A 114,147-nucleotide genomic window follows, 5' to 3' on the forward strand; every position below is an offset into this window, starting at 1 on the left:
CATCATGGAACGGGACGATCCACGCGATGCTTTTGTTTCCAATACGTATCCCAATCTTGCGGCTTTACCTGCCGGTGCCATCGTAGGCACCTCCAGCTTGCGCCGCGAGTCCCAGATTCGTGAGCGTTATCCACATCTGGACATTCGCCCCTTGCGTGGCAATGTTCAGACACGTTTGTCCAAGCTGGATCGGGGCGATTACGACGCCATCATTCTGGCGTCTGCCGGTTTGCGCCGTCTGGAACTGGCCGAGCGTATCCGCGATTACATTTCCATTGAAGACAGCCTGCCGGCCGCTGGGCAGGGCGCCCTGGGTATCGAGATTCTGAAAACTCGCAGCGATGTGGCCCAATGGCTGGCGCCCTTGGCGCATTCCACCAGCCATGTGTGCGCGCTGGCTGAACGTGCTGTATCCCGCGCTTTGGGTGGTTCCTGTCAGGTTCCTTTGGCTGCGTATGCCACGCTGGATGGCGACGAACTGACTCTGAGTGGCCTGGTGGCCGAGCCGGATGGTTCCACGGTTTACCGCGCGCAGATTCATGGTCCAGCTAACAATGCGGAAGAACTGGGACTGTCGCTGGCCGAGGATCTGAAACGACAAGGTGCTCAAGCCATTCTGGATCGCTTGCTGACGGAGCAGCCTGCAGAGGGCGAGTAAAGCGGCATGAACCTGCCCTGCGCATTATTGACCCGACCCGCGGGACGGAACGAAACCCTGTCAGCCGCCCTGGCCGCGCAGGGTTTTTCTTCTTTGGTTTTGCCCGCCTTGAACCTGGAGCCGCAAGACCTCTCCGAAACGCAATGGCAAGACCCCAAGGATTTTGACCTGATGCTTTTTGTAAGCAGCAGTGCGGTCAAGTTCTACTTTGCCGCCTTGCAGGCGCGCGGTCAAAACTGGCCTGACAAGGTCTTGCTGGCTGCCGTTGGTTTTGCTACTGCTGCCTGTCTGCGTGCCCAGCCCGGCGTGTCCCCGGAAGCCGTGCTTCACCCTGAAGGCGTTGATTCCTTGCAGGATTCAGAGGCCTTGTGGGCGGTTCTGGAGCCCCGACTCGCACAACTCGAGCGGGTTCTGATTGTGCGTGGCCATAGCGGTCGTGAATGGTTGGGGCAGCAGTTGGAGAACCACGGTATTCAGGTTCAGCGGCTGGCCATTTACCAGCGTAGCCCTGCCAAGTGGAGCGTGCAGCAGGGCCGTCAAATTCGTGACAGCTTGCAGGTAGGCCGCCTGGCTGTTTTGCTCAGCAGTTCCCAAAGTGCCGACGCCGTATTTGCCAACGTGCAAAGCCTGGGCTTGACGGATGTGTGGTCGCAATGTGCTTACGTGGTCATTCATCCGCGTATTGAAGAACATTTACAGTCCTTATTGCTGCAGGCTGGAATCACAGCGCCACCAATGGTAAAAAGGTGTACGCCAGACGATGATGACATTGTCGCTGCCATGATGGCGGTGCTCTCGCGCGATTAGCCTCACACGGATTACAATCTTGCCATGAACGATAAAACAGAGAACGCATCCGCAAGCGAACCGGGGACTCCCATTTCCAGCCCAGCCAGTACAGCGGCGCCTCGTCCGTATTCTGAACCTCAAGACAGCACGAGGGCACCTGGCAAGCGTAAAAGCGCGGCGGGTCCGGCCTATGCCTTGACAGCTGTTGTTGTGGTGCTGGCCGCTGCCGGTCTTTGGTACCAGAATTCATTGCTGGACAAGCACAAGGCTGAGCTGCAGGCTCAACTGGCGACCAATATCAATTCCACGGAACAAGCGCGTCAGACGGCCCAGCAGGCTCTGGCATTGGCACAGCGGCAGGCTGACAAGCTTGAGCAGCTGGAAAAATCCTTCAAGGATTCCACCGAACAGTTTCATGATCTGAGCCAGGCTTTCCAGACCATGACCGATAGCGGCTCTGAGCTGGTTCTGCTTAACGACATCGATCATCTGGCCACTATTGCCCAGCAGCAACTGATGCTCGGTGGCAATGTGGCCAATGCCATCGTTTCTCTGGAAGCCGCCCAGGCCCAGTTGGCGCGTGCCAATCGGGTGGGTCTGGCTTCTTTGCAGCAAACCCTGAATGGTGATCTGGAGCGCCTGCGTGCGGCAGCGACTGTCGATGTGGCCTCGCTGTCGCGTCAACTCGATACCCTCTCGCGCTACGTGTCGGAAGCTCCCTTGCTGGTACCGGATGATGTGGCGGGGGGAGCTCATACGCAAGCGCTGGACTTGTCCTCTGATGCCGTTGCTCCGGCTCCCGAGTTGCCCGCAGATGCCCCCTGGTGGGAGCGCGGCTGGAACACGGTTGAACAGTGGGGCAGCAGTGCGTGGCGATCGCTCAGCCATGATCTGGGACAATTTGTCTCCATCCGACGCGTGGACGATGCTGCCGCTTTGTTGATGTCACCCGATCAGGCTGCCCGCTTGCGTGAGAACTTGCGTCTACGTGTCATGGCGGCTCAACTGGCCATGATGATGAATCAGTCTGCTGTATGGCAAACAGAGCTCAATGCTGTGGCTACCGCGTTGGAAAAGCGCTTTGACACGCAGTCTGTTCAGGTTCAGCAAGCCTTGCGCCTGACACGGCAGTTGCAAGACACCCGCATTGGGGCGCGCTTGCCGACGGTCAATAATACGCTGGCGGCGATTGAAAGCCTGCGTCAGGCCCAGGCGGGTCGCCTTCAGGACAGTGTGCCCGACTCGGCCACTGAACAGAACGATGCAGATTCCGCTCTGCCTGACCCCTCTCAATCCGCGCAGCCCGACAGCAAGGAGCCCACTGACCCTGTCGCTGAGCCGGTTGAGTCTGGCTCTGCGGCTTCATCCCAGACGGAACCGCCCGTTCAGGCGCAGGGGTAAACTATGCGTACCTGGTTTTGGACACTTATCCTATTTATCGCCGCGGTTGCCCTGGCGCTAGTCTTGCGCGAGCATGCCGGTAATGTCTATCTGGTGACTCCGCATTATCTGGCCCGTGCTTCATTGACCTACGTGGTTCTGTGCATACTGGGCTTGTTCATTGTGCTGTATGTACTGTTGCGTTTGCTGGCCTGGTTTGGTGATGGCCCGGAGCGTTTTCGCTTGTGGCGGGGACGCCGTGCACAGCGACGTGACCAGACCTTGCTGGAAACAGGCTGGATCAGTATTTTGGAAGGTCGTTACGAGCAAGCTGAAAAAGACCTGATGAAGCTGATGAGCAAGACCCGCTCGCAGTCAAGCAAAGTCGTGGCCGGTTTGGCAGCGGCGCGTGCCGCACATTATCAGGGGCAAATTGCTCAGCGTGATCAGGCGCTGGCCGCCGCCCGTGCTGCCGCTGGCAATGATGTGCGTTTGAAAGAAGCCAGTGCCGTAGCCTCGGCTGAACTGTATCTGGATCAGCACCGCACGCAAGAAGCGATCGAGCTGCTTCAGGATTTGCAGGATGCCAGCTCCCGCCATTTGCATGCCACTCGTTTGTTGTTGCGTGCTTATCGGCAAGAAGGCAATGCCGAACGTGTGTATGAGTTGACTCGCTTGCTGATGCGCCGCAGTGGCATTGAACGCCAAGAGGCGCTAGGTCACATTGAATTTGCGGCTGCCGCTCGATTGCGTGCCGGCGGGGCAGAGCAGTTCAAGGCCTTGTGGTCCGATCTGAAGTCTGAAGAGAAAACCTTGCCGGGTGTGGCCCTGGAGGCTGCCTTGATTCAGGAGCGCGACGGTAATTACGAAGAAGCCGGTCGTATCCTGGAGCCAGCAATCGCAGCTAGCTTTGACAGTCGTCTGCTCGAAGCCTATGCCCAATGTCCGCCGGAGTTTGTGGGGCGTCGCTTGGCCAAGGCCGAGGAATGGCTGCGTAGTCAGCCCAATAATCCGGTTCTGTTGTCCACGCTGGGTCATTTGTGCCTGACCAGCCAGTTGTGGGGGCAGGGGGAGCATTACTTGTTGCGCAGTCTGAAAATTCAGGGCGATCTGCGCAATCATGCCTTGTTGGGTAATCTGTACGATAGCCTGGGGCGTCACGACGAGGCTGTTTCGTACTGGCGCAAGGCCGCGTCCATGGCGGGGACCCTACCGGTTCTAGCCGTCAGCACCGCCTTGCCAGCGGCCGATACTCGTCATGACCCCAGCCATACCGATGCTGACAGCCTGCCCTCGCAGGACGAGGGCCTGCCGCATTACACCTACGCAGCCAGCGTCGTGGCCGAGGATTTACCCGATCAGGGTCGGCCTTTGCCGGTGGTTGCAGAGCCTGTTGTGCCTGCTGCAAAACCGGAACAAGACAGCCTGAGCTCTTCCGCTGATTTGGATGATTACTTTGATACGGCTCCCATTCCCGGGGTCGATCTCTCTCAAACTTCGGATCGTCCTCGACGATCCAATGATTAATTTCTTTTATTTTTAAAGGTTTGCACGAATGAGCCTCGCCCACGTACCAGCTGGCAAAAAACTGCCCGACGAGATCAACGTAGTCATCGAAATTCCCATGAACTCGGACCCCGTCAAATACGAAGTTGACGAAAACGGCGTGGTGTTTGTGGATCGCTTCATGCTGACCGCCATGCACTACCCCTGCAATTATGGTTACGTTCCGCAGACCATTTCGGATGATGGCGACCCGGTTGACGTGCTGGTGATTGCTCCTTTCCCCATCCAGATCGGTGCGGTTATTCCATGCCGCCCTATCGGCGTGCTGCACATGGATGATGAAGGCGGTGGTGATGCCAAACTACTGGCTGTGCCAACCGACAAGCTGTACCCCCTGTACCGCAACGTGAAGTCGCCTGAAGATCTGCAGCCTGAAGAGCTGGAGCGCATCAAGCACTTTTTCGAGCACTACAAAGACATCGAAAAAGGCAAATGGGTCAAGGTCAAGGGCTGGGACGGCATCGAAGCTGCCAAGAAAGAACTGGTAGACGGCGCCAAGCGTTTTGCTGACGGCCAGGCAAAATGAGTACCGTCATCCCCACGCCAGCGGTTGCGGCGCTGAACGTACAGGACAGTGAGCAGGTTTTTCCTGTACGCCGCATTTATTGCGTCGGCCGCAATTATGTCGAGCATGCACAGGAAATGGGTTTTACCGGGCGCGAAGATCCTTTCTTCTTCTGCAAACCGGCCGACTCCATCTTGAATGTGCTGCCCGGCCAAGTCTGCGACATGCCTTATCCTTCCCGCACCCAGGATCTGCATCACGAGATCGAGCTCGTCGTGGCTTTGTCCAAGGGCGGGCGTGATCTGACGGTGGAGCAGGCTGCTGAATGTGTGTGGGGATACGCGGTGGGTCTGGACATGACCCGTCGGGATTTGCAGACGCAAGCCAAAAAAGCCGGTCGTCCCTGGGAAGTGGGCAAAGCCTTTGACCACTCCGCACCGACGGGCCCGCTGGTGCCTCGTAGCCGTATTGGCGATCTATCCCAAGGGGCCATTACCTTGGACGTCAACGGTGAGCGACGCCAGACTGGCGATTTGAATCAGCTGATTTGGAATGTCGCTGAGTCCATCGCTTATCTGTCAGGTCTGTTCGAGCTGTTCCCGGGTGATATCATTTTCACGGGAACCCCGGCCGGTGTCGGCTCGGTGGAACGTGGTGATGTGATGCACGGGGTGATCGAGGGTCTGGGCAGCATAGACGTGCGTCTGGTCTGATCTATATGAGTTTGCAGAAAAACCCGCCATCAGGCGGGTTTTTTTATGACTGTCAGCCCTGGGGCCCCTTGTCTTTCCGGTCTGACGAAGAAGCAGCAGACGAGCAGGAGCAAAGGAAACGTGCTGAGTGATCGGATGCTGACACGAATAACGAGGTCTTGCGCGCTGCTGGCGTATAGAGGCTGGCGAGACAAAGCCGTCCCGCTCGGCTTTTCCGAATAGTACGGCCCCCTGACGGCAGGCAGACTGTGAACTGACTTTTGGGAGATTCCAATGAGACAGTTCACCAGACGACAGCGCGGGCAGGGCATGGTCGAGTACCTGATTATTGTGGCTTTGGTTGCCGTGGCAGCCATCGCCGTTTATCAGTCATTTGGTCAGGTCATTCGCAACCAGACCGCAGCCATGGCCAAGGAGCTGGCCGGCGAGGACGGCTCCGAGCAGACACAACAAGCGCAATCTGCTGCATCAGCGGCGGCCGCTCAAGGCGCTGCCAAGAGCCTGAAATCCTTCACAGGCAACGCGCAATGAGACGCCCCATCCATCCGCAACAAGGTGCGGCACTGGCCTGGGGCCTGATCGCGCTGGCGCTCCTTTCTGTTGCATGGGGCGGCTACTTTCATGTGAACCAGATCGCGGAGCAACAAGGACGCTTGTCCCTGGTGCTGGATGCGGCGGCCTATGGGGCGGCAACCGAACAGGCGCGCACCTTGAATCTACTGGCCTATATCAATCGGGCGCAGTTGGGACATCAGCTTGCCCTCGGGCACCTGCTGACGCTGGCAACCTGGGACAGGGCAGCACAAACACAGTCCGGACAGGTGCGTCGGGCCAATCCGCCTGCACACTTGGTCGCGATGATGTTTGGTTCTGCGCATGGCCTGGCGTACACCCGGGCACGTTCGGCCGGAGATAATCAGGACGCTTTGCAGCAGGCTTTTCAAGCACATCAACATGTGATTTATGAGGTGTTGGCGCAAGCTCAGGAACAGTTGGTGCAGGGCTTGCCACAACGACGACAAGCCATTATTCAAGCCACTCTGGACGGCAGCCTGCCAGATTGGCCGGAGCAGGTGATTCGTTGGCACACCGAACAGGACGATTGGCCTCAGTTCCTCCTGCTGCAGTCAGGGCAAGGACAATGGGATAGCGGTCTGAGGCATCTGATCTCCTTGTACGGCTTTCTGGCTCCGCGTGATTACGAGGCCCGCTCCTACCCTGGCGTCGATCGGCGTTGTCCTTTGTGGCAGCATCGATTGCGTCGCGCTGGCCGCACCGCGCTTGATCATCTGGGCCGTTGGCATTCCAACGATACGCAGTCCATGCATATGGTGCGCTCCAATCGTTGGATAGGCTGTTACTTTCGCGAATATGCCATGGCATGGGCCTTACAGACGCCAGCGGGTGCGTCCGGGATTGATGCGCCGCAGGACTTTTCAGGACAAAGTTTTTGGAAGTGGGCGCTGGAGCAGGGTAACAGTTCCTTGTTGTCGGCTAAGAGCAATACCGTGGCGCAGTCCTGGGCGCGGCGCGATGCCCGCCCCTGGAGTCAACGTCCGTGGGTAAAGGGGTATGCGCTGGCTGATTCCAGACGGAATGAGGGGCCAGATCTGGTATTGACCTTGCAGGCTCGTGGTCATCTGGGGCAGACCATTTATACCCGGGCAGCCGCCCAGTCTTTTTTCTCTTTGCCTCCGGGTAGCACAGATGCTGGGGCAGGCCCAAAGCCCAGCCTGTTTATGCCTTTCTGGCAGGCGCGACTAAAGGACGCAGGGAGGCGGCGATCATGAGCGAGCGGCAACAAGGGATGGCGTTACTGGAGGCCTGCTTGCTGGGCATGGTGCTGGCCCTGATGGTGATGGCAGGGCGTTGGCTGATGCAGCAACAGTACCGCTTGCAGCAGATGCAGCAAGCCACGCATCTGAGCCTGTTCCTGCATGACGCCCAAGGAGCGCCGGTTTCTCTGAGCTCTTCTCCGAGTCCCAGCACGGTGACTGCCGGTTTTCTGGAGCTCCCTACATCGCCCGCGCCGTCTTTGCAGCAGGAGCTTTTGAGCCTGTCAGATGGTTTCTGGGCGGTGGAGTCACGATTTTCCCTTCCGTGGCCACAGTGGCTGCGTTCCTTGACCCGCCTAACACAACTCCAACGGCAGTCTCTCTTGTGGGCTGCTGCGGGGCAGGCGGCCTCCACACAAGAAGCGCGACGGCGGCTTGAAAGCAGCAGAACGGCCTGGGCACAGGCGATGGAATCGAGCAGGCGAGCGGCGCAGGACACAATACGGGCCGCGGGTCCCTTGGATGCCGCGTGGGGGCGGGCAGACGTTGACCTGGACTGGTTGGGACCCTGGCAGGATTTTTCACCCGATCACCGAGGCAGGGAGTGAGCATGAGACGGGTATATGCCTTGTTTTTATTACTTTTGTGGACGCTGAGCCCCCTGCCTGTCAAAACACAGACCGTGTCTGGCCCTGTTCCGGATGCAAGGATTCATTGGGATCAAGGGCAGATCACGCAGACCGCACTTGGGCCCATACAGAGCTGGGGACTGACAGCCGATCTGGAGGCACACGTCTTGTCAGACAGTCTTGAGCCGTTCTGCGGTAGCCACTATGGCGCAATCCGCCTGCAAGCGCAGTGGGTCATTCTGCGCGCTCGTGATGGCAGAAACTGTGTGCTGTGGGTGGAGGATATAGCGGCACCCACTCTGTCAGGCTTGTTAAGTGTTTCCGAGCCGGCTCAGACGGTTGTTCCCTCATATATTCAGGCAGTAGCACCCGTAGCTGGCACCGTTTTGTGGCAACACGAACAACCGGGAGAGGCGCAAAGCTGGCTGCTGCTGGCTGAGCCAGGCTGGCAAGCGGAGTTGCGCCGCAACAAGTGGGGTGCGGAAACGGATGGACGTTACTGGCGAAGAGGTCCCGCCGAACTAGATGTAATGGAGCTGGAACACGAGCAGCAAGCCTATTTGCTCGTGATCTGCCGTGCCTGTGAGAAGGAGGCGTCATGATTCGGGCAAAATTTCTTTGGCTATGCCGTCATCCCAGCGTCGGCTTTGGCCTCCTGGCTTTATTGGCTGGCCTGATGGCGGCGGGGGCCAGCAGCCGTTACCTGGAGCGGCAGGAGCAGGCTTTGCGACAGGCTGCGCAGCGTGCCCATCTGGACAGGGTGGTAGCGGCCTCCAGCCTGCCTGCGGGAACGGTGCTGCAAGCGGAGCATCTGGCGGCGCGAGCCTTTCCTGCCGACTTGGTGCCCAGCGATAGCTGGGACGCAGCACAGTTTGAGAACTTGTTGGGACGGGTGCTCAGCCAGCCATTACGGGCAGGTGATCTGATTAGCAATGCGCATGTGCAGGAGGCCAGCGGCCCTTTCTCTCAGCAGCTCTTATCCGGCAGGCGTGCCTTGACGGTGCCGGTCGATGCGATCAGCTCGGTGTCGGGCCTGATCCGGCCAGGAGACTTGATTGATATCTATGTCAGTTTCGAGGACAGACAAAGGCGGGTGACGGCTCCTTTGCTGCAGTCGGTACTGGTTCTGGCGACTGGGCAAAAGTCGGGTGAGGCTTCTGCAACGATGCGCACGGATAAGGATGTCTACAACACCTTGACGCTGGATGTTGGCCCCGACGATGCCTTGAAGTTGCTGGCGGCCAGGCAGCATGGGCGTATCAGTGCTTTGTTGCGTAACCCCGAGGACCACACTCCCCATCAGGCGGCAGTCCGGGGAGAGCTGGCTGATATTTTGGGGCTGGGACAGAGTGTGGTGGCCAGGCCGCCCGTGCAGGTGCTGTATGGCAACAGGCCGGGAGGGCAGCAGGTTCAGGCAGAAGCAGAGCGTCTGGGCTGGCTTGATATGCCTGACAGCTTTTCATTGGGACCGCAGCCATGAGCATGAATCGATCGGGGTCTAGGCGCTTGGTGTTGGGAATGCTTGTTGCCGCCTTGCTGCTCGTCAGCGTGCAAAGTGCAGCTCGGGATCTGGGGCTGCAAGTCGGTGAGCTGATGGTGCTGCCTGATACGCAGGTTGAGCGGGTGGCGGTAGGAGATGGCGATATTGTCCATGCGGTCACGACCGAGTCCGGTGAGCTGATTCTGTTCGCACGCAAGACGGGCAGCACGGTAGTGCAGGTCTGGTCTCTGGCAGGAAAAAGCCAGTCTTATCAGATTGAGGTGCTACCCGAAAATCACAGGCAGACTTTGGCGGAGTTACGAAGTTTGTTGGAGCGTATTCCAGAGCTTCGCATCAGTGAACTAGGCGGCAAGCTGGTGCTGGAAGGAGAGGGACTGAGTGATCAGGACAAGCAGCGTATTCAGGCCTTGAGCCAGGAGCATCCCCAATTATTGGATTTCACGCAGCAAGATGGTTGGGAGCCCATGGTTTTGCTTGATGTGCAGGTGGTCGAGGTGCCGCGCAACAGTTTGCGCGAATTGGGCGTACGCTGGCAGGGGCAGTCCCAAGGGGGCTTGAGCATGGGCGGTGCCTGGGACGCAGCGACGCATCAGTTTTTGGATCGTCCTGGCGAAGCGGTGCTGCCCTTGGCTTTTCCTGCCAGTCAGGGGGCCGCCTTTTTTGGCGTCGGGGCCTTGATGTCCGCACGCGTCCAGGCCATGGCGCAGGAGGGGCACGCGTTGGTGCTGGCCCAACCGCAGCTTTTGGCGCGCAGCGGTTCACAGGCCGAATTTCTGGCAGGGGGCGAGCTGCCTTATACCACCACCGACGACAAAGGAAACAGCAGGACCAGCTTCAAGCCCTACGGCGTATCGCTGCGCATCGTTCCGCGCGTCGAGCGAGGGGGGCTGGTCCGATCACAGATCGAGGTTGAAGTCAGTTCCGTGGATGCCAGTCTGTCCCAGCCTGCCGGGCCATCCTTGAAAACCCGGCGGGCGTCGACCGAGTTCAACGTACGTTCGGGTCAAACACTGGTCTTGGCCGGGTTCATATCGCGGGAAGAGTCTATGCATATGGATCGCTTGCCGGGACTGGCTAGTCTGCCGGTATTGGGAGCCCTGTTTCGTTCTGAACGGTTTGCCCGGCAGGAAACAGAGCTGGCGGTATTTGTGACCCCCACTTTGGTGGCGGCCGAACATCCTGATTTGCTGGCCCGGCAGGCGAATGCCGCTCAGTGGCTGGAGCAGGGCTTCCCTGATGCACCGCGGTTGAATACGCCTGTTCGTGCCCTGTCCGAGGGGAGCCGCCAAGGTCGATGGTCGCAATGGGTAGAGCCACAGAGCGAGGTGTTTCGTGTTGAACCTTGAACTTGAGTCGGAGTTGGGGACAACTCGTTCCTGCACCCTTCGTTTGCCAGCGCTCATAGGCCGCGACCCGGCCTGTGACGTAGTCCTGCCCTCCTGGCGTATCGCGCGTCAGCATGCCAGCCTGCTGAATCGGGCGGGAGCGGTGTATATCCAGGATCATGGCTCCTTGACAGGGGTGCAGCTCAACGGCAAAAGGGTGTACGACGATGGGCCGTTGCGTGTCGGTGACGTGCTCACTGCCGGGGGGTTCAAACTGCGCATTGCTGGCTTGGGGTCGCCACCACGACCTGGCTCTGCGCCCCCCATGACTGAGCCAGAAACGCGGGTGTCGGCGATGGCCGTAGCAACTGCTGCTTCCATACCTGTAGCAGTGTCTGCTCCGTCCAAAGCGGATCAGACATCCGCTAAGGAGCAGATTGAACATGTGCAGGGGCAGGGGGCGCCACTTTTATCAAACAGCGAGCTGTTCAGGCAAGAGCAGCAGCGCTTGCACCAGGCTTTGTTATCGGCCTTGGACCTGGAGCGTCGCGATCTGTCTCGCGTAACGGACAAGCAGCTTGAACAGGAGGCGTTTGATTGTCTGGGCCGTCTGATTCAGACGCAATGTGCGCTACCGCCCCATGAGCAGGCCCGATTGCAGGCCAGTGTATGCGCGGAGGCGGTGGGTCTGGGGCCCTTGGAGCCTTTGCTGGCTGACCCGGCTGTTTCGGAGATTATGGTCAATCGTTATGACCGGGTGTTTGTGGAAAAGGCCGGACGGCTGCAGGCCCATCCCATGGTGTTCAGTAGCGATGCAGCCTTGCGCGCCGTCATCGACCGAATTCTGGCGCCGCTGGGACGACGCCTGGATATCAGTTCTCCGGCCGTGGATGGGCGACTGGCAGATGGGTCCCGTTTCCATGCGGTCCTGTCGCCCATCGCCGTCAAGGGAACCTGCGTGACCATACGCAAATTTCCCAAGCGCCGCCTCGGTCTGGAGGATTTGTTGCAGATGGGTAGTCTGTCTTCAGAGATGGGCGCATTTCTGCGGCAGGCAGTGCAACGGCGTTGCAATATTCTGGTGTCCGGTGGAACAGGGACCGGTAAGACCACACTGCTCAATGTTCTCAGTACCTGTATTGATGAGGGTGAGCGCCTGGTGACGCTGGAGGATGCGGCCGAGCTGCAGCTGCAGCATAGCAATTGGGTTGCGCTGGAAGCCCGCCCCGCCAATGCAGAGGGTCAGGGACAGGTAGATATACGAAGTTTGCTACGCCAGGCCTTGCGGATGAGGCCTGACCGGATCGTGGTGGGGGAGTGCCGTGGAGCGGAGGCCTTCGACATGTTGTCAGCCATGAATACCGGGCATGAAGGCTCAATGGGAACCTTGCACGCGAACACGCCTCGGGATGCCTTGTCGCGTCTGGAAGGCATGGTGTTGATGGCTGGTCTGGACTTGCCCTTGCAGGTGGTGCGTGAACATATCGCCCGGGCCTTGCATATTATCGTGCAACTGAGCCGCTTGCCCGATGGCAGGCGCCTGGTTCATGAAATTGTGGAGCTTACCGGCATCGAGGCGCAGCGTATCCAGTTACAGACCTTGTACTGCTATCGCCCCGAACTGGGCTTTGCAGCCAGTGGCCTCAGGTCCGAACATCTCTTTCAGTCAGGGGAGCAAGCATGAGGCTTTTGAGTATCTTGCTGGCAGTTTGTGGCGCTGGCCTGCTGGCCTATGTGTGCTTGCGTTTGGGGCACCGGCTGCTCATGCATTACAGACAGCAGTTGCTCGGACAGTCTGAACGTAGTTTGCAGTCACATTTTGTTTTTGTGCGCAGTCACTATCTTGGGGGCCTGGCCTGGGGACTCTTGCCCGTGAGCCTATTGCTGGCGTGGTGGCTGATTCAGTCGTTCTGGCTGGCAGTCGCTGTAACAGTGTTTGTTGCGGCGACACCATTGGTGGTGTTGCGTTGGATGGAACGAAGACGGCTGGAGCTGCTTCGACGGCAGTTGCCGGATTTTGTCTTGTCATTGGCCTTGAGCTTGCAGGCAGGACTGGCCTTGCAAGCTGCCATGCAGCAACTGTCGCAGTCTTTGCCGGCCCCGTTGGGGCCAGAGCTACGCTTGCTCTTGCGCCAGCAGCGGGTAGGTTTAAGTCCTCGGGAGTCCTATGGAAATCTCTTGCTGCGCGTCCCGGTGTCCGAGCTCGCGATGGTGACCAGCGCACTGCAAATGGGGCAAAGCACGGGCGCAGGTTTGGGCGAGCGTCTGAAGATACTGGCCCAGACGATTCGGGCACGCGTGAACATCGAGGACAAAATCCTTGCGCTGACTGCCCAGGCGCGCTTGCAAGCGCGAATCATGTTTTGTCTGCCAGCTTTTGTGGCTGGTGCCTTGTACATGTTGGATTCCCATGCATTCAGGCAAGCCTGGTTCAATATCATCGGTCTTTGGGTAAGTGCCATCATCGGCGCCATGTTGCTTGTTGGGCTTTGGTGGATGCATAGGATCTTGCAAGGAGACGGGGAATGACACTTTCCCTGATCTGGCTGTTGTCTGCTGCAAGTGCGGTCCTGTTGGTAATGGGTTGTTTATGGGCCTGGCGCAAGCGCTACCTGTTTTTTCTGCAAGGGGGAAGCAGTTTGGGGCAGGCTGCATGGCAGGCCTGGCAAGCCCCGTTTGCCCAGGGGGTGAGCCTGTGTTTGTCCCTGCCCTTTGTACATGAGTGGTCGGAGCGATCGTGGGGAGCCTATACCCGTCAGATGCAAGCTTACCTGGGTCAGCGAGTGGCCATACTCATTTTGCTGGTGACCGTGATAGGGGCCTGGTACGTGAGTTGGGGTGGCGCCCTGATGGATATTCTGGGAATGGCTGCGGCCGGTTTGCTGCTGAGTGTGCTGCAGGCAGCCTCACGAGGTAGAGCGCTTCAGCGCCGACATCATGTTCGCTGCCGACGGGATCTGCCGTTTTTCCTGGATTTGTTGGTGCTGGCGGTAGAGTCGGGTCTGGGCTTGCAACAAGCCTGGGCACGTGCCTTGGAGGCCACCCCGCAGGGCAGTTTGTCGATCAGTTTGCACAAGGTGCAGGGAGAGCTTCGGGCAGGCAGACGTTTGCCCCAGGCCATGCGCAAGATTGCCTCGACATTCAGAGTGGTGGAGCTGGAGGAGTTGGCCTTGTCTTTGGAACTGGCGCAAGACACAGGCCTGTCTCTGGCCTTGTTGCTGCGATCGCAGGCGGAAAAGCTGCGCGCCCATCTGCAGCTTGAGGCCGAGCAACGAGCGCTCAAGCTACCGGTGTACTTATTGGCCCCTTTAGTGGTGTGCATTTTTCCCTGCACATTTCTGGTGATCGCCATGAGTCTGCTCGGGCCCTGGTTGGCAGGAGGGGCAGGATGACGAGCCTTCCGGGCGCAATGCTGCAGTCTATTTATTTGCTGGAAGCCCGCACTTTTTGGACGCGTTGGCGAGGTTTGAAAGCGCTACCACAGACGAATGGCTGTGTGGCGGCGGTCTGGCTGCGCCCCTGCTTTGCGGTGCATCTATGGGGAATGACCCAGCCCTTGGATATTTGCTTTCTGGACGATCGCGATCAACCCTTAAGATTCTGTCCTTCGGTATCGCCTGGGAGGGTGTGCTGGCTCATGCGGGCCAGATCGGTGTTGGAGGCTCCAGCCGGCTCACTGTCAAGGCCAGAACAATTTGCCCCCTGGGCCGCTGCTATGCAACAGCTGCGGCGGTCAGGGGGCGGGGTATGGATGAATCGACCTTAGATGCGGTGTTGGTCGCGGATTGAGTCACCAAACACGCTGCGGTAAGCCGGGTAAAAGCTGGCGTACAGGATAGCCGCCATTGCCAGATTGATAGGTGTCAGCACCAAAGTGGCTGTGCCCGGGCTTAAACCGGCACCCAGCAGCAGCTCGCCCAGTGTCTGGATGGTGAAGAAGGCGGCAGCCCAGCACAGGCCGTAGAGCAGAAAGGCGGCTTTGTTACGCCAGCAAGCTACCATGGAAAAAAACAGGGCTTGCTTGACCGGGATGGCGTGCCAGCCTACCAGGGCAGGAGCGTGCCAGAACAAGGCCGATAAACCCAGGTACAGGATAAAGAACAGGAAGATAGGTTTGCGAAACGCCGCCATGATGGCTTCAGGGCTGGCCTCGCGGTTATCCATCAACTGCGACAATTCACTGACAAAGGGGAAGGTCGCAATAAAACCCACGGCCAGACAGGCCAACAGGTAAATAAAGCCCAGCTTGATGAGTCGGTTGCGCACGGGCACCGGCTTTAAGGGTTCGGTCCACATGCCCAGACGCATCACTTCCCCGGCATCAATGCGGCGGCAGGCATTCTGGATAATGAAGGTCATGGTGGGGACCAGCACGATCAGCACCATCTGCCCGAAGATGGGAAAGATATTGCTCAGGTTGATCAGGATGGAAGTAATCAAACTCCAGAAAAACAGGGCGGCCGGTTGCAGCTTGAACAAACGCAACCCTTCCTGAATCCAGTACCACCCGTAGAGAAAGGGAAGTTTGGCAGCTTGCATATCAGTATCCGTGTTTATCGAGGAAGCGTCGGCACAGCCTGTTCGCGACGCTGGCGCAGTACGCGCTCAAAGTGCCGTGGATCGTGCGGCTTGAGGGTTTGAGCGGGGCGGGGCAGATAAAAGTCGTACAGGCGCGAGATCCAGAAGCGCAGTGCGGCAGCCTGGATCAGTATAGGCCAGGCGGCATGCTCAGCTTCGGTAAAAGGACGCACCTGCGCGTAGGCCTGCAGCCAGGCCTGGGTCTTTTCCTGATTCAGGGCTCCGCTGAGCCGATCGATACACCAGTCATTGACAGCGACGGCCACATCAAACAACCAGGTATCGCAGCCGGCAAAGTAAAAGTCGATGATGCCACCCATTTGTGGAGCGTCCGATGTACCCGCAAACAATACATTGTCGCGAAACAGATCGCAGTGGGCCGGCCCCTTGGGCAAGGAGCGGTAGGTGTCGCTGTCGGCAAATTCAGCCTGCTCCTGCAGGACGGCCAGGATCAGCTCAGCCTGGCTGTCGTCCAGAAAAGGCAGCACCTGCGGCACGGTGGTTTTCCACCAGCTCAGCCCCCGCAGATTGGGTTGCTCCAGCGGGAAATCCTGAGCCGCCAGGTGGGCCTGGGCCTGGGTGCGGGCGATCTGGCGACAGTGCTCAACGGTGGGCTCGGGCTCGTAGCCTCCCCGCAGGCGCGTGACGATCGAACAGGGCTTGCCGTGCATGACGCAAATGCGTTTGCCGTCGAGGCGGGTCATGGGCTGGGGCACCGGCACACCTTTGGCGGCCAGGTGGTGCATGAGTTCGATGTAAAAAGGCAGTTGTTCCTGGGTCAGAACTTCAAACAAGGTCAGAACATACTCACCCTGGGTGGTGCTCAGAAAGTAATTGGTGTTTTCAATGCCGGCGGTAATGCCGCGTAAGGAAACAAACTCGCCAATTGTGTAGTGTTCCAGCAGTTCGCGGGCGTCAAGTTCGCTGACAGAAGTAAAAACAGCCATGCTTTCAGTGAGGGTCCGGTTGTTGGCGCACTATCGGGCGCGCAAGTATGTCAAACGGCCGATTTTAGACCAGTGCGCCGCCTTTTTGGAGTCTTGCGACAATTTACCGCGCTTTATCTTCATCCTGTGCCGGTCTGAAACCATTAAAATGAACGTTTCTTCTTCGTATCAGGCCTGAAGTCAGGCCATCTGTTCCCTTGCTTATGACTAATTTTGTGATGCCGGACAGCCAGATGTGGCGTTTGAGTGTGGCGCCCATGATTGACGTGACCGATCGCCACAGCCGCTTTTTTCATCGTCTGTTAGCGCCACGCGCTTTGCTGTTTACGGAGATGATCACGACCGGCGCCTTGACTCATGGCGATCAGGTGCGCCATCTGGACTTTGATCAGGCGGAGCATCCAGTTGCCCTGCAATTGGGTGGCAGTGACCGGGACGCCCTGGTCACCAGCGCCCTGGCCGGTGAGAAGTGGGGTTACGACGAAATCAATCTGAATTGTGGCTGTCCGTCGGAGCGAGTCCAGAAAGGGGCTTTTGGTGCCTGTTTGATGAGCGAGCCGCGCCTGGTGGCCGATTGCGTCAAAGCGATGCAAGATGCGGTATCGGTGCCTGTTACCGTTAAGCACCGGCTGGGTCTGGATTACAACGAGTCCTACGATTTTGTACGCGACTTTGTCGGGATTTTGTTTGAAGCCGGCTGCCGTGTCTTTACCGTGCATGCCCGCAATGCGGTATTGAAAGGTCTATCGCCCAAAGATAATCGGGAAATTCCACCGTTGCGCTACGACATGGCGCTGCAATTGAAAAAAGACTTTCCCCTGGCCTTGTTTATCTTGAACGGAGGCATCCAGGAGCCTGATCAGGCGGTGGCCTTGCAAGAGCAGTTCGATGGGGTGATGCTGGGGCGGGCGGCCTGGCATACGCCCGCCGTCTTAAGTGAGATACATCGTCGTTTGTGGCCCGAACATCCCCTGATGGACGAAAACACCGTGGTCGAGCGCATGATTGATTACGCCCGGCATCATGTTCAAGTCGGTGTGCCCTTGCGTATCGTGATCAAAAGCATGCTCGGCTGGCCGCATGGCAAAAAAGGCGCACGTCAGTGGCGCCGTACCTTGTCGGACCACACGTGGCTGTCCAAAAACGATCCAGGCCTGCTTGCGCAGGCCTGGGAGCAATTGCAGAGTCGCCAGTAAAACGGGCCCGGATCGGATGGATCAGGATGCGCTGGCAGCCTCGGAATCGGTCGGCCAGTCGCGGATATACGCCTTGAGCATATTGTTCTCGAACTGCTGAGCGTGAACAATGGCGCGCGCCATGTCAAAGAAGGAAATCACACCCATCAGCACCGGGCCATCCATGACGGGCATGTAGCGTGCGTGGTTGTTCAGCATCAGGCGCTGGACTTCGTCGGCACTGGTATTGGGGGTCACGCTGACGGGGGCGTCATCCATGATGCTGCGTACGGTAAAGCCTGGGGCCTTATTGCCATGGGCGTGCCAGTGGCGAATGATCTCGCGAAAGGTCAACATACCCACCAACTGACCGTGCTCCATGATCACCAGCGAACCAATATCGAGCTCGCTCATGCTCTGCACCGCTTTTTCGACGGTCATTTCGGGGGTGCCTGTATAAAGCGTGTCTCCTTTGACACGCAGGATTTCACTGACTTTTAGCATACTGGGTCTCCTGACCGGGATCGGCGTTTGGTATGGCTGGTTGCTCTGTCAGAATGCCTTGCGGCGACTCGAACAGTGCTTCCAGATTAGAGAGTCGCTGATCGAAAAACTGAGAAAGGTAGTTGAATACATATTCTAGCGGACCCTCGTGTGTATGGGCGCGGTCCAGCAAAAATGCGGTGATAAGTTGATTCAGACTGACCAGCCGCAGATCGCAGCTCAATACCCATTGCTCGTCATTGTTCAGTTGGGTATCGGCAATCAGGCCCATGGACTTGAGCTGGCATAAAACGTTGTAGAGCTCGTCGGGGTCTCGTTCCAGTGTGTGGCTGAGCTCTCTGACGCTTAGGCCTTCCGGGTTCTGGCGGTTCAGCCAGAATTGATGGAGCAGATTGACGGCGTCGGTAAAGGCGATGCCGGGCACATTTGTTTTGACCCAGTTGCGGCCTCGCCAGTCGGGCAAGATGGCGACCATGGAAGCTCCGAGCAGGACGATCAGCCAGGAGATATAGATCCACAGCAAGAAGATCGGCAAGATCGCAAAGGCGCCGTAAATAATCGTATAGGTGGGAAAGCGGGTCAGATAAAAGGCGAAGCCGGCTTTCATCAGCTCCAGCAAGGCCGCTGTCACGACCCCGCCGATCAGCGCATCGCGCCACCATACGCGCCGGTTGGGTACGTACATGAACAGTGCAGTCAGCCCCAGCGCCGTGAACAAAAAGGGCACGTAGGCCAGGGCGAAAGACACAATACCGGACAAGTCCCCGATATACCCCATGGACTCGCGCGCCAGAATGGTGGTTGCCCACAAGCTGGCACCGGTTAGAATCGGGCCTAGGGAAATAATGGCCCAGTACACCAACAGGCGCTGGCCCAGCGGACGTTGAACATGGACCTGAAAAATATTGTTGAACGTCTCATCAATGGTCATGATGAGCATGATGGAGGTGACGATCAAAAACAAGCTGCCTACTGCCGTCAGACCCGAGGCCTTGGCGGCGAACTGGTTCAGATACAGCATGACGTTCTCTGAAACCACCTCGGGCATCAGATTGCGCGTCAGAAACCCTTCGAGGGCATGTTCAAATTCCTGAAACAGGGGGAACGCCGTGAACAGGGCCAGCACCACGGTCAATAAAGGCACAATAGCCAAAATCGTGGTGTAGGTGAGGCTGGAGGCCACCTTCATCAGATCTTTTTCTGCTACCCGCTTGATCGCAAAGCGCAGCACATTCAAAAAGTGGTGTCTGGCAGTGGGTGGCGGGGGCTTCTGCCCGACAGCAGGGTCTGTTGTGTCTGGGTTCAAGTCTGTGGGTTCAGCTTGCTCAGAGGGCATAGGAGGATTCTCGTCGTTTTTCATAGCGGTTTGATGCGGCGGACGCTGCTTTTCGACAGGGTTCAGGTGATAATAACAGCATGCATGAACCTTTAAACCCCATACTTCATCGAGTGGCGGCCCTGGCCTTGGTCGCCTTGATTGTTTTGTGTCTGGCTTGGGAGCTGCATTTTGCGCCCCTGAAACCGGGCGGCTCCTGGCTGGCGCTGAAAGTCATCCCTCTGGTGTTGCCGTTGCGCAGCGTGCTCAAGGGCAATTTATATACGCTGCAATGGACGTCCATGATGATTCTTCTGTATTTCGCAGAAGGGGTCATGCGTGCCTGGTCCGATCCGGTCGCAGAGGTTTTACCCTGGGCGGTGGCAGAAATTGTCTTGTCCCTGATCTATTATTTCTGCGCCATTTTTTATCTCTGGCCTGCCAAAAAAGCGGCCAAGCAGCGCAGCAAAGCCGAAAAAGCCGAGGCTGCCAAAGCCGCCAAATCAGCCTGAGGGGGGCGTATGTCCAGTGCGTTCGATGGTCTGACCATCAGTCATCATTTTGCCGATCTGCCGTCGGCTTTCCATACGGCAGTGCCGCCGCAACCTTTGGCAAATGCCCGTTTGCTCCATGTCAATCAGGCGCTGGCGGCGCAACTGGGTCTGGATGTGTCACGCCTGGGCGAGCCAGAGTTTCTCGATGTCGTCAGTGGCCAGTCTCCCTTGCCCGGGGGGCTGACCGTATCGGCCGTCTATAGCGGGCACCAGTTCGGTGTGTGGGCAGGGCAGCTTGGTGATGGCCGGGCGCATCTGCTGGGACAGATTGATACGCCCGAAGGCCCTCAGGAGCTGCAATTGAAAGGCGCGGGCAAAACGCCATATTCCCGTATGGGTGACGGTCGTGCCGTGCTGCGCTCCAGTGTGCGTGAGTATCTGGCCAGTGAGGCGATGGCGGGTCTGGGCATTGCCACCAGTCGCGCGTTGGCGCTGGTCACTTCCGATACGCCTGTCTATCGTGAAAGCGTGGAAACGGGCGCGATTGTCACCCGCGTCGCCCCGAGTTTTGTGCGGTTTGGCTCATTTGAGCATTGGGCGAACGACGCCGAGCGCTTGCGTGAGCTGCTGGACTATGTGCTGCGCGATTTCTATCCCGAACTGCGCCAGGACGGCGATTCGGAGCAGGAGCGCGTCTGCCGCTTCTTGCAGGAGGTCACGCGCCGCAGTGCCGAGATGGTGGCGGACTGGCAAACCGTCGGCTTTTGCCACGGAGTCATGAATACCGACAATATGTCCATCCTGGGCCTGACCATTGATTACGGCCCGTACGGCTTCATGGACCGATTTCGTGTGAATCACGTCTGCAATCACAGCGACAATCAAGGCCGTTATGCCTGGAATGCGCAGCCTGCGATTGTGCATTGGAACTTGTATCGCCTGGCCAGTGCCTTGATGGTGCTGGGCCTGGATGTGGAAGTGGTGAAAGAGCGTTTACAGACGTTCGAAGCCAGTTTCCTGAATCGCTATCACGCCAACTTGCAGGCCAAGTTCGGCCTGCGTACCTGGCGGGCGGACGATGCCCAACTGGTCGATGACTGGTGGCGTTTGCTGCATAACAGCGGGGCGGATTTCACCTTGTCCTTCCGTGCTCTGGCACAAGCCAGCAAGGCCCCTGAGGCCTTTCTGAGCCTGTTTGATGGCTCAGAAGATCAGGCTCGGGCCTGGTGGCAAGCCTATAGCCAACGTCTGACTCTGGACGGCTCCGTCACGCCTGAGCAGCGCGAGGCCATGAATCGCGTCAATCCCTTGTATGTCTTGCGTAACCACTTGGCCGAGCAGGCCATTCAGGCGGCTGCCAAGGACGATGCCAGCGAAATTGACACCTTGCTGATGTTGCTGCGAGATCCTTACACCGAGCGGGCCGGTTTTGAGGCCTATGCCATGCCGCCGCCTGAAGGCAGTGCGGAACTGGCCGTCAGTTGTTCTTCCTAAAAGACCGGGCGCGGTCCAGGGCATGTCCGGATTCGGGAACAATGCCATAATCGTGCCTGACTTTTAATTTTCCATTTCTTTGCGTTCACTTTCTTTATGTCCGGCAATACTCTAGGTAAAAGCTTCCGCGTCACGAATTACGGCGAATCCCATGGTCCAGCGATTGGCGCAGTGATCGATGGCTGCCCTCCGGGTCTGGAGCTGTCTGAACAGGACATTCAGTTTGAGCTGGATCGCCGTCGTCCAGGCACATCGCGCCATGTAACCCAACGCCGCGAACCTGATCAGGTGGAAATTCTGTCCGGCATTTACGAAGGCCGCACAACCGGCACGCCCATTAGTCTGCTGATTCGCAATTCCGATGCGCGCAGCAAAGATTACGGCAATCTGCTCGATACTTTCCGTCCCGGTCATGCCGATTACACCTACTGGAAAAAGTTCGACAACCGTGACCCGCGTGGAGGGGGGCGTTCTTCGGCTCGCTTGACCGCGCCTACTGTGGCTGCGGGGGCGATTGCCAAGAAATGGCTGGCCGAACACGTCGGCGTCAAGATTCGCGGCTATATGAGCCAACTGGGCCCCATCGCCATTCCGTTCAAAAGCTGGGACATGGTCGAGCAAAATCCCTTCTATGCCCCCGATCTGGATGTGGTGCCGCAGTTGGAAGCTTATATGGACGAGCTGCGCAAAGAAGGTGAGTCCATTGGGGCCCGCATTGAAGTGGTGGCCGAAGGGGTGCCTGCCGGTTGGGGAGAGCCGATTTATGACCGTCTGGACGCTGATATTGCTCACGCCATGATGGGCTTGAATGCGGTTAAAGGTGTCTCCATCGGGGCCGGATTTGATTGCATCACCCAAAAAGGTTCAGAGCATGGTGATGCGCTGTACCCGGATGGATTCAAGACAAATCAGGCCGGGGGCGTGCTGGGTGGTATTTCTTCAGGGCAGGCCATTACCGTCTCGCTGGCGATCAAGCCGACCGCCAGCATTCGTACCCTGCGCCCCTCCATTAATCGGGCCGGAGAAGCGGTCGAGGTTCAAACCCTGGGTCGTCATGATCCCTGCGTGGGTATTCGTGCCACACCGATTGCCGAGGCTTTGCTGGCCATTGTGCTGATGGATCATTGCTTGCGTCACCGCTCGCAATGCGGAGTCTGATGTAAGGGTTTGCGCCGGAGGCCGGCACGTCATTTTCTAGTCAGGTTGGTTTGCAGGAGCTGATCATGAAAGGTATTGTGAACGGAAAACGCGTCTTGGCGGTCGGTTTGATACTGGCTAGCGCGGGTTGTGCGTCGGTCCAGACCACGCAAAGCGGGGCAGTGGGGGTCGAACGCAAACAGTTCATCTCCAATCTGGTCTCTGAGGCCGAGCTGAATCAGGCTGCCGCCCAGAACTATGCGCAGGTCCTGTCGCAAGCACGCCAGCAAAAGGCGCTGGATACGGACGCTGCCCAGACTCAGCGGGTGAAAGCGATCGCTCAACGTTTGATTGGACAGGTTGGCGCGTTCCGTGCCGATGCTCCTGCCTGGAACTGGGAGGTGCATGTCATCAATGCGGACGAGGTCAATGCCTGGTGCATGCCCGGAGGCAAGATTGCGGTCTACAGTGGTTTGCTCAAGCGCATCGCCCCTAGCGACGCTGAATTGGCAGCGGTGATCGGTCATGAAATCGCGCACGCTTTGCGAGAGCACTCACGCGAGCAGGTGTCCCAGAAAATGGCGACTTCCTTGGGGCTGACAGTCTTGTCCGCCCTGACAGGGGTACAAGCGGTCAATGATCTGGGCGGCACGCTGAGTGAAGTGATGTTCGAATTGCCCAATAGTCGCACGCATGAATCCGAGGCAGACTTGATCGGTGTTGAATTGGCAGCTCGTGCAGGGTATGACCCACGGGCTGCCGTGACGCTATGGCAGAAAATGGGGTCTTTGGAGCAGAGCCGAGCCCAGCCCGAGTTCTTGTCGACTCACCCGGCGTCCTCAACTCGCATTGCAGATTTGCAGGCGATCTCGGAGCGGGTCATGCCCTTGTATCAGCAGGCGGCCAAGCCGTGACGGGGTGACCGCGTTCGGACCACAACCCAAACCGGTGCCGGTTTGGGTTTTTTTATGGAACGCGGTTTACTTGCCCATGCTTGGCGTTCGCCACACCCGGGTTGCCCAGCGAGGTGGCATGCATGTCCAGACAGAAAGAGCCGTCCTTGATTGGTGAAGTGTGTCAGTACACCCGCTCGACCAACACTTTGCCCAGGCTGCTTTTGTCCAGCGCCAGTTTGGTCTGAATGAGGCCTAGCGTGACAGCGTTTAGTCGGGGAGGCGAGTGGTGCTTATCACTCTTTAGCCAAGCCCTGGCTGTGAATCACGGGAGTTGACTGCGCGAAGCAGAATATGGCTTGAGTGTCTGCCTTGGATTCGGGGAAAGCGTCCTATCGTGGTAGTTTCAATACTAGGATGGTGATTGGTCTTGTCCCAGTTACTGCGCCTGTCATAATAAGTGCAAATTTTAGTGCGCCCCGTGTGCTGCGGGACGCAATCACAACTGAATCGCGAGAGTGCAATGGCAAAAACCTTATACGATAAGTTGTTCGACGAACACGTCGTACATCAGGACACGGATGGCACCTGTTTGATCTACATTGATCGCCACTTGCTGCATGAAGTGACCAGCCCGCAAGCCTTCGAGGGTCTGACTCTGGCCGGACGCAAGCCTTGGCGCGTCAGTGCCAATCTGGCGGTGGCAGATCATAACGTCCCCACCACCTCGCGTCAGAATGGCATTGAAGATCCCATTTCGCGTTTGCAGGTCGATACCCTGGACGCCAACTGCGAAGAGTTTGGCATTACCGAATTTCGCATGAATGATGTGCGTCAGGGCATTGTGCATATTGTCGGTCCTGAGCAGGGGGCTACCTTGCCCGGCATGACGGTGGTGTGTGGCGACTCTCACACCAGTACGCACGGTGCCGTGGGCGCTCTGGCCTTCGGTATTGGCACCTCTGAAGTTGAGCATACGCTGGCCACCCAGACCTTGCTGATGAAAAAAAGCAAAAGCATGCTGATTCAGGTGGATGGCAAGCTGCCCTTTGGCTGCACGGCCAAAGACCTGATCCTGTATGTCATTGGGCAGATCGGCACTGCCGGGGGAACGGGCTACGCCATTGAGTTCGGTGGCTCGGCCATTCGTGCCCTGTCCATGGAAGGACGCATGACCGTGTGCAATATGGCGATTGAGGCCGGGGCTCGTTCAGGGATGGTTGCCGTCGATGAGCAAACCATTGAGTACCTGCGTGGTCGACCTTATTCGCCCAAAGGCGCGTTGTGGGATCAGGCCGTTGCGTACTGGAAAACCTTGCATACTGACCAAGGGGCGCAGTTTGATCGCGTGGTTCAGATTGATGCCAGTCAGATTACCCCTCAGCTGACCTGGGGAACCTCGCCTGAAATGGTACTGCCCATCGACAGCCGGGTGCCGGACCCCGATAAAGAAAAAGATGAAGTCACCCGTAATGGTATGGAGCGTGCCCTGGAGTACATGGGCCTGACGCCCAATATGCCCCTGACTGATATCCGTATCGATCGCGTGTTTATCGGCTCCTGTACCAACGCCCGCATTGAAGATTTGCGCGCCGCAGCCGCCGTGGCCAAAGGGCGCAAAGTGGCTTCCAATGTGAAGCAGGCCATGATCGTCCCCGGCTCTGGCCTGGTCAAGCGTCAGGCTGAGCAGGAAGGGCTGGACAAGATTTTTCTGAATGCCGGTTTTGAGTGGCGCGAACCAGGCTGCTCCATGTGTTTGGCCATGAACGCCGACCGCCTGGAGCCGGGCGAACGCTGTGCCTCAACCTCCAACCGTAACTTTGAAGGACGTCAGGGGCAGGGTGGACGAACCCATCTGGTCAGCCCGGCCATGGCCGCAGCGGCCGCCATTGCGGGCCATTTTGTCGACGTGCGTTCGTTCAACTGAGGAAATCCACACCATGCAAGCATTTACTACTCATGACGGTCTGGTCGCTCCCTTGGATCGGGAAAACGTGGATACGGACCTGATCATCCCCAAGCAGTTCCTCAAATCCATCAAGCGCACCGGCTTTGGCCCCAATCTGTTTGATGAGCTGCGTTATCTGGACCACGGCGAGCCTGGCATGGACAATTCCCGCCGTCCGCTGAACCCGGATTTTGTGTTGAACCAGGACCGTTACCAGGGCGCCTCCGTGCTGCTGGCCCGCAAGAATTTCGGTTGTGGCTCCAGTCGCGAACATGCCCCCTGGGCCCTGATGCAATATGGCTTTCGCGCCATTATCGCGCCGTCCTTTGCCGATATTTTCTTTAACAACAGCTTCAAGAATGGGCTGTTGCCCATTGTATTGAACGAGCTGGATGTGGCCCGTCTGTTCGATGAGGTCAAAGCCTTTCCTGGCTACAAATTGCGTATTGACCTGGCTGAACAGTGCGTCATTACGCCCGAAGGTCGTGAGCTGCCGTTCACCATTGATGCTTCGCGCAAGCACAGCCTCTTGAATGGACTGGATGAAATCGGCCTGACTTTGCAAAAGGCGGACATGATCCGTCAGTACGAGGCCGAGCGTTTGGCCCGTCATCCCTGGCTGGTGGGCCAGCCAGGGGCCTGATGCCAGGCGCAAGATCGTCCCGCTAGGATTTTGTTGGGATGTTCCGGCGATCGAGCCGGAACCTTTCCCTCCCACTCTCTCATTTTTACGTCCCATTGATCATGACTCATAAAATTGCAGTATTGCCCGGTGACGGCATCGGTCCCGAGATTACCGAACAGGCTCAGCGTGTGCTGGGCGCTCTGGGCCTGGATCTGGAGATGACCGTGGCCCCGGTGGGCGGCGCCGCTTACGATTTGCACGGTCACCCCTTGCCACCCGAAACCTTGAGCCTGGCTCAACGCTCCGACGCCGTGCTGTTCGGTGCCGTGGGTGACTGGAAATATGACTCGCTGGAGCGCCACCTGCGCCCCGAACAGGCCATTTTGGGCCTGCGTCGTGCGATGGGCCTGTTCGCCAATCTGCGTCCCGCCATCCTGTACCCGCAACTGGCCAACGCTTCCACCTTGAAACCAGAAGTCGTGTCGGGTCTGGATATCCTGATCGTGCGTGAACTGACGGGCGATATCTACTTCGGCCAGCCGCGTGGCTTGCGTACCGTGGAAGAGGGTAACTTCGCAGGCGAGCGTCAGGGTTTCGACACCATGCACTACGCCGAAAGCGAAGTGCGCCGTATTGCCCACGTGGGTTTCCAGGCCGCACAAAAACGGCAGAAACGTTTGTGCAGCGTGGACAAGTCCAATGTGCTGGAAACATCCCAGTTCTGGCGCGACATCATGATTGATGTGGCCCGTGAGTATCCGGACGTCGAATTGAGCCACATGTACGTGGACAACGCTGCCATGCAATTGGTGCGTGCGCCAAAAGAATTCGACGTGATTGTCACAGGCAACCTGTTTGGCGATATCCTATCGGATGAAGCCGCCATGCTTACGGGCTCGATCGGTATGTTGCCCTCGGCTTCTCTGAATGCCTCCCAGCAAGGCTTGTACGAACCCAGCCATGGCTCGGCCCCCGATATTGCCGGCCAGAACAAAGCCAATCCCCTGGCCACCATTTTGTCTGCCGCCATGTTGCTGCGCTATTCGCTCAATGCAGAAGATCAGGCCAAACGCATTGAGGCGGCGGTTGCCAGCGTGCTGGAGCAGGGCCTGCGTACCGGCGACATCTACGAAGACGGTTGTCAATTGCTGAGCACCAGCGCGATGGGGGATGCAGTGCTCAAGGCTTTGCGATAGTATCTTTTATCGTTTTATTTTTTTATATATCCAGGTGGTATTACCATGACTCAAGCGGTAGGTTTGGTCGGCTGGCGTGGGATGGTGGGCTCCGTGCTCATGCAGCGCATGCGCGACGAAGGTGATTTTTCCCTTTTTCAGCCGGTGTTTTTCTCGACTAGCAATGCTGGCGGCGCAGCTCCCTCGTGGGCTGATGGCGCTGGCCCATTGCAGGATGCTCACGATATTGACGCTTTGAAAAAGCTGCCCATTATTGTGACCGCCCAAGGTGGAGATTACACAAGCCAGATCTACCCCAAGCTGCGTGCCGCCGGCTGGAACGGTTTGTGGATTGACGCGGCCAGCACGCTGCGCATGGATGAAAACTCCGTGATCGTGCTGGACCCCATCAACCGTCCTGTTATTGACGCGGCGCTGGCCAAAGGTGGCAAGCAGTTTATTGGCGGCAACTGTACGGTCAGCTGCATGTTGATGGGCCTGGGGGGGCTGTTCAACCAGAATCTGGTTGAGTGGATGACCAGCATGACCTACCAGGCTGCCTCGGGCGGTGGCGCTCAGCACATGCGTGAGCTGCTGACACAGTTTGGCCTGATCAACCAGTCCGTTGCCAGCTTGCTGGACGATCCTGCTTCGGCCATTCTGGATATTGATCGCGGTGTCTTGCAGACTCAGCGCGATCCCAATCTGCCTCAGAAAAACTTTGGTGTTCCACTGGGCGGCAGCCTGATTCCCTGGATCGACTCCGACCTGGGCAACGGCATGACGCGCGAAGAGTGGAAGGGCGGCGTGGAAACCAACAAGATCCTGGGCCGCGGTGCACAGGACAAGCACATTCCTATCGACGGCCTGTGTGTACGTATTGGTGCCATGCGCTGTCACAGTCAGGCACTGACCATCAAACTGACCCGTGATGTGCCGCTGGACGAGATCACGGACATCCTGGCGGAGGGCTCCAAGTGGGCCAAGGTCGTGCCCAACGAGCGTCAGGCCACGATAGAAGCGCTGACGCCGGTTGCCGTGACTGGCACGCTGGACATTCCAGTAGGTCGTCTGCGCAAGCTGAACATGGGCCCCGAGTACTTGAGCGCTTTCACGGTGGGCGACCAGTTGCTGTGGGGTGCTGCCGAGCCATTGCGCCGCATGTTGCGTATTGCCCTGGGCGAGCTCTGATCATGGCTGGCCGTCTGCATCCTGTACGTACGCTGGGTTCGGCCCTGCTTGTGGCCGGGATGCTGGCGGCCGCGCCGGTGTGCGCGCTGGAGCTCGGTCATAGTCGTCTGGTGTCCGCGCCCAATCAGCTTTTCACGCTGGATGTGGGTATTCGCCAGATCAGTCCCGAAGAAAGTCTGTCATTGAAAGTGGCGCCCGCACCGTTGTCGGCCTGGCAACAGGCTGGCTTGACACCGCCCGTTGATCTGGAGTCTCTCAGAGCATTCATCGAGCGTGACGAGCAGGGGCAGGTGCGACGTATCCGGCTGTCCTCCGAGCAGATGTTCTCGGGTTCTGTTGCGGATGTGCTGTTGCAGATTCAAAGCGACAGCGGGCAGTTCTTGCATCAGGTCAGTGTTCTGGCTCCCGCCCCACTGACTGTCCGGCCGGTGGCCCAGGATCAGGTGGCTCGTCCGGCCCCTGTGGCGGTGCAGGTTTCAGCTGCGTCGAACTCATCGGATACGAAAGGCGCGAATGCGGTGCGCGTCCGCTCGGGCGATACCTTGCATGCTTTGGCCCGTCGCCACGCCGTGGCCGGTGTCAGCGCTTACCAGTGGATGCGGGCGGTGCAGCAGCACAACCCCGATGCCTTCATCGATCAGAACATGCATCGTCTGAAGGCCGGCAAGACTCTGCAGATTCCGGATGCGGCGGCCATGTTGGCGATAAACGATGCCCAGGCCCGCCGTTTCTACGTGGATCAGGCCCAGGCGTTGCGCTTGGCAGCGCAAGCTGGAGGCGATCAGGGCGATGCGTCCCAAGGTCGGATGCAGACCGAGAGTGGCGAATCCGCTGCAAATGGGGCAGGCCAGGATCGTCTGCTTCTGTCGGCCGGTTCTCAAGCCCGTGATGACAAGCAGCAATTGCAGCACGAATTACGTGAGACCGGGGATCGTGTTTCGCAGTTGGAAGAAAATGTCTCGACGCTGGGCCGTGCCTTGCAGTCCCAAGGCGAGGCGGCCAAAGACTTGATTCTGGACTCTGCTAACGAGCTGGGTCTGGGCCAGTCCGGCAGTGAGACGACCCACCCATCTTCTCAATCTGGCGCTTCTGGCGCCGCTTCTTCTGCCGCGGTGGCAGGAGCGATTTCCGTGCCTCCCGAGCCCGAGCAGGGCAAGATGGCCGGTGCAGTTAACAAGGCAAAAAAGACCGTGTCCTGGATACAAGAACATATGTTGGCCGTCATGGCCGTGGTACTGGCGTTGATCGTGGTCCTGGTGACCTGGGTCTTGCGCCGGGCCAATACCGAAAATCGTCATGGTGATGATTCGCCTGCGCCTGTCAGCGAGGCAATGGTTCGGGAGAAGCTGGAAAAAATCAATCTGGACCTGGATCAGCCGCCTTCGGACGAGCCTCCTGTACGTCAGTAAGGCAATAAACCCACCATGAAACGTATTGCACTGGGTGTCTGCTATGAGGGGACGCCCTGGCTAGGCTGGCAAAGTCAGGCCGGTGGCAACACCGTTCAAGATGTTCTGGAGCAGGCACTGGGCCGTTTTACGGCCCAGCCCGTTTCTACGATCTGCGCCGGGCGCACGGATACGGGCGTTCATGCGCTCAATCAAGTGGTTCATCTGGACACGACAGTCGAGCGTAGTCTGGAGTCCTGGGTGCGCGGGCTTAACGCGTTGTTGCCGGACTCGGTAGCGGTGCAATGGGCGCGCGAAGTGCCGGAAGACTTCCATGCGCGCTTTTCCGCGCAAGGACGTCACTATATCTACCTGCTGCGCCAACACCGGGTACGCTCCCCTTTGTTGCAGGGGCGGGTTGCCTGGGTGTTTCGTCCTTTGGAGCTGTCCCTGATGCAGCAAGCTGCCCAGCACTTGGTGGGTGAGCACGACTTCAGTGCGTTTCGCTCCTCGCAGTGCCAGGCTGCCAGTCCCGTAAGGACCATGACCCAGATTCAGATTCAGCAGCAGGGTGATTTTTTTCTATTTCGCTTTAGCGCCAATGCGTTTTTGCATCACATGATCCGTAATCTGATGGGCATGCTGGTCTATATCGGACAAGGCCGCCAGCCTCCCTCCTGGGTGCTGCATCTCCTGGCCCAGCGTGATCGCCGCTTGTCGGCTCCGACTTTTGAGGCCAGTGGCCTGTATCTGGCCGGGGTGGATTATCCGGCTCACTTTGATCTCCCCACGTCGGACCCCGATGACTTGCTCTATGAATTGAGCGGACTGCGTTTTGCCAAGGCAGCTGAAAATAAATGATGATCTAGCGCATTTCTAAAGGGTTTATCCCCGGTATCCGAATCGGCTTCACCTGTTTCAATCGTATAAAATGTGAAGCCATTTTCTTTCTTACATTCTTATCTGTATAAGGCCGACCACCTTCGGGCATCCGCCACAAGCGAGTCCTGAAGGCGACCATATCCTGAGCAAGGCCATGAAATTCTTTTTACGATTGTCTAGTTTGATCGACCGACTGAACACGGTCGTTGGTAAATCCGTAACCTGGCTGACCCTCATTGTGGTGTTGGTCAGTGCGATCAATGCCGTGGTGCGCAAGGTCTACGGCATTAGCTCCAACCAGTGGCTGGAATTGCAATGGTATTTGTTCGGTGCAATTTTCCTGCTGGCGGCGGGCTATACCTTCTTTGTCAATGAGCATGTACGGGTGGATGCCGTGGCAGAACGCTTCCCACCTCGTGTTCAAGTCTGGATCGACATTTTTGGCGTCATCTTTTTTCTTTTGCCCGCCACGCTGTTGATTTTCTGGCTCTCCATTCCATTTTTTGAGCAGTCTTATGTGTTGAACGAGCAGTCCTCCAATACGGGTGGGCTGGCGCGTTGGCCGGTCAAGCTCTTGATTCCGGTCGGATTCGCCTTGCTGGCACTGGCCGGTATTTCGCATCTGATCAAATGCATCGGCTTTTTGCGGGGTGCTTGTCCCAACCCCTTGCTTAAAAACGGCGGGTTAAGTGCTGAGGAAGAGCTGGCCAAGGAGATCCTGGAGATAGCCCGGGCAAATGACGCAACGATTTCTGTTTCTAAGGGCCAGTAACAATGGAATTTCTGGTTGATAATCTGGCTCCGATCATGTTTTTTAACCTGATCGTGTTTTTGCTGTTGGGTTTCCCCGTGACGTTTACCTTGTCGGCGATCGGGGTGTTGTATGGTCTGGTCGCCATTGAGCTGGACATGATGCAGCCGGCCTTGTTCCAGGCCTTGCCGCAACGGGTATTTGGAATCGTCGAGAACGACACCTTGCTGGCCGTTCCCTTCTTTACCTTGATGGGCCTGATACTGGAACGATCGGGAATGGCGGAAGATCTGCTTGATACCATCGGGCAGTTGTTCGGCCCCTTGCGCGGCGGACTGGCCATTGCGGTGGTACTGGTCGGTGCCATGCTGGCCGCCACCACAGGCGTGGTGTCGGCTTCGGTGATTTCCATGGGCTTGATTTCCTTGCCCATCATGCTGCGCTATGGCTATGACCGCAAACTGGCTACCGGCGTGATCGCTGCTTCGGGCACGCTGTCGCAGATCATTCCTCCCTCAATTGTGTTGATTATTCTGGCTGACCAGCTGGGTCGATCCATAGGCGACATGTATCGCGGTGCGATGCTGCCTGGCTTACTGCTGGTGGTGATTTATATTCTGTACATTGTGGTGATGTCGTACATCAAGCCCAAGTCGGCGCCAGCCCTGCCGCCCGAGGCCCGTGTGTACATGGAGCCTGATGGCAGTCGTGGCCTGACTTCCCTGGTAGTCCTGACGATCGTGGCGTCTGCTGTGGCCTATTTTGGTTCTCAGCACTACTTTGCCACGCATCCCAATATTCCGATGGACGAGCATATTGTTGTGCTGATGCTGCTGTGGGGCATGACGGCCTGGTTGATCGCGCTGGCCAACAAGCTGCTCAAGCTCAAGATGCTCTCCAGGATCGCCGAGCGCGTGGTCTTCGTGATGGTGCCGCCCCTGTTTCTGATCTTTCTGGTGCTGGGCACAATCTTTATTGGCGTGGCGACACCGACCGAGGGCGGGGCAATGGGGGCTGTAGGGGCCATCATCATGGCCGTATCGCGTGGGCGTTTGTCCTGGAAGCTGTTGCGTCAGGCGATGGAGTCCACCACCCGTCTGTCCTGCTTTGTGGTCTTCATTCTGGTGGGCTCTACGGTGTTCAGCCTGAGCTTTCGCGGCATCAATGGCGATTTGTGGGTGGAGCACCTGTTGATCGACATGCCTGGCGGAGAGTGGGGCTTTCTGATCATTGTCAGCATTCTGACCTTTCTGCTGGCCTTCTTTCTGGACTTTTTTGAGCTGGCCTTTATTATTGTGCCGTTGCTCGGGCCGATTGCCGACAAGATGGGGATTGACCTGATCTGGTTCGGTGTCTTGCTGGCGGTCAATATGCAGACTTCCTTCATGCACCCGCCTTTTGGCTTTGCGCTGTTTTTCCTGCGTTCGGTCGCTCCGAAAGAGGATTACACCGACAAGGTAACGGGCGAGCGGGTCAAGCGAGTGGCAACGACCGATATTTACTGGGGATCGGTGCCCTTTATTATCATCCAGTTATTGATGGTCGCCGCTGTGCTGGTCTTTCCCGGGCTGGTCACGCATTACAAAGACGGCGAAGTTCTGTTGGAGGACTCGCAGATCCAGTTTGGTACCGAGTCGACCTACGGCTCTGATAGCTATGGCTTTGGTATGGATGACGCCGCCAGCAGTTTCCAATAAAGTCGTTCCATCTTTCAAACGGGGGCATCGGGCCCCCGTTTTTTATTCGAGGATCAATGATGTACAGCCGTACCCGAGTCAAGATTTGTGGCTTTACCCGAGCGCAGGATGTTGATGCTGCCGTCCAATTGGGCGCGGATGCGGTGGGGTTTGTGTTTTATCCGAAAAGTGCCCGCATGCTCAGCACCCAGCAGGCTGTCGCCTTGCGCGCCCATGTCCCGGCATTCGTGCAGGCGGTAAGTCTGTTTGTGAACGCCCCCGAAGGCTTTGTGCGGGAGATTCTGGAGCAGGTGCAACCGGACCTGCTGCAATTTCATGGGGAAGAAAGTCCGCAAGAATGCCGGCGCTATGCTCATCCGTATATCAAGGCTTTCCGTGTCGGGGCGCCCGGCCTGGACACGGTAGACAGCCTGTTTGAGCAGTGCATGAAGTATCCCGATGCGCGAGCCTGGTTGATGGACGGCTATCACGATGCTTATGGCGGCACGGGTACGGCCTTCGATCCGGCCTTGATCCAGGGCCTGCAACTGCGTCTGCGCTCCCAGGAAGGCCTGCCGCCCCTGGTTCTGGCTGGAGGCATGCGTATCGATAATGTGGCCGATCGAGTCGCATTGCATCGACCTTATGCGATTGATGTGAGCAGCGGTGTTGAGCTGGAGCCCGGCGTCAAATGCCCTGCCAAGATGGGTCAATTCATGCAGATGTTGAGCGAGGCTTCCCTGAACTAGGGAATCTTTACGCGCGATGGCTGTCTGTTCTTGTTGGCCCGACCCGCTTAAGGCGGGTCTGTTTTTATCTGGTCTTGTCAGGATTTATGGTTATGCAAAGCATACAGCTCGGTCCTTTTACCTTTGCCACGTCCTTGTTTGCGTTCTTGGTCGCGGCCTTCTTGGGGCTGTTTTTGGCGGCCTGGCTGGACAGACGCCGACAGACCCGGGCGGAATCAGTCTTATGGCGCGCCGTTCTTCTGGGGGTCTTGGTCGGCCGCCTGGGCTTTCTCATTCAGCAATGGGAGTTCTACCAAAATGACCCCTTGAGCTGGCTGGATGTGCGCGATGGCGGTTTGATGATTCCGGCTGCAGTGACGGCGGGCTGGTTCTACGTGCTGTGGCGTGTGCTGCGTGACAAGGCGGTCTTGCCAGCGGTGGCCGGTGGCCTGGCTATTGGTGTCGCTGCGTTTTCGCTGGTTATGGTCGCAACGGGCCGAGGTGGCCTTGAACCATCCATCCCCTTGCCCGAGATAGACTTGATTCCCCTGCAGGCAGACTTCAGTACGCCGGACAATCTGGATCAGTACAAGGGGAAGGTAACCGTCGTGAATCTCTGGGCCAGCTGGTGCCCGCCGTGCCGTCGCGAGATGCCAGCATTCCAGCAAGTGCAAGCCAGCCGAAGCGATGTGAATATTGTGTTCGCCAACCAGGGCGAGGAGCTGACGGCGATCCAGCACTATCTGAATGAGGAAAACCTGGAATTGGGCAATATGTGGCGCGATCCGCATATGCAGCTGGGGCAGGCCGTGCGCAGTCGGGGTTTGCCAACGACCTTGTTTCTGGATGAGCAGGGTCGTCTGGTGGATGTGCGGGCCGGAGAATTGTCGGCAGCGACCTTGAATGACAAGATCAATACCTTGCAGTGAGCGGGGGGCGCATTGTCCATGGCGTTCTCAATGAGCTACGGCGCGCTAGAGAGCAAGTGAGGGCGGCGACGAACAGCTTTTGGCTGAGAAGACCTGCGGCTGGTTGCGTTTCAGTGCCCTGGCACGCAATGGCCCAGTGTTCCTGAAACTGGGCCATCATCGCTTACGTATCAGGCTTTTTGCAGAGACATCTTTTCTTCTGGTGTTGTCGGGCGCTGTGCGTATCGATTCGCAATGAAGGCGCAGGCCATCAATTGAATCTGATGAAAGATCATGATGGGTAGCAGAGCGGGGCCAATCGCAGCGCCGGTAAACAGCACTTGGGCCATGGGCACACCGGTTGCCAGACTTTTTTTGGAGCCGCCGAACACAATCGTGATTTCGTCTTCCTTGCTAAAGCTCAGCTTGCGGGCCATCCAGGTCGTCAGAAACAAGATAATGGCCAGTAACACCACGCAGACCACGGTCAGAATAGCCAGGGACTTGGGTGGAACAGCTTGCCACAGACCGCCGATTACCGACGCGCTAAAAGCCGTGTAGACCACCAGCAGGATGGAAGACTGATCCACACTGCGCAGCCATTTGCGGTTGCGATCCATCCACTTGCCAATCAGGGGGCGCATCAGATGGCCCACGACAAAAGGCAGCAACAATTGCAGGCTGATCTTCTTGATGGCGTCCACCGTCGAGCTGGCCGAGCCGCCGTCCGCGTCCAGCAGGAGCTTGAGCAGCACGGGAGTGAGCACAATGCCGATCAGGCTGGAGGCCGAGGCACTGCAAATGGCGGCTGGTACGTTGCCGCGAGCAATCGAGGTAAAGGCAATGGCCGATTGCACGGTGCCGGGCAAGGCGCACATATACAAAATGCCGACAAATAAGGGCATGCCCAGCAAAGGCAACAAAATGGGCTTGGAGATCAGGCCCAAAAGAGGGAACATCACAAAGGTGCAGGCAAAGACCAACAGGTGCAAACGCCAGTGGGTTGCGCCGGCAATGATGGCCTCGCGAGACAGCTTGGCGCCATGCATGAAAAACAGCAGGGCAATGGCCAGACCGGTAATCACATCAAAAATCACGGCGCCCTGACCATAGGCGGGAAAGAAGCTGGCCAGCGCCACAACGCCGATCAGGATCAGAGTGAAGTTGTCAAAAAGCAGTCGCAGTTGAGAGAGCATGGGTTTGTGAGAGGCTTGAAAGGCTTGCGTTATGAAAGGCCTCACTTTACCGTAGACTTTTTTGGGTGTTTATCGCTAAACGGATATGGATTATCGACAAACGGACATTCTGCAACCCGCCGAGCGGGTTCCAGAGAGTTTGCAGCAGCTGCGGTATCTGCCCAGACCACTCTATGGTCAGGAACGTACCTTGCCCAATCAGGCCATTGCGCGCCCGCATCGTCATCCTTGGGTGCAATTCTCTTATGCGCTGACCGGTGTGATTGAGGTGCGCACGGCCAGTGGGCGTTTCATGGCACCGCCCCAGCAGGCGGTCTGGGTGCCAGCAGGCGTCGAGCATGGGGTACGCAGTTCACCCGATGCCCAGATTCGCAGTCTTTATATTGATGTCAGCGCCTTGCCGCAGGCACCCCTTGCGTGTCGGGTGGTGGCGGTGGACCGCTTATTGCGGGAATTGATTCGCGAGTTTAGTTTATTGCCGGTCCTGTATGAGCGAGAGGGGGCGCAAGGGCGTTTGGTACAGGTTCTGCTCGATCGCCTGTTGGCCGCCCCTGAAAGCGGTCTGATTCTGCCCTGGCCATCGGACTCACGCTTGTTGCAGGTTTGTGAGCAGCTTCAGGCTCAGCCAGCGGTCGATTGGAGTTTGCACGAGCTGGCTGAGCAGCAAGGTTTGTCAGAAAAAACGCTAAGCCGTCTATTCCGGCAACAAACTGGTTTGACTTTTCGGGTGTGGCGCCAGCGCCTGCGCGTCATGAGCGCCTTGCCCTTGTTAGAGCGCCACGAGCGCGTGACTGATGTAGCCTTGGCCTGTGGCTACGAAAGCATGTCGGCTTTTGTGGCGGCATTTCGAGACTTGATGGGTCAAACGCCGGGCGAGTTTTTCCGTCGCCCCTTGGGCCCGCTGGATGAGTAAGTCCGCACAAAATGACAGAGCAGGCGGTGGGCGTCGGGCGTGTCCTGGATCGGGTCGGCCAGTGCCTGTGGGTCGATGCCTTGTGCTCTCCAGAAGTCGGCCTTGCGCAAGACACAGTAGCGCAGCAAGCCGGCGAAAAATTCGGGGTGAAACTGGACCGACCATTGCGATGGGCCATAACGCAGGATTTGATGAGGGTCCTGCGCGGAACGACCCAGCACTTCTACGTGATCGGGCAGGCTCAGCACACTTTGTTGATGGGTGAGCAAGGCAGGAAATTGCATGGGCAGGTCTGCCAGCAGTTCATGGTGTTGCGCCTGCTCTGAGAGCTGGACAGGTAAATAGCCCACCTCAGCGCCTTTTGGAGCGTAATCGACGCGTCCACCCAAGGCATGAGCCATCAGTTGATGACCGTAACAAATGCCCAGCAGAGGCATTTGAGTCCGATAACGCTCACGAATCCAGGCGGCCAGGTTCTCGCTCCAGTCAAGACGATCAGTGACCATGTTCCAGGAACCGCTGATCACCACAGGGTCCGGGCAGTCTGCAGCGGGCAAGGCTTTATCCTGATGCACACGCCAGGTACGGATGTTGACCGGCAGTGTTTGCAGTGCGCGTTTGAACCAGGCGTTCTGATTGCCAAAGCGCTGCTCAACATCCGGCGGAGGTGAACCGGCCTGAAGAAAATGGACGTCCATCATGCTTGCCCTCGAAACAGGCTCCACGTGACCATGCCCAAGCCCAGCATCAGTAAAGAACCGATGACATGCACGGCAATGCCGCCCAGTGCCCACAGATAGCGCTGCTGCATCATTAAGGTCATGATCTCGGCAGAGAAGGTGGAAAAGGTAGTCAGGCCACCCAGAAAGCCGGTCATGACAAACATGCGCCAGCCTTCGTGACCCAGTCCCCACTGGTTGAAACAGGCCATGGCGATGCCCATCAAATAGCCGCCGATCAAGTTGGCCAGCAAGGTGCCTGGTGGCAAGGTGGGGAACAGGGTGTTGAGTGCCTGACTGAGGAACCAGCGTGCCAGCGCGCCCAGGGCGCCGCCGGCGGCAATATAAAGCATGGCTACGGGCATGAAAGGCCTTCGGGTAGGGGGGCAAACTGTCAGCGAGCAGTCAGCCGATCGCGATATATACCTTAGATAGCGTGTCATTATGCTCTTGTACAGCTGAAAAGGCGACCTTGCCCAAAGCGCTGTGTCCAGCTAATGTAAGAGCGCAATTATCAGACGGACCACCGTGAATTTCGGTTAGACCGCCCTTTTTTGGAGACTTTGTGGTGAGTATTTACGATCAGGATTTGCCCCAGACAGACGCCAACTATCGTGTTTTGTCGCCGCTGGATTTCATCGAGCGCAGTGCTTTTGTCTACCCTGACTACCCGGCTCTGGTTTACGGGCCCGCCCAAGACGGTATCAAGATGAGCTGGTCGCAACTGTATGCCCGCACCCGTCAGTTGGGCAGCGCGTTGTCCAAGGCCGGCATCGGCAAGGGCGATACCGTGGCCGTGATGCTTCCCAACACGCCTCCCATGGTGCAGGCACATTTCGGCGTACCCATGTGTGGTGCCGTTTTGAATACGCTCAATACCCGTCTGGATGCCAGTACCATCGCCTATATGCTCGATCATGGTGAAGCACGGGCCGTGCTGGTCGACAGCGAGTTTGCCGCCGTCATGAAGGAAGCCTTGAGCCTGCGTGAGAGCAAAGCGCCCATCCTGGTCATTGATGTGGTGGACCCCTATTTCGACCAAGGGGCCGAAGGGATCGGTTCGCAAACTTATGAAGCGTTTGTGGATGGTGGAGATCCAGATTACGATTGGCAACTGCCGGCCAACGAGTGGGACGCGATTGCCCTGAATTACACCAGTGGCACAACGGGCAAGCCAAAAGGCGTGGTCTATCATCATCGGGGGGCGTATCTGGGGGCGCTGTCCAACGTGCTGGAGTGGGACATGCCCAAGCATGCCGTTTACTTGTGGACCTTGCCCATGTTCCATTGCAATGGCTGGACTTTCCCTTGGGTGATCGCGGCTCGTGCCGGTGTGAATGTCTGTTTGCGTAAAGTGGAAGCGCAGGCCATGGTCGACAATATGGTCGATTACGGTGTTACCCATTACTGTGGCGCGCCCATCGTGCACTCCTTGCTGGTCAATGCCGATGAAACCCTGAAGTCTCGTTTGCCCAAAGGCGTGTCCGCCATGGTGGCGGGTGCGGCTCCACCGGCCACCATGATCGAGGGCATGGAGCGCATGGGTTTTGCGCTGACCCATGTGTATGGGCTGACTGAAACCTACGGTCCGGCGTCCGTCTGTGCGCAGCACGCTCCCTGGAATGAGCTGGGCATCCAGGAGCGCGCGCAGCGCAACGCCCGACAGGGGGTGCGTTATCACCTGCAAGGGGCGGTCAAGGTTCTGGACCCGCAAACCATGCAGCCGGTTCCGGCAGACGGTCAGACCATGGGTGAGATCATGTTCCGCGGCAATATCACCATGAAGGGGTATCTGAAAAACCCCGAGGCTACCCAGGAATCCCTGGGAGCGGGGTGGTTTCATACTGGCGATCTGGCGGTGTGTGAACCCGATGGCTATGTGCGCATCAAGGATCGTAGCAAGGACATCATCATTTCCGGGGGCGAGAATATTTCCTCCATTGAAATTGAGGATGTCATGTACCGGCATCCGGCGGTGCAGGCGGCGGCCGTCGTTGCCCAGCCCGACGAGCGCTGGGGCGAAGCGCCGCATGTCTATGTCGAACTGCGCCCTGGCGCCCAGGTCACGGTCGAGGAGTTGCGCGCGCATTGCCGGCAACACCTGGCTGGCTTTAAAATACCGCGATATTTCAGTTTTATGGAATTGCCCAAAACGGCAACCGGTAAAATACAGAAATTCGCGCTGCGTCAGCAGGCCAAGCAAGTCGCTTCGGACTGAGGCCGGCGTTATTTAAAAAGCACACAGGTCGCTTCGGGCGGCCTGTAGGCACTTATGGAACAGGACGGTTAGGAATGCCATCTTTTGACGTTGTATCCGAGGTCAACACGCACGAGCTGCGTAACGCAGTCGAACAGGCCAGCCGCGAACTGGCCACCCGTTTTGACTTCAAAGGTACGGATGCCAAATTTGAACTTGAGGATGAAACCACGATTTTGCAGTCGGCTCCCAGCGTTTTTCAGCTCGAGCAGATGATGCAGATTCTGCGTGGCCGTATTGCCGCCCGTGGCATTGATGTGCGCTGTCTGGAAACCGAGAAGGTGCTGGAGAATGTGGCAGGTGCGCGTCAGAAAGTGAAGGTGCGTCAGGGGCTGGATCAGCCTACGTCCAAGAAGCTGATTGCTGCCATCAAGAATGCCAAACTTAAGGTGGAGACCCAGATTCAAGGCGAGAAGCTGCGCGTTACCGGCAAAAAGCGTGATGATTTGCAGGCGGCCATCGCTTTGTTGAAGCAGACCGATGTGGAACTGCCCTTGCAGTACGATAACTTCCGCGATTAAACCGAGTGAAATGGCACGGTGGTGATGTTGGGCCGCCGTGTAGCTGTTATGACCTTACAGATTGAGTTAATGCGTTTGCACGACCTGGACCAGGTGCTGGACGTTCAGGCCGATGTGTATGACGCAGATATTCTGGAAGACCGCCACTTTTATCAGAACCGTCTGGATCTGTCCCCCGAGAGCTGTTGGGTAGCACGTGACCGGGACGGTCAATTGCAGGGGTATCTGGTGTCTTATCCCTGGGCAGGGCTGTTACCTCCCTCGCTGGGAGACACGCTTGAAGAGTTGCCTTCGCTGGCCGATCAATGGTTCATTCACGATTGTGCCGTGCGACGCCATGGACAGGGCCGTGGCATTGCAGGGGCGCTGCTGCGTACCGGCCGGCAGTATGCGCGGCAACGGGGGTTGCGTCGGGGTAGTTTGGTGTCGTTGGGGCCGTCGGTCGGCTATTGGCTCAAACGGGGGTATCAGCCTGTACAGGGCATGGAGCCCGCGGTCCTGGAAAACAAGCTTCGGCAATATGGGCAGCAAGCACGCTTTATGCATTGCTTGCTGCCTTTGGACTGAGCGGCCTGGAGGAGCCGGTCGGGCGGTGAAGCCCGTGGGGGCACCTTAGGTATTGGCCAGTTGCAGGGCGGTTTGCAGCAGGACATTGGCTCCCGCCTGCGCCCATTCCGGGGAAATCGCTTCCGATTCGTTATGGGAGACGCCGCCGACACAAGGACAAAAGATCATGGCGGTGGGCGCCACACGGGCAATCCAGGTGGCGTCGTGTCCGGCGCCCGACGTGATATCCATGTGTGGATAGTTCATGTCCTCAGCAGCCTGGCGAATGATTCCCGTCATGTCAGCATCAAATTCGACAGGATCGTAGTGGCCTATTTTTTCAATGGAGAAGGCCACGCCATGGGCATGACTGATCTCGCGGATTTTGTCCCTGACCAAAGTGCAGATCCGGTCGAATTTATGTTTGTCTGCCGCCCGTATATCGATGGTGAAGATGACTTTGGCGGGCAGAACGTTGCGGGAGTTGGGATAGACTTTGATCTGACCCACGGAGCCGGCTGCATTGGGCTGATGGGCCATGGCAATGTGGTCGACCGCATCGATAATGCGTGCCATCGCCAAACCGGCGTTAGCGCGCATGGTCATGGGAGTGGAGCCGGTGTGAGCTGAACGTCCCGTCAAGGTCACCTCCAGCCAGGATTGGCCCTGACAGTGCGTGACCACCCCCACCGTTTTGTGCTGAGCCTCCAGAATGGGGCCCTGCTCGATGTGGTATTCCAGATAGGCGTGCATCGTGCGTTTGCCCACAGGTTCTGACCCTAGCCAGCCCAGACGCGTCAGTTCCTGGCCAAGCGTGATGCCCGCCTGGTCTTTCAGGCCATGTGCATACTCCAAGGAATAGACCCCTGCAAAGACGGCTGAGGCGAGCATGGAGGGGGCGAAGCGGGAGCCTTCCTCGTTGGTCCAGTTGCTGATGACGATCGGGCGTTGAGTACGGATGCCATGATCATTAAGGGTGCGTACTACTTCCAGACCGCTTAATACGCCCAGGACGCCATCGTATTTCCCGCCCGTCGGTTGGGTATCCAGATGAGAACCAATATAGATGCCAGCTGCCTGCGGGTCGCTGCCGGGCCGACTCGCAAAGAGGGTACCCATTTGATCGACCGTAACGGACAGACCGGCCTGTTGACACCACTCTACGAATAGCTTGCGTCCTTTATCGTCTTCGTCGGTCAGGGCTTGTCGATTGCAGCCTCCAGCAATGCCTGGGCCGGTTTCGGCCATTTTTTCCAGTGAGTCCCACAGTCTGTCAATATTGATGCGGACTGTTTCGGTGTTGGCGCTCAAGGCGGTGCTCATGATCAGGCCTCGCTGTTTTCAAGGGTTTGCAGGGCCGATTCCCAGTATCGGATGCCAGGGTCGGTTTCCAGCTGACCCAGCTCATTGAACAGTTCGGTGCTGAGATAGCGCTCGCCGGTATCGGGAGCCATAGCCAGGATGACACTGCCAGGTGCCGCAGATTGAGCCAGTCGCATTGCTGTCGCAATGGTGGCGCCCGCCGAAATGCCCACCAGAATTCCTTCCTTGGCGGCCATGAGCCGGGCGGTTTCCAGAGCTTGTTGCCCAGTGATCGTTACCAGCGAATCGATGACATCGCGATCGAGCAAGCTGGGGACAAAATCCGGCGTCCAGCCCTGGATCTGATGGACTTCCCAGTGACCTTTAGCCAGGATCTGGGCGTTCTCGGGCTCGGCCACGACAATGTTGATGTCTGGTCGAGCCAGCTTCAGCATTTGCCCCACGCCGGTCAGCGTTCCGCTGGTTCCAAAACCCGTCACCAGATAGTCCAGTCGTTTGCCGGCGAAGTTACTGAGAATCTCGGAGGCGGTCGTCATGCGGTGATAACTGGGATTGGCTGGGTTTTCAAATTGCCGGGGCCGGAACCAGCCATTTTCTCGGGCCAGCTCATCCGCGATTTTATTGCCGCCGCTGCTGCCCAGATGCCCCGGAATCAGAATGACCTCGCCGCCCAGCGCCCGAATCAGTTTGCGGCGTTCCATTGAATAGTTATCCCCCATGACGGCGATGAACTTGTAGCAGCGTGCGGCGGCCACCATGGCAAGCGCGATCCCGACATTGCCCGAGGTGCATTCGATGATGGTGTCTCCGGGCTTGAGCTCACCCTTGGCCTCCGCGTCCAGGATGACCGACAGGGCCAGCCGGTCCTTCACCGACCCACCCGGGTTGAACGATTCGAGTTTGACGAAAAGCTCAACCCCTTCGGGGGCGGTGTTGTTGAGTTTGACGATGGGCGTGTTGCCGATCGTGTCCAGAATGGAATGATGGATTGTCATAGGGATGAGAGGGTTTATTGTGTTTCTTGACGGCTGAATAATTTGAAGGGGAACTTCAAATTCTGCGTGGAGGCATAGCTGCTCAGGAAAATCATGAAAATCCCGGCAATTTGGAAACCGTTCAGGCTTTGATCGTAGAACTGATAGTCAATGAAGATGGCGACGGCCGGGTAGATGAACGTCATGATGGCAATGGTGCTGGCCGGCAGTTTTTTATAGGACGAGTACATCAAGACATAGGTCAAGCAGGTGTGCACCAGGCCGAGCGTGACCAGACAGGCCCATTGAGTCGGGGTGATCGTTCCCACAGTCTGTAGTTCGGCAAAGGGGAAAAGCACGAAAATTCCTACCACCAGCTGTATCAGGGTGACGATAAACGGCGAAATCTGAGACAGGAACTTGACGAGGACGGCGGACAAGGCCCATAACACGGCAGCGGAAAGAGCCAGCAGTGTTCCCCATAGTTGGGCGAAGGACAGCGAGTCGTAGGTCTGGGCAAGATCGGCGACCAGCGCTACCCCTACAAACGCAATAAGCATCCAGAACAGTTTGGATTTTTCGGTCTTTTCCTTGAAGATGACCGACCAGATGATCAAAAAGAAAAAGGGCTGGGTGTGGTAGATCGTGGTGGAGGTCGAAATGGAGGCGACCTTGAAGGACTCGAACAGCAAAGCCCAGTTAAAGACCAGGAATATGCCGCTGGCAATAATGAGCATCAGGTTTCGGGCCGTAAGCTGGCTATCGCTGAATTTCTTGCTCGCCAGGCAGTAGATCAGCAGAAAAACCGAGCCCAGCAGGCATCGATAAAAGACGACGTTGTAGGCATTTTGACCCGATTCGATAACGAACAGGCCCACTGTGCCCATCATGATCATGGCGAGCAAGAGCTCTATCAGGCCTTTGTTTTTGTCATTGCTAGGCAAAATTTTCTCCCGTTTTTTTCTGTGTGAAAGGGCAGATGGCCGGACGCGGTACCTGCGGTTCTGAAAGTTGGTATTGTTTCCACTCCAGATTCTCGACGGTGCCGTAGGAACCGAGTTCCACCGGTCTGAAACCCTGGTTGTAGTCGGCGACGCGGTCCCTGATCCGTGTACGGGTGGCTTGGCCATCGGGTGTTTGCCCATTGGCAACCAGATCAAAGTTTCGGCGTGCATTGATCACGAATACAAGATGAGAGCCCAGGTTTCGGTTTTGCAGTTGAATGTGCTCCGGAGAGCTCATATTGATAAAGTATTCAATCCCGCAGAAACAAAAGCTCCAGCTGGCGTCATCGGGGTTGGGTGAGACGCTGTCCGGCCAAGGGGAGGGATCATGGCGATGCGCGTGATTGAGTGCTTCCCAACCATGGGCCAGCAGGCTGTGGCCATCGTGAAAATCCGGCGAGAAAACCACGAGCAAGGGATTGAACAGCCGCTCGCTTTCAGGGGTGGTGATGATGAACTCGGAATACGACTTCAGGCCCTGAATAAAATCCTCATACTCGTTGCCGGGTGATCCTTTATGACAGAACACCAGATAGAGGGACTGGATTTTCCATGCTTTCAGACTGAAGATGCAGGGGAAATCGGGATTTTGTATTTTTTGCTCGATTTCATTCCATGCTGTGTTTTCCCACGCCTGCATTGACGGCAGCTTCTCGTGCAGATCCTGCTGTGAAATCAACATTCTCTCCTCCCGGGGCGGTGTGACAGCAAGACTAGTTCAGTAAGTCAGTGACGAGGGTTTCAATATTGTTTAGCCACGGCTGGTTGTCGTCGTCCTGCGCGCTGAACTCGGCCAGCTCCAGACCTTTGACCTGATCAATCGGCAGGGCACGGAAAATGGCGCGCAATTGCTCCAGGGTGATTCCACCCTTGACTTTGTATTCGGCGGGCACGTTGCCGGGTTCTAGCACATCCCAATCCACGTGAATCCAGATTGGCGAGTCCCCAATCAGCGGAAGAATCGTCTCGGGCTTTACGTGGGCGGGTGGGATGACGCGAACGCGGTGCTGCTCCAGCAGGATCTGCTCGGCAGCGTCGATATCATGGGCGCCGACGATAATCACGTTCTCGGGAGGGATGGTGGCATCCAGCTCGGCGTCCCAGACTCCACAGACGGCGCTGACCACCATGCCACCCAGATATCCCGAATCGCTGCTGGTAGGGGTGTTGAAGTCGCCGTGGCCATCAAACCAAAGCAGCTTGATATCAGGATATTTTTTTACGACTTCAGGAATGGTGGCCAGGCTGGTGGGACAGGTGCTGGTGGTCAGGATGACCCGCTTGTTCTTGCTGAGCTCCTGGCTGAGGGCAGCGGCCATTTTTTCCAAGTGTGGACGGGCTTTATCCAGACTTTCGGGCCATTTGTCTTTTTCAGCCGGGCTGAGTTGACCGACTGTAATTTCTTTTTTGCCCAGTAAGGCCGCAAGATGCTGTGCTGTATAGCGGGAGCCTGCCAAGGTATTGTCGGTGCGGTCCGCAACACGGCCTTGCGAGCATAACAAGCTGATATCCATGAGGATCTATTCCGAAAAATCGTTGAAATGACTTTTCGATAGTATTTAGGCTTGTTATTACTGTCAATATTGTCCTGTGTCAAAAAAACAGGCCATATAAACACTTGATTTTTCTAGACTGATGGAAAAAATTTTAGCGTTATCAAGTGCGTTAATTATTGTTAATGAGCTAATAATTTACGGTGTTTTCTCAGGATTCGACTTTCTTAATACTTGCTTAGCCGATTTTTGAGTTTCTATATATTTTTTTTGTATTGCCAGCGCCCGAAAAGTAGGTTTTATCGTGCCTGCCAGGACAGGCAGGCACCGGATTTTTCCCGAGTAGCGTTGAGGCCGGTCTGTCAGGGGCGGAGTCGGTAGCCGGTCTTGAATATCCAGGCCGCTACGCCTAGAAAAAGGCTTAAAAACAGCAGTGTCATGCCCAGGCTGAGCCAGACATTGACGTCGGCCAGATCAAAAAAACTCCAGCGAAAACCGCTGATCAGGTACAGGACCGGGTTGAGCAAGGTCAGCTTTTGCCAAAATGGGGGCAGCATGTCGATGGCGTAGAAGGTGCCGCCCAAAAAGGTAAGGGGAGTCAGGATCAGCATGGGCACAAATTGCAGCTTTTCAAAGTTGTCGGCCCATATGCCGATAATAAAGCCCAGCAGGCTGAAGGTCAGGGCGGTGAGCACCAGAAAGGCCAGCATCCAGACCGGATGGGCAATCTCATAAGGGACGAAGAGCCGCGCGGTGATCAGGATGATGGCGGCCAGAAACAGCGATTTGGTGGCCGCAGCGCCGACAAAGGCTAGGGTAATCTCAAAATGGGAGATGGGGGCCGACAGGATCTCGTAAATATTGCGGGTAAAGCGCGGAAAGTAAATGCCGAAGGCTGCGTTCGAGACGCTGTGGGTCAGCACGGACAGCATGGTGAGCCCGGGCACGATAAATGCGCCATAAGAGATGCCGCCAATCTCATTGATGCGATGGCCAATGGCCGCACCAAACACCACAAAATACAAGGCAGTCGAGATCACGGGCGCCACAATGCTTTGCAGCAGGGTGCGACGGGTGCGTGACATTTCGTAGCGATAAATAGCCAGGATGGCGTACCAGTTCATGACTGTGCCCCTACAAACTCAACGTAAATATCTTCCAGACTGCGCTCCCGGGTGTGGATGTCGGTAATTCGCAAGCCGGCCTGTCCCACTGCCGCCAACAGGGCGCTCAAATCATGGTCCTGCTCGCGATTGGCCAAGGGGTATAACAAACTCATGCCATCAGCGGCCGCTTGCAGACCCAGGCCGGCCAAGGAGGCGGGCAGGGCGACCAACTGCTCAGCCAGATTCAGGAGCAGTGTTTTGCCGCCCAGGCGACGCATCAACTTGTCTTTGGTTTCCACCAATTGCAGCGAGCCTTTATTGATAAAACCGATACGGTCGGCCATCTCCTGTGCTTCTTCAATGTAATGCGTAGTCAAAATAATGGTGACGCCCTGGCTGCGCAGTCGTTTGACCAGGGCCCACATGCCTTGGCGCAAAGCCACATCCACGCCAGCGGTGGGTTCATCCAGAAAGAGGATTTCAGGTTCGTGCGAGAGCGCCTTGGCGATCAGGACGCGCCGTTTCATGCCGCCCGACAAGGTAATCAGGGGACTGTCTTTTTTGTCCCACAAGGACAAGTCTTTCAGAATCTGCTCAATCAGAGCCGGATCGGGCGCTTTGCCAAACAGGCCCCGGCTAAAGTTGACCGTGTTCCAGACCGTCTCGAACGAGTCCGCGCTAAGCTCTTGTGGCACCAAGCCAATTTTCTGGCGGGCGCGTTTGTAGTCGCTCACATTGTCGGCGCCATCGACCTGCACGGTGCCGCTGCTGCGATTGACCAATCCGCAGATAATGCTGATGAGGGTGGTTTTGCCCGCACCGTTGGCGCCGAGCAAGGCAAAAATCTCGCCTCGCCAGATATCCAGATCCAATGAGTGCAGGGCTTGATGCCCGTTTGCGTATTGTTTGCTCAGGCCTCGGACACGCAAAATAGCGTGAGAATCGGGAGTGTTGCGCATAGACAGTAAAATGCCCCTTTTGCTGGGCTGACAGGGTTTGAATAACGCAATGGATATGACGATGCCAACTAGCTTACCACCGCAAACGCAGAGTGAGGTTTTGAGTGATGCCCAGGCCATGGCTTTGGCCCTGGAGCAGGCGCGGCAGGCAGCGAGCCTGGGAGAGGTGCCGGTCGGTGCAGTCTTGCTGGATGCAGACGGCAGACTTTTGTCCGTGGGTGCCAATCGCACCGTCTGCGATCATGATCCCACCCAGCATGCCGAGATCGTGGCTCTGCGGGCGGCAACGCGTAAAGTGGGTAATTACCGCCTGCCCGGAGCGAGCTTGTTCGTGACCCTGGAACCTTGCATGATGTGCCTGGGCGCTTTGATGCATGCGCGCCTGTCACGGGTGGTGTGGGCGGCGGCTGATCCCAAGACCGGGGTGTGCGGCAGCGTGGAGTCCTTGCATTTGCATCCCACGCTTAATCATCACACCCGGGTGACAGGTGGGCTGATGGCCGACGAGGCCGCTCAGGCTTTGCGCGACTTCTTTCGCCAACGGCGCGAGCAAAAGAAGTTGCAAAAGCAGGGTCAGCAAGGCCAATCCTTGGTGGATGGCGCACCGTAGTCTGGCTAAAATAACAAACACTTTATTATCAAGGTTAATCATGAGCAGCCCCGAGCACGACCCTCACCATCATCACCACGAGCATGGCCAATGCCAGTGTGGGCAGCCGGACAGCTCGGGCATCTACCTGTTTTCGCCCTCTGGGCACCTCATGGAACCCCAACGGCTGGAGCTGGCCAGTCAACGACTGAAGCAACAGGGTTTTGCCGTGGATATCGACCCCGATGCCCTGGCCGTCCACGAACGCTTTGCCGGCACGGACGCTCAGCGTCTGGCCGCCGTGCAGCGCTCCTTGCAGCAGCCTCAGCCCATTGTGATGGCCACGCGAGGTGGCTACGGCCTGAGCCGCATATTGGGTCAGATCGATTGGCGTGCGGTGGCTGATAGTGGCAAGCGTTTTGTGGGCATGTCGGATTTCACGGCCTTCAATTTAGCGCTGCTTGCCCAGACCGGCGCCATCAGCTACACCGGGCCTACTGCGATTGCGGATTTTGGCGGAGAGGAAACGGATGAACTGACCACCGAGCTCTTTGGTGAGTTGATGCGTGGCGAGTTGGAGTTGTTCAGTTTTGAGTCCGAGGATTCGGATGCGGTCGACGGTCACGGTGTGCTGTGGGGCGGCAATCTGGCCCTGGTTTGCTCCTTGCTGGGCACCCCGTATTTCCCGCAGGTGGATGGCGGAATCCTGTTTCTCGAAGATGTGGGCGAAGCTCCGTACCGGGTCGAGCGCATGTTGACACAGCTTTGGCATGCCGGCGTGCTGAACCGTCAAATGGCGGTGGTGTTGGGTCGTTTCACTGCCTACAAGACAGGAGCTTCGGATAACGGCTTCGAGATGGAGTCGGTGGTGCGCTGGTTGCGTGAAACCGTCAAGGTTCCGGTCGTAACGGGACTACCTTATGGCCATGTGGAGGTCAAGGTTAGTCTGCCTATTGGGCAGGAAGTGGGTCTGGCCACCGAGGATGGCATGGCTTATCTGGTCCTGGATGAGCACGAGCACTAACGGATTTCGCGCCTGCTTGATACACTACTGGGTTGAACTCAACCTTTTTCAAAGTACGTTTACGTGATCTCCACCGCTAATTTAACGATCCAGTTTGGTGCCAAGCCTTTATTTGAAAACGTCAGTGTCAAACTGGGCGGAGGCAACCGCTACGGCCTGATTGGTGCCAATGGATCGGGCAAGTCTACCTTCATGAAAATCATTGGCGGCGACCTGGAGCCAAGTGGGGGTAATGTATCGCTGGACCCCGGCGTGCGTCTGGGTAAGTTGCGTCAGGACCAGTTTGCCTACGAAGACCAGCGGGTGCTGGATGTCGTCATGATGGGCCACACCGAAATGTGGAACACCATGCAAGAGCGTGATGCCATCTACGACAATCCGGAAGCCACTGAAGAAGACTATATGAAGGCCGCCGAGCTGGAGGCCCGTTTTGCCGAGTACGACGGCTATACCGCCGAGAGCCGGGCCGGTGAATTGCTGATGGGCCTGGAAATTCCGGTCGAACAGCATCAACTGCCCATGAGCGAAATTGCGCCGGGCTGGAAACTGCGCGTGCTGCTGGCTCAGGCCCTGTTCTCCAATCCCGATATCCTGCTGCTGGACGAACCGACCAACAACCTGGATATCAACACCATCCGCTGGCTGGAAGATGTGCTTAACGGCTATCAGAGCACCATGATTATCATTAGCCACGATCGTCACTTCCTGAACCAGGTCTGCACCCACATGGCCGACCTGGACTACGGCGAGCTGCGTGTCTATCCCGGCAACTACGACGATTACATGCTGGCTTCGGTGCAGTCGCGCGAGCGTGTGCTGGCAGCCAATTCCAAGGCCAAGGAACGCATAGGGGAACTGCAGGACTTTGTGCGTCGTTTTGCGGCCAACAAGTCCAAATCCCGCCAGGCTACCTCGCGTCTGAAGCAGATTGGTCGTCTCAAGGCGGACACGATCGAGGTCAAGCCCTCATCGCGCCAAAACCCGTTTATTCGTTTTGAGCAGAAAAAAGTCTTGCACCGCCTGGCGGTGACGGTCGAGGGTTTGAGCAAATCCTATGACCATCCCGTCATCAAGAATTTTTCTGCCATGATTGAAGCGGGCGAGAAAATCGCGATTGTGGGTGCGAACGGCGTGGGTAAGACGACCCTGTTGCGCTTGTTGGCCGGCGATCTGGCCCCCGACAGTGGTTCGGTGGTCTGGTCCGAAAATGCCGATATCGGTTATATGGCGCAGGACGTCTCGGATGAGTTCGATACGGACGACAATGTATTTGACTGGATCAGTCAGTTCCGTCAGGCCGGCGACGATGATCAGTCTTTGCGCTCCGTACTGGGCCGCATGCTATTTTCAGCCGACGACATCATCAAGCCTGTGAAAGTACTGTCCGGTGGCGAGAAAAACCGCATGACCTTCTCCCGCCTGATGTTGGGCCGTCACAATGTCATGTTGCTGGATGAACCGACTAACCACCTGGACATGGAATCGATCGAATCCTTGCAGATGGCCCTGGAAAAGTTTGAAGGCACCCTGATTTTCGTGTCCCATGACCGTGAGTTCGTCTCCGGTGTGGCAACCCGCATTATCGAAGTGATGCCCGAAGGCCGTCTGGTGGATTACCGCGGCGGCTATGAAGACTACCTGGCCAGTCGCGAACAGGACTGAGGGTAGGGGTGGCGGTCTTTACCCTGCGTGAGCCCACCAGCTTCGAACAGGACATCAAAAAAAGCCGTTTTCTGGCTTTGGCTGCGCCTGTCGACAGTGCCAGCCAGGCCTTGGCCTTCTTTCAGGCCAGGGGTGTGCCCGATGCCACGCATAATTGCTGGGCCTACAAGATCGGGTCTGAATACCGCTTTAACGATGATGGCGAACCCGGCGGCACAGCCGGGCGTCCCATTTTGCAAGCGATAGAAGGCCAGGATTGCGACCGCGTCGCGGTGCTGGTCATTCGCTGGTTTGGGGGCGTCAAGCTGGGCACGGGTGGCCTGGTGCGTGCCTATGGCGGCGTCGCCGCTCAATGTTTGCGTCTTGCTGACAAGCAGGAACTGATTCCCATGGCCGCCTTGCGCTGCCGCTGTTCATTTGCCGATCTGGCCCTGGTGCAATCCCGTTTCGACAGTTTTGGCGTTCAGGTTCAGGACGAGCAGTTCGATGCAGAAGGCGTGCGCTGGCTATTGAATCTGCCGCTCGGGCATCAAGCAGACTTTCAGCAAGCCTTTATCAATATGACGCGCGGCCAAGGTGAATGCGAGCCTGTCGAACAGGCATAAATGATCGCTTTACGGCAGACTGGCTCTGGTCTGTTGTCGCTAGAGCGTCTGCTGCGGTTTTCTGGACGAAAAGGTATCTTTTCCAGACGATTGTCTCTCTGTGCCGTCCAGTCTGTGGCCATACTACCTCTCTGTGATTCCTTTTACGTCCTTATCCGGCCAGTGGGTTCGATTGGGTCCAGTCTGCATTGGGGGTACGTCATGACTTATGAAATCCATGCCAGCCAGTGGCTTAACACCTCGGCACCTTTAAGCCTGGCGTCCTTGCGGGGCCGGGTAGTGGTCGTCACCGCCTTTCAGCTGCTTTGCCCTGGTTGCGTCATCAACAGCCTGCCACAAGCCAGAAAACTTGATACTCTGTTTTCGCGTGATGATCTGCGCATCATCGGTTTGCATAGCGTGTTCGAGCACCACGATGTGATGGGGCCTGCCGCTTTGCAGGCTTTTGTTCACGAGTACCGTTTGAATTTTCCCATCGCCATTGACCAGCCCTCAGACACCGGCCCCTTGCCGCGTACCATGAAGGCATGGGGTTTGGGGGGGACGCCCTCAACGATCATCTTTGATCGAGACGGCAAGCTGGCGTTGAAAGAGCTGGGGCATCTGGATGATTTACGTCTGGGGGCCTTTGTCGGTCAGCTGATTGCCCGAAATACTCATGTGCAGGATAAGAAAGGGGAGGAGGCACAAGCGGTCGCGGACAAGAATGGTTCTGCATCTTGCGGGCCGACGTGTACCTACTGAGTTTTTTGCTGAAAAGGGTTTGTCATGAAGATTGCGGTGTTTGATACCTATGTGGTGCGCCCTGATGGGCGTCGCATGCACTTTGATATTTTGGTCAGTGACGACGCCAAGGATATGGACAAGGTGTTAAGTTATGGCCAGCGTTATCTGGCGGCCAAAGGGGTGAATGTGGAGACTTTCACCTCGCGTGAATGCCGTTTTTGCCATACGGAAATCGCTTCGGCGCCGGTAGAGAACGAAATCAAACGGCGGGGCTTTGCCATCATTGAGCTGGAGAACTGCGAGTAGGCTTGCTGCAGACAAAAAAACGCCAGACTGCATGTCTGGCGTTTTTCTTGTTGGGAAGCCGATCAGGCTTGATCAGGCTCCTGGTTTTGCTGGGCGGCAATTTCAGCGTGGACCTTTTCCATGTCCACCGCCTTGACTTGTTCGACCAGGTCGTCCAGCTGGGCCGCCGATAGGGCGCCGGCCTGCGAGAACAGCAGAACGCGCTCGCGAAACACCATCAAGGTGGGAATGGAGCGGATACGCAGGCCCGCGGCCAGCTCCTGCTCTTCCTCGGTGTTGACTTTGGCAAACGTGACATCCGGGTGCTTGGCCGCTGCCGCGTCAAAGACGGGGGCAAATTGGCGGCATGGACCGCACCAGGGCGCCCAGAAGTCGATAATCAGTGGCTTGCCGTCTTCCACGGCGGCCTGGAATGTTTCTTCGTTCAGTTCGACGATGCTCATGGGGGAGCCTCCGCAATAAAAAAGCGGCTGATGGTGTTCAGCCGCTTCGTTAAACATGCAATCAGTGTACTCGTTTTCCAGACAGCCCTAAAGCGCCAGACGAATTTGCTGTAAGGTTTTTCATTCCGTAGCGATTGCGTACTTGATCACAAACAAAATGGCAACAATCAGCGTGGCCAGGTGAATACTGCGCCACCGGCCCGTGCTCAGCTTCAGGATCACATAGCTGATAAAGCCAAAGGCCAGACCATTGGCAATGGAGTAGGTGAACGGCATGGTCAAGGCGGCCAGCGCAGCAGGCACAGCCTCGGTCATGTCATCCCATTTCACTTCGGTAATTTCGCGCATCATCAAGCACGCTACGTACAGCAAGGCGGGGGCGGTGGCGTAACCGGGAACGGTCGCGGCCAGCGGCGAGAAGAACAGCGCCAGCAGGAACAGTACGCCAATGGTCAAGGCCGTCAGGCCCGTGCGGCCGCCGGCCTGCACGCCTGAGGCGCTCTCGACATACGCGGTGGTGCTGCTGGTGCCGAGCATGGAGCCGGCCACAATGGCGGTACTGTCAGCGAGCAGGGCGCGGCCCAGACGGTTGGGTTTGCCTTCTTCGATCAGACGGGCACGTTTGGCAACCCCGATCATGGTGCCGGTAGCGTCAAATACCTCAACCAGAACCAGCACCAGAATCACGTGAACAAAACCCGTGTGCAGGGCGCCCATGATGTCCAACTGCATGAAGGTGGGCATGAGCGACGGAGGCGCGGAGACCACGCCGCCAAACTCGCTATGACCAGTCAGCATGGACAGAATGGTCACAGCCAGAATACCGATCAGGATCGCACCGCGTACCTTCAGTGCATCCAGGGCAGCAATGATAAAGAAGCCCAGAATCGCGTACAGGGCCGCGGGCTGGGTCAGATCACCCAGACCAATCTTGGTCGCGGGGTGGGCGACGACGATGCCCGAGTTCATCAGGGCGATCAGGCCCAGGAACATGCCGATACCGGCGGCAATCGCGCTTTGCAGGGATTTCGGGATGCCCCGGATCAGCCATGACCGGATGCCAGTCACCGTCAGGATCAGGAAGATGACACCCGAGATAAACACGGCGCCCAGTGCCTGTTGCCAGCTATAGCCCAGGGTTGCGACCACAGTGAACGCAAAAAAGGCGTTCAGGCCCATGCCCGGTGCCATGCCGATGGGCCAGTTCGCGACAAAGGCCATAATGAAGGTGCCCAGAGCGGCGGCTAGGCAGGTCGCTACAAAGATGGCATTGCGATCCATCCCGGTGGACGACAGGATGTCTGGGTTCACAAAAATGATGTAGGACATGGTCAGGAAGGTAGTAATACCTGCCAGGACCTCGGTGCGAACGTTGGTGCCGTGCTCAGCGAGTTTGAAGAGACGTTCAAACATGGGCAGCCTCCTTGTGATTATTAGGCGATCGGAGCGTGAGTGTATCGATGCGGGATTTTAACCACGAGTGTGCCACTGCGTCCCCCCCTTTTATGCGATGTATCGGCACAACCCCGATACTATCGGCTGGTTTCAATGAAGGGATAAATTCCTGTTTTCCCCAATACAGCAGGCTAAAATAAGTGCCATGAATATTCTTGGATTTGAAAGTTCCTGCGATGAAACCGGCGTGGCGCTGGTCAGTACGGAACAGGGCCTGTTGGCCCATGCCTTGCACAGCCAGATTGCCATGCATCGTGAATACGGTGGTGTGGTGCCTGAGCTGGCCTCTCGCGATCATATCCGCCGCGTCCTGCCCTTGACTCGTCAGGTCCTGGCCTCCTGTCAGATGCAACTCGATCAGGTCGATGCCATTGCCTACACCGCCGGTCCCGGGCTGGCGGGCGCCTTGTTGGTCGGGGCCAGCGTGGCGCAGTCGATTGCCTGGTCACTGAAAAAACCCACCATTGCCATCCATCACCTGGAAGGCCATTTGCTCTCGCCGCTTCTGGCAGAACCGCGACCGGAATTTCCGTTCGTGGCCTTGCTGGTGTCGGGCGGGCATACGCAACTGATGCGCGTCGACGGGGTGGGGCAGTATGAGCTGCTGGGCGAAACGCTGGACGACGCGGCTGGTGAAGCCTTTGATAAAAGCGCCAAGCTGATGGGTTTGGGCTATCCCGGTGGGCCAGCCTTGTCGCGCCTGGCCGAGCAAGGCGATGCCACGGTGTACGAGCTGCCGCGGCCCATGTTGCACAGCAAAGATCTGGACTTCAGCTTTAGTGGCCTGAAAACTGCCGTGCTGACTCGTTTGCGCAAGCTGGAGGCGCAGGAGGGAGGGGTAACGCAACAGCAACGTGCAGATCTGGCTGCCGGCACCGAAGCGGCCATCGTGGATGTATTGGCGGCCAAGGCGATCAAGGCCTTGAAGCAAACTGGTCTGAAGCGCTTGGTGGTGGCCGGAGGGGTGGGCGCCAACCGTCATTTGCGCGGCTATTTGCAAAAGGCCGTGGCGCGTCTGAAGGGCGAGGTATTTTTTCCGCCCTTGGAGTTTTGTACCGATAACGGGGCCATGATTGCTTTTGCGGCGGCGATGCGGGTCAAGCATGGCCTGGCCCGCCTGGACGATAGTCAGCATGGCTTTGCCATCCGACCTCGCTGGGATCTGGCCTGCGTCAATCAGTCCGTGTCCCAGCTGAAGCCCTGAAGATTACTTCTTTTTGGCGCCGATCTTGCTTTCTTTGCCGGTCATCAGGCGACGGATGTTTTCCTGGTGACGCCACAGTAAAAAGGCACTGATCAGGACCAGAGCGGTGGCAATGGAAGTATTCATGGGCCAGACGACCTTGGCGCCGAGCAGGTAATACAAAGGGGCGAAGATCGCGCTGACCAGGGCGGCCAGCGAAGAGTAGCGGCTGACATAGGCGATGATCAGCCAGGTGAGGGCGGTGGCCAGCGCCAGCCAGGGCAGCAGCGCTAAAATGACCCCCAGTGCGGTGGCCACACCTTTGCCGCCTTTGAATCCCAGAAAGACCGGGTACAGGTGACCTAGAAAGGCACAAAAGGCACTGATTCCCAGCAAGGCAGGCGCCCAGCCCCAATTGCTGATGGCTTGTTGGGTCAGAAAGACAGCCAGCCAGCCCTTGAACGCGTCGCCCAGCAAGGTCAGAATGGCTGCTTTTTTATTGCCGCTACGTAGTACATTAGTGGCTCCCGGATTTTTCGAACCAAAGGTGCGCGGGTCCTGCAAGCCCATGATCTTGCTCACGATGACGGCAAACGGCAAGGAGCCGAGCAAATAGGACAAGAGAGCGACCAGCGGGGCGGCCACGGCAAAAGAAACGGCGTTCATGAGGATCGAGCTCCACAATTATTGTTGCGCGGATTCTACCGGCCTTGCAGCAAAATACCAAAGGCAGCGGGTACAATTTGTTGCCCCTGTTAGATTTTTAACGGAAAAGTAAAGCATGCGTATTCTGGTCTCCAATGATGATGGCTACACGGCAGCCGGTATCGAGGCTTTGTATGAAGCTTTGCAAGGACTGGGCGAGCTCACTGTCATTGCACCCGAGACCAATTGCAGCGGTGCCAGCAATTCCCTGACGTTGAATCGTCCCTTGTCGCTGCGCCAGGCCAACAATGGTTTTTATTTTGTCAATGGTACACCGTCCGATTGTGTCCACGTGGCCCTGACCGGCTTGCTGGATTTTCGTCCTGATCTGATTGTGTCCGGCATCAATAATGGCGCCAATATGGGTGATGACACCTTGTATTCGGGTACGGTTGCCGCAGCGATGGAAGGCCATCTGTTCGGTATTCCCGCCATCGCTTTTTCCCTGATCGAGCGCGGCTGGAAGAATCTGGACAGTGCTGCCCGCGTGGCGCGCGATTTGGTCGAGCGCTGCCAGCAGCGTCCTTTGGCGGCCAATACCTTGCTGAACGTGAATATTCCGTGTCTGCCTTATGAGGCGCTCAAGGGCATGCAGGTGACCCGTCTTGGCAAGCGGCATCCCTCGGAGCCGGTAGTCAAGAGTCAGACGCCCTATGGAGAGCCGGTCTATTGGATTGGTCGCGTTGGCGGGGTATCCGATAGTGAGCAGGGAACAGATTTTGGTGCTGTCGAGCAAGGGGCCGTTTCTATTACTCCCTTGCGTGCCGACTTGACTCATCACGAGCAGCTGGCGGGTTTGCGGGACTGGGTGCAATGACAAGTAAGCCAGGCAAGCGCTATCCTTTTGCGGACGGAACACGCAACCGGTTTGGAAAATCCAGCCTGGGCAGTGGTCTGTCGGCCACCAACAGCAATACCCGTATTGTGCAGCGCGGTCAGTTACAACCCGCACCGACGGTGGTGTTGTCTGCACAAGTGTCAACAAGTGTCAATCTGGGTTTGAACTCGGAACGCTCGCGTGGCATGATGATCGAGCGCTTGCGCCGACAGGGTATCACTGATGAACGGGTGCTGGCCGCCATGCAGGCGGTGCCGCGCCATCAGTTTGTCGATCAGGGTCTGGCCAGTCGGGCCTACGAAGATGACGCCCTGCCTATCGGCTTTGCGCAGACCATCTCTCAGCCGTGGGTCGTGGCCCACATGATCAGCCTGGTATGCGACCATAAAATACCGAGTAAAGTGCTGGAAGTGGGGGCCGGGTGTGGTTATCAGGCCGCTGTTTTGGCACAATTAGTAAAAGAAGTGTATGCCGTAGAACGCATCAAAGGCCTGTGCGATCTGGCGCGTGACCACATGCGCCAACTGGGCCTGTCGCAACGGGCACGCATAATGTTTGGTGACGGAATGCAAGGTTACCCGGCGGCGGCGCCATATGATGCTATTGTTGTGGCGGCAGCCGGCCCGGTCATTCCGAGAAGCCTGCTGGAACAATTAACAGTGGGGGGGCGACTGATCGCTCCCGAAGGTACGACACAACAGCGCCTGGTTTTGGTGGAACGCACCGGACAGGCTGCTTGGCGTCGTGAAGAACTTGATGCGGTTCGCTTCGTGCCGATGCGAGCCGGAACCCAGATTTAGTCAGATATTCTCAGGAGATTTATATGCAGCATGCAGTCAGGTTACCGTTAACCGCTGCTTCCACCGGTACACAGTGGTTCTTGACGCCCCGTCAGTGCCTGGTGGCGGCTGTGGTCACCAGTACCCTGCTGGCTGGTTGTGCAAGCCGTACCGAGCGCGCCCCAGTCACTGACCTGAGTTCTTCTTCAGCAGCGGGCAGTGTCAGCACGGCTTCGGGTACGTACGTCGTACGCCCCGGCGATACGCTCTACAAGATTGCACAAGCGCACGGCATGGACGTGAACTCGCTGATACAGTTGAACCAGATTACCGATCCATCCATGCTGCGTGTGGGCCAAACCCTGCGTCTGGATGGAAGTACGTCGATGGCGGCGACCACTACACGTCCTGCCAGCAGCGGCAGCACCCAGACCTCGCCGGTCAGTCCTGCCACCCCTGTCAAGACGGAAACGCCGGTGTCGGCCCCTCGCGCCAGTGATGCGGCGCTCATTGCCTGGGGCTGGCCAGCCAGTGGCAAGATTATCCAGGGTTTCAATGCCTCCACCAAAGGGATTGATATTGAAGGCAAGGTGGGGGACCCGGTTGTAGCGGCGGCTGACGGCAAGATCATGTATGCCGGTAACGGCGTGCGTGGCCTGGGTTCCATGGTCCTGGTCGGCCACAGCAATGGCTTTATTACCGCCTACGCGCATAACAGCGTCCTGCATGTAAAAACAGGTCAGCAAGTGAAGAAGGGTCAGCGTATTGCCGATCTGGGCCAGTCGGACACGACCTCGCCTCGTCTGCACTTTGAGATTCGACGCTCCGGTACGCCGGTTAACCCGATGTCTTATCTGCCTGCGCGATAAACTCGGTAGTGTGTCTGAAAAAAGCGGCTTCTGGCCGCTTTTTTTTGTCTGACGTGTTTGGAGTGGAGCGCCGGGCCTGAATGATCCCAAGACGGATCTTGAGGGGGAAGCCAACAGCCTTCTTTGGTATCTATGTGCCGCATAGGTAGTGACCTTGCGGAACCGCCATGGTCGGATTGTGCTTGTTTTTACCCGTTGAGCCGGATGCTCATTGTAAAATCATCGATTCGCCATCGCTAGCGGCGGTGCAACTGCGCCTATCTGCCTGGCAGGACGCTTATTTGGGTTTTTATCGAATGTCTGACGTATTGTTAATTGAGTCGCTGGATCTGGAAGGCCGCGGCGTCGCCCACAAAGAGGGCAAAGTGGTGTTTGTGGAAGGCGCGCTGCCAGGCGAGAAAGTGTTGGCCGAGACGGTGCGCTCCAAAGACTCGTATGACAAGGCCCGCATGACCGCTTTGCTGCAGGCTTCGTCCCAGCGTGCCGAGCCTCCCTGTCCCAATTTCGGGGTTTGTGGCGGTTGCGCCATGCAACATCTGGAGCCCTCGGCCCAGGTGGCGGTTAAGCAACGTGTGCTGGAGGATTCATTGGCGCACATCGGCAAGGTCAAGCCGGGCCGGGTGCTGGCGCCCTTGCATGGCCCCTACTGGGGCTACCGCTACCGTGCGCGCTTCTCCATGCGTTATGTGCCCAAAAAGGGAGGAGTGCTGGTAGGCTTTCGTGAGAAGAATGGCCGTTATGTTGTGGACATGACTGAATGCCGCGTGTTGCCTCCCAAGGTATCGGCTCTGCTCGAGCCCTTGCGCACTTGCCTGGCAGGCCTGTCGCGCCCGGACCGATTGCCACAGATTGAGCTGGCCATGGGCGACCGGGTCATTACCCTGACCCTGCGTCATATGGAGCCGCTGACCAGCGAGGATATCCAGCGTTTGCAGGATTTCGGGCAAGAGCACGACATTAGCTGGTGGTTGCAGCCCAAGGGCCCGGAAACGGCGCACCCCTTGTTGCGCGAAGATGCGGACAAGCTGGCCTATGCCTTACCCGAGTTTGATTTGCGCATGCCGTATCGTCCTACGGACTTTACGCAGGTGAACCACGACATTAACCGTAGCCTGATCTCGCGTGCCTTGACCCTGCTGGACGTCAAGCCCGAGCACCGTGTGGCCGACTTGTTCTGTGGTCTGGGTAACTTCAGCCTGCCCCTGGCACGTCGTGCTGCCGAAGTGGTCGGCATTGAGGGCAGCAGCACCTTGACCGAACGTGCTGGTGAAGCGGCCTTGGTTCACGGCTTGCAGGACAAGGCTACATTCACAACGCTGAACCTGTTTGAAGTGGATGTGCAATGGCTACGTGATCTGGGCCATTTTGATCGTATGTTGATTGACCCGCCGCGTGACGGTGCCTTCGCGGTGGCCACCGCTTTGGCGCAACTGGAAAAGCACGAACGTCCCGAGCGTCTGGTTTATGTGTCCTGTAGCCCTGGTACCTTGGCCCGTGACGCTGGTGTGCTGGTTCATCAAGGTGGCTACACATTGGAATCGGCGGGCGTGGTGAATATGTTCCCGCATACGGCGCACGTTGAGTCGATTGCTGTTTTTACGCGTTAAGCACGTCCTGGACAGACTTGTTATAGAGCGCCTCGCAAAGTGGACAGAGTTCCAGTTTGCGGGGCGTTTTTTTTCCTCACGCCAGCCCTGCCCACTCAATCGCCTACGCTGCTGCCTTCAAGCCCAAAAACGTGGGCTGAACGGCGTTTAAAGGCGGATCGAAGGTTGACTCAAGGCCGTATGCACTGTTTGGTAGGGCGCTCGGAGTGGACTTCCTGTTCTTGCCATGCCAGCGGGTAGCACGCTGTTCTGCATTCGGGCGCGTAGGGGCCACGCAGCTTGATCCGTGCTGTGATCCGGAGTGAGCCCGTTTCTGCTGTTACAGGTCTGGGGAAGGCGTGGCCGCTTTGCTGGCGTGGGCAGCCAAGCCATCGTGTATCAGTTCCATCATCATTTTGAATACCTGCTCGGAGTGCAAATGCACAAAGCGCGGCAGAACCCGGCGCAGCATGGGGATGTCTTCAGCAGGCCACTGTTGAAGTTCGTCCAGTTCTTGGCTTGTCACGGGACGGATCAAACCACTTAGCTCACCTTGAATCAAGCCGTAAAGGGCGGCATACCAGCCTACACAGGCGGCGGGGATCTCGGCATCACTCAACCCTGCATCGCGCAAAGCGCCATACACCTGCTCAAGGACCAGGTAGTCGGCACTGCCGGTATTCAGAAAACGCTGCATTTGTTGAAAAGTCTGCGGATAATTCAACGCCAGAGTCCGATATTGTCGGGCCAGATCATAGAGTCGTTCGTCCCAGGGCAGGTGACGGTCTACGGGTTGAATGCGACCACTTAAGTAATCCGCCATTGCACGCAGCAGCCCTTCTTTGGACTTGAAGTGATAGAGCACGGCCATGGGGTCGCAGCCTACCCGTTCCCCCAATTTCCGCAGTGAAAAGCCATGATCCCCAGCTTCTTCGATCAAGTTGACCGCCGCCAGCACCAGCTCGTTCTTATTGAGTTTGCGTGTTCGGGTCGCGGTGAGAGGGGATGCGTGCGCCAATAGTGTTCCTTTAGTGCGAGAAAAGAGTAACGGGTCAATTTGCCAAGTTTAACTCTACAGAGTAGAATAAATTCAATTCTACAGCGTAGAAGAAGATCGTTCCATTCCGTTTTTGCAACGGGATGTTGATAACGAGACAGAACGGAACGCCGCGTTGACGGGGCGTCACCGGAGCATTCCGCTCTGTGATCCAGGCGGCCAAAGGGCCGTAACAGACACAGGACATTTATGCTTATTTCCAAACCCACGCTTTTAAACGATGTTTCTCATGCACAGAGCTTGTTGACCAGTAATCCTCGATTGTGGAACTGGCGGCAAGGCCATCTGAACGACGCGGTCGCGCCTGCTACCTACTACGAGGCGTCTCTTGCACCCTGGACCCGCTTTGAACCCCTGCAAGCTGACACGCACTGCGATGTGCTGGTGGTCGGTGGCGGCCTGTTGGGGGCCTCGACCGCCTTGCACCTGGCCCGCTCCGGTCTGGATGTGGTGCTGGTGGAAAAAGACAGTATTGGCTCGGCGGCCTCAGGCCGCAACGGCGGGCAACTGACACCGGGTCTGGCTCGATGGGAAGCGGCGGACATGATCGCGCATCTGCCCTTGGATGAAGCTCGTCGCTTGTGGCGCTTTGCCTCGCACGAAGCCATGGATCTACTGGATCAGATCGCTCAGGATTACGAACTGGATTTTGATCGTCGCCGCGGCCATTTGACGGCTGCCGTTCATGCCGGCCATATGGGTGCTCTGGTAGAGGGGGCGGATGCCCGCCGCTATCTGGGTGATACCGGTGTGGAAATTGTGGGTAGTTACGAGCTGGAGCAGGAAATCCGCTCGCCGCTGTATCACGGTGCCGTGGTGGATACCTTGGGTGGTCAACTGCACCCCTTGGCGCTGCTGCGCGGACTGGTGTATGGCCTGGTTCAGCATGGCGGTCGAGTTTACGAAGGCAGCCCGGTCCAGGAGATCGAGCAGACGGAAAAGGGCGCCTTGGCCATCACCCCCGGTGGCACGATTCTGGCGCGTCAGGCCTTGGTGCTGGCCGTGCATGACACGACTTCGCAGTTCTTGCCCACGCAGTCCAATACCACTGTTCCGTTCTATACCTATGTAGGTGTGACTGAACCCCTGGAGTGTCCAGTCAGCGAGCTGCTGCCAACCGACCGTGCGGTGTATGACACACAATTCCAGATCGACTACTACCGAGCCGTGCGTCAAAACCGTTTGCTGTTTGGCGGGCAGGGCACCGGTACCAGTTGGTCTCCTGACCGTATCAATGACTACTTGCTGGATCGTATCCAGACGGTTTTCCCGCAGCTGGAGCAGGTGCAGTTGGACTTTTCCTGGAGCGGGATCAGTGACTTTACTCTGAACGGTGCCACGGACTCGCGCAAGACCGAGGATGCGGTTCCCGTGTACATGGTGCATGGCTGGAGTGGTCACGGCGTGGCGCAAACCGTGCGTATTGGTAAAGCCATTAGTGACGACGTCATGGGTCGCAACGAGGACTTTGCCATGCTGACGGATATTACCCACCGCAGCATCCCTTTGGGCCATCACTTATCGGGTCTGGCCATCCCCGTGGTCAAGGCCGCGATAGGCATGATGAGCGCGGTTAATCCCGGTCGCCTGGTGTCTTTCTAAGTACGCTTTCAAGTCCCTGCTCAGCGGCGTTGACTAGGGCAAGCCCTTACTTGTTTTCGATCCTGATTGCTTTACATTGTGATTTCCTATTTGTATTGGCTTCAATATTTTAGGTTCATAATAATTTTCAGTATCATAAAAACAAGGGACAGATATGCAGAAAGGGCTTGTTCGTACCGGGCTTGTGGCCGCTGGTTTGATCTTGGGTTGGGCGGGGGCACCGACCCACGCGCAAGTGCAGTCGGTAGAGGTGATGCGGGACAGTTATGGCGTGCCGCACGTCTTTGCCGACAGCCACTATGGCTTGTATTACGGCTATGGTTATGCGGTCGCCCAAGACCGTCTGTTCCAGATGGACATGGCGCGTCGCTCCTTTGTCGGCACAACCGCCGCCGTCTTAGGCCCTGGTGAGCAAGATGCCTACGTCAAGTACGACATGCAGGTGCGGCAGAACTTCACCCCGGCTTCCATACAGCGGCAGATCGCGGCCTTGCCCAAGGATGAGCGCGATATTTTTCGTGGCTATGCCGATGGCTATAACGCCTATCTGGAGCAGGTGCGGCGTCGCCCTGAGTTGCTGCCCAAAGAATATGTGGATTTTGATTTCCAGCCCGAGCCGCTGACCGACTTTGATGTGGTCATGATCTGGGTGGGCTCCATGGCCAATCGCTTCTCCGACACGAATCTGGAAGTGACGGCACTGGCCATGCGTCAGTCTCTGGAGAAACAGCACGGCCCGGAACGAGGCCGTGCCTTGTTTGATGAGCTGCTGTGGATCAATGACACAACAGCTCCCACTACGGTTCCGGCCCCCGCTGCCGAGCACAAGCCGCAGGCACAAGCAGGGACGCAGGATCTGGCTCATGTTTCCTCGCCAGTACTGGCTACCGAGCTAGAGCGCCAGGACAAGCACTGGGGCGGCCGTGGCCCGGACTTCGCGCCCAAGGCCAGCAACCTGTGGAGCACTCGCCCCGAGCGAGTGCAGGAGGGCTCGACCGTACTGATCAACGGCCCACAGTTTGGCTGGTACAACCCGGCCTACACCTATGGCATTGGCTTGCATGGCGCCGGCTTCGATGTGGTGGGTAATACGCCTTTTGCCTATCCGATCGTACTGTTTGGCACCAATAGCGAGATTGCCTGGGGGGCGACTGCTGGCCCGCAAGATGTGGTGGACATATATCAGGAAAAATTGAACCCCTCGCGTGCCGATCAGTACTGGTTCAACAATGCCTGGCGCACGATGGAGCAGCGCAAGGAACGTATCCAGGTACGCGGTCAGGCTGATCGGGAAATGACGATCTGGCGCACCGTGCACGGCCCTGTGATGCAGTTTGATTACGATCAGGGCGCGGCGTACAGCAAGAAACGCAGCTGGGATGGCTATGAGGTGCAGTCCTTGCTGGCTTGGTTGAACGTGGCCAAGGCCCGCAACTGGACGGAGTTTCTGGATCAAGCCAGCAAGATGGCGATTTCGATCAACTGGTACTACGCCGACAAGCACGGCAATATTGGTTATGTCTCGCCGGCCTTCCTGCCCCAGCGTCCTGCCGATCAGGACATCCGTGTCCCTGCCAAGGGGGATGGCAGCATGGAGTGGCTGGGCATCAAGAGTTTCGACGCGATTCCCAAAGCCTACAATCCACCCCAGGGCTATCTGGTCAACTGGAACAACAAGCCTGCGCCGGACAAAACCAATACGGATACTTACTATTGGACCTATGGCGACCGCATGAATGAACTGGTCAGTCAGTACCAGCAGAAAGACCTCTTCAGTGTGCAGGAGATCTGGGAGTTCAATCAAAAAGCCTCCTATAGCGATGTGAACTGGCGCTACTTCCGCCCACATCTGGAAAAGCTGGCGCAACAGCTGCCGGCCGACGATAGCAGCAAGGCGGCGCTGACGATGTTGCTCGCCTGGGATGGAATGGAACAGGATCAGGGAGGGCAAAATGCCGGACCGGCGCGGGTGCTCTTCAAGACCTGGCTGGAAGAAATGTACAAGCAGGTCTTGATGCCGGTGGTGCCTGAATCGCATCGCGCCATGTATAGCCAGACTGGTTTTGCCACGCAGCAAGGTCCCAACCCCGGTTCCATCAACTTGAGCATGGGCACCAAGGTCTTGTTGCGTGCCTTGGCGCTGGAAGCCCATCCCGATCCCAAGCGTGTGAATGTCTTTGGTGAGCGCTCTTCTGAAGAAATCATGCTGGAGGCTTTGCGACATGCGCAGGCTCGCTTGAGCCAGGAGCAGGGCGCTCAGATGGCGCGCTGGACCATGCCGACCTCCGTGCATCGTTTCAGCGACAAGAACTTCACGGGAACCCCGCAGACGATGCCTGGCAATACCTTTGCCTTTACCGGCTATCAGAATCGAGGCACGGAAAATAACCGCGTGGTGTTTGATGCCAAGGGCGTGGAGTTCTGCGACGCCATGCCGCCCGGCCAAAGCGGTTTCACCGACCGCAATGGAGTGCGCAGCCCGCATTATGAGGATCAGCTGAAGTTGTACGAGAACTTCGAGTGCAAGACGATGGATGTGACGCATGCGGACATTCGTCGTAATGCGCAAAGCAGCACGATGCTGTTGATTCAGCCTCAGCCTTAACGTTGAGTGCGGCACCTGCGCTTTGAGGCGGTGCCGCTTTTTTTGATCGTTGCTGGAGGGCTTAGCTGGCCAGGAGATGTAGCCCGAAGTTGTAAATTAGTAAAAATAGCCTGTCAGTATCAGGAGCGAAGCTGAGTATGAAGTCCAAGCTGCAAATCCGGGCAGGATCGGAAGTGGGTTGAAGCGATATAAATGTATTGACTCAGGTTGATCTGACAGACTCTGGCAGGTCTATTGGGCAGAAAACGACCCGGAGCGGAAATAGGTGGTGAGCCCCGAACTCAGCGAGGAGCTGTCAGCGCAATTTGAGCGGCGCCCATCGCGACAAGATCCTCCAATTCGTGAACTGTCCGTATCTCGCACTTTTTTAGCATGCTTGGGATCGCCGAGGCTTCGATTTGGGTTTGCGCCTCTGCCCAATACCCAACAAGTTTGAGGGTGCCCCCGCCGACTGAAAGACGATGTGGGTTCAATAGATTGATGATTCCCCCAAGTGCACGCCCAAGAGCGCGTCCTCCTTCCGCAATCACTTCTAATGCCGCCAGATGACCTCGTTGGCTTAACAGTGCTAACTGGTTTGCGTCAACGTTAAGTCTATTGGCCATGTAGCGTCCACCAGCGATGTCGTCGAGTCTTTCCCACTGTGAGCCAGATGCCTGCACTGGCCAATATCCAAGTTCGCCAGCCCACCCCCTTGCACCGCGGAATACTTTGCCGTTGAGCATAAGACCACAACCAATGGCAGTACCCACCATAACGGTGACGGCTGTCTTGTCACTAGCCAAGTCAATTACAGTAGCGTGTAGTGCTGCATTCGCATCGTTTACCAAGGAAACCTGGTCGACTTTTTGGCAAAGCAGAGTATTTGCTCTCCACCCAGCAAGTTTCGGCAAGACATCACAGGCAACCACAGTATCGTTTTCGACGACGCCAGGTACAGCGATGCCAATCACAACGCCTGGTTCGACGTATTGCCCAATAAAATCTTTTAAGATATTCCTTAGATCAGCAGCACCGAAATCGGGTCCGGTTTCGAACCGCAGGACGTGATCCCGATACCTCAGTAGTAGCTTTGTCCCACCAAGATCAACTCCTACAGCGGACTGGAAGACCTGATTCATCATGTTTTACCTCAGTAGAGTTGTGTCCGCTTTTGGCTGAGAGCAGCAGTTCCAGTCCTAAGCCTAACGCAACTGACAAAACACGTCAGACCAAATCTGAGTCAACACCTGTAAAAAAAGCCGCTCCTGGAACAGGAGCGGCTTTTTCTGCTTTCAGGCGAAGCGTTTATCAACCTGCTACACGATCCAGAATGCGCTGTGCCTCGATGCGGACACGCTCGGGGGCGGTGCCACCGATGTGTTTGCGCGAAGCGACCGAGCCTTCCAGTGTCAGCACGCCAAAAATGTCCGACTCGATACGGCTGTCGAATTTCTGCAGCTGTTCCAGGTTCAGATCAGCCAGATCGCAGCCCAGTTGTTCGCACTCGCGTACGGCCAGGGCCACGGTTTCGTGGGCGTCACGGAACGGCAGGCCTTTCTTGACCAGGTAGTCGGCCAGATCGGTAGCGGTTGCAAAGCCTTGCAGGGCGGCGGCGCGCATCGCTTCTGGCTTGACCTTGATGCCGGAGATCAGGTCGACAAAAATGGTCAGGGTGTCGCGAATGGTATCAGCCGAATCGAACAGACCTTCCTTGTCTTCCTGGTTGTCCTTGTTGTAGGCCAGCGGTTGGCCTTTCATCAAGGTCAGCAAGGCGATCAGGTGACCATTGACGCGACCCGTCTTGCCACGGGCCAGCTCGGGAACGTCGGGGTTTTTCTTTTGCGGCATGATGGAGCTGCCGGTGCAAAAGCGGTCGGCCAGATCGATAAATCCCACGCGTGGGCTCATCCACAGCACCAGCTCCTCGGAGAAGCGGGAGATGTGCGTCATGATCAGGGCAGCAGCGGCGCAGAATTCGATGGCGAAGTCGCGGTCCGACACAGCATCCAGCGAGTTGCGGCACACATCGTCAAAGTTCAGCAGCTTGGCAACCATTTCGCGGTCGATGGGGTAGCTGGTACCGGCCAGGGCGGCAGCGCCCAAAGGCAGACGGTTCACGCGTTTGCGGCAGTCTTGCAGACGCTCGGCATCGCGCTGGAACATTTCGGCGTAAGCCAGCAAATGGTGGCCAAATGTGACGGGCTGGGCCACTTGCAGGTGGGTAAAGCCGGGCAAAATTGTATCTGCCTGGGCCAGGGCCAGCTCGGCCAGCTTGCGCTGCATCTGGGCCAGCAGGTCCAGGGCAATGTCGATTTCATTGCGCAGCCACAGGCGAATGTCGGTTGCCACCTGGTCATTGCGCGAACGGCCCGTGTGCAGGCGTTTGCCGGCATCGCCAATCAGCTCGACCAGGCGCTTTTCAATGTTCAGGTGCACGTCTTCCAGATCCAGCAACCACTGGAACTGGCCTTGGGCGATTTCGTCCAGAATCTGGCTCATGCCGCGCTCAATGTCGGCTTTGTCCTGCTCGGTGATCACACCGACAGCAGCCAGCATGCTGGCGTGGGCCAGGGAACCCTGAATATCAAAGCGGGCCATGCGCTTGTCAAAGTCCACCGACGCTGTGTAGCGTTTGACAAGATCAGAGACGGGCTCGGAAAAACGAGCCGACCAGGCCATGGCTTTATTGGCAAACTGGTCTTGGGAAGAGGGGGGGGTGTGTGTTGACATAGAGGGCAATTATAGTGGATCGGACGGACGAACGCAGGTCATCCAGTCCCGCAGGAAACAGACGCTGTGCAGTATATTAGAGAGTTTTCAGACTCTAGGAAACCAGGCAGACCTTTTTGGGGCTGGCTGGATAAGGAACACGACATGGAGCAAGAACGCACCTTTGCCGATTTGTTGGGCTGGCAATGGATCGAGGCGTATTTACCGCAGGATCGCTGGGTACAGATCCTGGCCGGCCTGGCCATGCTGACCGTGCTGGTCTGGATTGTCAGCTGGTTGACCACGTCGGTGCTTTCCCGTCTGGTACGGCGTTTGTTGAAAGTGGCAGGCAAGGATGATTGGGCGCGGGCTTTGGTTAAAAAGCGCTTCGTGCGCAATGTGGGGTATGCCGTGCCCTTGTTGGTGGTCAGCTCCAACCTGACGTTGCTGCCATTGACCAAGACCTTGCTGGAGGTGGTCGAGCGTGTGGCTCTGCTGGGCTTTCTGGTCTTTTTCATCATGGCAATTGTCAGTTTGCTGGGGGCCTGGCAAGAGGTCTATGCCAACTCCAGCAAAGGGCGCACCAAATCCATCAAGGGATACGTGGAGGTTGCCAAGATCGCGGTCTGGGCGGTGGGCATCATCGTCATGATCTCCATTATTCTGGACCAATCCCCTGTGCTGCTGCTCTCCGGTCTGGGCGCGCTGTCGGCGGTATTGCTGCTGGTTTTCAAAGACACTTTGCTGTCGCTGGTGGCCAGTACGCAAATGAGCACCAATGACATGCTGCGCATTGGTGACTGGATCGAGATGAAACAGGCCGGTGCGGATGGCTTTGTGATTGATATCGCTTTGCATACCGTCAAGGTGCAGAACTGGGACAAGACGGTCACTACCATTCCGACCTACAAGCTGTTTTCCGAAAGTTATCGCAACTGGCGCCAGATGTTCGAGTCTGGTGGGCGACGGATCAAGCGCACCTTGAGTATTGATGCGTCCAGCGTGCGGTTCTTGACCCCTTCCGAAGTGGACAGCCTGTCGCGTTTTGCCTTGCTGCGCGATTATCTGAACGAGAAAAAAGAAGATCTGGAGCGCTCCAACCAGGAGCTCAGCCGTGCGGGCATGGATGCGGTCAACTATCGCCGCTTGACCAATCTGGGTACGTTTCGCGCCTACTGCATGGCCTATATCAAGCGCCATGCTGAAATCCATCAGGACATGATTCAGATGGTGCGCATGATGGAGCCGACTGCCGAGGGTATTCCTGTCGAGGTGTATTGCTTTACCAATAAAACGGCCTGGGTGGACCATGAGCGTATCCAGGGCGATATTTTTGATCACTTTCTGGCGGTGCTGCCTGAAATCGGTTTGCGTCTGTTCCAATCGCCTACTGGCCGGGATCTGAGTCTGGGCCTGAGCCTGGCAGCAGAAAGTCACCGCTCCTTGCGGGACAGTGGCAAAGAATCTCTTTCAATTTGACGTGTGAGTAACCATGAAACAAATTACGGCCATTATCAAACCTTTCAAGCTGGATGAAGTACGTGAGGCTCTGGCAGAGCTGGATGTGAACGGCTTGACCGTGACCGAGGTCAAGGGCTTTGGCCGTCAGAAAGGCCACACCGAGCTTTATCGCGGGGCTGAATACGTGGTGGACTTTCTGCCCAAGATTCGTGTGGATATTGTGGTGGCGGCAGATCGCTGTGATGCCATCATCGAAGCCATTATCAAAGCGGCTCATACCGGCAAGATTGGCGATGGCAAAATTTTTGTGACGCCGGTCGAACAGGCTATCCGTATTCGTACCTCGGAAAGCGGCCGCGATGCGCTCTAACAGGCACCCGTGTCCCGGTATCTCGGGCTCTGAGCGCAGCACGATAAGGACGGACTGATGCGATACGCACCCTTGGGTTCCGCTTCGCGCGTCTCGCGCGTGGGACAAGGCAGCTGGTATGTCGAGCAGTCGGATCGGGCGCAGAGTATTGCGGCCTTTCGGGCGGGCCTGGATGCAGGAATGAACCATATCGACACGGCAGAAATGTATGGGGATGGTCAGGCAGAAAGCCTGATCGGGCAGGCCTTGCAAGGTCGTCGCCATGAGGCGTTTCTGGTGTCTAAGGTCTTGCCCTTCAATGCCAGTAGGCAGGGCGTGATCCGCGCTTGCGAGGCCAGCCTGAAGCGTCTGGGCACCGATTATCTGGATCTGTACTTATTGCATTGGCCGGGCCAGATTCCTTTGGAAGAAACCTGCGCAGCCTTTGACAAGCTGGTGCAGCAAGGCAAGATCAAGCAATGGGGCGTCAGCAATTTTGACGTGCCGGAACTGGAAGCGCTGTACGACATCGTGGGCCCGGGCGAGATCGCCTGCAATCAGGTTTTGTATCACCTGAACGAGCGTGCGATTGAACACGCGGTCATGCCCTGGTGCCAGGAGCATCAAGTTAGCGTGGTGGCGTACAGTCCCTTCGGTCATGATGATTTTCCGGAGCCGGATTCTGAAGGCGGGGCCTTGTTGGCCGAGATTGCCACCCAATATCAGGCCACCGTGCGTCAAGTAGCTTTGGCCTTTTTGCTGCGTGACCCCCATGTGTTTGTGATTCCCAAGGCATCACGTGCGGCTCATGCCCAGCAAAATGCGGCTGCTGGGGATCTGATATTGCAGCCCGAGCATATTCAGGCACTGGATGCCCAGTTTCCACGCGGGCCCAAGCCGCCTTATTTGCCGATGATTTGAACGCAAGAAGAACGGCCCCAAAGCTAGGGTTCCATCCAGGGCTTTGGGGCCGTTTTCCATGAGCCGTCGCTTTGCGGTTGTCGCTTTGCTTAACTGGCGAAGTAGGGCTGACGCTTGTTCTTGAAGTACAACCAGGCCAGAGCCAGCATCACCACGGCGGAAATCGGTAAAGTCCAGGTGTTGACGCCATACCAGCCATACACGGCCAGCACACGGCCCGAGGTGAAGGAGGACAAGGCCACACAGGTAAAGATGATGAAATCATTCAGGGCCTGCACCCGGCTACGCTCTTCAGGGCGGTAGCAATCCACCACCATATTGGTAGCGCCGATAAAGCCGAAGTTCCAGCCCAGCCCCAGCAAAATCAAACTGACCCAAAAGTGCGGTACGGTCATGCCCAGTAAAGCCACCATGCTGGCCAGACCCAGCAAAAGCACACCAACAAAGGTGACCGGGATCTTGCCAAAGCGCTTGATCAGATGGCCGGTGAAAAAACTGGGGCCGAACATGGCCAGAATATGCCATTGAATGCCCAGCGTGGATTCTTTAAGGCTGTGGCCATGCATGACCATAGCCAAGGGCGAGGCCGTCATCAGAAAGTTCATCAGCACATAAGAGGCGACCCCGGCGATCAGGGCAATGATGAAGTAGCTATTGGAGGCAATCTCGCGCAAGGGGCGGCCGGTATAGGGCACTTTCTGCCGCTGGTGGCGTGTACCGGGTGCCAGACGCAAGCTGAAGGCGAAAGGCAACACCAGAGCTGCCAAGGCGGCTTGTGCCAGGAAGGCAGCGGCAAAAGGGTGGTCAGGCCAGATGTCTTGCGTATGGATAATGGTCTGGGTGGCGATAATGGCGCCGAGCAGCCCACCGGCCATCACCCAGGAGATTGCTTTGGGTCGGAAGATCTCGCTGGCCTCGTCGGCGGCGGCGAAACGATAACTTTGCACGTAGGAGGCATAGAATCCGGCCAGCAGTGTGCCCATGCAGAACATGGCAAAGGACAGGCCATAGATTCCTGCAGCGGCCAGCAGACCCGCTGCGACACCCAGCAAGGCGCCAATCAGGTAGCCGCCCTGGCGTCCCAGGCGGCGCATCAGATAGGCGGCCGGCAAAATACCGACTGCCAAGCCCAGATTGAAAATACCCACCGGCAAGGTTGCCAGATCGGGGCTGCTGGCCATTTTCTGGCCGACCAGACTGCTCAAGGCCACCACCAATGCCGGATTTGCTCCCCCCAGCGCTTGCATTCCAGACAGAATAAAGGCGTTGCGGCGGCTTTGATCGACTTGCGTGGACATGGTTAGGCTCGTTATATAACTCAGTATTATTAACTAATGTCGAAATATGACTAAGCCAGTGTAGCACCGTGATCCCAGAAGGCGGGCATGAAGGACTCGGCCACCAAAAGGGGCTGACCGTGGCGCCAGAAAACCGAGCAGCGTGACAGAATCAGCGGCGCGTGGGGTACCGGCTCCTTATCCTGTTTGCAGGCACGCTCAACACTGCGGAAAAAGCTCATGCCGCGATGTAAACGGCAACTGAGAAAGGCCGAGCGTTGTATCTGGGCATCGTTATAAAGCATGTCGGCCAGCGGGCGGCTGCGCAGCCGTCGTATGCCTTGCCAGACACTGTGGGAGGCAGCCAAGGGCGTGAAACTGCGGGCGACCACGCAGCGGATTCCGTCCACGCTCATGGACACTTCCCGTACCCAGGCCAGCGTGCCCGGCGGCTTTCGGATCAAAGCGGCCTCTTGCGGGTTCAGGCGGCAGGCGTATTCGCGCACGACGTCCAGATGGACCAGGCCCAGCCGACGCAGGCCCGCGGTCAGGGCGCCCGGACGATGAAGCCAGTACTTTTGAGCAGGGCTTGCGCTGGGATGGACCTGCGCATGCCAAGGTTTTTTTATGCTGGAGGGAAATTTCATGTCCTGTATTATCGCCAAAGCCATAAAATAGCGCTCATGGAAAAAGAACGTATCTCAAAATTGATGGCCCAGCGCGGCATGTGTTCACGCCGTGAGGCGGACGCTTTTATCGAGCGCGGCTGGGTCCGTGTGGACGGTCAAATCGTCTCTGAATTGGGGAGCAAAGCCTACCCCAATCAGAAAATCACACTGGAAAAGCAGGCGCGTCAGCGTCAGACTCAACGTGCCACCATCTTGCTGCACAAGCCCGTGGGTTATGTGTCGGGACAGGCCGAGGCCGGTTACCGCAATGCGGTGTCGCTGATCAGTGCCGCCAACCAATACAAGGGCGGCCGTGGCAGTCAACGCTTTGACCCGGCGCATTTGCGCGGTCTGGCGCCTGCAGGCCGTCTGGACATTGACTCCACCGGTTTGCTGATCCTGACACAGGACGGTCGTATTGCGCGCCAGATTATTGGCGAAGACTCGGTCATCGACAAGGAATATCTGGTGCGAGTGACCGGCAAGCTCAGCGAACGGGGGCTGGAGCTGCTGAACTTTGGTTTGAGCCTGGATGGCAAGCCTTTGCTGCCCGCCCAAGTGTCCTGGCAAAACGATGATCAGCTGCGTTTCATCTTGCGCGAAGGCAAGAAACGCCAGATTCGCCGCATGTGTGAACTGGTTGGCCTGAAAGTGGTGGGCCTGAAGCGCGTGCGTATTGGCGAACTGGTGCTGGGTGATTTGCCTATGGGCCAGTGGCGCTACATGAAAGAGTCCGAGCGTCTGGCCTAAAGGCAAACGGGGCGGTTTACAGCCCCGAATGACGAAGTTGAAAGCTGGCCTTGTCATCCTGGGCCAGCGTTTTTGTTAACCAAGGCATGCTTTGTTCCAGAGCGTTGAGCAGCGTCCAGGGAGGATTGCTGATGAACAGGCCACTGCCATGCAAACCCAAACCATTTTTGGCCGGAGCACGAACCGTCAGGCTCACATGCAGCCAAGGTGTCTCCAGTTGCTCCAGCTTGCGTTGCAAGGCCTGTACTTCGGGGCGTTGCACAATCGGATACCACACGACCATGCAGGCCTGGGCAAAACGCTTGAGGGCGTTTCTGACGCTGTTCAAGACTTGCTGATAGTCGGACTTGGCCTCGTACGAAGGGTCCATTACCACGATGGCGCGTCGTGATGGCGGCGGCAGTAGCCGTCCCAGCTGTTCAAAGCCATTTTCCTGATAGAGGCGCACCCGGCGGTTTCCTTGAGGAAACAGTTGCGCCACGTTCGTGCTCAAAACGTCAAATTCAGTCGGGTGCAACTCGAAGCCATGAAAGCTGTCTTGCGCACGCAGATGCATCAGGGCCAGCCAGGGAGAACCGGGATAATAGCGGGCGGTTCCGTCCGGATTCAGGTCGGCAATGGCGTCAATATAGTGCTCCACCAGCTCCGGGTACTCATCTTGCTGCAAGACGCGGTCCAGGCCGTCGTAGAACTCGCCTTTGGTTTGCGCCCAGTCGTGTTCCAGATCATAGATACCAGCACCGCAGTGGGTGTCGATGATGCTGAACGCGCTGTCTTTGTGAGCGTAATAATTGAAAATATGCAGCAAGGTGGCGTGTTTGAGTACATCCGCGTGGTTGCCGGCGTGAAAAGCGTGACGATAGCTGAACAAAAGAAATCCTGGTGTTGCGGTTGAGTTAAAGCGTGTCGGGGCGGATCGTGGTGACCTTATCGGTGAAGATGGCATTGCATCCCCAGTCCAGCAGTTCGCGCACTCGCTCGGCGTCGTTCACGGTCCAGACGGCGACGGTATAGCCTTTGCTACGGATCGCCTGCACCAGGGCCTGGCTGACAAAGCGGTCGTTCAGATTCAGCCCCATACAGCCCAGACGCTCCAAACGCTCCGGCCAATCAGCAGGAACTTCCTCTTCAATCAGTAGGGCTCGGGGCAAGGTAGGTGCGGCTTGCTGCGCCGCCTCCAGAGCGACTTCGGAAAAAGAGGACATCAGCGGAGGCAGGCTGGCCTGAGCCCATAAAGCCTGGGCAGCCAGGGCGACCTGACGTCCGGTTTCCACCTCGTGTCCCGCGGTGGGCTTGATTTCGATATTGCTGTGAACCTGATTGGCCAGGGTAAAGGCGGCAATCGAACCTAGAGTGGGTATGGGCTCTCCAGCATAGGCCGAGGAATGCCAGGCGCCAAAGTCCAGGGCGGACAGTTCGGCCAGTGTCAGTCGGGAGGCCAAGCCTTGTCCATTCGACGTGCGCTCCAGCGTGTCGTCGTGCAGCAGCACGGGAACCCCATCACGGCTCAGTTTGACGTCGTACTCCATCATGCGAAAACCGTTCTGTGTACCGACCCGAATGGCGGCCAGGGTATTTTCCGGCGCAATCTTGCCTGCACCACGGTGGGCGATCAAAGCGGGGTAGGGCCAGTGATGATTCATTGAAGGCATGGCGGACTCGCAAGCGGCGTGATAAAAAGCCAATGTACTATTTTAACCGGGGCTGTACACTGTACGGTTAAGGTTTTGGATTTACAATCCGATCCTAGGCCACATCAAGTACTCATAACGCCCTATTTGGAGCGCTGTTGGGCACTTCGTGAAGCCACAGTTTAAGCCAAACACACTTGATTCAAACACGGTATATTTTCAGGCCGAGCCGGGCTCTCTCTCCGGTCTGATGCGCCGCCCGCAGCACCTTGCTGCAAGCGAAAGTAGGTGATGATTAATGTTCGAGATTATCCGTAAGAACCAACGCGTCATGCAGCTGGTGTTGTTAGTGCTGATTCTGCCGTCTTTTGTACTGATTGGCGTCAGCGGCTACTCCAGCTATGTTTCTGGCGATAGCGATATTGTCAAAGTTGGCGATAGCGCTATTACCAGCCAGGAATTTGATCGTGCGCGCCGCATGCAGCTCGATGATATGCAGCGCAACAATCCTTCCGGTTTTGATCTGGCCCAGGCCGACAGCATAGAGAGCCGTCGTGCTTTGCTGGAGTCTTTGATCGATCAGCGAGTACAAATTGAAGTGGCTACTGCTGACCGCTTCAACGTGTCTGACATTGCGCTGCGCGATTACATTGCCTCCATGCCGGAGTTTCAGGAAAATGGCGTCTTTTCGCCGGCTCTGTATAGCCAGGTATTGGCCTCGGCCGGTATCAATACCCGCGATTTCGAACAAAGCCAGCGTGGCCAGTTGGCCCTGCAACGTGTTCTCGGCCCAGTGGCAGCCAGCGCCTCCATGCTGCCCAGCGTGATGAACAAGCTGGAGATCGCGCTGACGGAAGAGCGTGGCGTGCGTGTTCGCAGCTTCCTGACTCGTGACTTTGAATCCAAGGTGCAGATCAGTGATGCCGACTTGCAAGCCTGGTATGACGCGAACAAGCAATCGTTGGAACTGCCCGAGCAAGTCAAGGTGGAATATCTGCTGCTCAATGAAGCGGCGGCCTCCAAGGATTTGCCCACCCCGACCGATGAGCAGCTCAAGCAATACTACGAGCAAAACAAGGCGCGTTATGTGCAGGCCGGTCGGGTCAATATCAGTCATATTCTGGTGACCTTGCCGGCTGGCGCCTCTGACAGCGAACGCGAAGCGGCCCAGACCAAGGCGCGCGAGCTGGCTGAAAAGGCACAGGCCGATAAAGAGAGTTTTGCCGATTTGGCCCGCGCCCATTCCCAGGACGAGGGTAGCGCCCGTGAAGGCGGGGAACTGGGGTGGATCAGCAAAGGTTCCTGGCCCAGCGTGCTGGAGAACGCCGTGTTCGCCTTGAAAAAAGGCGATGTGTCGGGCGTGATCGAAGGGCCTAATGGTTTTCATATCTTCAAGAGCAATGAGGTTCAGCCAGAACAAGGTGAGTCCTTTGAGCAAGCCCGTAGCAAGGTGCAGGATGAAGTGCGCAAACAGCTGGCCTCGGAGCGCTTTGCCGATATGGCCAGCAAGCTGACCAATCTGGTATACGAAAATGAAGACAATCTGGAAGCGGCCGCCAATGCACTGGGGCTGACCCTGAAACAGGCCCAAGGCGTCAGCCGTCAGGGTTTGATTCCGGCTTCCCAGGTTGACGGTGAATTGGCTGCGGCCGACAGTCCCGATGCGGCCGTGCTCGATGACAGTCGCGTGCGGCAGGCCTTGTTCAACGCTGAAGCCATGGCCTCGCGCAAGAATGCGGGTGTCGTGGAAGTCTCGCCAGACACGTTGATCGCGCTGCGCGTTGTGGATGTGAAGCAAGCGCATGTGCCGGCACTGGATAAGGTGCGCGGTATTGCCGAAGAAAACCTGCGTCGTGAAAAGGCTGCTGCATTGGCCGTTCAGGCCGGTGAGGACTACTTGAAAGAGCTGCAGGCGGGGGCAGAGCCTGAGAGTTTCTCGGCCCAGTTTGCCGTGAGCCGTGCCGAGTTCCCGGAGATGGATGAGGCCTTGTTGAACAAGGTGCTGGCCAATCCGGTGGACAAGCTGCCCGCCTATGTGGGTGATCGTCAGCCCCAGGGCTACACGGTGGTGCAGATTTTGAGCCATCAGCCAGGCAAGGCGGGCAATCCTGGTCTGGACATGCTGACTGCACAACTGACACAAGCCATGGCTCGTACCGAGACGCAGGCTGTGTTGCAGGCCATGCGTGTTGAGGAAAAGGTTCAGCTTCTGCCCGAGGCGGAAAAAGAGTTGAGCGCTAGCGGCGATAACGAATAAGGCGACGCGCATCACACGACACAACCCTGGAGCCCGTGGGCTCCAGGGGCATTTTCAAAGAGTATGAGCATGACTCACACGGATATTTCGATGGTACGGCGGCGCCTTATAGGCGCCGCAACTGTTTGGGGCTTGACCGCTCCGTGGTGGGCCCACGCGGCGCCGCCTGCGGGCACATTCATCGAACGTACGCTGCACCACCCAGTGCCGGGCGGAGTGGCCGTGCTGGACTTGGGAACGGCCGCCACGATGCCGGTAGCGAACTTTAACGGCCAGCGTGTCCTGGTGATTCAGGATGCTGACCGGCATTGGAAAGCCATTGTGGGCCTGGACCTGAAAACACGGCCTGGTCAACACAGCCTCGTGGTGCAAGGCCAGCCTGCGGTGGGGTTCCAGGTGGGCAGCAAACGGTATCGTGAGCAGCGTATCACCCTTAAGAACAAGTCCCATGTGAATCCGGACCCGCAACAGCAGGCCCGTTTCGAGCGTGAGTACGAAGAGCAGATGCAGGCTTATGCCAGTTTCCGCGAAGAGGGACCCAGCAATGTGGTTTTTGAAAAACCAGTGCCGGGGCGTCTGACCAGTCCTTTCGGTCTACGCCGTTTCTTCAACGGTGAAGAGCGCAACCCCCATTCCGGCCTGGACTTCGCAGCGCCGACCGGCACGGCGGTCAAGGTGCCGGCAGACGGAATCGTGACCATCGTGGCGGATTACTTCTTCAACGGCAAAACTGTATTTGTGGATCATGGTCAGGGCCTGATCACCATGTTCTGCCACTTGTCGACCTTTGATGTACGAGTTGGCGACCGCGTCAGCAGGGGTGATGTGGTGGCACGTTCGGGTGCGACGGGCCGTGCAACGGGCCCTCACTTGCACTGGAATGTCAGTCTGAACAATGCTCGGGTAGATCCAGCGATCTTTATTGGTGCTTTTCAGGCCTAGACAGGCGCAACAAGGTTTTTCATGATGATCGGTTCGGCGTATCGACGTGGTTTGCGCGACAGCGCCTCCATTGCTCTGGGCTATGTGCCCGTCGCCATTTCGTTTGGTTTGGCTGCCGTGCATGCGGGTCTGTCGCCGTGGTTGGCGGTGGTGGTGTCTCTGGTCGTGTACGCCGGCGCCAGCCAGTTTATATTGATCAGCCTGCTGCTTGCTGGTGCCGCCTATCCCAGTATTTTGGGGATTGTGCTGGTAATGAACCTGCGTCATGTGTTTTATGGCCCCAGCCTGATGGGTTTTTTTACCGGTCCCAGGACGGTCTCCAGCCTGTTTTTGGCTCCTGGCCTGACCGATGAGGTGTTTGCGGCCTCTGCGGCCGGCATAGCGCGTCAACCACCCCTGGAACAGGAGTCCTGGTATTGCGGTTTGCAACTGGGATCGTATCTGTCCTGGGTGCTGGGTACGGCGGTAGGCGCTTATTTTGCCAGCGACTTGTTGGGGCAGTCACCGGTTTTGGAAAAAACCTTGGGCTTTGTTCTGCCAGCGCTGTTTTTTGCCTTGCTGCTGGAAATCCGCCGCTCGGCACCCATGGCCGTGCTGCTGGCTGCGGCGTTGGGAGCCTTGCTTGCCATGACTTTGCTGCCCTCGTACTTGGCCATTATTGTGGGCATGCTGGCCGGGGGTTTGATGGCTTTGCGCCGCGCGTAGGGGGTGGAGATGGACTGGAGTTTCCTGCTCATGGTTGTGCTGGCTGGACTGGGCACATTTTTGATTCGCTATCTACCTTTGCGCCTTGGGGGACGTCAGCACAAAGCTGATCCCAGTCGTATTTCGATCTGGCCCCGTTTGTTCGGTGCGATTGGTCCTGCGGGCGTGGTGTCCTTATTGGTCGTGTCCTTGATATCCTTGCTGCGTCCCGATCAGTTGGCCCTGGATTTGCCCCCTTTGCTGGCCGGCCTGGCCGGCGTCTTGCTGGGCCGTCGCTGGCCAGGGGGGATTGCGGGATCAACATTGCTGGGCGTGGTGGCCTATGGCTTGTGTACGGCCTATGTCGGGGTCTGAATGCTGTGGCCCGCGCTTGTCTTTTTCACGGTAGGCCGATATCTACGCGCTGACTGAGGCGGCAAGCCAACAAAAAGCCTACTGTTGTCAGTAGGCTTTTTTGTTTTAAGGGCAGGCCTTGCTTGGGCGGATGGGCTTAGCCTTTGACACGCACAATCTTCTGAACCTGAGGAACGTGTCGAATCGCCCGGATAACGCGGGCCAGATGAGTACGACTGTCCACCTGAACGGTCAGATGCAGTACGGAAGTGGCTGCCGACTCGTCGGGCATGGAGATGTGCAAGATGTTGGAGTCGGCATCGGTAATTTCAGCCGCCAGACGCCCCAGAACTCCCCGTTCATTAATGGTGGTGATATCCAGTCGGGTGGACAGATGGCGGGCGGTATTACTGTCCCACATCACCGGCACCCAACGCTCCGGCTCCTTGGCCTGGGCGCGCTGTGCCACCGCGCATTCCGCCATGTGCACTACCAGGCCATGGCCCAGGCGAATCCCCCCAATAATGGCGTCACCAGGCAAAGGCCCACAGCAGGGGGCCAGTTGCACGGCTTGACCTTCGTTGCCATGAATCAGAATAGGGGCCGAGGTGTTGGCGCTGATTTCGTCAAATTCAGCAGCTGTTGTTTCCAGCAAAGGGTTTTCCGGGGCAAAGCGCCGGGCTACCACGGCGGCCAGACGTTTGCCCAAACCGATATCGGCCAGAATTTCTTCACGGGATGCGGCGCCCGATCCCTTGGCCAGCTTGTCCCAGTTGGGGTCGTCGTCTGTGGCGTGAGGCAAACCTAGCTGGTCGAAGGCCTGATCGAGCAAGCGACGGCCAAAGGCGACGGATTCCTCGTATTTGACGGTGCGCAGGTAGTGGCGAATCTCCGAACGGGCGCGGCCCGAACGGACGTAGTTCAACCATTGGGCACTGGGTCGGGCAGCCGGGGAGGTAATGATCTCCACCGAGTCACCGCTTTTCAGCTCAGTGCGCAAGGGGGCGAACTCGCCATTGATCTTGGACGCCACGGCGTGATTGCCAATATCCGTATGGATGCTGTAGGCAAAGTCGACTGGCGTTGCGCCGCGTGGCAGAGAAATAATCTTGCCTTTAGGCGTGTGAACGTAAACGGCATCGGGAAACAGGTCAACCTTGACGTGTTCCAGAAATTCCGTGGAGTCACCCGTCTGGCTTTGAATATCCAGCAAGGACTGCAGCCAGCGGTGTGTGCGCTTTTGCAGATCATTCAGGGTGACGTCATCTTCTTTGTACAGCCAGTGAGAGGCGACACCTTCCTCGGCCACATGGTCCATTTCACGCGTGCGGAACTGGAACTCGACGGGGGTGCCGTAGGGGCCAATCAAGGTTGTGTGCAGGGACTGATAGCCATTTACTTTAGGGATGGCAATGTAGTCCTTGAATTTCCCTGGCACGGGGCGATAGAGCTGGTGCAGGGTGCCCAAAGACAGGTAGCACTCGGGCAAGGTATGCACAATGACGCGAAAGCCGTAAATGTCCAGCACATCCGAAAAGGATTTCTTCTGCTCGACCATCTTGCAGAAAATGCTGTAGAGCGACTTTTCGCGGCCGGAAATTTCGGCATCAATCCCGGCAGCCGGCAAGGCAATCTTGACGGCTTCGGTGATCTTGCTCAAGACTTCTCGGCGGTTGCCACGCGCAGCCAGCAAGGCCTTGTGCAGCACTTTATAGCGGTTGGGATAGATGGCCTTGAAGCAGCGGTCTTGCAGCTCGCGAAACAGGGCATTCAAGCCCAGACGATGTGCAATCGGAGCATAAATGTCCAGGGTTTCCTGGGCCACACGGCGGCGCTTTTCGGGCTTGACCGCGTCCAGCGTACGCATATTGTGCAAGCGGTCAGCCAGCTTGATCAGGATGACGCGTACATCGCGCGACATGGCCAGCAGCATCTTGCGAAAGCTGTCAGCTTGCTGTTGCGTTTTGGTGGCAAACTCCAGCCGTTCCAGTTTGGACAGGCCATCCACGATCTCGGCTACATCTGTACCAAACTTCTCGGCCAGTTCCTGCTTGGTGACATCCTGATCTTCGATCACGTCGTGCAGCAGGGCTGACATCAGGGCATCGGTATCCAGCTTCCAGCCGGCACAGATTTCCGTAACGGCAATCGGGTGCGAGATATAGGGTTCACCACTGGCGCGAAACTGCCCCAGATGCGCCTGGTCGGAGAAGCGGTAGGCTTCGCGTACCCGTTCCACATCTTTGGGGTCCAGGTACTGCGAGATGATCTTGGTGAGGGGAGCCAGCGAGGCAATCGGCGGGTTGGCGCTGTCTGGCACGGCCGATGCCTGGGCCGCGGGCGTCTTCTCTTTAGGCTTGCGCCGCCCTAGCCGTGAACCTTTTTTAAGGACGGCCAACAGCCCAGACGATGCGCCCCGTAAACCAGAAAATGCCATACTGTGCTCCGCCCGTGTCGATCAGGTAGGAACTTTACGCAGCATTTCCAGACCGGTCGCGCCCGAGGCAATTTCTCGCAAGGCGGTAACCGTAGGCTTGTTCTTGCTCTCCAGGCGTGGTTCGTGGCCTTGGGCCAGTTCACGCGCACGGTAAGCTGCGGCCAAAGTGAGCTTGAAACGATTAGGGACCTGCTCCAGGCAGTCCTCGATAGTGATGCGAGCCATAGTAGACCTGTTATCAAAAAGAAATAAGAAGGAGATCAGCCCTGGTTCAGCAGGGCATTTGCGCCTAATTGTTGAAAGAGTTGGCGATGCCGTACTGACTGAGTGGCAGTGCGCAAACGACTGGCCTGCACAATACTCAATAGCTGCTGTAATGCCGTATCAAAATCCTCATTGATAATAGCATATTGACAGTCGTGAACATGGGCGATTTCGTGCTCGGCCGCCTCCAGGCGACGGGCGATCGTCTCTTCGCTGTCCTGGCCGCGTTTGCGTAAACGCGCCTGCAAGGTGGGTAAGGAGGGCGGCAGGATGAAAATGCCTACGGCCTCAGGAAAATGGGCTCGGGCCAGACGAGCGCCTTGCCAATCGATTTCCAGCAACACATCACGGCCTTCTTGCAAGGCTTTCTGAATGGGTTCGCGCGGGGTGCCATAGTAGTTGTCATGGACTTTAGCCCATTCCAGCATGGCGTTGTCAGCACACATCTGCTCAAAACGTGGTTTATCCACGAAGAAATAGTGCTCGCCGTGACTCTCTCCGGGACGCGGCGCGCGCGTGGTGGCCGAGATGGACAGCATGATGTTGGAATCGTTGGTCAACAGGGCGTTGACCAGACTGGATTTGCCGGCCCCGCTAGGGGCGACAACCATAAAAACGGTGCCAGGATAGCTCGTGGACATGGAGAGCGGACTCAAATAGTGGTGTTTTTATAAAAAAATTAATGGCTGTCTGGGTCGGTCTGCCCAAACTCATTCAGGACAGCCTGCACACTGGCCGTGTCGGCGCACAGAAAGACGACCGTATCGTTGGGGTTCATGGAAAACAGCACGGCTTCCACTTCCTGCGGGGCGTCCGTTGCCTGAGCAATGGCCATGACATGCACATCGCCTCCGGCCTCGAATTGTTCGGGAGGCACAATGGTGGCAACCGCATCCAGATCAGGTTCGCTGACGGCCAGATAGGCCCAGACCTTGTGTTCCTCTTCCAAGGTGATCTCAAGCACATAGGCTGAGTCGGTCTGCTCGATGATTTGGCTTTGAATTTGCATAATGAAGTGAGTGTGTCAGCTAAAAGACAGGATGGCGGTAACGGGGGCGTGATCCGAAGGTTGCTCATTGGCGCGTGGCTCACGGTCAATTTCGCAGGCCAGACAGCGCGCCTTCAGTTCATCAGACAGCAGGGCATGGTCAATACGCAGCCCGGCATCACGGCGAAACGCAAAACGGCGATAGTCCCACCAGGTGAACGGGCTACCCTCTTGCTCAAACAGACGGTAGGCATCATGTAGTCCCAGGGCCAGCAAGCGCTCGAACGCCGCGCGCTCGGGCGGGGAGACCAGCACATCCACCCCCCATTTCACGGGATCGTAGACATCCTGGTCGGCCGGGGCAATATTATAGTCGCCCAAAATAGCCAGTCGGGGGTACTGCTGCAATTCTTTTTCCAGCCAGTCGTGCAAGGCGGCGAACCATTCCAGCTTGTAGCTGTATTTGTCGCTGTCCAGCGATTGCCCGTTCGGGCAATAGGCGCTGACGACACGGACCGGGCCATCCGGCGAGGGGTAGGTGGCAGCCAGCAGCCGTTGCTGGGGGTCCTCGTAATTGGGCAGATTGCGTTGTACGTCCGTGCCTGGCTCGCGGGAAATCAAGGCCACGCCGTTATACGTCTTCTGACCAGCCCAATGCGCGTGATAGCCCATTTCCTGAAAGGCCTCCAAAGGAAAACGTTCGTCCGGCAGTTTCAATTCCTGAAGACAAAGTACATCAACGGGGTTGGCTGCCAGCCAGTCCAGCACTTGGGGAAGACGAACGTTCAGAGAATTGACGTTCCAGGTGGTTAATTTCATGGTGTTCGACAATCGACTTGAATCGGTGAAAACCGTTTGCAGACGGTCTTATGGTTATGGGTGAGGCAGAGGCGGCCAGCAGGGCGGACAAAGCCGCTCGATGACCTGGAGCATGCGCGAATGCCGCCATCATATCAGCGCAGGCCAAAGGCTGGTTTTAAAGCCAGCAGGCTTGCGGGGGTGAATCAAATACGGATGGCGGATGTTTGTACTAGGTCGTAGTAAAAAGCAGACACGTGAGGCCAGGAGTTTCACTGTTCATTATTTGCATGTAACAGCTCCAAAGACAGGGTTCAAGACCTCGCAGGTCTTACATGCACAGTGATGTTTTTAGGGCACGAAAAAGCGGGCTTTTTGCGCAGATCACGCGCGTGCTTGTGTTAAATTGCAGGCCAAGTTGGATTGGTGGGCCAAGTGGGATGAAAATGCTTGGCCGCAGCGCAGAGTGTGCCGATTTGCAGCCCAGGAAAAGTGAATAAAAAAATCGCCCTAAAGGCGACTTTTTCTGTGTACATCAAACCGGAACTTAAGCCAGTTTTGTCGGTCTTGAATGCAAGCAAGATGGAGGCGTGTGCTGGAATCGAACCAACCTGAACGGATTTGCAGTCCGTCACATAGCCAATCTGTCACCACGCCTTTTGTTTTGTCCTGGGACATGTAAAATTATGCCCAAGGACGTAGGGAAAAGCAAGTGTCAAATGACGGGACGTGAAAATCGGTACGATCTGCAGCACAAAAGCGACTGGCGTCCCTCCCTTTTTTTGCCGCCCCCTGCGGCACTCCCTTGTATTAAGGACATGGCATGCAATATCAATTCCCCATTGTGATCATCGATGAGGATTTTCGTTCTGAAAATGCGTCTGGTCTGAGCATTCGTGTATTAGCAGATGCGATCGAGGCCGAGGGCTTCGAGGTGTTGGGAACCACCAGTTATGGCGATCTGAGTCAGTTTGCCCAGCAGCAAAGTCGTGCCAGTGCGTTTATTTTGTCCATCGATGATGAGGAGTTCACGCAAGATGGAGACAGTGCGCCTGCGCTGGTCAATCTGCGTGCCTTTATCCGGGCTGTTCGCCGGCGCAATACCGATGTGCCCATTTATGTCTATGGCGAGACCAAAACCGCTCGTCATATGCCAAACGATATTTTGCGCGAGCTGCAAGGCGTCATTCACATGTTCGAGGACACGCCCGAGTTCGTGGCGCGTCACATCGTGCGGGAGGCGCGCAGTTACGTGGAAGGGGTCAAACCCCCCTTTTTGAAAGCCTTGCTCGATTACGCCGAGGACGGCTCCTATTCCTGGCACTGCCCCGGTCACTCCGGTGGCGTGGCCTTTCTGAAAAGCCCGGTGGGGCAGATTTTTCACCAGTTCTTTGGTGAAAACATGCTGCGGGCCGACGTCTGCAATGCCGTCGAGGAACTGGGCCAATTGCTCGATCACAACGGTGCCATTGGTGCCAGCGAACGCAATGCGGCGCGCATCTTCAATGCTGACCATTGCTTTTTCGTGACCAACGGCACGAGCACCAGCAACAAGATTGTCTGGCACCATGCTGTGGCACCGGGTGATGTGGTGGTCGTCGACCGCAACTGCCACAAGTCCATCCTGCACAGCATTGTGATGACCGGTGCCATTCCGGTGTTTTTGCGTCCGACTCGTAATCACTTCGGGATTATCGGCCCCATTGCGCGTAGCGAATTTGATATCGAAACCATTCGCGAGAAGATCCGCAACCATCCGTTGCTGTCTCATCTGGATGCCGATACGGTGAAACCGCGTGTGCTGACGCTGACTCAGTCCACCTACGACGGCATCATCTATGACACTCAGGTCATCAAAAATGCGGTGGATGGTTATGTGGAAGTGCTGCACTTTGACGAAGCCTGGATTCCGCACGCGGCGTTTCATCCTTTCTATGGTCAGTTTCATGCCATGGGCAAGAACCGCCCGCGTCCTCAAGAGACGATGGTGTTCTCCACCCAGTCCACGCACAAATTACTGGCTGGTCTGAGTCAGGCCAGCCATGTGCTGGCTCAGGATTCGGTTACCCGTAGCCTGGACCGGCACTTGTTCAATGAAGCCTATCTGATGCATACCAGCACCAGCCCGCAGTACGCGATCATCGCGTCCTGCGATGTGGCGGCCGCCATGATGGAGCCGCCCGGCGGTCGCGTGCTGGTCGAGGAGAGCATTATCGAGGCACTGGATTTTCGCCGCGCCATGCGCAAGGTGGAATCCCAGTTCGATGAGGACGATTGGTGGTTCAAAGTCTGGGGCCCGCCGACTTTGGCCGAAGATGGGGTGGGCCAGCCCGAGGACTGGATCATCACGGACGATCCCGAGCATAGCGAATGGCACGGTTTTGGTCCCCTGGCAGACGGCTTCAATATGCTGGACCCGATCAAGGCAACGATTGTCACACCCGGCCTGGATCTGAAGGGGGCATTCGGGGAAACCGGCATTCCCGCCTCCATCGTGACCAAGTTCCTGGCGCAGCGGGGCGTGATCGTGGAGAAGATTGGGCTCTACAGCTTTTTCATCATGTTCACGATTGGCATTACCAAAGGCCGCTGGAATTCCCTCGTGACTGCCCTGCAGCAATTCAAGGATGACTATGACCGCAACTTGCCAGTCTGGCGTGTCCTGCCGCAGTTTGCGCGCCAGTACCCGTGCTACGAGGAAATGGGCTTGCGCGACTTGTGTCAGCATGTGCATCAGCTTTACGCCAAGCACGACATTGCCCGCCTGATGACCGATATGTACCTGTCTGATGTGGTGCCGGTCATGCGTCCGGCGGATGCCTTTGCCTGCATTGCGCAGCGCCGCACAGAGCGCGTGGAGATCGATCAATTGGAAGGTCGTGTCACCACGAACCTGATTACACCGTACCCACCGGGTATTCCATTGCTGATCCCCGGTGAAGCGTTCAACAAAACGATTGTGGACTTCCTGAAGTTCTCGCGTGAACTGCATCGTCAGTGCCCGGGTTTTGGGACTGATATTCACGGTTTCGTGGAAGAGGTGGATGCCACTGGTCAGAAACGCTACTACGTGGACTGCGTGGCACAGTAAATAAAGCAGTGTGCAATCCAAGGCCGCAGAGGGAACCCGGCCTTGGGCTAGAGCCGTTAAGTGAGCGGGCCAGGTGATAGGCCTTCAAGATTCTGGGCAATTTCCAGACTTGAAATGTCGGTCGTCAGGCCCGTTTTTTTACGGCTTGGCTATCTGTAACGAGCCCTTGTGACACGCTCTTGTTGCAGTGTCTTGTCACACGCTTTGAGCTATGCGTAAAGCACATTCGAGCAGCCGTGAGGTCAGGGCTTGTGGGTCACGGTCTGCCCGCAAGATCGCCACCACCCGACGTTGTAGGCTGGGGAGCTCGATGGGGTATTTATGCAGTTGATGCTCGTGCAGCAAGGTGTCGGGAATACGGCTGGGCAAAATACAGTCGCCCAGTCCGGACGCCACCAGTCGCAACATGGCGTCTATAGTCTCGACCTCAGCCACAAACCCGGATTGCAGCCCGCTGCTGTGAATCATGCGGCGCAGGGCATAGTGGGGCGGAAAACCAATCAGGCGCAAGTCCTGATGACGGAGGTCCGTGCTGGGCACGGCCTCGTGTCTGGCAGAGATGCGGCACATATGATCGTCAAACAAAGAATGGGAAATCAGCCCTCCGCAGTCTACGGCCGAATCGTAGACAAATCCTACGTCGGCTTTGCCGCTTTCGACCAAGGCCACCACTTCTGGTGAGCTGCGCCCCAACAGAGACAAGTTCACGCCAGGGTGGGTGCTCATGAAAGCGGCTGCAACATCCGACATGAAGTAGTAGCTTAGGGTATGCACCGTCGCCAGCCGTACCGTGCCCGAATGGATGCCATGTTCCTGGCGCACGGCGTGGATAGCGCTGTCAATGCGGCTGTATGCCGGTTCAATTGCCTGGCGCAGTAGCTCGCCGGCATCGTTCAGGCTGACGCCGCGTCCGGTGCGGATAAATAGCGTCTGGCCCAGGCTTTGCTCCAGTGCGCTCAGTTGTTTGCTCAGACTCGATTGGCTCAGTCCTAAATCTTCAGCCGCTTTGCTGACGGAGCCTAATTGTGCAATACGCAGAAAACTGCGCAAGGATCGATCCAGGTGGTCGGTGGGGTGTGAATCGCGCATGTCGTGGTCTCTTTATTGTTGTAATCCAACTTGTGAAGCGAGAGGGGAGGGCCGGGCCTTGTTCGGTTCCTGCCAGCAAGGCAGGGCGAAGAAGTCGATGTCCTTTTTGTCTATGAAAAGCTCGGTTTTAATTTCTTTTATTTTTGCTCAACGTCGTCTAATTTGATCTGATAATGCGTTTATAACGCGTGTTGAATTGATTTGTGGTCTAATCATTGATATAATAAAGAAATCGGGGTGCTAAGGGCAGCGCCCCCTGTCGATATTGAGCAGGAGTTATTCGTGAGCAAATCGAAACCAGTACGTCGTAAGCAAGCCTTTGAGGTCGAGCCCTTGAATTGGGTGGCTCCCAAGAAAGCTGTCGTGGAAGCCGATCAGAAGTCCAAGGCGGACACTTCCAGTGAGCAGAATCAGGACAGATGAGTTCTGACTGAGAGCTTAAAAAGCGCAAGCCCGGTTGCTTGCGCTTTTTTATGCCTGCCCGGTCTGTCCCGGCACGCTAAGGCCAAGGGCGATGCGCTGCAGTGGGGGGCAGGTGGCCTTGCTCCAGCAGTTGCAGGCTCACTTGTTCGAAATGATTCCAACTTGCCAAGGCCAGTTGGGAACCGGTGCTGACTCGTCGCACACCTATGGCGGCCAGATCGGGCACGGTCAGGCCGGGGTGGATCAGCAGAACATTGACCGGGGTAGGGGCCAGTGCCCGAACAAGACGGGCGATGTCGTCCAGCACTCGCAAACCGGGGGCGTAAACCACGTCAGCCCCGGCCGCCGCAAAGGCCTGTAGTCTTGCTATGGTCTCCTCCAGGCTGAGCGCACCGATCAATAGGCCTTCACAGCGGCCCACCAGCATGACATCCTCACCACTCTCGCGAATCGCTTGTTTGGCGGCTCGCATCCGGGCAACGGCCAGATCCAGGTCATACAGGCCCTGCGTCTGCCGATTTTCAATGGACAAACCGGCGATGCCGGTTTCAATGGCCAGACTGACGTTAGTGGCCACGTGTTCGGGCTCATCGGCAAAGCCATTTTCAAAGTCGGCGTTGATGGGCAGGCTGGTACAGGCGCTCAGCTCGCGCAAGTGGCCGAGCAGGGCGTCGCGCCCCACTTCAAAGTCTTCCAATCCTCTGGACCAGGCAAACGCGGCGCTACTGCTTGCAAGGGCTTGAGCGCCCATGCGCTCGAGCCGGCGGGCACTGCCTATGTCCCAGGGATTGGGCAGAATCAGTAGGCCATTTTCATGCAAGGCCCGAAAACGGCGACGTTTTTCCTGTGTGCTGACGCTCATGCAAGCCTCCTGAGAATCAAAAACGCAAACCGGAGTTTGCGTTTAGATGCTTGGTCGCGTGTTATTTTTTCTTGGCTTTTTTGCGGATGACCAACACGGGAATTTCCGAATACGTCAATACGTGCTGGGTTTCGCTGCCCAGCAACAGACGTTTATAGCCTTTGCGTCCGTGCGAGGACATGACGATCAAGTCGGCCTTTTGTTTTTCGGCAGTGGCGATGATTGCATCGGCTACCAGTTCTGATTTCACCACCAGGCCTTTGACAGACACGCCAATATCTTTACCGGCCTGCTTGACTGCGGCCAGTTCGGATTGTGCGTGTTCCACCCAGGATGCTTCGATGCGGCTATCGAGTTTTTGATCCAGAATCGGGCCTCCTTCCAGGTAACTTTGGCGGTACCGGGGAATGACGCGCAAAGCCAGCAGTTTGGCGCCGGTGGCTTTAGCCAGGTTCAATGCATGGGTGACAGCATGGGCGGACAGTTCTGAGCCGTCGGTGCAGACCAGGATACGCTCGTACATGAGGGGCAATCCTTTAAAAAGAGTTATCAAGAACGTGTCTTGTGGGTAAGGTATAAAACCATACTGCGAATTAAGGTCTTTGTGTCTGCTTTATAGTTTTCCATGGCAGCCGTGTATATTCGAGTGAACGTTTTTGTCAGCTTGGCTTTTTTTATGCAGGTCATCTTATCCCAATGGGATGGAGGGAGATTCATATGAAAGAAGTGGTGGTGGTCCAGGCATGTCGTACTGCGATTGGGGATTTTGGGGGGGGCTTGAAAAATGTGTCCCCCATTGAAATGGGGGCCACCGTATTGCGGGCGGTGCTGGACAGAAGCGGTGTATCAGCGGCAGACGTTCAGCATGTGGTGATGGGGCAAGTCATTCAGACCGAGCCGCGTGACATGTATTTGTCGCGTGTGGCCTCCGTGCAAGCCGGCGTGGGACATGGAACGCCGGCCATGAATGTAAATCGGCTGTGTGGCTCCGGTCTGCAGGCGATTGTCTCGGCCGCACAAGGCATTCTGGTGGGTGATGCCAAGGTTGCTTTGGCAGGCGGAGCAGAAAGTATGAGCCGAGCCCCGTACATGGCCAGCGCTCATCGCTGGGGCGCGCGCATGGGTGATTCGGTCATGATGGACATGATGACGGGGGCGTTAACCGATCCTTTTGATCGCGTTCACATGGGGATCACGGCCGAGAACGTCGCCCGTCAATATGGCGTCACCCGTGCCGAGCAGGATGAGCTCGCCCTGGAGTCGCACCAGCGTGCGCGGCGGGCGATTGAACAGGGCTACTTCAAAGAGCAGATCGTGCCGATCATCCAGAAAAGCCGCAAAGGCGAGATTGTGTTTGATCAGGATGAGCACGTGCGTCTGGATGCCACCATGGACAATTTCACGGGTTTGAAGCCAGTGTTCCTGCCCGAGGGAGGCAGTGTGACGGCCGGCAACGCTTCGGGCCTGAATGACGGAGCGGCCGCCGTTTTGCTGATGTGCGCCGATGAAGCTCGCCAACGCGGCCTCAAACCCTTGGCCCGGCTGGTGTCATGGGGACACGCCGGTGTGGACCCGAGCATTATGGGCATTGGACCTGTGCCAGCCAGCCGTTTGGCGCTGGAACGTGCGGGCTTGAGCGTGTCTGATCTGGATGTGGTTGAGTCCAATGAAGCCTTTGCCGCCCAGGCATGCGCGGTATTGCGCGAGTTGGGGCTGGACCCGGCGCGAGTCAATCCCAACGGCAGTGGTATCAGCCTGGGTCACCCGATTGGGGCGACAGGTGCCGCCATTACGGTCAAGGCCTTGCATGAGCTGCAGCGTGTGCAGGGCCGCTATGCCCTGGTCACCATGTGCATTGGGGGCGGGCAGGGGATTGCCGCTATTTTTGAGCGTCCCTGAGCTTGCGCAGGTCGGTTGTCCCGGCCTTGATGAGAGGATGGAAAACCCGGGGAGCGGATCAAACCGCTCTCCGGTTTTTTTTGGTTCAGGCGTATACATCCTGACAAAACCGGTCTAGCCACGTCCCCTCTTGTGGGCCCCTAAGCACCCAGTCAATAACACGGAATTGTGTTGAAACCACGTCTAGGACTGGCTGGTCGAGCAGCGAGTCTTTGCGGCTTCTGATCGGGATAATGGCAGATTCGCATTCAAGGCGGTCGAGCCCGCTACGCCTTGACCACCCTGGGTCTGGAATGGCGGTCAGGATACGGTCGTCATGGTGGGGCGCGTCTGAATCTGCTCTTTGCTCTGCGGTGATCGCTGTTATGATGGCGCCTTGCTAAAAAACGCCGGAAGTGGCGCAATGCCGCCTTCCGGCGATGTTTTCTGTGTCTGCAGGTTCGGACCAGGGCGTGGCCCCGCGCTGAGCACTCGGTCTGAGCGGGCGGGCCTGACTGATTTGCAAGGAAGAGTTTCATGGCAGGTGAGCAGGGGGATGACAGCCCCACATTGTCGGAAAGCGAAGGGATTCGTTATCTGCACTTTGGCACGGAGTGGATTCAAGGCGCGATGCGCATTCGCAAGCCCGCCGAGCTGGTCTTGGCTTATACGCAGCAAATGATGGCCTGGTTGCTGTTCATGGAAGACCCCAAACCTGAGCACAAGCTGGCCATTCTGGGTCTGGGAGCCGGGTCCTTGCTGCGTTTCTGTTTGAAGCAGACGGCGTGCCAGGTTCAGACCGTCGAGTGGAATCCCTCGGTCATTGGCATGTGTCATGCTTTCTTTCGCTTGCCTCGCAGCGCGCGCTCGCTGATCGATCAGGCCGATGCCGGCGTATGGGTACAAGACAGCGGGCAACATGGTCAATATCGGGCCTTGATGGTGGATTTGTATGATGCCGATGCGCAAGGTCCTGTGCGAGACAGTCTGGAGTTTTATCAGGACTGCCGTGCCGTTCTGGAAGACGAGGGCATCATGACCGTCAATCTTTTTGGCGCGCATCCCAGCTTCAAACATAATATTGACAACATTCGCGCCGCTTTTAATGGCAAAGTACTGCTCTTGCCCGAAATGGATGAGGGCAATCAGGTCGTTCTGGCCTTTAAAGGCAGCACCCTGGAGATGACCGCGGGCGAACTGCTCAGTCGTGCCGGGCAGGTGCAGGCTGATTATGGTTTGCGGGCTACGCGCTGGGCGCGCGAGCTGCTCTCGTTTCGACGCCAGATGCAGGGCCAATAAGGCCTTGGGGCAGGGATTACCTCAGGGGGAAAATTCCGGCTGTTCGCGTTAGACTTAAAACCTAAAATTTTCGTTTTTTTGCATCTAAGGAGTATTGGATGAAACTGATCAGATCGGTGCATCAGGTGGCGGCCGCTTTGGCTTGTGTTGGATTGATGTCGGGCGCTGCCGTTCAAGCGCAATCTGTATCGGTGTCGTCAATTGTGGAACATCCGGCCTTGGACGCCATTAAGGATGGGGTACACAAAGCGCTGACCGATGCCGGGTACACCGAAGCCTCCGGCTTCAAATGGCAGTTTCAGACCGCGCAGGGCAACCCTGCGATTGCCGCCCAGATCGCCCGCAAGTTTGTCGGCGACAAGGCAGATGTGATCGTGGCCATTTCGACGCCGTCCGCGCAGGCGGTGGTGTCGGCAACCAAAACCATTCCTGTGGTGTATTCCGCGGTGACCGATCCCGTGGTCGCGCATCTGGTGCCCAGCATGGCGCCCTCGGGCACCAACGTGACGGGTGTGTCCGATGCCCTGGCCCTGGAAGCCCAGGTTGATCTGATCAAGAAAGTTGTGCCCGATGCCAAGCGCGTGGGCATGGTCTACAACCCTGGCGAAGCCAACTCCGCCGTGGTTGTTAAAGAAATGAAAGAGCTGTTGCCCAAACACGGCATGACGCTGGTTGAAGCCACTGCTCCTCGTACCGTGGACGTGGGTGCAGCGGCGCGCAGTCTGGTGGGCAAGGTCGATGTGATCTACACCAATACTGACAATAACGTCGTGTCGGCTTACGAGTCCTTGGTCAAAGTGGGCGTTGATGCCAAGGTGCCTCTGATTGCATCGGACACCGACAGCGTGGCCCGCGGTGCCATTGCGGCCCTGGGTGTGAATTATTACGATCTGGGTCTGCAAACCGGTCAGCAGGTCATTCGTATTCTTAAAGGCGAAAAACCGGGCGACATGGCTTCCGAGACCAGCACCAAACTGGAGCTCTACGTCAATCCGGGCGCGGCCAAGCGTCAAGGTGTTTCGCTCAACGAGGACTTCGTGAAGTCCGCCACAAAAATCGTCGAATAAACCTGAGCTGACTGCTTCTTGCAGGTGGGTTGCCACAAGCTGCCCGCCTGTTTCTTTTGTATCCTAGACGTCCAACAATATGTCTATCTATTCAATGTGGGGGGCCCTGGAAATTGGTCTGATTTTCGGACTGGTTGCTCTGGGGGTTCTGATCTCTTTTCGCATCCTGCGATTTCCTGACCTGACGGTCGATGGCAGTTTTCCTTTGGGTGGGGCAGTAGCCGCCATCCTTATCAGCCAGGGCAATGACCCGTTTATAGCCACCGTGGTCGCAACCTTTGCCGGTGCCATCGCGGGCACCATCACTGGCTGGTTGAACGTGCGTCTGAAAATCATGGATCTGCTGGCCAGTATCCTGATGATGATTGCCTTGTACTCCATCAATCTGCGTATCATGGGACGCCCCAATGTGCCCTTGATCATGGAGCCAACGGTCTTTACGATTCTGCAGCCCGACGCCATCGCCGACTATATTGCGCGTCCGTTGTTGTTGATTGGCCTGGTTCTGGTGGCCAAGCTGGCACTGGACTGGTTTTTCGGCACGCAAACGGGTCTGGCGATGCGGGCTACCGGAGCCAACGCCCGCATGGCGCGTGCGCAGGGTGTGGCAACCGGCAATATGCTTTTGCTGGGCATGGCCATCTCCAACGCTCTGGTGGCCTTGGCGGGAGCCCTGTTTGCTCAGTCGCAGGGCGGGGCCGATATTTCCATGGGGATCGGGACCATCGTCATTGGTTTGGCTGCCGTGATTGTGGGCGAAAGCATCCTGCCTGCCCGCAAGCTGTTTTATGCGACGCTGGCCGTGGTGCTCGGTGCGATTCTGTACCGCTTCTTCATTGCCTTGGCGCTGAACGCGGATGTGATCGGTCTGAAAGCGCAGGATCTGAACCTGGTGACTGCCTTGTTGGTGACGGTGGCGCTGGTGATTCCGTTGCTCAAGAAAAAGCGTGCTCGTAAACAGAAGGGGGCCCAGTAATGTTGGAAGCAAAAAACCTGTGCCTGACCTTTAATCCAGGCACGCCTATTGAAACCCGTGCCTTGCGCGGTCTGTCTCTGACGATTCCTGAAGGCCAGTTTGTAACCGTGATCGGTTCCAACGGCGCGGGCAAGTCCACCTTCTTGAATGCCATATCGGGCGATCAGTCCGTGGATGAAGGCCACATCCTGATCGATAATGTGGATGTCACACGCCGTCCCGTCTGGGAGCGCGCCAACTGGGTGGCCCGGGTGTTTCAGGACCCCATGGCGGGCACCTGTGAAGACTTGACGATCGAAGAGAATATGGCGCTGGCCACCTGTCGGGGCAGTCGTCGCGGTTTAAGCCGTGCAGTGCGGCACTCCATGCGCGCCGAGTTTGCAGCGCGTCTGGAAACCTTGGGCCTGGGGTTGGAAAACCGTCTGACGGATCGTATCGGTCTGTTGTCGGGCGGTCAGCGCCAGGCGGTCAGCTTGCTGATGGCCGCCTTGCGCCCCTCCAAAATTTTGCTGCTCGATGAACATACCGCCGCTCTGGACCCGCGTACAGCCGACTTTGTTTTGCAGCTGACCAACCGCATTGTGCGTGAGGGCGGGCTGACCACCATGATGGTCACGCACAGTATGCGTCAGGCGCTGGATGTCGGCGATCGGACGGTAATGCTGCATCAGGGCAAGGTGGTGCTGGATGTCAGCGGTGAACAGCGCAAGGGTCTGGATGTGCGTGATTTGCTGGAGATGTTCGAGAAGGTGCGGGGTGAAACTCTGGCCGACGATAGTTTGTTGCTCGGTTAGAAAGCACTATTCCGGATCTGGAAAACCGCGTCAACTCTAGGGGGTTAAACGCGGTTTTTTATATTCATCAAACCCTAGGTATATGATAATACGTGTTCTTTTGAGGTGGGCCGACGACGGGACGGGGTTCAGGTGGGAGCGGGCTACTCGTAGGCGCCAAATGATTGCATGATCGGAATGAGTCTCATCGCAAATTTTGCTGTTTGATTTAGGCTTTTTCGACATATACTTGCTGCTTGTCCAAACCATACAATCCAGTCAGTTTAAGCGTTAAACTCCCATGCAACGCTTAGCTCAGGAGTTCTTCATGTCATTTAAAAGCTTGCTGGGTCGACAGCCATTTCGCATTGCTGTCTTCTCTTCCCTGGTTCTTCTGGCCGCCTGCGGCAACAAAGAGCCTCAAGCTCCGGCCGGCGGGATGAAGGTCCCGGTCAGCGTGATTACCGTCCAACCGACCTCTACCGAGTTGTTCTCCGAGCTGCCTGGACGAGTCGAAGCGATCAAAGATGCACAAATCCGTGCCCGTGTGTCCGGCATTGTTGAAGAGATCAACTTTGAGCAAGGCGCTGAGGTCAAGCAGGACCAGCTTTTGTTTACCATTGATCCCGCCCCTTACCGTGCGGTGCGCAATCAGGCGGCGGCCCAGTTGAAAAATGCTCAGGCTGATGCGCAAAGCGCCCGTCAACTGGCACAGCGGTATGAGCGCCTGATCAAGGAAAACGCGGTTTCGCGTCAGGATTACGATAACGCCAAGGCACGGGCCATGCAGGCTGAGGCCTCCATTGCCGCCGCCCAGGCGGCCCTGGAAAGCGCCACTATCGATTTGGGATATACCAAGGTTGTCTCTCCTGTTGCCGGACGCATTGGCAGAGCGCTGATTACCGAAGGCGCTTTGGTGTCAGCGACCAATGCCACGCACATGGCAACGGTACAGCAACTGGATCGTGTGTATATAGACGTGACCCGTTCGACCGCCGAACTTAGCCAGCTGCGTCGTGCCATGGCCGATGGGAGCCTGAAGTCGGCCGGCGAGGGCCAGGCCAAAGCCAAGGCGGTGCTGGAAGATGGCTCGCTGTACGACCAGGACGGCGTGCTGCTGTTTAGTGGTGTCAGTGTGGACCCGTCCACCTCCCAGGTTACGCTGCGGGCCGTGTTCCCCAACCCCGATGAAATTCTCCTGCCAGGTATGTATGTTCGCCTGCGTCTGGAGCAAGGGGTTATTCCCGATGCCTTGCTGGTGCCTGCCCAGGCAGTGCAGTACACCTCGGATGGCTCATCCAATCTTTACGTGGTTCGTGACGGAAAAGCTCAGTCCGTACCCGTGGTGCTCGGACCTGAGCACGATGGCCAGTATGTCGTGAACAAAGGCCTGCAGGCCGGTGACCAGATCATTGTTGAGGGTTTCCAGAAGATTCGCCCCGGTGCCCCGGTCCAGACCATTCCCTGGAAGGGGGATAAGCCCGCCGCGGCGCCAGCCTCTGATGCGACTCCCGCACAGCAGCCGGCCGCAGCGGCTGAGCCAAACGAAGCCAAGTCTAGCGAGTAAGCGACATGCCTCAGTTTTTTATTGAAAGGCCCATTTTTGCATGGGTCGTTGCCTTGGCGATCACGCTATTTGGCTTATTGGCATTGCCCAATATGCCCGTGGCGCAGTATCCCGATGTGGCACCGCCTTCGGTCACGATCCGGGCGACCTACCCGGGGGCGACTGCCGAGGATGTGGCCAGCACAGTAGCCAGTGTGATTGAAGACCAGTTGAACGGCGCCAAGGGGCTGCTGTACTACGAGTCTGTCAGTGACTCCTATGGCTCCACTGAGATTACCGCCACCTTCCGTCCCGGCACCAATCCTGATCTGGCGCAGGTGGACGTGCAGAACCGGGTCAGCAACATTACCGCGTCCTTGCCGACGGCAGTGATGGAGCAGGGCCTGCACGTCGAGCAGTCCAGTACCGGCTTTTTGCTGGTGGCGACCTTGTCCTCGACAGACGGCAGCCTGGATCAGACCGCGCTGGCCGACTACATCGAGCGCAACATCAAAAACACGATTTCCCGTGTGCCTGGTGTGGCCCGATTCCAGTTGTTTGCCTCTGGTCGAGCCATGCGGGTCTGGCTTGATCCGGCCAAGCTGGTCGGCTATCAGATGACCCCTTCGGACGTCACCACGGCCATCCGCCAGCAGAATATGCTGGTGTCTGCCGGTATCTTGGGCGGGCCTCCTAATCTGGAAAGTCAGCGTGTGGCAGCGCCCATCACGGTCAATGGCCAGCTCCAGACCGTGGAAGAGTTTGAGAACATCATCTTGCGCTCCCAGCCGGATGGTTCGACGGTGCGTATCAAAGATGTGGCGCGGGTCGAAGTGGGGGCGGACAACTACCAGTTTGGGGCGCGCCTGAACAGCAAACCTACAGCGGCCTTTGCGATTTCCCTGCTGCCCGAGGCCAACGCCCTGGATACCGCGGCGGCCATCAAGGCCGAGATGGAAAAGCTCTCCGAGTTTTTCCCGGATAATATTCGCTACGATATTCCTTACGACACCTCGCCTTACGTGGACAAGTCCATCACGCAAGTGGTCTACACCCTGCTGGAAGCCATGGTGCTGGTGTTTATCGTGATGTACGTGTTTTTGCAGAACGTACGTTACACCGTCATCCCGGCCTTGGTGGTGCCCGTGGCCATTCTGGGTGCCTTTGCGGTGATGCAGGTGCTGGGCATGTCGGTAAACGTGCTGACCATGTTCGCGATGGTGCTGGCCATTGGTATTTTGGTCGACGATGCCATCGTGGTGGTGGAGAACGTCGAACGTATCATGGTCGAGGACGGGCTCTCGCCTAAAGAAGCGACCAAGAAAGCCATGCCGCAAATCAGTGGCGCCATTGTAGGTATTACGCTGGTCTTGTCGGCGGTGTTCCTGCCCCTGGCTTTCATGGCCGGTTCGGTCGGCGTCATTTACCGTCAGTTCTCGGTAGCCATGGCCGTGTCCATCGCGTTTTCCGGTTTCCTGGCCTTGACCTTCACGCCTGCGCTGTGCGCGACCTTGCTGAAACCGATTCCGAAAGGTCATCACGAAACCAAGCGTGGCTTTTTTGGCTGGTTCAACCGTGTCTTCATGCGTACGACCAACGGCTATGAAAGCTTTGTAGGCAAGACCTTGCGCCGTGGCGGCCGGATGATGTTTATCTATCTGCTTATGGTGTTGGTGCTCGGCTTCCTGTATGTGCGCATGCCCACTGCATTCCTGCCCGAAGAAGACCAGGGCTACGTGATTGCTAATATTGAGCTGCCCGCCGGCTCGACCGCCAACCGCACCATTGAAACCATCGCCAAGGTCGAGGACTACTTCAAAGAGCAGCCTCAGGTCGAGAACATCATTGCCGTGCAGGGTTTCAGTTTTAACGGTAGCGGCTTGAACTCGGCCATTGCCTTTGTGCCCTTGAAGGACTTTAACGAGCGCAAGGGAGAGGAAAACTCGGCACAGGCCATTTCCGGCCGGGCCATGGGTCAACTGCTGTTCGGTTTGCCTGACTCCATGGTGATCGCCATTGTGCCGCCGGCCATTTCTGCCCTGGGTAATTCCTCGGGTATCGATATGCGGCTGGAAGATCGGGCAGGCATGGGCCACGACGCACTGATGGCGGCAGCCGATCAGTTGTTAAGCCTGGCCAAGCAAAGCCCTGTTTTTGATCCACAAAGTGTGCGTATCACCGGCCTGAGTCCGGGCAAGCAAATTCGTCTGGAGATTGACCGGGACAAGGCCGCGGCCTTGGGGGTGAGCTTTAGCGAAGTCTCGTCCCTGATCAGCGGTGCGCTGGGTTCGTCCTTTGTGGGTAAATTCACGAACCAGGGTCGGGTGCAAAACGTCTGGCTGCAGGCTGATGCTCCCTACCGCATGACCATCGATGATGTGCTCAAACTCAACGCGCGCAATAGCGAAGGCAAGATGGTTCCGCTGTCCGCTTTTGTCAGCCAGACAACTGAGCAGGGTCCTGTGCAGATCGTACGCTACAACAGTTACGAGTCGGTGCGTATTGGTGGCGGTCCTGCACCCGGCTACACCTCCGGCGAAGCCATGATCGAGATGGAAAACCTGATGAAGCAGCTGCCTAGCGGCTTTGGGGTGGACTGGACCGGTCTGTCATACCAGGAGCGTCAGGCAGCGGGTCAGTCGACAATTTTGATGGGGCTGGCTGTGTTGGTGGTGTTCATGCTGCTGGCGGCCTTGTATGAAAGCTGGGCCATTCCACTGTCGGTGATGCTGGCGGTGCCGTTGGGCATGCTGGGGTCGGTGTTGCTGGTCTCTGGTCTGGGCATGCCGAATGATGTGTACTTCCAGGTAGGTATCGTGACGGTGATCGGGCTATCAGCCAAGAACGCGATTCTGATTGTGGAGTTTGCCAAGGATGCGTATGCCCGGGGCGCGACACTGATCGACGCCACCCTGGAAGCAGCCCGTCTGCGTTTTCGTCCTATTTTGATGACCTCCTTTGCCTTTGTGCTGGGGGTGGTGCCACTGGCGACTTCCAGCGGTGCGGGCGCAGCTAGCCAGAACGCCGTGGGTCTGGGTGTGCTCGGTGGCATGTTGGCCGCCACGCCTTTGGCTGTCTTGATGGTGCCGACCTTCTTCGTCGTTATCCTCAAGCTCTTTAAAACCAAGCCTCGCTTGTTTGGCGAAGCCGCCAAACTGCACGAGGAAGAACTGGCCAAGCAAGCTGCGCAGCAGCCCGGTTCGCAAGGAGGACAGCACTGATGTCTAGCATGTTTTTACGTAGTCCCCTGGTGCTGGCTGTAGCCTTTGCCTTGTCGGCATGCTCCTTGGCGCCAAAGTATGAGCGTCCGGCGGCGCCGGTGCCCGCTCAGTTTCCCCTGGCCCAGCAGGGCCAGACGGAGGCGGTGCAGGCCGCCGATCTGGGCTGGCGTGAGTTCTTCACCGATCCACGCTTGCATGTCCTGATTGAGCGCGCTCTGGAGAACAACCGCGACTTGCGCATTGCGACTCAACGTATCGAAGAGGCGCGCGCCCAATATGGCGTGGCGCGCAGCGATCAACTGCCCAGCATTGGCGTTCAGGCAGCTCAGCAGGCCACTCACACGCCCGCAGAGCTGCGTCCTGCTGGCCCGACCTCGGCTCCGGTGACCCGCACGTTCCAGGCTGGAGTGGGCATCACTGCGTTTGAGCTGGACTTTTTCGGTCGTGTGCGTGATCTGGCCCGTGCCGCTCGCGAACAGTATTTTGCGACTGAGCAGGCCCAACGCACGGCCCATATCGCGCTGGTGGCGGGAACGGCGGAGGCCTACTTCAAGGTACGCACGGCTGAAGAGCTGCATGCCTTGATGAGCAACACCTTGCGCAGTCGTCAAGAGACTTTGCGTTTGGTGCAGTCCTCCTACGATGCCGGCACGGTGTCTGCTTTGGACCTGAATCAGGCCAAGGTGCAATACAACACTGTGCGGTCCGATATGCAGGCGGTCGAACGCGATCGTCAACGTGCTTTGAATGCCTTGCAAGTCCTGCTGGGTGGTGAGATCCCGGATGATCTGCCCGCTGGCTTGCCCTTCACCCGTGCGCAGTTGATGCCCCGTTTGCCGGTGGGCTTGCCGGCGCAGTTGCTGGAGCGTCGTCCTGACATTCTGGCCGCCGAGCACGTGCTGCGCGGTTCGAACTACAGCATTGGTGCGGCGCGCGCGGCTTTTTTCCCGCGTTTGAGTCTGACCGGTTTGTTAGGCTTCATGAGCCCGGAGCTGGGTGGTTTGTTCAGCTCAGACAACCGGTACTGGCAGTTCCAGCCGCAAATTACCATGCCCTTGCTCTCGGGCAGCACCTGGGCCAATCTGGATCTGGCCCAGGCGCGTCGTGATATTGCGATCAGCCAGTACGAGAAAACCATTCAGGATGCGTTCCGTGAGGTGGCCGATGCACTGGCGGGCGAGGCGACCTATGGGCAGCAGATTGATGCCTTGCAGGAAGTCGATCAGGCTGCCAGCGAGACCTTGCGTCTGGCCAAATTGCGCTACGAGGTGGGGATAGACAGCTTTTTGCAGGTGCAAACGGCCGAAGTCAGCCTGTATGGAACCCGTCAGGCTTATATCCAGACGGGTCTGGCCTCGCTGATGAACCGGGTGGAGTTGTATAAGGCCTTGGGCGGTGGATGGTCTGCCGAAACCGTCCAGCCTGACACAAAGATCCAGGCAGCCGGGACAGCACCGGAGTAAACAGGCGATAATGTGTCTGGTCATTCATCCCTGAAACTACGGAGGTCCTTGGGGAATGTTAGAACTGGGCGTCAATATCGATCATGTGGCAACGCTGCGCCAGCAGCGTCTGACCACCTACCCTGATCCTATTCAGGCCGCTTTGCGAGCAGAAGAAGCCGGAGCGGACCTGATTACCTTACACCTGCGTGAAGATCGGCGTCATATTCAGGATGCCGATGTCGAGGCCCTGCGCCCTGTGTTGCGCACCCGGATGAATCTGGAGTGCGCCATCACTACCGAAATGCTGGACATCGCTTGCCGTATCAAGCCGGATGATGTCTGCCTGGTTCCCGAGCACCGAGCCGAACTGACCACCGAAGGGGGGCTGGATGTACTGGGGCATCTGGATCAGGTCAGGGCAGCGGTTGAGCAGTTGCAGGCTGCGGGCATCCGTGTTTCGCTTTTCATTGACGCTGATCCCGCGCAAATTCGTGCTGCCAGTCAAGTGGGCGCCACGGTGATCGAGCTGCATACCGGCGCCTATGCGGATGCTCAAACGCCCGAGCAGGCTGCCAGCGAGCTGGAACGCATTCGTGCGGGTATCGCGCAAGGCGTCTCGCAAGGTTTGCGTGTGAATGCGGGTCATGGCCTGCATTACGGCAATGTCCAGGCCATCGCGGCGTTACCAGGTCTGGCTGAGCTCAATATTGGTCACGCCATTGTTGCGCAGGCTGTCTTTGATGGTTGGGAAAAAGCCGTGCGCGACATGAAAGCCTTGCTGGTACAAGCGGGCGCTCCTGCTCACGCCTGACCGAGCCCTGCCAGCCGGGCAGGGCATTCTTTACTGATTCTGGAAGCACTATGAGTACCATTGATTCCTTGTTGTCCCGACGTTCCATCAAGCTGGTGCAAGGCCCCGGCCCGAGCGAACAGGAGTTAGACCTGATTTTGCGCGCTGCCGTTTGCGCTCCCGATCATGGCCGTTTGCAGCCCTGGCGCTTTTGCCTGATTCGTGGTGAAAATGTACAGGCTTTGGGCGAGTTGGCGATTGCGGCTAACGAACGCGCGGGCACACCCTTGACCGAGCAGAAGGCGGCCAGCGTACGTGCCTGGTTGGCAAAAGTCCCTTTGCTGATTGCCGTGGCTAGCCACATCGATCATGGCGAGGAAAAAATTCCTGAGCTGGAGCGTGTTCTGGCAACGGGTGCTGCGGTTAGCAATATGCTGCATGCGGCTCACCAACTGGGTTTTGGAGCGTTCTGGAGCACGGGCCTGGGGACCTACGGTGAGGAAGTTCCTGAAGCCTTGGGCTTTGACTCCCTGGATTATCAGTTCCTGGGCTTTGTGTCGGTGGGTACGCCCATTCACACGCTAGGTCCTGCGCAACGTCCCGAGCCGCAGCAGTTTGTGACGGAGTGGCGCGCGGCCTGAGCCTGAAGTCGGTGCGGCTGAGCAGCCCATCCAAGACACAAGAAGCAAAAAGCCTGAGCTCTCCTTGAGCTCAGGCTTTTTTGTGTTTGTGCGGGTGAAGGTGGCAAGTCGGCACAAGCGGTCAGAGTCCGCGCTTTTTCAGCGGCGTAGATCGGCTTGGGGGAAGCCGCTTACCACCCGCCGGGGCCGATGTCTCAAAGCGGGCCTGCAGCGGATGCACGATTACTTCGGGGCGGCACGGCAGTCTTATCTGGCGTACTCGGGTGACAACAGCCGCCCTCCAGCCCATCCAGGATCGGACAGTCGGGATGCTGGTCGCCCTGACATTGCTCGGCCAGGACACGCAGTTTGGCAGCCATATCCAGCAGCAAGGCCGCCCGGCTTTCCAGGTCCTGAATATGGGCTTGAGCCAACTGCTTGACCTCAGAGCTGGGGCGCTGCTGATTGCGCCATAGACTGGTCAGTTGTTGAATATCGGCCAGATTAAAACCCAGTTCTTTGGCGCGGACGATAAAGTGCAAGGTGTCCAGGTCCTGAGCCTGATAGATACGATAGCCGTTCGGAGCACGGACACTATTTACCAGGCCCAGATCCTCATAGTGCCGGATCATCTTGGGTGTCAGGCCGGTGACGCGGGCCGCTTCACTAATCAGCATGGGCTTTCCTCTGGCAGTGCAAAAGGACTGCGTTATGATTAAACGGTTCAATTCTGCACATTGTAGAACGGGCTGTCAGACCGGTCATCTGGCCCCTGATAGCCTTGTTACACACTCAAGGAGCGGTTTATGAAGGAAATTCAGTGTGATGTTGCCGTGATCGGAGCGGGAACAGCGGGCATGACAGCGTATCGTACGGCTAAACGATCTGGTAAACGAGTGCTGATGATCGAGTCTGGCCCGTATGGCACGATGTGTGCCCGGGTTGGCTGCATGCCCTCCAAACTGCTGATTGCGGCTGCGGATGCCGCCCATCATGCTCGTCACACCGCGCCTTTTGGGGTTCATGTGGATGGCGCAATCCGTATCGATGGAAAAGAGGTAATGGATCGCGTGCGTCGCGAGCGTGACCGTTTTGTGGGTTTTGTAGTGGAGGATGTGAACGGCTTTGATGAGAAGGACAAGATACGCGGCCACGCCCGTTTCTTGTCGGAGCACGTGCTGCAGGTGGATGAGCACACCCGCATCACGGCAGGGAGTGTGATTGTCGCTACGGGTTCCACGCCAGTGCGCCCGAAAGAGCTGGAGCCTTTGGGCGCCTTGCTGATCAGTAACGAGGACGTTTTTGATTGGACTGATTTGCCGCGCAGTGTGCTGGTAGTAGGGACGGGCGTGATCGGATTGGAGCTGGGGCAGGCTCTGGCTCGGCTGGGCGTTAATGTATCGATCATCAACCGCAGTCAGAGTCTGGCGGGACTGTCCGATCCGACAGTGCGCGAGGCTGGGCGGGCTATTTTCAGTCAGGAGCTCGATATCCGCGCGGACGTGACCGTGCTGGGTAGCGAAGTGGTCAATGGCAAGGCACGGGTGCATCTGAAGGTGGACGGTCAGGAACGTGTCGAAGATTATGATTATGTATTGGGAGCGGCCGGCCGCCGTCCTCAACTGGATGATCTGGGCCTGGAAAATACGCCTGCGCAATGGGACGACAAAGGCCGGGTGGTCTATGACATGACCAGCCTGCAGATCAAAGGAACCTCTATTTACCTTGCGGGTGATGTCAACCAGCGTGCACCTATCCTGCATGAAGCGGCTGACGATGGTCGCCTGGCGGCTTTGCAGGCCCTGAGCGAGGGGCAGGACGAGCCGATGGCTCGCCGGGCCCGTATGGCGGTCGTATTCAGCGATCCGCAGGTGGCCGTGGTGGGGACTCCCTTTAAATCACTTCCGCAAGGGGCCGTGACCGGTAGTGTGAACTTTGGTAATCAGGGACGGGCGCGGGTCATGCTGGTCAACCGTGGCTTGCTGCATGTGTATGCAGACCAGGACGGGGCATTTCTTGGGGCTGAGATGGTGGGGCCTCAAGCAGAGCATATTGCCCATTTATTAGCCTGGTCATTGCAGATGGGGCTGACGCTGGACCAGATGCTGGCCATGCCTTTCTATCATCCCGTACTGGAAGAGGGCTTGCGTACAGCCTTGCGCCAGGCACAGTCTGCGTTGCGAGGCCAATAACTCAGGGGTTGGCGGGTCGGCCAGCAGTGGTTTGCCGGCCTGTCAGGCAGAGAGCGTGGGCATGTCTGCGTTTGTTCACCAGGTCGTGCCCGTAGTGGAATCGCCAGAAAGACGAAGCCCCCTCTTGAAGGGGGCTTTTTCAAGGTAGCAGACTTCGCACACCCTCTGCCAGAACCTGTACCGACTCCGTATCCGGTGCCAGATAGCGCGCCCTGCCTTGCTGATCGAAGATATATACGCCACGGCTGTGCGAGACTTCGTAGTTCTCCGGCGCCTTGGGGTCTGGTTTTTCGATCTGGTATGCCACCCGATAACGCCGGGCGAGGTCTGCAATCTGCTTTTCTGAACCGGTCAGTCCCGTCGTGTGCTTGCCATCAAAGGCGGCCACGTAGCGGGCCAGTGCATCCGGGGTGTCGCGGTGCGGGTCCACGCTGACAAATAGGATGCGCACCTGCTCAGCCTTGTCTCCCAGAGCGTCCATGACGGCACCTAACTGGGCCAGGGTAGTGGGACAGACATCGGGGCAACTGGCATAACCAAAAAACATCATGACGACTTTATCTTTGAAGTCATCCTGAGTGAGTGTTTTGGGACCAGCGGCTTGTAGGGAAAAGCGCAGATCGGGCAGGAAGCCCCGTACGGGATGCAGATTGGCAGCAGTCGCGCTGCCAAGCAGGAGCAAGCTCAGCGCCAGTGTCAGACCATATTGCTTAAACAAGACAAGAATGGGGTTTACTGGGCTGGGCCGCATCCGGCTGGCTGTCATGAGCGTCCTCTGGGTTTAGGCGGGCTCGGGTGTGAGCCCGCTGTGACGGAGCAGGGCGGTGATGGAAGGGTCTCGACCTCGGAAAGCACGGAAGGAGTCGGCAGCGGGACGCTCGCCCCCCACGGACAAAATCTCGCGCCAGAAGCGATGGCCGGTATTGCTATCGAGGGTATCACGCGCCCCATCCGAATGGGTATAGGCTTTTTCCTCAAAGGCCGAGTAGGCATCGGCAGACAGGACTTCGGCCCATTTGTAACTGTAGTAACCCGCGCCATAGCCACCCGCAAACAAGTGCGAGAACTGATGCGGGAAGCGGTGCCACTCTGGCGGAAACAGCACGGCCACTTCCTGACGTACCTGATCCAGAATCTCCATGACGGCATCGATGTCCAGACCGCTGTCGCGCGAATGGATCAACATGTCGAACAGGGAAAACTCGAGCTGACGCACCATTTGCATGCCGCTTTGGAAGTTGCGGGCTTGATTGAGCTTGTTGTAGAGCGCGCGCGGCAGATGCTCGCCCGTTTCCACGTGGGCGGTCAGCATCTGGACGACAGGCCACTCCCAACAAAAGTTTTCCATAAACTGCGAAGGCAGTTCGATGGCGTCCCATTCCACGGCGGAGAAGGCCGACGCTGCTGGATCGTCCACGCGTGAGAGCAAGGCATGCAAGGCGTGGCCCGACTCGTGAAACAGGGTGATTACATCATCATGCGTCAGCAGGGCCGGGCGACCTGCCTGGGGTTCGGCAAAATTGCACACCAGATAGGCGATCGGCAGACACAGTTGCTCACCCAGGCGGCGGCGACTGCGTTCGCTATCGACCCAGGCCCCCCCTTGTTTGCCTTGACGGGCGTGCAGGTCCATATACAGGTAGCCCAAGGTTTTGCCATCCGAGGCAAGAACTTCAAATGGACGCACGGCAGGATGCCATACGGGGACGTCGCTGGCGCGCAAGGTCACATCAAACAGGCGCTGAATGACCTTGAACAGGCCGTTGAGAACAGCAGGCTCGGTAAAGTACTGTTTGACCTCATCTTCCGAGTAGGCGTAGCGCTGTTCACGCAGGCGCTCAGAGCAAAAGGGGACATCCCAGGCTTGCAGATTGTCCAGACCCAGCTCTTTCTGGGCAAAGGCCTGCAACTCGTCCAGATCTTGACGCGCGTAGGGGCGTGCTTTGGCCGCCAGGTCGCGCAAAAAGCCCATCACCTGTTCGGGAGTGTCGGCCATGCGGGTTTCCAGACGCATATGGGCGTAGCTGGCAAAACCGAGCAGGCTGGCTTCCTGAGCACGCAGCCTCAGCAGGGTTTCGATGGCCTGGGAGTTATCGAATTGCGCATCCCCCTGATCGGAGGCAATGGTGGTGTAGGCCCGGTACATCCGCTCGCGCAAGGCCTGATTGCGGGCGTACTGCATGACGGGCAGGTAACACGGCATTTTCAGTGTCAGACGCCAGCCTTGCTGATCGTTCTCTTGAGCGGCGCGTTGGGCTGCGGCCAGCACATCGTCCGGGATGCCGTCCAGCTCAGCCTGATCGGTGACCAGGTAATGCCACTGATCAATGGCATCCAGTACGTGCTCGGAGAACTGCTGCGAGGTTTGCGCCAGTTCCTCGGAAATGCGGGCGTAGTCCTCACGAGCCTGACCTTCCAGTTGTACGCCGCTCAGGCGGAAATCGCGCAGGGCCAGGGTAATGATGCGTTGGCGCTGAGGTGTCAGGGCCGCAAAGGCCGGGCTGTCGGCCAGGGCCTGATAGCGTAGAAATAAAGGTCGGTTCAAGCCCACCCAGGTCGAGAACTCGCTCATGCGCGGCAGGCACTGGTTGTAGACGGCCCGCAGTTCAGGCGTGTTGATAACCGAATTCAGGTGACCGGCTACCGACCAGGCGCGATACAAGGTCTCGGTGGCATCCGTGATGGGCTCGACGATGTTGTCCCAGCTGGGTTCGCTATCGTCGTTGGAGACTGTCTCTACGGCTTGGCGGGCCAGGGCCAGAAGTTGGTCCACCGCCTGCTCGATGTGTTCGGGCTGGATGGCGGGATAGTCAATAAGGCTGTCGATAGGAACCAGTAAGGGATTTGTCGTCATAAACCGTTGAATAAATTAAAGACTGATGGTGGCCGAGCGTTCGGCCGCTTCCAAGGTGTTGACCAGCAGCATGGCAATGGTCATGGGGCCGACGCCACCGGGCACGGGCGTAATGGCCGAGGCCACTTCGCTGGCACTGGCAAAGTCCACGTCACCGCACAGCTTGCCGTCGGGACCGCGGTTGATGCCCACGTCGATCACCACGGCACCGGGCTTGACCATATCACCGGTAATGATGCCGGGGCGGCCTACAGCCGCGACCAGCACATCGGCGCGGCGGGTCTGAGCGGCCAGATCACGTGTCTTGGAGTTGCACAGGGTGACCGTAGCGCCCGCCGCCAGCAAGAGCATGGCCATGGGTTTGCCCACGATATTGCTGGCGCCAACAACGACGGCTTCCGCACCGCGCAAGGCCACGTGTTCCGACTCCAGCATTTTCATCACGCCATAGGGCGTGCAGGGAGCAAACAGAGGTTTGCCGGTCATGAGCATGCCCGCGTTGCTGACGTGAAAGCCGTCCACGTCCTTGTGGGGAGCAATGGTTTCGATCACTTTATGCTCGTCCAGATGGGCGGGCAGGGGCAACTGGACCAAAATGCCGTGTACCGAGCTGTCCTGATTCAGGCGCTTAATCAGTGCGAGCAGTTCCGTTTCGCTGGTATCTGCAGGCAGGCGGATGATGTCGGACTTCAGGCCGGCGGCTTCACATGCCAGGCCCTTGTTGCGCACATAGACTTGCGAGGCGGGATCTTCCCCGACCAGCACCACGGTCAGGCCTGCCTGGATGCCGTGAGTCTGCTTGAGTTTGGCAACACGTTCTGCAACGTCCGCCTTGATGGCGGTGGACAGCTTTTTTCCATCAATAATACGAGCACTCATTTACACGTCCTCGGACTTGGTGAGGGCGATTTTCATGAGGTCGGCAACCGTAGTGACTTCCAGTTTTTCCATGATATTGGCGCGATGCGCTTCGACAGTTTTAATGCTGATGTTCAAGTCCCCGGCAATTTGCTTGTTCAGGCGACCGGCAACAATGCGCTCCAGCACTTGTTGCTCGCGCGCTGTCAGGCGGCCCAGGACTTCTTGTTGATCTTTTTGCGCCTGCGCCTGAGAGGCGCGAGCGGTAGCCTGTTCAATCATGCGGCTCACGATGGTGCGCAGATCGGCTTCGTTAAAGGGTTTTTCCAGAAAGTCGACCGCGCCTTTCTTCATGGTGCTCACGGCCATGGGGACATCACCGTGACCGGTAATGAACACGATCGGGATAGTGGATTTGCGGGCAATCAGCGCTTCCTGGAGCTCCAGGCCGCTCATGCCGGGCATGCGCACGTCCACGATCAGCACGGCCACCTGGGCCGGGTCGTACGCACCCAGAAACTCTTCGCCCGATGCAAAGCAGCGGACCCGGTAGCCGTTGGCTTCCAGTAGCCAGCGCAAGGAGTCCCGTACGGCTTCGTCGTCATCGACTACGTAGATGGTGCATGGCATTTGCGGGCTGGTCATTCGGGTATCTCCAGTTTGTTATCAAGGGTGTCCGCTACATCGGGCGCTGCACAAGGTAGACTGAAACGAAAGATCGTTCCACCCTCGGGATTGCCGACTGCCCACAGGCGGCCGTGATGCGATTCAATAATTGTGCGGCAGATGTTCAGGCCCATCCCAAGGCCTTCGGACTTGGTACTGTAAAACGGTTCAAAGAGGCGCTCGGGATCTTTCAGGCCATGACCACGGTCGATGACGGCCATCTCCAAAAGCGATTCTTGTTGGGTAATCACCAATTGAAGCACATGATGCTCGCTGTGTTCCATGGCTTCGATCCCATTTTTGAGCAGGTTCAATAATACCTGTTCTATGAGAATGGGGTCGGCAATGACGTCTGGAACGGGATCGGGGATGCTCAGTTCGATTTCGATCTGGCGTTTGCGGGCGTCAATTTCTGCAAAGCCCACGGCATTTTCCACAATGCGCATGACTTTGACGCGCGTGCGACGCGGCTCACTGCGTTTGACGAACTCGCGGATGCGGCTGATGATCTTGCCGGCCCGTTCGGCCTGCTGGGCCGCTTTTTCCAAGGCAGCCAGCAAGGTCTCGGGCTGGTAGCGGCCTGACTTGAGCATGGCAACCGCGCCCATGCTGTAGTTGTTGATGGCCGTCAGCGGCTGATTCAATTCGTGGGCCAGCGAGGAGGCCATCTCGCCCATCGTGGTCAGACGGCTGGTCAGCTGAACTTTTTCCTGTTGAATGCGCGAAGCCTCTTCGTGTTTGCGTCGGTCGGTAATATCGCGTGCCACTTGCAAACGCACACGGCGGCCATCGGTCCAGGCCAGCATACGATGGTGGACCTCGAACCAGCGGGCCGCTGATTCAGAATAAATTTCCACGGTCTCGTCCGTGAAGCGACCGAGACGCCCTCCCAGCAGTTCGGCATGGCCGTTGGACTGGGCGCCAAAGAAGCGTCGATAAGTGCGATTGGCAAACAGCAGCTCCAGGCCCTCGGAGGTATCGGCGACCACGGAAATGGCATCATCCAGACCCTCCAGTACGGTCATGAAGCGTTCGTGAGCGGCGGTCAGGGCTTCACGGATACGTTTGGGTTCGGTAATGTCGGTCATGGAAGTCATCCAGCCGATCTGCTCTCCGTTGGGGGCGCGCAAAGGCGAGACGTACATGCGGGCGGTAAAACGCGATCCGTCCCGTCGCTGGGCTTCCACTTCCAGTCCGCTGCTGGGGGTTCGTCCGGACAAGAGCAAATCCAGCGTTTCCTGGTGCTGCTGATGACGACCGGGCAACCAGTAGGGGAAAGGGGCGGTGCGACCGACCAGATCGGCCTCGTTCCAGCCAATCATTCTGCAAAACGCAGGGTTGACATAGGCAATGCGGCCTTGCATGTCAAAGACGCGCATCCCCGTGGACATGGAATTTTCCATGGCGCGTCGAAACCCGGTCTCGGCTGTCTGGGCGGCCTCGGCGTGGGTGCGAAAGCGGGTATAGCGCCACAAGGCCAGCAGGCTGACCACAATGACCAATGACAGGGCCAGAATCACCATCATCAAACGCTGCTGGCGCGTTTCCTGATCGATGGTCACAAACATGACGCTGTCGTTTTGCAGACGTTGCAGCCAGAGAAATACCCCCATGACACAGAGGTAAAGAAACAGCACGACAACCGGCGTCAGCCAATAGAATCCACGCCGGTTCTGCTTGGCCTGATCGTAGAAGGTTGAAGGGATCAGAGACTTTTTAGGATGAGTGGCCATAACTGCACGAAAAGAAGTATGGCTGAATTGTAATGTAGGGCTATTTTTTTTAGTGATATTTCGTATTATGAAAACACATACCATAAAATGAAATTTTGCTTGAGCGTTTCTAGGTTCTTTCCTAGAATGGGTTGGTGCAGGCGTACCCCGCCTTGAACGCTCACAGTCCGCAATACCCGCTTCGGTCAGGATCGCTTTACTTCTCAGGAGATGGGCGGCTCAGCGTCGAGCAAGACCGGACTACTACCACATATATGGAGACACTATATGTCCTCAACCCAAGACAATAGTTCGGCTCAGGTCAGTCAAGACCAGGCCCTAGAAACAAAAGAGTGGCTTGACGCCCTGGAAGCGGTGGTGGACCGTGAAGGCCCGGCCCGCGCTCACGAGCTTATTGAAAAGCTGATTGATCTGGCCCGTCGTTCTGGCGCCCATATTCCGTTCTCGCCCAACACGGCGTATGTGAACACGATTCCTCCCGGTCTGGAACCTGCGCACCCTGGCAACCTCGCTCTGGAAGAGCGCATTCGTTCCTACATTCGCTGGAACGCCATGGCCATGGTGGTGCGTGCCAACCGCGAAACCCCTCCTGATGGGGGTGGTCTGGGCGGTCACATTGCGTCCTTTGCCTCCTTGGCGACCATGATTGGTTGCGGTCAGAACCATTTCTGGCACGCCGAGACCGAAGATCACGGCGGCGACATGGTGTTTTTCCAGGGCCATTCCTCGCCCGGTATCTACGCCCGCGCTTTCATGGAAGGCCGGATTAGCGAAGATCAGTTGAACAACTTCCGTCAGGAAGTGGACGGCAAAGGCTTGCCGTCTTACCCGCATCCCAAGTTGATGCCCGAATTCTGGCAGTTCCCCACGGTATCCATGGGTCTGGGCCCATTGATGGCCATTTACCAGGCCCGTTTCCTGAAGTATCTGCATGCCCGCGGCATTGCCGATACCAGTGGCCGTAAAGTCTGGGTGTTCCTGGGCGACGGCGAGATGGACGAACCTGAATCCCTGGGTGCGATTGGTCTGGCTGCCCGTGAAAAGCTGGACAACCTGATTTTCATCGTGAACTGCAACCTGCAGCGACTGGACGGCCCTGTGCGTGGCAACGGCAAGATCATCCAGGAACTGGAAGGAACCTTCCGGGGCGCTGGCTGGAACGTGCTCAAGCTGATCTGGGGCGGTTACTGGGACCCATTGCTGGCGCGCGACAAGGAAGGCATCTTGCGCAAGGTCATGGAAGAAACCGTGGACGGCGAGTACCAGGCGTACAAAGCCAATGACGGTGCCTATGTTCGTGAACACTTCTTTGGCAAGCATCCTAAGCTGCTGGAGATGGTCAGCCGCATGAGCGATGAGGACATCTGGCGTCTGAACCGCGGCGGTCATGATCCTCACAAGGTGTATGCGGCGTTTGACGCTGCCACCAAGCACGAAGGTCAGCCTACCGTTATTCTGGCCAAGACGATCAAGGGCTATGGCATGGGCCACGTTGGCCAGGCCAAGAACCCTTCGCACCAGCAAAAGAGCCTGGATCTGGACGCTGTGCGCGAGTTCCGCGACCGTTTCAATATTCCGGTACCCGATGACAAGCTCGAAGAACTGCCGTACTTCAAGCCTGCTGACGACTCGCCTGAAATGCAGTATTTGCACGCTCGTCGCAAGGCATTGGGCGGCTACCTGCCCAAGCGTCGCACCAAGGCTGATGAACAGTTGACCGTGCCGACCCTGGAGGCGTTCAAACCTATGCTGGAGCCCACCGCCGAAGGCCGTGAGATCTCCACGACGCAAGCATTTGTCCGTTTCCTGAATACCTTGCTGCGCGACAAGCAGGTCGGTCCGCGTGCGGTGCCCATCCTGGCTGACGAATCGCGTACCTTTGGTATGGAAGGTCTGTTCCGTCAAATCGGCATTTATGCGCCGGAAGGCCAGAAGTACACCCCGGTCGATAAAGATCAGGTCATGTACTATCGCGAAACGGCCAATGGTCAGTTGTTGCAGGAAGGGATTAACGAGCAGGGTGCATTCAGCTCCTGGATTGCGGCTGCCACGTCGTACTCCAACAACAACCGCATCATGATCCCGTTCTTCATCTACTACTCGATGTTCGGCTTCCAGCGCTTTGGCGATCTGGCCTGGGCAGCGGGTGATATGAAAGCCCGTGGTTTCGTGCTGGGCGGTACCGCCGGTCGCACCACGTTGAATGGCGAAGGTCTGCAGCACGAAGATGGCCACAGCCATATTCAGTCCTCGCTGATTCCCAACTGCGTGTCTTACGACCCGACCTTCGCGCACGAAGTGGCGGTGATCATGCAGCACGGTCTGAAGCGCATGGTTCAGGATCAGGAAGACGTGTACTACTACGTCACCTTGATGAACGAGAACTACGCCCAGCCCGGTCTGGTCGAGGGTGACGAAGAAGGCATCCTGCGTGGCATGTACAAATTCAAATCGGTCGCTGAGGACGCCAAGCTGCGCGTTCAGCTGATGGGTTCGGGCACGATTTTGCGTGAAGTGATTGCAGCACAAGAGCTGCTGGAAAAAGACTGGGGCATTGGCTCTGATGTGTGGAGCGTGACCAGCTTTACCGAATTGCG

At 57.3% G+C, this 114,147-nt stretch carries 107 protein-coding genes and 1 tRNA gene (2 of these 108 only partly in view); 69 read left to right on the forward strand and 39 right to left on the reverse strand.

Translation table 11 applies throughout. The features are described 5' to 3' along the window. From hemC to V6936_RS03760, 15 genes are all read left to right on the forward strand, one after another. Window positions 1–658, forward strand: the 3' portion of a protein-coding gene (gene hemC / locus V6936_RS03690; protein WP_003799535.1) for a hydroxymethylbilane synthase. 305 nt of this gene lie to the left of the window's left edge; 658 of the gene's 963 nt are visible here — the last part of the coding sequence; its start codon lies off the left edge, out of view; the stop codon is at window positions 656–658. Between the two features lie 6 nt (window positions 659–664). Next, the gene (locus V6936_RS03695) at window positions 665–1,465 is read left to right on the forward strand and encodes a uroporphyrinogen-III synthase (protein WP_336579430.1); all 801 of its coding nucleotides are present in this window, start codon (window positions 665–667) and stop codon (window positions 1,463–1,465) included. A gap of 24 nt (window positions 1,466–1,489) precedes the next feature. Further along, complete coding sequence (locus tag V6936_RS03700) at window positions 1,490–2,848, forward strand: uroporphyrinogen-III C-methyltransferase (RefSeq protein ID WP_336579431.1); 1,359 nt, start codon at window positions 1,490–1,492, stop codon at window positions 2,846–2,848. Between the two features lie 3 nt (window positions 2,849–2,851). Beyond that, window positions 2,852–4,354 carry a heme biosynthesis HemY N-terminal domain-containing protein gene (locus V6936_RS03705; RefSeq protein WP_336579432.1) on the forward strand — a complete coding sequence of 501 codons (1,503 nt, stop codon included), beginning with the start codon at window positions 2,852–2,854 and terminating at the stop codon, window positions 4,352–4,354. Between the two features lie 28 nt (window positions 4,355–4,382). Beyond that, window positions 4,383–4,919, forward strand: coding sequence for an inorganic diphosphatase (ppa, locus tag V6936_RS03710; protein ID WP_003799543.1), 537 nt, complete (start codon window positions 4,383–4,385; stop codon window positions 4,917–4,919). Further along, window positions 4,916–5,611: a fumarylacetoacetate hydrolase family protein gene (locus V6936_RS03715; RefSeq protein WP_003799545.1), complete on the forward strand. Its 696-nt coding sequence runs from the start codon at window positions 4,916–4,918 to the stop codon at window positions 5,609–5,611. The genes ppa and V6936_RS03715 overlap by 4 nt, the downstream gene beginning before the upstream one ends. Before the next feature lie 273 nt (window positions 5,612–5,884). Continuing rightward, entirely contained in the window at window positions 5,885–6,142 is a 258-nt protein-coding gene (locus V6936_RS03720; protein WP_003799547.1) for a hypothetical protein, read from the forward strand. Then, a complete protein-coding gene (locus V6936_RS03725) occupies window positions 6,139–7,401 on the forward strand; it encodes a hypothetical protein (RefSeq protein ID WP_240208628.1) in 1,263 nt (420 codons plus the stop codon). Before V6936_RS03720 ends, V6936_RS03725 begins: the two co-directional genes overlap by 4 nt. Next, on the forward strand, window positions 7,398–7,994 hold the full coding sequence (locus tag V6936_RS03730) for a pilus assembly protein TadE (RefSeq protein WP_240208629.1): 597 nt from the start codon (window positions 7,398–7,400) through the stop codon (window positions 7,992–7,994). The genes V6936_RS03725 and V6936_RS03730 overlap by 4 nt, the downstream gene beginning before the upstream one ends. Before the next feature lie 2 nt (window positions 7,995–7,996). Further along, window positions 7,997–8,617, forward strand: coding sequence for a hypothetical protein (locus V6936_RS03735; protein ID WP_003799552.1), 621 nt, complete (start codon window positions 7,997–7,999; stop codon window positions 8,615–8,617). Then, the gene (cpaB, locus tag V6936_RS03740) at window positions 8,614–9,495 is read left to right on the forward strand and encodes a Flp pilus assembly protein CpaB (protein WP_059317558.1); all 882 of its coding nucleotides are present in this window, start codon (window positions 8,614–8,616) and stop codon (window positions 9,493–9,495) included. The genes V6936_RS03735 and cpaB overlap by 4 nt, the downstream gene beginning before the upstream one ends. Before the next feature lie 38 nt (window positions 9,496–9,533). Further along, window positions 9,534–10,862, forward strand: coding sequence for a type II and III secretion system protein family protein (locus V6936_RS03745; protein ID WP_003799555.1), 1,329 nt, complete (start codon window positions 9,534–9,536; stop codon window positions 10,860–10,862). Next, window positions 10,852–12,525: an ATPase, T2SS/T4P/T4SS family gene (locus V6936_RS03750; RefSeq protein ID WP_100214789.1), complete on the forward strand. Its 1,674-nt coding sequence runs from the start codon at window positions 10,852–10,854 to the stop codon at window positions 12,523–12,525. Before V6936_RS03745 ends, V6936_RS03750 begins: the two co-directional genes overlap by 11 nt. Continuing rightward, window positions 12,522–13,370: a type II secretion system F family protein gene (locus V6936_RS03755; protein WP_059317560.1), complete on the forward strand. Its 849-nt coding sequence runs from the start codon at window positions 12,522–12,524 to the stop codon at window positions 13,368–13,370. The genes V6936_RS03750 and V6936_RS03755 overlap by 4 nt, the downstream gene beginning before the upstream one ends. Further along, the gene (locus tag V6936_RS03760; RefSeq protein ID WP_336579434.1) at window positions 13,367–14,233 is read left to right on the forward strand and encodes a type II secretion system F family protein; all 867 of its coding nucleotides are present in this window, start codon (window positions 13,367–13,369) and stop codon (window positions 14,231–14,233) included. Before V6936_RS03755 ends, V6936_RS03760 begins: the two co-directional genes overlap by 4 nt. A 370-nt stretch (window positions 14,234–14,603) precedes the next feature. On the opposite strand, the gene V6936_RS03765 is transcribed toward V6936_RS03760, so the two are convergent. Beyond that, window positions 14,604–15,380: a BPSS1780 family membrane protein gene (locus V6936_RS03765; protein ID WP_003799563.1), complete on the reverse strand. Its 777-nt coding sequence runs from the start codon at window positions 15,378–15,380 to the stop codon at window positions 14,604–14,606. A 14-nt stretch (window positions 15,381–15,394) separates the two neighbouring features. Then, the gene (locus tag V6936_RS03770; RefSeq protein ID WP_336579435.1) at window positions 15,395–16,366 is read right to left on the reverse strand and encodes a homoserine kinase; all 972 of its coding nucleotides are present in this window, start codon (window positions 16,364–16,366) and stop codon (window positions 15,395–15,397) included. 203 nt (window positions 16,367–16,569) lie between these two features. On the opposite strand from V6936_RS03770, the gene dusA reads away from it, so the two are divergent. Next, on the forward strand, window positions 16,570–17,562 hold the full coding sequence (gene dusA, locus V6936_RS03775) for a tRNA dihydrouridine(20/20a) synthase DusA (protein WP_336579436.1): 993 nt from the start codon (window positions 16,570–16,572) through the stop codon (window positions 17,560–17,562). Between the two features lie 21 nt (window positions 17,563–17,583). Here the strand turns inward: dusA and V6936_RS03780 are convergent, their stop codons facing one another. Further along, window positions 17,584–18,045 carry a CBS domain-containing protein gene (locus tag V6936_RS03780; protein WP_003799568.1) on the reverse strand — a complete coding sequence of 154 codons (462 nt, stop codon included), beginning with the start codon at window positions 18,043–18,045 and terminating at the stop codon, window positions 17,584–17,586. Next, entirely contained in the window at window positions 18,029–19,381 is a 1,353-nt protein-coding gene (locus V6936_RS03785) for a YihY family inner membrane protein (RefSeq protein WP_336579438.1), read from the reverse strand. Before V6936_RS03785 ends, V6936_RS03780 begins: the two co-directional genes overlap by 17 nt. A gap of 80 nt (window positions 19,382–19,461) precedes the next feature. Here V6936_RS03785 and V6936_RS03790 point away from each other — a divergent pair, with 80 nt between their 5' ends. The 14 genes from V6936_RS03790 to V6936_RS03855 all read left to right on the forward strand — a co-directional run bounded on the left by V6936_RS03790 (window position 19,462) and on the right by V6936_RS03855 (window position 34,671). Then, window positions 19,462–19,872, forward strand: a complete 411-nt coding sequence (locus V6936_RS03790) for a DUF2069 domain-containing protein (protein ID WP_003799572.1) — start codon at window positions 19,462–19,464, stop codon at window positions 19,870–19,872. Window positions 19,873–19,881: 9 nt separating this feature from the next. Then, on the forward strand, window positions 19,882–21,348 hold the full coding sequence (locus V6936_RS03795) for a protein adenylyltransferase SelO (RefSeq protein WP_336579439.1): 1,467 nt from the start codon (window positions 19,882–19,884) through the stop codon (window positions 21,346–21,348). Window positions 21,349–21,444: 96 nt separating this feature from the next. Next, the gene (gene aroC / locus V6936_RS03800; RefSeq protein ID WP_003799574.1) at window positions 21,445–22,506 is read left to right on the forward strand and encodes a chorismate synthase; all 1,062 of its coding nucleotides are present in this window, start codon (window positions 21,445–21,447) and stop codon (window positions 22,504–22,506) included. A 65-nt stretch (window positions 22,507–22,571) separates the two neighbouring features. After that, complete coding sequence (locus V6936_RS03805) at window positions 22,572–23,399, forward strand: M48 family metallopeptidase (protein WP_003799575.1); 828 nt, start codon at window positions 22,572–22,574, stop codon at window positions 23,397–23,399. A gap of 502 nt (window positions 23,400–23,901) precedes the next feature. Further along, window positions 23,902–25,305, forward strand: a complete 1,404-nt coding sequence (gene leuC, locus V6936_RS03810; protein WP_003799576.1) for a 3-isopropylmalate dehydratase large subunit — start codon at window positions 23,902–23,904, stop codon at window positions 25,303–25,305. A gap of 13 nt (window positions 25,306–25,318) precedes the next feature. Further along, window positions 25,319–25,969 carry a 3-isopropylmalate dehydratase small subunit gene (gene leuD / locus V6936_RS03815; protein ID WP_336579440.1) on the forward strand — a complete coding sequence of 217 codons (651 nt, stop codon included), beginning with the start codon at window positions 25,319–25,321 and terminating at the stop codon, window positions 25,967–25,969. Between the two features lie 101 nt (window positions 25,970–26,070). Further along, window positions 26,071–27,147, forward strand: a complete 1,077-nt coding sequence (gene leuB, locus V6936_RS03820; protein ID WP_336579441.1) for a 3-isopropylmalate dehydrogenase — start codon at window positions 26,071–26,073, stop codon at window positions 27,145–27,147. 45 nt (window positions 27,148–27,192) lie between these two features. Next, window positions 27,193–28,317: an aspartate-semialdehyde dehydrogenase gene (asd, locus tag V6936_RS03825; RefSeq protein ID WP_003799579.1), complete on the forward strand. Its 1,125-nt coding sequence runs from the start codon at window positions 27,193–27,195 to the stop codon at window positions 28,315–28,317. 2 nt (window positions 28,318–28,319) lie between these two features. After that, entirely contained in the window at window positions 28,320–29,726 is a 1,407-nt protein-coding gene (locus V6936_RS03830; protein ID WP_240208635.1) for a type IV pilus assembly protein FimV, read from the forward strand. Between the two features lie 15 nt (window positions 29,727–29,741). Next, entirely contained in the window at window positions 29,742–30,566 is an 825-nt protein-coding gene (truA, locus tag V6936_RS03835; RefSeq protein ID WP_003799582.1) for a tRNA pseudouridine(38-40) synthase TruA, read from the forward strand. A 175-nt stretch (window positions 30,567–30,741) separates the two neighbouring features. Next, window positions 30,742–31,359, forward strand: a complete 618-nt coding sequence (locus V6936_RS03840; RefSeq protein ID WP_003799584.1) for a TRAP transporter small permease subunit — start codon at window positions 30,742–30,744, stop codon at window positions 31,357–31,359. Window positions 31,360–31,361: 2 nt separating this feature from the next. Then, entirely contained in the window at window positions 31,362–33,035 is a 1,674-nt protein-coding gene (locus V6936_RS03845) for a TRAP transporter large permease (protein WP_003799586.1), read from the forward strand. 59 nt (window positions 33,036–33,094) lie between these two features. After that, window positions 33,095–33,763, forward strand: coding sequence for a phosphoribosylanthranilate isomerase (locus V6936_RS03850; protein ID WP_240208838.1), 669 nt, complete (start codon window positions 33,095–33,097; stop codon window positions 33,761–33,763). Between the two features lie 92 nt (window positions 33,764–33,855). Further along, entirely contained in the window at window positions 33,856–34,671 is an 816-nt protein-coding gene (locus V6936_RS03855; protein WP_336579444.1) for a TlpA disulfide reductase family protein, read from the forward strand. A gap of 170 nt (window positions 34,672–34,841) precedes the next feature. Here V6936_RS03855 and V6936_RS03860 read toward each other — a convergent pair whose 3' ends face one another. After that, window positions 34,842–35,846 (reverse strand): bile acid:sodium symporter family protein, encoded by a 1,005-nt coding sequence (locus V6936_RS03860; RefSeq protein ID WP_336579445.1) that lies wholly within the window; start codon window positions 35,844–35,846, stop codon window positions 34,842–34,844. 85 nt (window positions 35,847–35,931) lie between these two features. Between V6936_RS03860 and V6936_RS03865 the strand changes: the two genes are divergently transcribed. Beyond that, the gene (locus V6936_RS03865) at window positions 35,932–36,759 is read left to right on the forward strand and encodes an AraC family transcriptional regulator (RefSeq protein WP_336579446.1); all 828 of its coding nucleotides are present in this window, start codon (window positions 35,932–35,934) and stop codon (window positions 36,757–36,759) included. Here the strand turns inward: V6936_RS03865 and V6936_RS03870 are convergent. Together V6936_RS03870 and crcB are read right to left on the reverse strand one after the other, a co-directional pair. After that, complete coding sequence (locus V6936_RS03870; RefSeq protein WP_336579447.1) at window positions 36,708–37,460, reverse strand: glutamine amidotransferase; 753 nt, start codon at window positions 37,458–37,460, stop codon at window positions 36,708–36,710. The two genes, V6936_RS03865 and V6936_RS03870, sit on opposite strands and share 52 nt — an antisense overlap. After that, on the reverse strand, window positions 37,457–37,843 hold the full coding sequence (gene crcB, locus V6936_RS03875) for a fluoride efflux transporter CrcB (protein WP_003799599.1): 387 nt from the start codon (window positions 37,841–37,843) through the stop codon (window positions 37,457–37,459). The genes V6936_RS03870 and crcB overlap by 4 nt, the downstream gene beginning before the upstream one ends. Window positions 37,844–38,043: 200 nt before the next feature. Between crcB and V6936_RS03880 the strand changes: the two genes are divergently transcribed. The 3 genes from V6936_RS03880 to V6936_RS03890 all read left to right on the forward strand — a co-directional run bounded on the left by V6936_RS03880 (window position 38,044) and on the right by V6936_RS03890 (window position 40,823). After that, a complete protein-coding gene (locus tag V6936_RS03880; RefSeq protein ID WP_003799601.1) occupies window positions 38,044–39,696 on the forward strand; it encodes an acyl-CoA synthetase in 1,653 nt (550 codons plus the stop codon). A gap of 74 nt (window positions 39,697–39,770) precedes the next feature. Continuing rightward, a complete protein-coding gene (locus V6936_RS03885; protein ID WP_003799603.1) occupies window positions 39,771–40,256 on the forward strand; it encodes a YajQ family cyclic di-GMP-binding protein in 486 nt (161 codons plus the stop codon). 48 nt (window positions 40,257–40,304) lie between these two features. Continuing rightward, entirely contained in the window at window positions 40,305–40,823 is a 519-nt protein-coding gene (locus tag V6936_RS03890) for a GNAT family N-acetyltransferase (RefSeq protein WP_336579448.1), read from the forward strand. A 45-nt stretch (window positions 40,824–40,868) separates the two neighbouring features. On the opposite strand, the gene V6936_RS03895 is transcribed toward V6936_RS03890, so the two are convergent. From V6936_RS03895 to V6936_RS03925, 7 genes are all read right to left on the reverse strand, one after another. Next, a complete protein-coding gene (locus tag V6936_RS03895) occupies window positions 40,869–42,125 on the reverse strand; it encodes a Zn-dependent hydrolase (RefSeq protein ID WP_165477514.1) in 1,257 nt (418 codons plus the stop codon). Between the two features lie 2 nt (window positions 42,126–42,127). Continuing rightward, entirely contained in the window at window positions 42,128–43,120 is a 993-nt protein-coding gene (gene cysK, locus V6936_RS03900; RefSeq protein WP_059317569.1) for a cysteine synthase A, read from the reverse strand. 14 nt (window positions 43,121–43,134) lie between these two features. Beyond that, window positions 43,135–44,043, reverse strand: coding sequence for a DMT family transporter (locus V6936_RS03905; protein ID WP_240208641.1), 909 nt, complete (start codon window positions 44,041–44,043; stop codon window positions 43,135–43,137). Further along, window positions 44,036–44,785, reverse strand: a complete 750-nt coding sequence (locus V6936_RS03910; RefSeq protein WP_336579449.1) for a YqcI/YcgG family protein — start codon at window positions 44,783–44,785, stop codon at window positions 44,036–44,038. Before V6936_RS03910 ends, V6936_RS03905 begins: the two co-directional genes overlap by 8 nt. 31 nt (window positions 44,786–44,816) lie before the next feature. Then, window positions 44,817–45,617, reverse strand: a complete 801-nt coding sequence (locus tag V6936_RS03915) for an arginase family protein (RefSeq protein WP_003799611.1) — start codon at window positions 45,615–45,617, stop codon at window positions 44,817–44,819. Window positions 45,618–45,958: 341 nt separating this feature from the next. After that, complete coding sequence (locus tag V6936_RS03920; protein ID WP_003799612.1) at window positions 45,959–46,720, reverse strand: ABC transporter permease; 762 nt, start codon at window positions 46,718–46,720, stop codon at window positions 45,959–45,961. Next, a complete protein-coding gene (locus tag V6936_RS03925) occupies window positions 46,717–47,661 on the reverse strand; it encodes an ABC transporter ATP-binding protein (protein WP_003799613.1) in 945 nt (314 codons plus the stop codon). The genes V6936_RS03920 and V6936_RS03925 overlap by 4 nt, the downstream gene beginning before the upstream one ends. A 61-nt stretch (window positions 47,662–47,722) precedes the next feature. Between V6936_RS03925 and tadA the strand changes: the two genes are divergently transcribed. From tadA to V6936_RS03955, 6 genes are all read left to right on the forward strand, one after another. Next, window positions 47,723–48,271, forward strand: coding sequence for a tRNA adenosine(34) deaminase TadA (gene tadA / locus V6936_RS03930; protein ID WP_059317930.1), 549 nt, complete (start codon window positions 47,723–47,725; stop codon window positions 48,269–48,271). Window positions 48,272–48,311: 40 nt separating this feature from the next. Continuing rightward, window positions 48,312–49,274: an LD-carboxypeptidase gene (locus V6936_RS03935; protein ID WP_059317570.1), complete on the forward strand. Its 963-nt coding sequence runs from the start codon at window positions 48,312–48,314 to the stop codon at window positions 49,272–49,274. A 63-nt stretch (window positions 49,275–49,337) separates the two neighbouring features. Continuing rightward, window positions 49,338–50,936: an ABC-F family ATPase gene (locus tag V6936_RS03940; RefSeq protein WP_003799616.1), complete on the forward strand. Its 1,599-nt coding sequence runs from the start codon at window positions 49,338–49,340 to the stop codon at window positions 50,934–50,936. Between the two features lie 8 nt (window positions 50,937–50,944). Beyond that, entirely contained in the window at window positions 50,945–51,541 is a 597-nt protein-coding gene (locus V6936_RS03945) for an IMPACT family protein (RefSeq protein ID WP_003799618.1), read from the forward strand. A 201-nt stretch (window positions 51,542–51,742) separates the two neighbouring features. Further along, the gene (locus V6936_RS03950; protein WP_336579450.1) at window positions 51,743–52,285 is read left to right on the forward strand and encodes a peroxiredoxin family protein; all 543 of its coding nucleotides are present in this window, start codon (window positions 51,743–51,745) and stop codon (window positions 52,283–52,285) included. Window positions 52,286–52,309: 24 nt separating this feature from the next. After that, complete coding sequence (locus tag V6936_RS03955; RefSeq protein ID WP_003799622.1) at window positions 52,310–52,573, forward strand: DUF2024 family protein; 264 nt, start codon at window positions 52,310–52,312, stop codon at window positions 52,571–52,573. A 62-nt stretch (window positions 52,574–52,635) separates the two neighbouring features. Here the strand turns inward: V6936_RS03955 and trxA are convergent, their stop codons facing one another. After that, window positions 52,636–53,016 (reverse strand): thioredoxin, encoded by a 381-nt coding sequence (trxA, locus tag V6936_RS03960; protein ID WP_039943056.1) that lies wholly within the window; start codon window positions 53,014–53,016, stop codon window positions 52,636–52,638. A gap of 120 nt (window positions 53,017–53,136) precedes the next feature. Then, entirely contained in the window at window positions 53,137–54,429 is a 1,293-nt protein-coding gene (locus V6936_RS03965) for an NCS2 family permease (RefSeq protein WP_131070625.1), read from the reverse strand. 187 nt (window positions 54,430–54,616) lie between these two features. Between V6936_RS03965 and tsaD the strand changes: the two genes are divergently transcribed. Next, the gene (tsaD, locus tag V6936_RS03970; RefSeq protein WP_039943057.1) at window positions 54,617–55,675 is read left to right on the forward strand and encodes a tRNA (adenosine(37)-N6)-threonylcarbamoyltransferase complex transferase subunit TsaD; all 1,059 of its coding nucleotides are present in this window, start codon (window positions 54,617–54,619) and stop codon (window positions 55,673–55,675) included. 3 nt (window positions 55,676–55,678) lie between these two features. On the opposite strand, the gene plsY is transcribed toward tsaD, so the two are convergent. After that, a complete protein-coding gene (plsY, locus tag V6936_RS03975; protein WP_003799629.1) occupies window positions 55,679–56,320 on the reverse strand; it encodes a glycerol-3-phosphate 1-O-acyltransferase PlsY in 642 nt (213 codons plus the stop codon). Window positions 56,321–56,435: 115 nt separating this feature from the next. On the opposite strand from plsY, the gene surE reads away from it, so the two are divergent. The 4 genes from surE to rlmD all read left to right on the forward strand — a co-directional run bounded on the left by surE (window position 56,436) and on the right by rlmD (window position 60,452). Next, a complete protein-coding gene (gene surE / locus V6936_RS03980) occupies window positions 56,436–57,176 on the forward strand; it encodes a 5'/3'-nucleotidase SurE (protein WP_003799631.1) in 741 nt (246 codons plus the stop codon). Beyond that, window positions 57,173–57,997: a protein-L-isoaspartate(D-aspartate) O-methyltransferase gene (locus V6936_RS03985; RefSeq protein ID WP_003799633.1), complete on the forward strand. Its 825-nt coding sequence runs from the start codon at window positions 57,173–57,175 to the stop codon at window positions 57,995–57,997. The genes surE and V6936_RS03985 overlap by 4 nt, the downstream gene beginning before the upstream one ends. 23 nt (window positions 57,998–58,020) lie before the next feature. After that, window positions 58,021–58,845: a peptidoglycan DD-metalloendopeptidase family protein gene (locus V6936_RS03990; RefSeq protein WP_003799634.1), complete on the forward strand. Its 825-nt coding sequence runs from the start codon at window positions 58,021–58,023 to the stop codon at window positions 58,843–58,845. A gap of 296 nt (window positions 58,846–59,141) precedes the next feature. Then, the gene (gene rlmD, locus V6936_RS03995; protein WP_336579451.1) at window positions 59,142–60,452 is read left to right on the forward strand and encodes a 23S rRNA (uracil(1939)-C(5))-methyltransferase RlmD; all 1,311 of its coding nucleotides are present in this window, start codon (window positions 59,142–59,144) and stop codon (window positions 60,450–60,452) included. A 319-nt stretch (window positions 60,453–60,771) separates the two neighbouring features. On the opposite strand, the gene V6936_RS04000 is transcribed toward rlmD, so the two are convergent. Continuing rightward, window positions 60,772–61,449, reverse strand: a complete 678-nt coding sequence (locus V6936_RS04000; protein ID WP_059317573.1) for a TetR/AcrR family transcriptional regulator — start codon at window positions 61,447–61,449, stop codon at window positions 60,772–60,774. A gap of 228 nt (window positions 61,450–61,677) precedes the next feature. Between V6936_RS04000 and V6936_RS04005 the strand changes: the two genes are divergently transcribed. Together V6936_RS04005 and V6936_RS04010 are read left to right on the forward strand one after the other, a co-directional pair. Next, the gene (locus V6936_RS04005) at window positions 61,678–63,090 is read left to right on the forward strand and encodes an NAD(P)/FAD-dependent oxidoreductase (RefSeq protein WP_336579452.1); all 1,413 of its coding nucleotides are present in this window, start codon (window positions 61,678–61,680) and stop codon (window positions 63,088–63,090) included. 154 nt (window positions 63,091–63,244) lie between these two features. Beyond that, the gene (locus V6936_RS04010) at window positions 63,245–65,695 is read left to right on the forward strand and encodes a penicillin G acylase (protein ID WP_336579453.1); all 2,451 of its coding nucleotides are present in this window, start codon (window positions 63,245–63,247) and stop codon (window positions 65,693–65,695) included. 281 nt (window positions 65,696–65,976) lie between these two features. Here V6936_RS04010 and V6936_RS04015 read toward each other — a convergent pair whose 3' ends face one another. Further along, entirely contained in the window at window positions 65,977–66,819 is an 843-nt protein-coding gene (locus V6936_RS04015; protein ID WP_336579454.1) for an ROK family protein, read from the reverse strand. Window positions 66,820–66,985: 166 nt separating this feature from the next. Then, the gene (gene argH / locus V6936_RS04020) at window positions 66,986–68,407 is read right to left on the reverse strand and encodes an argininosuccinate lyase (RefSeq protein WP_059317576.1); all 1,422 of its coding nucleotides are present in this window, start codon (window positions 68,405–68,407) and stop codon (window positions 66,986–66,988) included. Window positions 68,408–68,551: 144 nt separating this feature from the next. On the opposite strand from argH, the gene V6936_RS04025 reads away from it, so the two are divergent. From V6936_RS04025 to V6936_RS04035, 3 genes are read left to right on the forward strand one after another with little or no spacing between them, the layout of a single operon-like run. Beyond that, complete coding sequence (locus V6936_RS04025; RefSeq protein WP_003799649.1) at window positions 68,552–69,865, forward strand: mechanosensitive ion channel family protein; 1,314 nt, start codon at window positions 68,552–68,554, stop codon at window positions 69,863–69,865. A 13-nt stretch (window positions 69,866–69,878) separates the two neighbouring features. Continuing rightward, the gene (locus V6936_RS04030; protein WP_003799650.1) at window positions 69,879–70,217 is read left to right on the forward strand and encodes a P-II family nitrogen regulator; all 339 of its coding nucleotides are present in this window, start codon (window positions 69,879–69,881) and stop codon (window positions 70,215–70,217) included. Between the two features lie 57 nt (window positions 70,218–70,274). Next, window positions 70,275–71,117 (forward strand): aldo/keto reductase, encoded by an 843-nt coding sequence (locus V6936_RS04035; protein ID WP_336579455.1) that lies wholly within the window; start codon window positions 70,275–70,277, stop codon window positions 71,115–71,117. A gap of 89 nt (window positions 71,118–71,206) precedes the next feature. Here the strand turns inward: V6936_RS04035 and V6936_RS04040 are convergent, their stop codons facing one another. Together V6936_RS04040 and V6936_RS04045 are read right to left on the reverse strand one after the other, a co-directional pair. Further along, window positions 71,207–72,415 carry an MFS transporter gene (locus tag V6936_RS04040; RefSeq protein WP_336579456.1) on the reverse strand — a complete coding sequence of 403 codons (1,209 nt, stop codon included), beginning with the start codon at window positions 72,413–72,415 and terminating at the stop codon, window positions 71,207–71,209. A 50-nt stretch (window positions 72,416–72,465) separates the two neighbouring features. Next, window positions 72,466–73,041: a chorismate--pyruvate lyase family protein gene (locus V6936_RS04045; RefSeq protein WP_003799653.1), complete on the reverse strand. Its 576-nt coding sequence runs from the start codon at window positions 73,039–73,041 to the stop codon at window positions 72,466–72,468. A 36-nt stretch (window positions 73,042–73,077) separates the two neighbouring features. Between V6936_RS04045 and V6936_RS04050 the strand changes: the two genes are divergently transcribed. Continuing rightward, window positions 73,078–73,812 (forward strand): pseudouridine synthase, encoded by a 735-nt coding sequence (locus V6936_RS04050; RefSeq protein ID WP_003799654.1) that lies wholly within the window; start codon window positions 73,078–73,080, stop codon window positions 73,810–73,812. 16 nt (window positions 73,813–73,828) lie between these two features. Here V6936_RS04050 and V6936_RS04055 read toward each other — a convergent pair whose 3' ends face one another. Beyond that, on the reverse strand, window positions 73,829–74,683 hold the full coding sequence (locus V6936_RS04055; protein WP_336579457.1) for a 23S rRNA (adenine(2030)-N(6))-methyltransferase RlmJ: 855 nt from the start codon (window positions 74,681–74,683) through the stop codon (window positions 73,829–73,831). 25 nt (window positions 74,684–74,708) lie between these two features. Further along, entirely contained in the window at window positions 74,709–75,455 is a 747-nt protein-coding gene (ugpQ, locus tag V6936_RS04060; protein ID WP_336579705.1) for a glycerophosphodiester phosphodiesterase, read from the reverse strand. Window positions 75,456–75,741: 286 nt separating this feature from the next. On the opposite strand from ugpQ, the gene V6936_RS04065 reads away from it, so the two are divergent. From V6936_RS04065 to V6936_RS04080, 4 genes are all read left to right on the forward strand, one after another. Next, the gene (locus V6936_RS04065; RefSeq protein WP_003799658.1) at window positions 75,742–77,700 is read left to right on the forward strand and encodes a SurA N-terminal domain-containing protein; all 1,959 of its coding nucleotides are present in this window, start codon (window positions 75,742–75,744) and stop codon (window positions 77,698–77,700) included. Window positions 77,701–77,769: 69 nt separating this feature from the next. Continuing rightward, window positions 77,770–78,642, forward strand: coding sequence for a peptidoglycan DD-metalloendopeptidase family protein (locus V6936_RS04070; RefSeq protein ID WP_003799659.1), 873 nt, complete (start codon window positions 77,770–77,772; stop codon window positions 78,640–78,642). A gap of 21 nt (window positions 78,643–78,663) precedes the next feature. Continuing rightward, complete coding sequence (locus V6936_RS04075) at window positions 78,664–79,347, forward strand: AzlC family ABC transporter permease (RefSeq protein WP_336579458.1); 684 nt, start codon at window positions 78,664–78,666, stop codon at window positions 79,345–79,347. A 9-nt stretch (window positions 79,348–79,356) separates the two neighbouring features. After that, complete coding sequence (locus V6936_RS04080; protein WP_100214767.1) at window positions 79,357–79,701, forward strand: AzlD domain-containing protein; 345 nt, start codon at window positions 79,357–79,359, stop codon at window positions 79,699–79,701. Between the two features lie 136 nt (window positions 79,702–79,837). On the opposite strand, the gene V6936_RS04085 is transcribed toward V6936_RS04080, so the two are convergent. From V6936_RS04085 to V6936_RS04110, 6 genes are all read right to left on the reverse strand, one after another. Continuing rightward, the gene (locus V6936_RS04085) at window positions 79,838–82,117 is read right to left on the reverse strand and encodes a RelA/SpoT family protein (RefSeq protein WP_336579459.1); all 2,280 of its coding nucleotides are present in this window, start codon (window positions 82,115–82,117) and stop codon (window positions 79,838–79,840) included. A 21-nt stretch (window positions 82,118–82,138) separates the two neighbouring features. Beyond that, on the reverse strand, window positions 82,139–82,342 hold the full coding sequence (gene rpoZ, locus V6936_RS04090) for a DNA-directed RNA polymerase subunit omega (protein ID WP_003799665.1): 204 nt from the start codon (window positions 82,340–82,342) through the stop codon (window positions 82,139–82,141). Between the two features lie 35 nt (window positions 82,343–82,377). After that, window positions 82,378–83,022 carry a guanylate kinase gene (gene gmk, locus V6936_RS04095; protein ID WP_003799667.1) on the reverse strand — a complete coding sequence of 215 codons (645 nt, stop codon included), beginning with the start codon at window positions 83,020–83,022 and terminating at the stop codon, window positions 82,378–82,380. A 38-nt stretch (window positions 83,023–83,060) separates the two neighbouring features. After that, window positions 83,061–83,390, reverse strand: a complete 330-nt coding sequence (locus V6936_RS04100; protein ID WP_003799670.1) for a hypothetical protein — start codon at window positions 83,388–83,390, stop codon at window positions 83,061–83,063. Between the two features lie 15 nt (window positions 83,391–83,405). Next, window positions 83,406–84,188, reverse strand: a complete 783-nt coding sequence (gene xth / locus V6936_RS04105) for an exodeoxyribonuclease III (RefSeq protein ID WP_003799672.1) — start codon at window positions 84,186–84,188, stop codon at window positions 83,406–83,408. A 562-nt stretch (window positions 84,189–84,750) separates the two neighbouring features. Continuing rightward, window positions 84,751–84,824 (reverse strand) — tRNA-Cys (locus V6936_RS04110). Between the two features lie 166 nt (window positions 84,825–84,990). Between V6936_RS04110 and V6936_RS04115 the strand changes: the two genes are divergently transcribed. After that, the gene (locus tag V6936_RS04115; RefSeq protein ID WP_219234865.1) at window positions 84,991–87,258 is read left to right on the forward strand and encodes an arginine/lysine/ornithine decarboxylase; all 2,268 of its coding nucleotides are present in this window, start codon (window positions 84,991–84,993) and stop codon (window positions 87,256–87,258) included. Between the two features lie 195 nt (window positions 87,259–87,453). Here V6936_RS04115 and V6936_RS04120 read toward each other — a convergent pair whose 3' ends face one another. Beyond that, a complete protein-coding gene (locus V6936_RS04120) occupies window positions 87,454–88,347 on the reverse strand; it encodes a LysR family transcriptional regulator (RefSeq protein WP_336579461.1) in 894 nt (297 codons plus the stop codon). Between the two features lie 282 nt (window positions 88,348–88,629). Between V6936_RS04120 and V6936_RS04125 the strand changes: the two genes are divergently transcribed. Then, the gene (locus V6936_RS04125) at window positions 88,630–88,770 is read left to right on the forward strand and encodes a hypothetical protein (protein ID WP_336579462.1); all 141 of its coding nucleotides are present in this window, start codon (window positions 88,630–88,632) and stop codon (window positions 88,768–88,770) included. A 76-nt stretch (window positions 88,771–88,846) separates the two neighbouring features. Here the strand turns inward: V6936_RS04125 and V6936_RS04130 are convergent, their stop codons facing one another. Together V6936_RS04130 and V6936_RS04135 are read right to left on the reverse strand one after the other, a co-directional pair. Further along, window positions 88,847–89,632, reverse strand: a complete 786-nt coding sequence (locus tag V6936_RS04130; RefSeq protein WP_336579463.1) for an isocitrate lyase/PEP mutase family protein — start codon at window positions 89,630–89,632, stop codon at window positions 88,847–88,849. A gap of 61 nt (window positions 89,633–89,693) precedes the next feature. Continuing rightward, entirely contained in the window at window positions 89,694–90,155 is a 462-nt protein-coding gene (locus V6936_RS04135; RefSeq protein WP_003799679.1) for a universal stress protein, read from the reverse strand. Window positions 90,156–90,349: 194 nt separating this feature from the next. Between V6936_RS04135 and V6936_RS04140 the strand changes: the two genes are divergently transcribed. From V6936_RS04140 to V6936_RS04185, 10 genes are all read left to right on the forward strand, one after another. Then, complete coding sequence (locus tag V6936_RS04140; protein ID WP_059317581.1) at window positions 90,350–91,531, forward strand: acetyl-CoA C-acyltransferase family protein; 1,182 nt, start codon at window positions 90,350–90,352, stop codon at window positions 91,529–91,531. 516 nt (window positions 91,532–92,047) lie between these two features. Further along, complete coding sequence (locus V6936_RS04145; protein WP_336579465.1) at window positions 92,048–92,809, forward strand: spermidine synthase; 762 nt, start codon at window positions 92,048–92,050, stop codon at window positions 92,807–92,809. A 98-nt stretch (window positions 92,810–92,907) separates the two neighbouring features. Next, on the forward strand, window positions 92,908–93,876 hold the full coding sequence (locus V6936_RS04150; RefSeq protein WP_003799686.1) for an ABC transporter substrate-binding protein: 969 nt from the start codon (window positions 92,908–92,910) through the stop codon (window positions 93,874–93,876). A gap of 79 nt (window positions 93,877–93,955) precedes the next feature. After that, on the forward strand, window positions 93,956–94,852 hold the full coding sequence (locus tag V6936_RS04155; RefSeq protein ID WP_059317583.1) for an ABC transporter permease: 897 nt from the start codon (window positions 93,956–93,958) through the stop codon (window positions 94,850–94,852). Beyond that, window positions 94,852–95,646, forward strand: coding sequence for an ABC transporter ATP-binding protein (locus tag V6936_RS04160; RefSeq protein WP_003799689.1), 795 nt, complete (start codon window positions 94,852–94,854; stop codon window positions 95,644–95,646). The genes V6936_RS04155 and V6936_RS04160 overlap by 1 nt, the downstream gene beginning before the upstream one ends. Before the next feature lie 307 nt (window positions 95,647–95,953). Beyond that, the gene (locus tag V6936_RS04165; RefSeq protein ID WP_003799691.1) at window positions 95,954–97,192 is read left to right on the forward strand and encodes an efflux RND transporter periplasmic adaptor subunit; all 1,239 of its coding nucleotides are present in this window, start codon (window positions 95,954–95,956) and stop codon (window positions 97,190–97,192) included. 5 nt (window positions 97,193–97,197) lie between these two features. Next, window positions 97,198–100,392: an efflux RND transporter permease subunit gene (locus V6936_RS04170; protein ID WP_336579467.1), complete on the forward strand. Its 3,195-nt coding sequence runs from the start codon at window positions 97,198–97,200 to the stop codon at window positions 100,390–100,392. Further along, window positions 100,392–101,855, forward strand: a complete 1,464-nt coding sequence (locus V6936_RS04175) for an efflux transporter outer membrane subunit (protein ID WP_003799695.1) — start codon at window positions 100,392–100,394, stop codon at window positions 101,853–101,855. Before V6936_RS04170 ends, V6936_RS04175 begins: the two co-directional genes overlap by 1 nt. Window positions 101,856–101,910: 55 nt before the next feature. Then, the gene (gene pdxJ, locus V6936_RS04180; RefSeq protein ID WP_003799697.1) at window positions 101,911–102,648 is read left to right on the forward strand and encodes a pyridoxine 5'-phosphate synthase; all 738 of its coding nucleotides are present in this window, start codon (window positions 101,911–101,913) and stop codon (window positions 102,646–102,648) included. 50 nt (window positions 102,649–102,698) lie between these two features. Next, a complete protein-coding gene (locus V6936_RS04185) occupies window positions 102,699–103,268 on the forward strand; it encodes a nitroreductase family protein (protein ID WP_059317587.1) in 570 nt (189 codons plus the stop codon). A gap of 194 nt (window positions 103,269–103,462) precedes the next feature. Here V6936_RS04185 and V6936_RS04190 read toward each other — a convergent pair whose 3' ends face one another. Further along, entirely contained in the window at window positions 103,463–103,924 is a 462-nt protein-coding gene (locus tag V6936_RS04190) for a MerR family DNA-binding protein (RefSeq protein ID WP_059317588.1), read from the reverse strand. A 129-nt stretch (window positions 103,925–104,053) separates the two neighbouring features. On the opposite strand from V6936_RS04190, the gene V6936_RS04195 reads away from it, so the two are divergent. After that, window positions 104,054–105,439, forward strand: a complete 1,386-nt coding sequence (locus V6936_RS04195) for a dihydrolipoyl dehydrogenase (RefSeq protein WP_131070610.1) — start codon at window positions 104,054–104,056, stop codon at window positions 105,437–105,439. Between the two features lie 139 nt (window positions 105,440–105,578). Here the strand turns inward: V6936_RS04195 and V6936_RS04200 are convergent, their stop codons facing one another. Genes V6936_RS04200 through V6936_RS04220 form a run of 5 tightly spaced genes read right to left on the reverse strand, consistent with a single transcriptional unit; the run spans window position 105,579 to window position 111,550 of the window. Then, the gene (locus V6936_RS04200) at window positions 105,579–106,190 is read right to left on the reverse strand and encodes an SCO family protein (RefSeq protein ID WP_161937125.1); all 612 of its coding nucleotides are present in this window, start codon (window positions 106,188–106,190) and stop codon (window positions 105,579–105,581) included. 30 nt (window positions 106,191–106,220) lie between these two features. Next, window positions 106,221–108,293 (reverse strand): M3 family metallopeptidase, encoded by a 2,073-nt coding sequence (locus V6936_RS04205; RefSeq protein ID WP_059317591.1) that lies wholly within the window; start codon window positions 108,291–108,293, stop codon window positions 106,221–106,223. A 15-nt stretch (window positions 108,294–108,308) separates the two neighbouring features. Then, window positions 108,309–109,172, reverse strand: a complete 864-nt coding sequence (gene folD / locus V6936_RS04210) for a bifunctional methylenetetrahydrofolate dehydrogenase/methenyltetrahydrofolate cyclohydrolase FolD (protein WP_059317592.1) — start codon at window positions 109,170–109,172, stop codon at window positions 108,309–108,311. Beyond that, window positions 109,173–109,796 (reverse strand): response regulator transcription factor, encoded by a 624-nt coding sequence (locus tag V6936_RS04215; protein WP_003799711.1) that lies wholly within the window; start codon window positions 109,794–109,796, stop codon window positions 109,173–109,175. Next, the gene (locus V6936_RS04220; RefSeq protein ID WP_003799713.1) at window positions 109,793–111,550 is read right to left on the reverse strand and encodes a PAS domain-containing sensor histidine kinase; all 1,758 of its coding nucleotides are present in this window, start codon (window positions 111,548–111,550) and stop codon (window positions 109,793–109,795) included. Before V6936_RS04220 ends, V6936_RS04215 begins: the two co-directional genes overlap by 4 nt. Window positions 111,551–111,817: 267 nt before the next feature. On the opposite strand from V6936_RS04220, the gene aceE reads away from it, so the two are divergent. After that, on the forward strand, window positions 111,818–114,147 hold the 5' portion of the coding sequence (gene aceE / locus V6936_RS04225; protein ID WP_003799716.1) for a pyruvate dehydrogenase (acetyl-transferring), homodimeric type. 379 nt of this gene lie beyond the right edge of the window; 2,330 of the gene's 2,709 nt are visible here — the first part of the coding sequence; its start codon is at window positions 111,818–111,820; its stop codon lies off the right edge, out of view.

Source organism: Alcaligenes sp. CHO6 (assembly GCF_037120595.1).
Classification (GTDB): domain Bacteria; phylum Pseudomonadota; class Gammaproteobacteria; order Burkholderiales; family Burkholderiaceae_B; genus Alcaligenes; species Alcaligenes ammonioxydans.

Excerpts from the sequence above, each read along its gene's own strand:
- V6936_RS03735 (WP_003799552.1), top strand. The coding sequence starts at position 7,997 with ATGAGACGGGTATATGCCTTGTTTTTATTACTTTTGTGGACGCTGAGC.
- V6936_RS03715 (WP_003799545.1), top strand. The coding sequence starts at position 4,916 with ATGAGTACCGTCATCCCCACGCCAGCGGTTGCGGCGCTGAACGTACAG.
- V6936_RS03870 (WP_336579447.1), bottom strand. The coding sequence starts at position 37,460 with ATGATGGACGTCCATTTTCTTCAGGCCGGTTCACCTCCGCCGGATGTT.
- V6936_RS04070 (WP_003799659.1), top strand. The coding sequence starts at position 77,770 with ATGACTCACACGGATATTTCGATGGTACGGCGGCGCCTTATAGGCGCC.
- trxA (WP_039943056.1), bottom strand. The coding sequence starts at position 53,016 with ATGAGCATCGTCGAACTGAACGAAGAAACATTCCAGGCCGCCGTGGAA.
- V6936_RS04155 (WP_059317583.1), top strand. The coding sequence starts at position 93,956 with ATGTCTATCTATTCAATGTGGGGGGCCCTGGAAATTGGTCTGATTTTC.
- V6936_RS03790 (WP_003799572.1), top strand. The coding sequence starts at position 19,462 with ATGCATGAACCTTTAAACCCCATACTTCATCGAGTGGCGGCCCTGGCC.
- V6936_RS04025 (WP_003799649.1), top strand. The coding sequence starts at position 68,552 with ATGGAGCAAGAACGCACCTTTGCCGATTTGTTGGGCTGGCAATGGATC.
- V6936_RS03885 (WP_003799603.1), top strand. The coding sequence starts at position 39,771 with ATGCCATCTTTTGACGTTGTATCCGAGGTCAACACGCACGAGCTGCGT.
- V6936_RS03840 (WP_003799584.1), top strand. The coding sequence starts at position 30,742 with ATGAAATTCTTTTTACGATTGTCTAGTTTGATCGACCGACTGAACACG.
- V6936_RS04045 (WP_003799653.1), bottom strand. The coding sequence starts at position 73,041 with ATGAAATTTCCCTCCAGCATAAAAAAACCTTGGCATGCGCAGGTCCAT.
- V6936_RS04100 (WP_003799670.1), bottom strand. The coding sequence starts at position 83,390 with ATGCAAATTCAAAGCCAAATCATCGAGCAGACCGACTCAGCCTATGTG.
- V6936_RS04200 (WP_161937125.1), bottom strand. The coding sequence starts at position 106,190 with ATGCGGCCCAGCCCAGTAAACCCCATTCTTGTCTTGTTTAAGCAATAT.
- gmk (WP_003799667.1), bottom strand. The coding sequence starts at position 83,022 with ATGTCCACGAGCTATCCTGGCACCGTTTTTATGGTTGTCGCCCCTAGC.
- tsaD (WP_039943057.1), top strand. The coding sequence starts at position 54,617 with ATGAATATTCTTGGATTTGAAAGTTCCTGCGATGAAACCGGCGTGGCG.
- V6936_RS03925 (WP_003799613.1), bottom strand. The coding sequence starts at position 47,661 with ATGCGCAACACTCCCGATTCTCACGCTATTTTGCGTGTCCGAGGCCTG.
- V6936_RS04170 (WP_336579467.1), top strand. The coding sequence starts at position 97,198 with ATGCCTCAGTTTTTTATTGAAAGGCCCATTTTTGCATGGGTCGTTGCC.
- ppa (WP_003799543.1), top strand. The coding sequence starts at position 4,383 with ATGAGCCTCGCCCACGTACCAGCTGGCAAAAAACTGCCCGACGAGATC.
- V6936_RS04085 (WP_336579459.1), bottom strand. The coding sequence starts at position 82,117 with ATGGCATTTTCTGGTTTACGGGGCGCATCGTCTGGGCTGTTGGCCGTC.
- V6936_RS04040 (WP_336579456.1), bottom strand. The coding sequence starts at position 72,415 with ATGTCCACGCAAGTCGATCAAAGCCGCCGCAACGCCTTTATTCTGTCT.
- V6936_RS03695 (WP_336579430.1), top strand. The coding sequence starts at position 665 with ATGAACCTGCCCTGCGCATTATTGACCCGACCCGCGGGACGGAACGAA.
- V6936_RS03705 (WP_336579432.1), top strand. The coding sequence starts at position 2,852 with ATGCGTACCTGGTTTTGGACACTTATCCTATTTATCGCCGCGGTTGCC.
- V6936_RS03935 (WP_059317570.1), top strand. The coding sequence starts at position 48,312 with ATGAGCAGCCCCGAGCACGACCCTCACCATCATCACCACGAGCATGGC.
- V6936_RS03845 (WP_003799586.1), top strand. The coding sequence starts at position 31,362 with ATGGAATTTCTGGTTGATAATCTGGCTCCGATCATGTTTTTTAACCTG.
- pdxJ (WP_003799697.1), top strand. The coding sequence starts at position 101,911 with ATGTTAGAACTGGGCGTCAATATCGATCATGTGGCAACGCTGCGCCAG.
- V6936_RS04080 (WP_100214767.1), top strand. The coding sequence starts at position 79,357 with ATGGACTGGAGTTTCCTGCTCATGGTTGTGCTGGCTGGACTGGGCACA.
- V6936_RS04065 (WP_003799658.1), top strand. The coding sequence starts at position 75,742 with ATGTTCGAGATTATCCGTAAGAACCAACGCGTCATGCAGCTGGTGTTG.
- V6936_RS03860 (WP_336579445.1), bottom strand. The coding sequence starts at position 35,846 with ATGCTCTCTCAACTGCGACTGCTTTTTGACAACTTCACTCTGATCCTG.
- V6936_RS04135 (WP_003799679.1), bottom strand. The coding sequence starts at position 90,155 with ATGTACGAGCGTATCCTGGTCTGCACCGACGGCTCAGAACTGTCCGCC.
- V6936_RS03915 (WP_003799611.1), bottom strand. The coding sequence starts at position 45,617 with ATGGATATCAGCTTGTTATGCTCGCAAGGCCGTGTTGCGGACCGCACC.
- V6936_RS04015 (WP_336579454.1), bottom strand. The coding sequence starts at position 66,819 with ATGATGAATCAGGTCTTCCAGTCCGCTGTAGGAGTTGATCTTGGTGGG.
- V6936_RS03780 (WP_003799568.1), bottom strand. The coding sequence starts at position 18,045 with ATGCTAAAAGTCAGTGAAATCCTGCGTGTCAAAGGAGACACGCTTTAT.
- asd (WP_003799579.1), top strand. The coding sequence starts at position 27,193 with ATGACTCAAGCGGTAGGTTTGGTCGGCTGGCGTGGGATGGTGGGCTCC.
- crcB (WP_003799599.1), bottom strand. The coding sequence starts at position 37,843 with ATGCCCGTAGCCATGCTTTATATTGCCGCCGGCGGCGCCCTGGGCGCG.
- tadA (WP_059317930.1), top strand. The coding sequence starts at position 47,723 with ATGCCAACTAGCTTACCACCGCAAACGCAGAGTGAGGTTTTGAGTGAT.
- V6936_RS04030 (WP_003799650.1), top strand. The coding sequence starts at position 69,879 with ATGAAACAAATTACGGCCATTATCAAACCTTTCAAGCTGGATGAAGTA.
- V6936_RS04150 (WP_003799686.1), top strand. The coding sequence starts at position 92,908 with ATGAAACTGATCAGATCGGTGCATCAGGTGGCGGCCGCTTTGGCTTGT.
- V6936_RS03700 (WP_336579431.1), top strand. The coding sequence starts at position 1,490 with ATGAACGATAAAACAGAGAACGCATCCGCAAGCGAACCGGGGACTCCC.
- V6936_RS04005 (WP_336579452.1), top strand. The coding sequence starts at position 61,678 with ATGCTTATTTCCAAACCCACGCTTTTAAACGATGTTTCTCATGCACAG.
- V6936_RS03910 (WP_336579449.1), bottom strand. The coding sequence starts at position 44,785 with ATGTTGATTTCACAGCAGGATCTGCACGAGAAGCTGCCGTCAATGCAG.
- V6936_RS04220 (WP_003799713.1), bottom strand. The coding sequence starts at position 111,550 with ATGGCCACTCATCCTAAAAAGTCTCTGATCCCTTCAACCTTCTACGAT.
- V6936_RS03985 (WP_003799633.1), top strand. The coding sequence starts at position 57,173 with ATGACAAGTAAGCCAGGCAAGCGCTATCCTTTTGCGGACGGAACACGC.
- cysK (WP_059317569.1), bottom strand. The coding sequence starts at position 43,120 with ATGACAATCCATCATTCCATTCTGGACACGATCGGCAACACGCCCATC.
- V6936_RS03765 (WP_003799563.1), bottom strand. The coding sequence starts at position 15,380 with ATGCAAGCTGCCAAACTTCCCTTTCTCTACGGGTGGTACTGGATTCAG.
- V6936_RS04010 (WP_336579453.1), top strand. The coding sequence starts at position 63,245 with ATGCAGAAAGGGCTTGTTCGTACCGGGCTTGTGGCCGCTGGTTTGATC.
- V6936_RS03725 (WP_240208628.1), top strand. The coding sequence starts at position 6,139 with ATGAGACGCCCCATCCATCCGCAACAAGGTGCGGCACTGGCCTGGGGC.
- V6936_RS04165 (WP_003799691.1), top strand. The coding sequence starts at position 95,954 with ATGTCATTTAAAAGCTTGCTGGGTCGACAGCCATTTCGCATTGCTGTC.
- V6936_RS04075 (WP_336579458.1), top strand. The coding sequence starts at position 78,664 with ATGATGATCGGTTCGGCGTATCGACGTGGTTTGCGCGACAGCGCCTCC.
- V6936_RS04120 (WP_336579461.1), bottom strand. The coding sequence starts at position 88,347 with ATGCGCGATTCACACCCCACCGACCACCTGGATCGATCCTTGCGCAGT.
- rpoZ (WP_003799665.1), bottom strand. The coding sequence starts at position 82,342 with ATGGCTCGCATCACTATCGAGGACTGCCTGGAGCAGGTCCCTAATCGT.
- leuD (WP_336579440.1), top strand. The coding sequence starts at position 25,319 with ATGCAAGCATTTACTACTCATGACGGTCTGGTCGCTCCCTTGGATCGG.
- V6936_RS03745 (WP_003799555.1), top strand. The coding sequence starts at position 9,534 with ATGCTTGTTGCCGCCTTGCTGCTCGTCAGCGTGCAAAGTGCAGCTCGG.
- V6936_RS03895 (WP_165477514.1), bottom strand. The coding sequence starts at position 42,125 with ATGAGCACCGCCTTGAGCGCCAACACCGAAACAGTCCGCATCAATATT.
- V6936_RS03855 (WP_336579444.1), top strand. The coding sequence starts at position 33,856 with ATGCAAAGCATACAGCTCGGTCCTTTTACCTTTGCCACGTCCTTGTTT.
- V6936_RS03830 (WP_240208635.1), top strand. The coding sequence starts at position 28,320 with ATGGCTGGCCGTCTGCATCCTGTACGTACGCTGGGTTCGGCCCTGCTT.
- V6936_RS04205 (WP_059317591.1), bottom strand. The coding sequence starts at position 108,293 with ATGACGACAAATCCCTTACTGGTTCCTATCGACAGCCTTATTGACTAT.
- xth (WP_003799672.1), bottom strand. The coding sequence starts at position 84,188 with ATGAAATTAACCACCTGGAACGTCAATTCTCTGAACGTTCGTCTTCCC.
- aroC (WP_003799574.1), top strand. The coding sequence starts at position 21,445 with ATGTCCGGCAATACTCTAGGTAAAAGCTTCCGCGTCACGAATTACGGC.
- V6936_RS04115 (WP_219234865.1), top strand. The coding sequence starts at position 84,991 with ATGCAATATCAATTCCCCATTGTGATCATCGATGAGGATTTTCGTTCT.
- surE (WP_003799631.1), top strand. The coding sequence starts at position 56,436 with ATGCGTATTCTGGTCTCCAATGATGATGGCTACACGGCAGCCGGTATC.
- V6936_RS03730 (WP_240208629.1), top strand. The coding sequence starts at position 7,398 with ATGAGCGAGCGGCAACAAGGGATGGCGTTACTGGAGGCCTGCTTGCTG.
- V6936_RS03955 (WP_003799622.1), top strand. The coding sequence starts at position 52,310 with ATGAAGATTGCGGTGTTTGATACCTATGTGGTGCGCCCTGATGGGCGT.
- leuB (WP_336579441.1), top strand. The coding sequence starts at position 26,071 with ATGACTCATAAAATTGCAGTATTGCCCGGTGACGGCATCGGTCCCGAG.
- cpaB (WP_059317558.1), top strand. The coding sequence starts at position 8,614 with ATGATTCGGGCAAAATTTCTTTGGCTATGCCGTCATCCCAGCGTCGGC.
- folD (WP_059317592.1), bottom strand. The coding sequence starts at position 109,172 with ATGAGTGCTCGTATTATTGATGGAAAAAAGCTGTCCACCGCCATCAAG.
- V6936_RS03805 (WP_003799575.1), top strand. The coding sequence starts at position 22,572 with ATGAAAGGTATTGTGAACGGAAAACGCGTCTTGGCGGTCGGTTTGATA.
- plsY (WP_003799629.1), bottom strand. The coding sequence starts at position 56,320 with ATGAACGCCGTTTCTTTTGCCGTGGCCGCCCCGCTGGTCGCTCTCTTG.
- rlmD (WP_336579451.1), top strand. The coding sequence starts at position 59,142 with ATGTCTGACGTATTGTTAATTGAGTCGCTGGATCTGGAAGGCCGCGGC.
- V6936_RS03850 (WP_240208838.1), top strand. The coding sequence starts at position 33,095 with ATGTACAGCCGTACCCGAGTCAAGATTTGTGGCTTTACCCGAGCGCAG.
- V6936_RS03785 (WP_336579438.1), bottom strand. The coding sequence starts at position 19,381 with ATGCCCTCTGAGCAAGCTGAACCCACAGACTTGAACCCAGACACAACA.
- V6936_RS03965 (WP_131070625.1), bottom strand. The coding sequence starts at position 54,429 with ATGTTTGAACGTCTCTTCAAACTCGCTGAGCACGGCACCAACGTTCGC.
- V6936_RS04140 (WP_059317581.1), top strand. The coding sequence starts at position 90,350 with ATGAAAGAAGTGGTGGTGGTCCAGGCATGTCGTACTGCGATTGGGGAT.
- V6936_RS03950 (WP_336579450.1), top strand. The coding sequence starts at position 51,743 with ATGACTTATGAAATCCATGCCAGCCAGTGGCTTAACACCTCGGCACCT.
- V6936_RS04190 (WP_059317588.1), bottom strand. The coding sequence starts at position 103,924 with ATGCTGATTAGTGAAGCGGCCCGCGTCACCGGCCTGACACCCAAGATG.
- leuC (WP_003799576.1), top strand. The coding sequence starts at position 23,902 with ATGGCAAAAACCTTATACGATAAGTTGTTCGACGAACACGTCGTACAT.
- ugpQ (WP_336579705.1), bottom strand. The coding sequence starts at position 75,455 with ATGAATCATCACTGGCCCTACCCCGCTTTGATCGCCCACCGTGGTGCA.
- V6936_RS04195 (WP_131070610.1), top strand. The coding sequence starts at position 104,054 with ATGAAGGAAATTCAGTGTGATGTTGCCGTGATCGGAGCGGGAACAGCG.
- V6936_RS03795 (WP_336579439.1), top strand. The coding sequence starts at position 19,882 with ATGTCCAGTGCGTTCGATGGTCTGACCATCAGTCATCATTTTGCCGAT.
- argH (WP_059317576.1), bottom strand. The coding sequence starts at position 68,407 with ATGTCAACACACACCCCCCCCTCTTCCCAAGACCAGTTTGCCAATAAA.
- V6936_RS03770 (WP_336579435.1), bottom strand. The coding sequence starts at position 16,366 with ATGGCTGTTTTTACTTCTGTCAGCGAACTTGACGCCCGCGAACTGCTG.
- V6936_RS04130 (WP_336579463.1), bottom strand. The coding sequence starts at position 89,632 with ATGAGCGTCAGCACACAGGAAAAACGTCGCCGTTTTCGGGCCTTGCAT.
- V6936_RS03760 (WP_336579434.1), top strand. The coding sequence starts at position 13,367 with ATGACACTTTCCCTGATCTGGCTGTTGTCTGCTGCAAGTGCGGTCCTG.
- V6936_RS03890 (WP_336579448.1), top strand. The coding sequence starts at position 40,305 with ATGACCTTACAGATTGAGTTAATGCGTTTGCACGACCTGGACCAGGTG.
- V6936_RS03990 (WP_003799634.1), top strand. The coding sequence starts at position 58,021 with ATGCAGCATGCAGTCAGGTTACCGTTAACCGCTGCTTCCACCGGTACA.
- V6936_RS04160 (WP_003799689.1), top strand. The coding sequence starts at position 94,852 with ATGTTGGAAGCAAAAAACCTGTGCCTGACCTTTAATCCAGGCACGCCT.
- V6936_RS04035 (WP_336579455.1), top strand. The coding sequence starts at position 70,275 with ATGCGATACGCACCCTTGGGTTCCGCTTCGCGCGTCTCGCGCGTGGGA.
- V6936_RS03920 (WP_003799612.1), bottom strand. The coding sequence starts at position 46,720 with ATGAACTGGTACGCCATCCTGGCTATTTATCGCTACGAAATGTCACGC.
- V6936_RS04175 (WP_003799695.1), top strand. The coding sequence starts at position 100,392 with ATGTCTAGCATGTTTTTACGTAGTCCCCTGGTGCTGGCTGTAGCCTTT.
- truA (WP_003799582.1), top strand. The coding sequence starts at position 29,742 with ATGAAACGTATTGCACTGGGTGTCTGCTATGAGGGGACGCCCTGGCTA.
- V6936_RS03865 (WP_336579446.1), top strand. The coding sequence starts at position 35,932 with ATGGATTATCGACAAACGGACATTCTGCAACCCGCCGAGCGGGTTCCA.
- V6936_RS04185 (WP_059317587.1), top strand. The coding sequence starts at position 102,699 with ATGAGTACCATTGATTCCTTGTTGTCCCGACGTTCCATCAAGCTGGTG.
- V6936_RS04145 (WP_336579465.1), top strand. The coding sequence starts at position 92,048 with ATGGCAGGTGAGCAGGGGGATGACAGCCCCACATTGTCGGAAAGCGAA.
- V6936_RS04215 (WP_003799711.1), bottom strand. The coding sequence starts at position 109,796 with ATGACCAGCCCGCAAATGCCATGCACCATCTACGTAGTCGATGACGAC.
- V6936_RS03720 (WP_003799547.1), top strand. The coding sequence starts at position 5,885 with ATGAGACAGTTCACCAGACGACAGCGCGGGCAGGGCATGGTCGAGTAC.
- V6936_RS04050 (WP_003799654.1), top strand. The coding sequence starts at position 73,078 with ATGGAAAAAGAACGTATCTCAAAATTGATGGCCCAGCGCGGCATGTGT.
- V6936_RS03755 (WP_059317560.1), top strand. The coding sequence starts at position 12,522 with ATGAGGCTTTTGAGTATCTTGCTGGCAGTTTGTGGCGCTGGCCTGCTG.
- dusA (WP_336579436.1), top strand. The coding sequence starts at position 16,570 with ATGACTAATTTTGTGATGCCGGACAGCCAGATGTGGCGTTTGAGTGTG.